The organism is Vibrio navarrensis (assembly GCF_015767675.1).
Lineage (GTDB): Bacteria > Pseudomonadota > Gammaproteobacteria > Enterobacterales > Vibrionaceae > Vibrio.
On sequence record NZ_CP065218.1, the window covers coordinates 288,357 to 403,699 of the forward strand.

The 115,343-nt window shown below is 44.9% G+C and carries 96 protein-coding genes and 6 pseudogenes (2 of these 102 cut by a window edge); 47 read left to right on the forward strand and 55 right to left on the reverse strand.

All coding sequences use genetic code 11. The annotated features are described in order from the left end of the window. From I3X05_RS18045 to I3X05_RS18060, 4 genes are all read right to left on the reverse strand, one after another. A protein-coding gene (locus I3X05_RS18045) for a helix-turn-helix transcriptional regulator (RefSeq protein ID WP_337971374.1) crosses the window boundary here: on the reverse strand, positions 1-751 show its 5' portion. The gene continues 47 nt to the left of window position 1, outside the view; 751 of the gene's 798 nt are visible here — the first part of the coding sequence; it begins with the start codon at positions 749-751; its stop codon lies beyond the left edge, outside the window. 262 nt (positions 752-1,013) lie between these two features. Next, entirely contained in the window at positions 1,014-3,053 is a 2,040-nt protein-coding gene (locus I3X05_RS18050; protein WP_193186938.1) for a TonB-dependent receptor, read from the reverse strand. A 55-nt stretch (positions 3,054-3,108) separates the two neighbouring features. Further along, positions 3,109-3,714, reverse strand: a complete 606-nt coding sequence (locus I3X05_RS18055; protein WP_082069794.1) for an NBR1-Ig-like domain-containing protein — start codon at positions 3,712-3,714, stop codon at positions 3,109-3,111. A gap of 761 nt (positions 3,715-4,475) precedes the next feature. Beyond that, a complete protein-coding gene (locus I3X05_RS18060) occupies positions 4,476-4,820 on the reverse strand; it encodes a HopJ type III effector protein (RefSeq protein ID WP_045572104.1) in 345 nt (114 codons plus the stop codon). A gap of 109 nt (positions 4,821-4,929) precedes the next feature. On the opposite strand from I3X05_RS18060, the gene I3X05_RS18065 reads away from it, so the two are divergent. Beyond that, positions 4,930-6,699, forward strand: a complete 1,770-nt coding sequence (locus I3X05_RS18065; protein WP_045572103.1) for a choice-of-anchor I family protein — start codon at positions 4,930-4,932, stop codon at positions 6,697-6,699. Between the two features lie 204 nt (positions 6,700-6,903). On the opposite strand, the gene I3X05_RS18070 is transcribed toward I3X05_RS18065, so the two are convergent. Continuing rightward, positions 6,904-7,236, reverse strand: coding sequence for a 4a-hydroxytetrahydrobiopterin dehydratase (locus I3X05_RS18070; RefSeq protein WP_045572102.1), 333 nt, complete (start codon positions 7,234-7,236; stop codon positions 6,904-6,906). Then, on the reverse strand, positions 7,229-8,020 hold the full coding sequence (gene phhA, locus I3X05_RS18075) for a phenylalanine 4-monooxygenase (RefSeq protein WP_045572101.1): 792 nt from the start codon (positions 8,018-8,020) through the stop codon (positions 7,229-7,231). The genes I3X05_RS18070 and phhA overlap by 8 nt, the downstream gene beginning before the upstream one ends. Before the next feature lie 227 nt (positions 8,021-8,247). Here phhA and I3X05_RS18080 point away from each other — a divergent pair, with 227 nt between their 5' ends. Further along, entirely contained in the window at positions 8,248-10,230 is a 1,983-nt protein-coding gene (locus tag I3X05_RS18080) for an acetoacetate--CoA ligase (protein WP_045572100.1), read from the forward strand. An 80-nt stretch (positions 10,231-10,310) separates the two neighbouring features. Here I3X05_RS18080 and I3X05_RS18085 read toward each other — a convergent pair whose 3' ends face one another. Further along, positions 10,311-10,919, reverse strand: coding sequence for a class I SAM-dependent DNA methyltransferase (locus I3X05_RS18085; protein WP_045572099.1), 609 nt, complete (start codon positions 10,917-10,919; stop codon positions 10,311-10,313). A gap of 154 nt (positions 10,920-11,073) precedes the next feature. Between I3X05_RS18085 and I3X05_RS18090 the strand changes: the two genes are divergently transcribed. Both I3X05_RS18090 and I3X05_RS18095 read left to right on the forward strand, forming a co-directional pair. Beyond that, positions 11,074-11,952: a LysR family transcriptional regulator gene (locus tag I3X05_RS18090; RefSeq protein WP_045572098.1), complete on the forward strand. Its 879-nt coding sequence runs from the start codon at positions 11,074-11,076 to the stop codon at positions 11,950-11,952. Positions 11,953-12,137: 185 nt separating this feature from the next. Continuing rightward, the gene (locus I3X05_RS18095; protein ID WP_045572097.1) at positions 12,138-13,031 is read left to right on the forward strand and encodes a cation diffusion facilitator family transporter; all 894 of its coding nucleotides are present in this window, start codon (positions 12,138-12,140) and stop codon (positions 13,029-13,031) included. Between the two features lie 36 nt (positions 13,032-13,067). On the opposite strand, the gene yddG is transcribed toward I3X05_RS18095, so the two are convergent. Then, positions 13,068-13,955: an aromatic amino acid DMT transporter YddG gene (yddG, locus tag I3X05_RS18100; RefSeq protein WP_045572096.1), complete on the reverse strand. Its 888-nt coding sequence runs from the start codon at positions 13,953-13,955 to the stop codon at positions 13,068-13,070. 136 nt (positions 13,956-14,091) lie between these two features. Between yddG and I3X05_RS18105 the strand changes: the two genes are divergently transcribed. From I3X05_RS18105 to I3X05_RS18120, 4 genes are all read left to right on the forward strand, one after another. Then, the gene (locus I3X05_RS18105) at positions 14,092-14,241 is read left to right on the forward strand and encodes a hypothetical protein (RefSeq protein WP_171816769.1); all 150 of its coding nucleotides are present in this window, start codon (positions 14,092-14,094) and stop codon (positions 14,239-14,241) included. An 86-nt stretch (positions 14,242-14,327) separates the two neighbouring features. Continuing rightward, positions 14,328-14,978, forward strand: a complete 651-nt coding sequence (gene elbB, locus I3X05_RS18110) for an isoprenoid biosynthesis glyoxalase ElbB (protein ID WP_045572095.1) — start codon at positions 14,328-14,330, stop codon at positions 14,976-14,978. A gap of 321 nt (positions 14,979-15,299) precedes the next feature. Beyond that, positions 15,300-16,448 (forward strand): L-threonine dehydrogenase, encoded by a 1,149-nt coding sequence (gene yiaY / locus I3X05_RS18115; RefSeq protein ID WP_045572094.1) that lies wholly within the window; start codon positions 15,300-15,302, stop codon positions 16,446-16,448. 486 nt (positions 16,449-16,934) lie between these two features. Continuing rightward, entirely contained in the window at positions 16,935-18,023 is a 1,089-nt protein-coding gene (locus I3X05_RS18120) for a PQQ-dependent sugar dehydrogenase (protein WP_045572093.1), read from the forward strand. On the opposite strand, the pseudogene I3X05_RS18125 reads toward I3X05_RS18120, so the two are convergent. Both I3X05_RS18125 and I3X05_RS18130 read right to left on the reverse strand, forming a co-directional pair. Further along, positions 18,020-18,274: pseudogene (locus I3X05_RS18125) on the reverse strand (LD-carboxypeptidase); the annotation flags it as partial. The gene I3X05_RS18120 and the pseudogene I3X05_RS18125 overlap by 4 nt on opposite strands. 104 nt (positions 18,275-18,378) lie before the next feature. Then, positions 18,379-19,449 (reverse strand): threonine aldolase family protein, encoded by a 1,071-nt coding sequence (locus I3X05_RS18130; protein ID WP_045572091.1) that lies wholly within the window; start codon positions 19,447-19,449, stop codon positions 18,379-18,381. A gap of 105 nt (positions 19,450-19,554) precedes the next feature. On the opposite strand from I3X05_RS18130, the gene I3X05_RS18135 reads away from it, so the two are divergent. After that, complete coding sequence (locus I3X05_RS18135) at positions 19,555-20,178, forward strand: HAD family hydrolase (RefSeq protein ID WP_045572090.1); 624 nt, start codon at positions 19,555-19,557, stop codon at positions 20,176-20,178. Here I3X05_RS18135 and glpC read toward each other — a convergent pair. The 5 genes from glpC to I3X05_RS18160 form a co-directional block, all read right to left on the reverse strand. Continuing rightward, positions 20,175-21,398 carry an anaerobic glycerol-3-phosphate dehydrogenase subunit GlpC gene (gene glpC / locus I3X05_RS18140; RefSeq protein ID WP_045572089.1) on the reverse strand — a complete coding sequence of 408 codons (1,224 nt, stop codon included), beginning with the start codon at positions 21,396-21,398 and terminating at the stop codon, positions 20,175-20,177. The two genes, I3X05_RS18135 and glpC, sit on opposite strands and share 4 nt — an antisense overlap. Next, positions 21,395-22,708 carry a glycerol-3-phosphate dehydrogenase subunit GlpB gene (gene glpB, locus I3X05_RS18145; RefSeq protein ID WP_045572088.1) on the reverse strand — a complete coding sequence of 438 codons (1,314 nt, stop codon included), beginning with the start codon at positions 22,706-22,708 and terminating at the stop codon, positions 21,395-21,397. Before glpB ends, glpC begins: the two co-directional genes overlap by 4 nt. Next, positions 22,702-24,369, reverse strand: a complete 1,668-nt coding sequence (gene glpA, locus I3X05_RS18150; protein ID WP_337971375.1) for an anaerobic glycerol-3-phosphate dehydrogenase subunit A — start codon at positions 24,367-24,369, stop codon at positions 22,702-22,704. Before glpA ends, glpB begins: the two co-directional genes overlap by 7 nt. A 167-nt stretch (positions 24,370-24,536) precedes the next feature. After that, positions 24,537-25,436, reverse strand: coding sequence for a sterol desaturase family protein (locus I3X05_RS18155; protein WP_337971376.1), 900 nt, complete (start codon positions 25,434-25,436; stop codon positions 24,537-24,539). Positions 25,437-25,460: 24 nt separating this feature from the next. Next, positions 25,461-26,474 (reverse strand): DUF2804 domain-containing protein, encoded by a 1,014-nt coding sequence (locus I3X05_RS18160; protein ID WP_337971377.1) that lies wholly within the window; start codon positions 26,472-26,474, stop codon positions 25,461-25,463. A 155-nt stretch (positions 26,475-26,629) separates the two neighbouring features. Here I3X05_RS18160 and I3X05_RS18165 point away from each other — a divergent pair, with 155 nt between their 5' ends. Further along, on the forward strand, positions 26,630-27,667 hold the full coding sequence (locus I3X05_RS18165; RefSeq protein ID WP_052702605.1) for an AraC family transcriptional regulator: 1,038 nt from the start codon (positions 26,630-26,632) through the stop codon (positions 27,665-27,667). Between the two features lie 214 nt (positions 27,668-27,881). Further along, the gene (locus I3X05_RS18170; protein WP_337971378.1) at positions 27,882-29,459 is read left to right on the forward strand and encodes an EAL domain-containing protein; all 1,578 of its coding nucleotides are present in this window, start codon (positions 27,882-27,884) and stop codon (positions 29,457-29,459) included. Between the two features lie 53 nt (positions 29,460-29,512). Here I3X05_RS18170 and ppsR read toward each other — a convergent pair whose 3' ends face one another. Next, the gene (gene ppsR / locus I3X05_RS18175; protein WP_039444940.1) at positions 29,513-30,349 is read right to left on the reverse strand and encodes a posphoenolpyruvate synthetase regulatory kinase/phosphorylase PpsR; all 837 of its coding nucleotides are present in this window, start codon (positions 30,347-30,349) and stop codon (positions 29,513-29,515) included. A gap of 155 nt (positions 30,350-30,504) precedes the next feature. Here ppsR and ppsA point away from each other — a divergent pair, with 155 nt between their 5' ends. Next, positions 30,505-32,892 (forward strand): phosphoenolpyruvate synthase, encoded by a 2,388-nt coding sequence (gene ppsA, locus I3X05_RS18180; RefSeq protein ID WP_193167787.1) that lies wholly within the window; start codon positions 30,505-30,507, stop codon positions 32,890-32,892. Between the two features lie 313 nt (positions 32,893-33,205). Here ppsA and choV read toward each other — a convergent pair whose 3' ends face one another. The 6 genes from choV to betI form a co-directional block, all read right to left on the reverse strand. Continuing rightward, positions 33,206-34,384: a choline ABC transporter ATP-binding protein gene (gene choV / locus I3X05_RS18185; protein ID WP_193167788.1), complete on the reverse strand. Its 1,179-nt coding sequence runs from the start codon at positions 34,382-34,384 to the stop codon at positions 33,206-33,208. Positions 34,385-34,386: 2 nt separating this feature from the next. Next, the gene (gene choW, locus I3X05_RS18190; protein ID WP_039435335.1) at positions 34,387-35,229 is read right to left on the reverse strand and encodes a choline ABC transporter permease subunit; all 843 of its coding nucleotides are present in this window, start codon (positions 35,227-35,229) and stop codon (positions 34,387-34,389) included. A 44-nt stretch (positions 35,230-35,273) separates the two neighbouring features. Further along, on the reverse strand, positions 35,274-36,212 hold the full coding sequence (locus tag I3X05_RS18195) for a choline ABC transporter substrate-binding protein (RefSeq protein WP_193167790.1): 939 nt from the start codon (positions 36,210-36,212) through the stop codon (positions 35,274-35,276). Positions 36,213-36,281: 69 nt separating this feature from the next. Then, a complete protein-coding gene (gene betA / locus I3X05_RS18200) occupies positions 36,282-37,982 on the reverse strand; it encodes a choline dehydrogenase (protein WP_337971379.1) in 1,701 nt (566 codons plus the stop codon). Positions 37,983-38,004: 22 nt separating this feature from the next. Next, positions 38,005-39,465 carry a betaine-aldehyde dehydrogenase gene (gene betB, locus I3X05_RS18205; RefSeq protein WP_337971451.1) on the reverse strand — a complete coding sequence of 487 codons (1,461 nt, stop codon included), beginning with the start codon at positions 39,463-39,465 and terminating at the stop codon, positions 38,005-38,007. Next, positions 39,458-40,081, reverse strand: coding sequence for a transcriptional regulator BetI (gene betI, locus I3X05_RS18210; protein WP_337971380.1), 624 nt, complete (start codon positions 40,079-40,081; stop codon positions 39,458-39,460). The genes betB and betI overlap by 8 nt, the downstream gene beginning before the upstream one ends. A gap of 376 nt (positions 40,082-40,457) precedes the next feature. Between betI and proV the strand changes: the two genes are divergently transcribed. The 4 genes and pseudogenes from proV to I3X05_RS23840 form a co-directional block, all read left to right on the forward strand. Beyond that, positions 40,458-41,645, forward strand: a complete 1,188-nt coding sequence (gene proV / locus I3X05_RS18215; RefSeq protein ID WP_193167792.1) for a glycine betaine/L-proline ABC transporter ATP-binding protein ProV — start codon at positions 40,458-40,460, stop codon at positions 41,643-41,645. Between the two features lie 5 nt (positions 41,646-41,650). Then, the gene (gene proW / locus I3X05_RS18220; RefSeq protein ID WP_045572078.1) at positions 41,651-42,730 is read left to right on the forward strand and encodes a glycine betaine/L-proline ABC transporter permease ProW; all 1,080 of its coding nucleotides are present in this window, start codon (positions 41,651-41,653) and stop codon (positions 42,728-42,730) included. 1 nt (position 42,731) lies between these two features. Continuing rightward, positions 42,732-43,739, forward strand: coding sequence for a glycine betaine/L-proline ABC transporter substrate-binding protein ProX (gene proX / locus I3X05_RS18225; protein ID WP_337971381.1), 1,008 nt, complete (start codon positions 42,732-42,734; stop codon positions 43,737-43,739). A 396-nt stretch (positions 43,740-44,135) separates the two neighbouring features. Next, positions 44,136-44,332, forward strand: a pseudogene (locus I3X05_RS23840) (hypothetical protein); the annotation flags it as partial. Between the two features lie 4 nt (positions 44,333-44,336). Here the strand turns inward: I3X05_RS23840 and I3X05_RS18230 are convergent. Continuing rightward, positions 44,337-45,464, reverse strand: coding sequence for an ISAs1 family transposase (locus I3X05_RS18230; protein WP_337971135.1), 1,128 nt, complete (start codon positions 45,462-45,464; stop codon positions 44,337-44,339). Between the two features lie 59 nt (positions 45,465-45,523). Between I3X05_RS18230 and I3X05_RS18235 the strand changes: the two genes are divergently transcribed. After that, positions 45,524-45,847 (forward strand): M60 family metallopeptidase, encoded by a 324-nt coding sequence (locus I3X05_RS18235; protein ID WP_337971382.1) that lies wholly within the window; start codon positions 45,524-45,526, stop codon positions 45,845-45,847. A gap of 347 nt (positions 45,848-46,194) precedes the next feature. Here the strand turns inward: I3X05_RS18235 and I3X05_RS23845 are convergent, their stop codons facing one another. After that, a complete protein-coding gene (locus tag I3X05_RS23845; protein WP_193167605.1) occupies positions 46,195-46,380 on the reverse strand; it encodes a DUF4113 domain-containing protein in 186 nt (61 codons plus the stop codon). A 235-nt stretch (positions 46,381-46,615) separates the two neighbouring features. Between I3X05_RS23845 and I3X05_RS18240 the strand changes: the two genes are divergently transcribed. From I3X05_RS18240 to nhaA, 4 genes are all read left to right on the forward strand, one after another. After that, positions 46,616-46,828: a cold-shock protein gene (locus I3X05_RS18240; protein WP_045570386.1), complete on the forward strand. Its 213-nt coding sequence runs from the start codon at positions 46,616-46,618 to the stop codon at positions 46,826-46,828. Between the two features lie 296 nt (positions 46,829-47,124). Beyond that, complete coding sequence (gene rnr / locus I3X05_RS18245) at positions 47,125-49,353, forward strand: ribonuclease R (RefSeq protein ID WP_193277899.1); 2,229 nt, start codon at positions 47,125-47,127, stop codon at positions 49,351-49,353. A gap of 299 nt (positions 49,354-49,652) precedes the next feature. Further along, a complete protein-coding gene (locus I3X05_RS18250; protein ID WP_045570388.1) occupies positions 49,653-50,837 on the forward strand; it encodes a DUF1611 domain-containing protein in 1,185 nt (394 codons plus the stop codon). A gap of 245 nt (positions 50,838-51,082) precedes the next feature. Next, positions 51,083-52,426, forward strand: a complete 1,344-nt coding sequence (gene nhaA, locus I3X05_RS18255; protein ID WP_045570389.1) for a Na+/H+ antiporter NhaA — start codon at positions 51,083-51,085, stop codon at positions 52,424-52,426. A gap of 122 nt (positions 52,427-52,548) precedes the next feature. Here nhaA and I3X05_RS18260 read toward each other — a convergent pair whose 3' ends face one another. The 3 genes and pseudogenes from I3X05_RS18260 to I3X05_RS18270 form a co-directional block, all read right to left on the reverse strand. After that, positions 52,549-52,866 (reverse strand): DUF1840 domain-containing protein, encoded by a 318-nt coding sequence (locus I3X05_RS18260; RefSeq protein ID WP_337971383.1) that lies wholly within the window; start codon positions 52,864-52,866, stop codon positions 52,549-52,551. A gap of 98 nt (positions 52,867-52,964) precedes the next feature. After that, entirely contained in the window at positions 52,965-53,180 is a 216-nt protein-coding gene (locus tag I3X05_RS18265) for a hypothetical protein (RefSeq protein ID WP_045570391.1), read from the reverse strand. Positions 53,181-53,472: 292 nt separating this feature from the next. Then, positions 53,473-53,733, reverse strand: a pseudogene (locus I3X05_RS18270) (IS66 family transposase); the annotation flags it as partial. A gap of 239 nt (positions 53,734-53,972) precedes the next feature. Between I3X05_RS18270 and I3X05_RS18275 the strand changes: the two are divergent. From I3X05_RS18275 to I3X05_RS18285, 3 genes are all read left to right on the forward strand, one after another. After that, a complete protein-coding gene (locus I3X05_RS18275) occupies positions 53,973-54,686 on the forward strand; it encodes a Crp/Fnr family transcriptional regulator (RefSeq protein ID WP_045570392.1) in 714 nt (237 codons plus the stop codon). 133 nt (positions 54,687-54,819) lie between these two features. Further along, complete coding sequence (locus I3X05_RS18280; protein WP_045570393.1) at positions 54,820-55,083, forward strand: hypothetical protein; 264 nt, start codon at positions 54,820-54,822, stop codon at positions 55,081-55,083. Between the two features lie 5 nt (positions 55,084-55,088). Then, entirely contained in the window at positions 55,089-55,292 is a 204-nt protein-coding gene (locus tag I3X05_RS18285; protein WP_045570466.1) for a CsbD family protein, read from the forward strand. A 340-nt stretch (positions 55,293-55,632) separates the two neighbouring features. Here the strand turns inward: I3X05_RS18285 and I3X05_RS18290 are convergent, their stop codons facing one another. The 10 genes from I3X05_RS18290 to I3X05_RS18335 form a co-directional block, all read right to left on the reverse strand. Then, positions 55,633-56,547: a F0F1 ATP synthase subunit gamma gene (locus I3X05_RS18290; protein WP_045570394.1), complete on the reverse strand. Its 915-nt coding sequence runs from the start codon at positions 56,545-56,547 to the stop codon at positions 55,633-55,635. Between the two features lie 52 nt (positions 56,548-56,599). Then, positions 56,600-58,231 carry an alternate F1F0 ATPase, F1 subunit alpha gene (locus I3X05_RS18295; RefSeq protein ID WP_045570395.1) on the reverse strand — a complete coding sequence of 544 codons (1,632 nt, stop codon included), beginning with the start codon at positions 58,229-58,231 and terminating at the stop codon, positions 56,600-56,602. Beyond that, positions 58,228-59,010 carry a F0F1 ATP synthase subunit delta gene (locus I3X05_RS18300; protein WP_045570396.1) on the reverse strand — a complete coding sequence of 261 codons (783 nt, stop codon included), beginning with the start codon at positions 59,008-59,010 and terminating at the stop codon, positions 58,228-58,230. The genes I3X05_RS18295 and I3X05_RS18300 overlap by 4 nt, the downstream gene beginning before the upstream one ends. A 3-nt stretch (positions 59,011-59,013) precedes the next feature. Continuing rightward, the gene (locus I3X05_RS18305) at positions 59,014-59,304 is read right to left on the reverse strand and encodes a F0F1 ATP synthase subunit C (protein WP_045570397.1); all 291 of its coding nucleotides are present in this window, start codon (positions 59,302-59,304) and stop codon (positions 59,014-59,016) included. 81 nt (positions 59,305-59,385) lie between these two features. Then, positions 59,386-60,084: a F0F1 ATP synthase subunit A gene (locus I3X05_RS18310; protein WP_045570398.1), complete on the reverse strand. Its 699-nt coding sequence runs from the start codon at positions 60,082-60,084 to the stop codon at positions 59,386-59,388. Next, positions 60,075-60,437 carry an ATP synthase subunit I gene (locus I3X05_RS18315; protein ID WP_045570399.1) on the reverse strand — a complete coding sequence of 121 codons (363 nt, stop codon included), beginning with the start codon at positions 60,435-60,437 and terminating at the stop codon, positions 60,075-60,077. Before I3X05_RS18315 ends, I3X05_RS18310 begins: the two co-directional genes overlap by 10 nt. Continuing rightward, complete coding sequence (locus tag I3X05_RS18320) at positions 60,421-60,795, reverse strand: AtpZ/AtpI family protein (protein WP_045570400.1); 375 nt, start codon at positions 60,793-60,795, stop codon at positions 60,421-60,423. Before I3X05_RS18320 ends, I3X05_RS18315 begins: the two co-directional genes overlap by 17 nt. Beyond that, a complete protein-coding gene (locus I3X05_RS18325) occupies positions 60,795-61,193 on the reverse strand; it encodes a F0F1 ATP synthase subunit epsilon (protein WP_197541314.1) in 399 nt (132 codons plus the stop codon). The genes I3X05_RS18320 and I3X05_RS18325 overlap by 1 nt, the downstream gene beginning before the upstream one ends. Next, the gene (atpD, locus tag I3X05_RS18330; RefSeq protein WP_045570401.1) at positions 61,174-62,655 is read right to left on the reverse strand and encodes a F0F1 ATP synthase subunit beta; all 1,482 of its coding nucleotides are present in this window, start codon (positions 62,653-62,655) and stop codon (positions 61,174-61,176) included. The genes I3X05_RS18325 and atpD overlap by 20 nt, the downstream gene beginning before the upstream one ends. Before the next feature lie 280 nt (positions 62,656-62,935). Continuing rightward, on the reverse strand, positions 62,936-64,126 hold the full coding sequence (locus tag I3X05_RS18335; RefSeq protein WP_045570402.1) for a benzoate/H(+) symporter BenE family transporter: 1,191 nt from the start codon (positions 64,124-64,126) through the stop codon (positions 62,936-62,938). An 89-nt stretch (positions 64,127-64,215) separates the two neighbouring features. Between I3X05_RS18335 and I3X05_RS18340 the strand changes: the two genes are divergently transcribed. The 3 genes from I3X05_RS18340 to I3X05_RS18350 all read left to right on the forward strand — a co-directional run bounded on the left by I3X05_RS18340 (position 64,216) and on the right by I3X05_RS18350 (position 67,294). Next, positions 64,216-64,782, forward strand: coding sequence for a helix-turn-helix domain-containing protein (locus I3X05_RS18340; protein ID WP_045570403.1), 567 nt, complete (start codon positions 64,216-64,218; stop codon positions 64,780-64,782). Positions 64,783-65,271: 489 nt separating this feature from the next. Then, positions 65,272-66,687: an AAA family ATPase gene (locus I3X05_RS18345; protein WP_045570404.1), complete on the forward strand. Its 1,416-nt coding sequence runs from the start codon at positions 65,272-65,274 to the stop codon at positions 66,685-66,687. Between the two features lies 1 nt (position 66,688). Next, positions 66,689-67,294: a hypothetical protein gene (locus I3X05_RS18350; RefSeq protein ID WP_045570405.1), complete on the forward strand. Its 606-nt coding sequence runs from the start codon at positions 66,689-66,691 to the stop codon at positions 67,292-67,294. Positions 67,295-67,850: 556 nt separating this feature from the next. Here I3X05_RS18350 and I3X05_RS23850 read toward each other — a convergent pair. From I3X05_RS23850 to I3X05_RS18360, 3 genes are all read right to left on the reverse strand, one after another. Next, positions 67,851-68,108, reverse strand: coding sequence for a hypothetical protein (locus tag I3X05_RS23850; RefSeq protein ID WP_425304504.1), 258 nt, complete (start codon positions 68,106-68,108; stop codon positions 67,851-67,853). A gap of 54 nt (positions 68,109-68,162) precedes the next feature. After that, a complete protein-coding gene (locus I3X05_RS23855) occupies positions 68,163-68,303 on the reverse strand; it encodes a transposase family protein (RefSeq protein WP_086715061.1) in 141 nt (46 codons plus the stop codon). Between the two features lie 211 nt (positions 68,304-68,514). Then, entirely contained in the window at positions 68,515-70,854 is a 2,340-nt protein-coding gene (locus I3X05_RS18360) for a hypothetical protein (protein ID WP_337971384.1), read from the reverse strand. 400 nt (positions 70,855-71,254) lie between these two features. Here I3X05_RS18360 and I3X05_RS18365 point away from each other — a divergent pair. Then, positions 71,255-71,953 (forward strand): annotated as a pseudogene (locus I3X05_RS18365) (IS1 family transposase). An 848-nt stretch (positions 71,954-72,801) separates the two neighbouring features. Then, a pseudogene (locus I3X05_RS18370) lies at positions 72,802-73,362 on the forward strand (IS3 family transposase); the annotation flags it as partial. Between the two features lie 348 nt (positions 73,363-73,710). On the opposite strand, the gene I3X05_RS18375 reads toward I3X05_RS18370, so the two are convergent. From I3X05_RS18375 to I3X05_RS18385, 3 genes are all read right to left on the reverse strand, one after another. Beyond that, positions 73,711-74,322, reverse strand: a complete 612-nt coding sequence (locus I3X05_RS18375) for a mobile mystery protein B (RefSeq protein WP_014610887.1) — start codon at positions 74,320-74,322, stop codon at positions 73,711-73,713. After that, complete coding sequence (locus I3X05_RS18380; RefSeq protein ID WP_094147126.1) at positions 74,319-74,807, reverse strand: mobile mystery protein A; 489 nt, start codon at positions 74,805-74,807, stop codon at positions 74,319-74,321. Before I3X05_RS18380 ends, I3X05_RS18375 begins: the two co-directional genes overlap by 4 nt. A gap of 398 nt (positions 74,808-75,205) precedes the next feature. Next, positions 75,206-75,628 carry a MarR family winged helix-turn-helix transcriptional regulator gene (locus I3X05_RS18385; RefSeq protein WP_337971385.1) on the reverse strand — a complete coding sequence of 141 codons (423 nt, stop codon included), beginning with the start codon at positions 75,626-75,628 and terminating at the stop codon, positions 75,206-75,208. 98 nt (positions 75,629-75,726) lie between these two features. Between I3X05_RS18385 and I3X05_RS18390 the strand changes: the two genes are divergently transcribed. Next, the gene (locus I3X05_RS18390; RefSeq protein WP_277432909.1) at positions 75,727-76,236 is read left to right on the forward strand and encodes a DUF2798 domain-containing protein; all 510 of its coding nucleotides are present in this window, start codon (positions 75,727-75,729) and stop codon (positions 76,234-76,236) included. A gap of 74 nt (positions 76,237-76,310) precedes the next feature. Continuing rightward, positions 76,311-76,622, forward strand: coding sequence for a DUF3861 domain-containing protein (locus I3X05_RS18395; protein ID WP_277432908.1), 312 nt, complete (start codon positions 76,311-76,313; stop codon positions 76,620-76,622). A 110-nt stretch (positions 76,623-76,732) separates the two neighbouring features. Here the strand turns inward: I3X05_RS18395 and I3X05_RS18400 are convergent, their stop codons facing one another. From I3X05_RS18400 to I3X05_RS18415, 4 genes are read right to left on the reverse strand one after another with little or no spacing between them, the layout of a single operon-like run. Further along, positions 76,733-77,431: a response regulator gene (locus I3X05_RS18400; RefSeq protein ID WP_337971386.1), complete on the reverse strand. Its 699-nt coding sequence runs from the start codon at positions 77,429-77,431 to the stop codon at positions 76,733-76,735. Further along, complete coding sequence (locus tag I3X05_RS18405; protein ID WP_337971387.1) at positions 77,428-78,837, reverse strand: ATP-binding protein; 1,410 nt, start codon at positions 78,835-78,837, stop codon at positions 77,428-77,430. The genes I3X05_RS18400 and I3X05_RS18405 overlap by 4 nt, the downstream gene beginning before the upstream one ends. 57 nt (positions 78,838-78,894) lie before the next feature. Beyond that, the gene (locus tag I3X05_RS18410) at positions 78,895-80,844 is read right to left on the reverse strand and encodes a MacB family efflux pump subunit (RefSeq protein ID WP_337971388.1); all 1,950 of its coding nucleotides are present in this window, start codon (positions 80,842-80,844) and stop codon (positions 78,895-78,897) included. A gap of 3 nt (positions 80,845-80,847) precedes the next feature. Continuing rightward, entirely contained in the window at positions 80,848-82,023 is a 1,176-nt protein-coding gene (locus I3X05_RS18415) for an efflux RND transporter periplasmic adaptor subunit (RefSeq protein ID WP_337971389.1), read from the reverse strand. Between the two features lie 655 nt (positions 82,024-82,678). Here I3X05_RS18415 and I3X05_RS18420 point away from each other — a divergent pair. Both I3X05_RS18420 and I3X05_RS18425 read left to right on the forward strand, forming a co-directional pair. Continuing rightward, positions 82,679-83,473 (forward strand): metallophosphoesterase, encoded by a 795-nt coding sequence (locus tag I3X05_RS18420; RefSeq protein WP_337971390.1) that lies wholly within the window; start codon positions 82,679-82,681, stop codon positions 83,471-83,473. Between the two features lie 387 nt (positions 83,474-83,860). Then, positions 83,861-84,457 carry a hypothetical protein gene (locus I3X05_RS18425; RefSeq protein ID WP_337971391.1) on the forward strand — a complete coding sequence of 199 codons (597 nt, stop codon included), beginning with the start codon at positions 83,861-83,863 and terminating at the stop codon, positions 84,455-84,457. On the opposite strand, the gene I3X05_RS18430 is transcribed toward I3X05_RS18425, so the two are convergent. The 4 genes and pseudogenes from I3X05_RS18430 to I3X05_RS18445 all read right to left on the reverse strand — a co-directional run bounded on the left by I3X05_RS18430 (position 84,360) and on the right by I3X05_RS18445 (position 86,910). Next, positions 84,360-85,562: an IS256 family transposase gene (locus I3X05_RS18430; RefSeq protein ID WP_095661319.1), complete on the reverse strand. Its 1,203-nt coding sequence runs from the start codon at positions 85,560-85,562 to the stop codon at positions 84,360-84,362. The two genes, I3X05_RS18425 and I3X05_RS18430, sit on opposite strands and share 98 nt — an antisense overlap. 363 nt (positions 85,563-85,925) lie before the next feature. Continuing rightward, positions 85,926-86,180: pseudogene (locus tag I3X05_RS18435) on the reverse strand (H-NS family nucleoid-associated regulatory protein); the annotation flags it as partial. Between the two features lie 97 nt (positions 86,181-86,277). Next, positions 86,278-86,547, reverse strand: coding sequence for a hypothetical protein (locus I3X05_RS18440; RefSeq protein WP_005376194.1), 270 nt, complete (start codon positions 86,545-86,547; stop codon positions 86,278-86,280). A gap of 33 nt (positions 86,548-86,580) precedes the next feature. After that, positions 86,581-86,910, reverse strand: a complete 330-nt coding sequence (locus I3X05_RS18445; RefSeq protein ID WP_005376192.1) for a hypothetical protein — start codon at positions 86,908-86,910, stop codon at positions 86,581-86,583. Between the two features lie 266 nt (positions 86,911-87,176). Here I3X05_RS18445 and I3X05_RS18450 point away from each other — a divergent pair, with 266 nt between their 5' ends. The 11 genes from I3X05_RS18450 to brxL all read left to right on the forward strand — a co-directional run bounded on the left by I3X05_RS18450 (position 87,177) and on the right by brxL (position 106,944). Beyond that, entirely contained in the window at positions 87,177-87,662 is a 486-nt protein-coding gene (locus I3X05_RS18450; protein ID WP_337971452.1) for a hypothetical protein, read from the forward strand. A 155-nt stretch (positions 87,663-87,817) separates the two neighbouring features. Continuing rightward, complete coding sequence (locus tag I3X05_RS18455) at positions 87,818-88,246, forward strand: hypothetical protein (RefSeq protein WP_337971392.1); 429 nt, start codon at positions 87,818-87,820, stop codon at positions 88,244-88,246. 186 nt (positions 88,247-88,432) lie between these two features. Next, entirely contained in the window at positions 88,433-89,338 is a 906-nt protein-coding gene (locus I3X05_RS18460) for a WYL domain-containing protein (RefSeq protein WP_043045765.1), read from the forward strand. Continuing rightward, a complete protein-coding gene (locus tag I3X05_RS18465; RefSeq protein WP_025605130.1) occupies positions 89,331-89,927 on the forward strand; it encodes a DUF1819 family protein in 597 nt (198 codons plus the stop codon). The genes I3X05_RS18460 and I3X05_RS18465 overlap by 8 nt, the downstream gene beginning before the upstream one ends. Continuing rightward, the gene (locus I3X05_RS18470; RefSeq protein ID WP_029805258.1) at positions 89,927-90,514 is read left to right on the forward strand and encodes a DUF1788 domain-containing protein; all 588 of its coding nucleotides are present in this window, start codon (positions 89,927-89,929) and stop codon (positions 90,512-90,514) included. The genes I3X05_RS18465 and I3X05_RS18470 overlap by 1 nt, the downstream gene beginning before the upstream one ends. Positions 90,515-90,577: 63 nt before the next feature. Then, positions 90,578-94,255: a BREX system P-loop protein BrxC gene (gene brxC / locus I3X05_RS18475; RefSeq protein WP_337971393.1), complete on the forward strand. Its 3,678-nt coding sequence runs from the start codon at positions 90,578-90,580 to the stop codon at positions 94,253-94,255. 70 nt (positions 94,256-94,325) lie between these two features. Next, positions 94,326-98,021, forward strand: a complete 3,696-nt coding sequence (pglX, locus tag I3X05_RS18480; protein ID WP_337971394.1) for a BREX-1 system adenine-specific DNA-methyltransferase PglX — start codon at positions 94,326-94,328, stop codon at positions 98,019-98,021. A gap of 102 nt (positions 98,022-98,123) precedes the next feature. Then, positions 98,124-100,790 carry a TrlF family AAA-like ATPase gene (locus I3X05_RS18485; protein WP_065091080.1) on the forward strand — a complete coding sequence of 889 codons (2,667 nt, stop codon included), beginning with the start codon at positions 98,124-98,126 and terminating at the stop codon, positions 100,788-100,790. A 14-nt stretch (positions 100,791-100,804) separates the two neighbouring features. After that, complete coding sequence (locus I3X05_RS18490) at positions 100,805-102,037, forward strand: RNA-binding domain-containing protein (RefSeq protein ID WP_337971395.1); 1,233 nt, start codon at positions 100,805-100,807, stop codon at positions 102,035-102,037. Between the two features lie 93 nt (positions 102,038-102,130). Continuing rightward, positions 102,131-104,830, forward strand: a complete 2,700-nt coding sequence (gene pglZ / locus I3X05_RS18495) for a BREX-1 system phosphatase PglZ type A (RefSeq protein WP_337971396.1) — start codon at positions 102,131-102,133, stop codon at positions 104,828-104,830. Positions 104,831-104,904: 74 nt separating this feature from the next. Next, positions 104,905-106,944, forward strand: coding sequence for a protease Lon-related BREX system protein BrxL (brxL, locus tag I3X05_RS18500; protein WP_337971453.1), 2,040 nt, complete (start codon positions 104,905-104,907; stop codon positions 106,942-106,944). Between the two features lie 117 nt (positions 106,945-107,061). Here the strand turns inward: brxL and I3X05_RS18505 are convergent, their stop codons facing one another. Beyond that, complete coding sequence (locus tag I3X05_RS18505; RefSeq protein ID WP_337971397.1) at positions 107,062-107,490, reverse strand: hypothetical protein; 429 nt, start codon at positions 107,488-107,490, stop codon at positions 107,062-107,064. A 291-nt stretch (positions 107,491-107,781) separates the two neighbouring features. On the opposite strand from I3X05_RS18505, the gene I3X05_RS18510 reads away from it, so the two are divergent. Then, positions 107,782-107,955 carry a hypothetical protein gene (locus I3X05_RS18510; protein WP_319554116.1) on the forward strand — a complete coding sequence of 58 codons (174 nt, stop codon included), beginning with the start codon at positions 107,782-107,784 and terminating at the stop codon, positions 107,953-107,955. Between the two features lie 72 nt (positions 107,956-108,027). Here the strand turns inward: I3X05_RS18510 and I3X05_RS18515 are convergent, their stop codons facing one another. The 3 genes from I3X05_RS18515 to I3X05_RS18525 form a co-directional block, all read right to left on the reverse strand. Further along, positions 108,028-108,534: a hypothetical protein gene (locus I3X05_RS18515; RefSeq protein WP_337971398.1), complete on the reverse strand. Its 507-nt coding sequence runs from the start codon at positions 108,532-108,534 to the stop codon at positions 108,028-108,030. 26 nt (positions 108,535-108,560) lie between these two features. Then, the gene (locus I3X05_RS18520; protein ID WP_337971399.1) at positions 108,561-109,178 is read right to left on the reverse strand and encodes a hypothetical protein; all 618 of its coding nucleotides are present in this window, start codon (positions 109,176-109,178) and stop codon (positions 108,561-108,563) included. A gap of 963 nt (positions 109,179-110,141) precedes the next feature. Continuing rightward, on the reverse strand, positions 110,142-110,885 hold the full coding sequence (locus I3X05_RS18525) for a GntR family transcriptional regulator (protein ID WP_031817732.1): 744 nt from the start codon (positions 110,883-110,885) through the stop codon (positions 110,142-110,144). A gap of 312 nt (positions 110,886-111,197) precedes the next feature. Between I3X05_RS18525 and mngA the strand changes: the two genes are divergently transcribed. Together mngA and mngB are read left to right on the forward strand one after the other, a co-directional pair. Beyond that, positions 111,198-113,132 (forward strand): PTS 2-O-a-mannosyl-D-glycerate transporter subunit IIABC, encoded by a 1,935-nt coding sequence (gene mngA, locus I3X05_RS18530; RefSeq protein WP_321282856.1) that lies wholly within the window; start codon positions 111,198-111,200, stop codon positions 113,130-113,132. Positions 113,133-113,288: 156 nt separating this feature from the next. Continuing rightward, positions 113,289-115,343: the 5' portion of a mannosylglycerate hydrolase gene (gene mngB, locus I3X05_RS18535; RefSeq protein WP_337971400.1), read on the forward strand. The gene runs 585 nt beyond the window's last position; only the first 2,055 of its 2,640 coding nucleotides appear in the window; its start codon is at positions 113,289-113,291; its stop codon lies off the right edge, out of view.

The window sequence follows — 115,343 nt, forward strand, 5'->3', positions numbered from 1 at the left end:
GCTTAAACTGACGGCTAAAGTGGTTTGGACAAAGGAAACCTGCATTTATGGCGGCCTGTTTGACACTTGCACCTTGTTCAAGCTGTTTTTGTGCGATCATGAATTGGATGCTTTTGATGTACTCGCTACAGCTTACACCATAATATTTCTGAGTTTTTCTCTGTAAACTGCGCACGCTCATGACCATATTTTGGGCCAAATTTTCAACCGTCAACTGATGCTGGGACAGTAATTCTTCTGTTTGTTGTTGTAGTTGTTGCTGGAAGCGCTCTGTTTCATCTTGCCATGCTTCATCAGTGCTGCTCAGCGGAACATCATTAAGATGTGGCTCCACGGCCAACTCTTGAGCACACACAACGAAAAACTCAGCCGACTGCTGTTTTATAGCTAACTCAGCCTGTGTGCTGGTACGGGAGACAATCAAACGAAAGTCACTGGATAAGGTCTCGGTTAATTGTGCCAACTTATCGGGGCAAGGCTCTAGCACAACGACCAATGGTCGACTGTCGGTTTCGAGATCAGGTAGTAGCGTTTCGCCAGATAAGGAAGGATCCGTTAAGGAGAATGATGGGATGGGATGATCTTTACCAGCACTCATCTGACTATAAAGGCCCTGACGAAGGAAGGGGGCTCGAAGTTTAAGTCGGCATGACGTTTGAACAACGAGTTTTCGCTCTAAGTTCGGAATGGATAGAGCTAACGCCACTCCTAATACCGTCCAGACTATGGCCCATAACCATGCGCTGATCATAACCATTCCTTTTCTACACTAGCCAAATTTAAGCGTGTCTGTTTAAGGCCGAAATGCTACGGCAACAGAGTCTCAGAGGTACAATGCCTCTGCTTTTTTCTCTGACACTTACTGACGCTGTTAATAATGAATGAAAGACTTTCCGTGATAGTGCTTCCATGTTTCCCGCATTTAAACTAACAAAGCCAATGTCCAATGTGTTGGACACTTTCCCCTAGCTGATCACACTTTAACGATAAATAATGATTTGGGTATCATCGAATTACCACTGATACTGCCCTATCAGCCGACATTGACGCGGCTCACCAAAACGAACAAAGTCTTGCCCTGCTATGTAAGAAACGTACTTTTCATCGGTGAGGTTTTGCATCGTAAATCGCAATTGAGTATTGGCAAATATCTGCCACTCTATCTGTAGGTCCCAACGTGTGAAACCATCTACTTTGAAGCTGTTGGACGCATCACCATATCGTTCGGGTTGGTGATTTACCCCCAATTGGAATCGCCACTGATCGTTGGGCAAATAGGTCAGTAGTGCTGCATGTTGTCGCTCAGGAACTCCTGGCATCTCTTTGCCTTGGTATCGGTCACTGTTCGTTATTTGGTTATCTAGCCAACTGCTCATTAGGTAGAGCTCCCATTTGGGTGAGAATGCGACTAAAGCCGTTATCTCGGCACCTTTGGCTTGCTTCTCTCCCGCGAGCAAGTAATAGCTCGGATCTGTCGGATCACGCACTAATAAGTGCGATTGAGTAATGTCGAAGAGCGCGATATCTAGCCAATTGTGCTGCGCTTGCCATTTCCAACCGAGCTCCCACTGCTCACCACGACTTGGTTGGTAAAACGAGCCTTGCCTATCCTGACCGCTATTCGGCAACCAAGATTGCGTATAGCTGAGTCGAGCCGCATGTTGTGTAGATAAAGCCCATTCGAAGCCAGTGGCATAACTTAGATGCTTGTTTTCACTTGCACCCAATGTAATACCGTTGCGTTGATTAGTGAGTTGATAATCACTCCAACGCCCACCCAATGCCCAGAAAAGGTCATTGGTTAATTCAATACGTTGTTGAATAGAAATTGCGGACTCTTGCCAATCTAACTGTGTTTCTCGGTTGGTGGTTTGAGTAGGAAGTGGAAAGTTAAAATCAGGTTGATAAATATCAAGGGAAAATTGGCCTATCGCTCGTTGATTGCTCCCTTTGCTCTCGGTTTGATGGTGACTGATACCGAGTACCCATTCTTGGTTATAGCCAAACCACTTCTTTTGCGTTGTCAGACTAATTTGGCCCGTCAACTGACTAAATGTTTCGTCCACTTTTTGATAAAAACCAACTAAGGGCTTATCGTCACTAACAAGGTAGTAAAAGCCAACTTGTCGCTCTTTGCGCGTTCCGTGAATTGAGCGAACTATTGCGTCTAACTGCCAATCCTCCGATAGCTCGCTTGACGCTTGCAGCTCCCAGCGCTGGTAGCGATGCTGGGCGTTTGTTGCAGGATGAACGTATGAAACATCGTAAACCGGAGCACCATTGGCATACACATTATCGAAGTCATAAGGGTAGTCATGATCACTAAACTCCCATATTGCCGTCAGTAAATGATGTTCATTTTGCCAACTTAAACCTGTAAGTAGGGTCAGCGGACTCTGCGACACGTTTTGCTTCCAACTTTCACGATGGCTAGCGGCTACGACGGCACGATAGGCGAACTGCCCACTAAATGGACCAGTACTATCCAGTATCATACGGCGATAATCGCTGTTTCCTGCCGCTAACGTCAACTCACTATGCGGCGTGAAACTTGGCTTCTTACCAATGAAGTTGATAGTCCCACCCGGAGAGCCTGCTCCATAGAGAACACTATTCTGGCCTTTTATTACCTCAACTGACTCATAGGTTGCACTGTCTCTTATGTAGTAGCTTTGATTATCCAGAACACCGTCAAGCATTAAGCGACCGGCGGAGTTAAATCCTCGAATACGATAATCTTCCCCAGTGCCCGCACCCAGTCTATCGGGTTGAACATTAGGGGTGTAAACGCTGAGTGCTTGAAAGCTCTCTTCAGCAAAGTTCGGAGCGACATCACTAGACCAAATCTGCTTTGTTTGCACATATTCGTTGCTACTCGACTCAATGCTTGAACTTTCCCTATCAGCATACACAACCAAAGTTTCTTGTGGATACGGTACCGACGTCTGTGCAGAAAACGCGGCTCCTGATATAACTGCCAGCACAATAGCGGCGGGCATACATATCACAGGGCGTGTGATCTCATATTGAATATAAGCAGTTTGGCTGGCCATATACTTCCTTGCTATTGCCATAATCAAAACGTAGTTGGAGTGAGTTAAATGACGGCTAAAATGTACAGACTTTCACCAAACAATATAAAGGGCTTTTGTTGGGGAAAACTAAGTTTCCATGAGCATCGATTGTTTTCCACTCCGACATCACAGTGCAGGGCAGCGATGGTGCAATGAGTTCAACAGCTATCTCAACTCGCTGATTGGCTGGTGTATAAGGGATGGGCACGATACTCTCGACGGGTTGAAGACCGACGGTATGATCACCTTGAACCATGGGTTCATCTTGACAGCTGAGATAGAGATCTTGCCAAGCTGTTGCTCCTGAATTGAACACAGACCAAATCTTAGTGAATCTTTGATTGGGCATCACGATCGAGTAGTCTGGATAGGTAACGTCCTCAACAAACTCGGTTCCCAGTTCTCGGTTACCAGGACTTTTAGCTAAACGCAGATAAGGCTGAATCACTTCCAGTGGGTGAACGCGCAGCGCTGCTGAGATAGCAACTAAAGTGGAGAGTTTACACTCTCCCACATCACCACTTATAAAATTGTAGAGACTGGAGCGAGAAATACCCGCTCTATTTGCCAGTTCGGTTTTGCTAAGCCCAGACTCATCAATGAGCATACACAAAAATGCGTTAAAATGACTTTGTTCCATTCTTACTAACAACCGTGTAATTTATCTGGATAATAATATTCATATAATTTATTAACAAGACAAAAAACACACGAATTCATTATGTCATTAATATGAAACGAGATGAGCTACGATATTGAAATTCAAAGATATAACAGCATTTTGAACTAATTTCCCACATAAATATAACGTAACGTTTTCAAACTACCTCTTTCACCACTAGCCCAATCAAACAACAGCCCGCTCTAATCGCTGTTTAAAAAAGAGCATTCAACGAAAAGAGCGCTACCAGGGTAGCGCTCTTTTAGTATCTATTTTACTTTATTAGAGTAAAGGACAGCTTTCGCCGACTTAAATCAGGCTCATGACGCTGACAACAATAATCAGAGACAAGAGACAAGTACGACCGATTACGCCAAAGTGTGTAGGTTGAATCATTTCATGATGCATATCCAATCTCCTCTTTATTATTGTTTTCGACATCATGTTGACAATATGATTAATTCCTCACCAATTCTCAATCCATAACAAGATTAAATTTTTATGACAAAGAGTCATATTTGCGACAGAATTCTCAGAATTTTTTATATCTAACTGATTTATAATATAAATAAAATCAGAATCTCTCTACATTGAAGAGAAGAACCAGCCCACCTGAGGAATATTTTGAGTTTTTATTCAAAACCCAAGATCAAAAAAAGCCTCCCTGAGACAAAAAGGTAGCTTTAATTTTAAGACAGTGTGATCAAAAAAATGGCTCGGTTAAACCCGCAATGAAAACGCTATTTTGCGCTTATTGCTTGGCTTTCAAACATCACTTCCTTCCAACCAAAACGCATAAAATTGCGGATATTCTGATGATCGAGATTATCCGGATATTGCAGCACATCGTCACGATAGAAACGGCCAAAACAGGCTAAGGTTTGTGGCACACTGAGACCATGTAACTGAGCAAATGAGAAGATCTTACAAGAACCATTGTTCTGACCTGCTTGGTTCTCGCACTCACCGTTACGAAATGCGCTTGGAGTGAAATGGTAGTTGGCGTCGATTACCTCGATCACGTGATCAAACTCAACGCTATTCGGGGCCGATTGCAGTTTTTCGAGCAGTGCATTTAGTGTCATCTGATTTCCTTTTACTGAAACAATAGTTTCATCTATCTCCTGTTTAACTGTCACAGAAACTAAATAGATTCTTGCGGTTAATCAAGTCATTTATCAAAAGGAGTTTTCTATGACACGTGTTTCGCCCTTGGCCGCCCTAACGGCGCTTATTCTGCTCTCTGGCTGTGCTCAACAGCAGCAAACGGCCGCATCGAGTGAGTTGGCTTCTGCTTGCCAAGTCACGACCAGTATTCCAAGTACTGAGATGTCATTGAGCGGTTTAACCTACCTGGGACGTTACATCGCAGAGGCTCCTTTTGCCTCAAGCGCGGCAGAGATAGTCAGTTACGACACTTGTACCGACAAACTGTACGTGGTCAACGCCAAAGCCGGTTTAGTCGATGTGTTGCGCCTTGATGAGCATAACCAGCCTTTCTTACTTGGTCACATTGAGTTGGCCAGCGCTGGGAAATCCGCTGGCATTGAGATTGGCGCAGCCAATAGTGTTGCCACCCACAACGGTTTAGTAGCGGTCGCGGTAGAAAATGCCAATAAGCAGGCTAACGGAATTATCGCTCTGTACCGCTCGTCCGATTTGACACTCATCACCACTTACCCCGCTGGCTCGCTGCCCGATATGGTGAGCTTTTCCAAAGATGGCCGCTACATTGCCAGTGCTAACGAAGGCGAACCCAGCGGTGACTACCAAGTCGACCCAGAGGGCAGCATCACCTTGATCGACCTTGCTAACGGGCCAATGCAAGCCAAAGTGCAGCAAATTGATTTCAAAGCATTTAATGAAAAGCGGCGTGATGAGATTGAGAACGTGCGAATCTCTGGCCGCAACGCGACCCCAGCACAAGACATCGAACCGGAATATTTAACGTTCGCCGATAACGGCAAACTGTACGTCTCCCTGCAAGAAAATAACGCTCTAGCGATCATTGATGTTGCTTCCGCGCGTATCGAGAAAATTGCCCCTTTGGGAGAAAAATCTTGGTCCAATGCGCAGCTAGATGCGTCAAACAAAGATAAAAAGATCGGCAATTTCCGTGCTTATCCTCAGTTAAGCGGCTTGTATATGCCAGACAGCATCACCAGCTATCAAGCCGAAGGCAAAACTTACATTCTTTCCGCTAACGAAGGCGATGGCCGCGAATACGGTATCGAGACAACACAAAGCCGCTGCGATGAACTGGGTTTCGCGTGGCAAGAAGAGGACTATCGCTCCACCGATGCCTACAGCAACAAACTGGGCTTTTGTATTAGCCACATCGATGAAGTGCGTGGCAAGAAACTGAAAGTCGATGACAAACACCCGCTGGCGGCTGCACTGAAAGACAACAAACAATTGGCACGCTTGAAATTCATCAAACCCAATGCAAAAGTCGCCGCCAACGATACACTACTCACTTATGGCGCACGCTCATTTTCCATTTGGGATGAACACGGCGAGTTAGTCTTTGACAGTGGTGACCAGTTCGGTCAAATCGCCTCGATGATGGAAGGGGAAAACTTCAACAGCAGTAACGACAGCAATCGTAGTGCCGATGATCGCAGTGATGACAAAGGCATTGAGCCTGAGGCGGTCGAAGTAGCCAAAATCAATGGCCGTACCTACGCGTTCATCGGTTTAGAGCGCCAAGGGGGTATCATGGTTTATGATGTCAGCCAGCCACGCGATGCAATGTTTATCACTTACATCAACCATCGTGATTACTCTCAGCCCGTGTGTAGCCAAACCAACAAAGACGGTGAATGCACCAGCGACCAGTACAACCCGTTGGCAGGTGATCTCGGGCCAGAATCCATTCGTTACTTCCAACGTCAGGGGCAACATCTTCTGGCGGTTGGCAATGAAGTCAGCGGCACGACCTCTGTGTATCGCCTAGATTTTTAAACGTGGAATCGAAAACATTTTTATAGCTCTTTATAGCAAAGCTGGCTCTCACCGCGAGAGTCAGCATCTTTCAAACTCGCTATTGAACAGCGTAAGAAAAGAAGGCTCGACAGAACAGGCATGAGTTTTCACTCTTTCGGAGAAGGGTTGCTCTGCCAAGCCGGGCGAAGATCGATACTGCGATGTCGCCCTAAATCGTGAGAATTATTTGATGATCTGATCGCACTTCGCTGCGCAGATAAAGTCGTTTTTGTGCAGCCCTTTAATCGAATGGCTCCACCAAGTCACAGTCACTTTGCCCCACTCCAACAAAATCGATGGATGGTGGAACTCTTGTTCCGCGAGCTCTGCAATTTGATTGCTAAACTGCCAAGCCTGCATAAAGTTCTTAAACTTATACACCTTTTCAAGCTGCGCAATACCATCACGATGCAACAATTGCCAACCTTCCAACTCAGTGATCAGAGTTTGTTGTTCCATATCGCTCAAAGGCATAGCATCAATATGGCAAGCTTCGCATTTCAATTCATCAAGCATGTTCAGTTTCCTTTGGTTGAAAAAGTGGAGGGAGCAGACCCGCTTCCATCGCGAGATCCGCTTCACTGAGTAAATCGAGTCGACTTAGGTCAAACAGACAAGAAATGTCATCCAGCACGTAGTATGCGGGCTGCATAATATCAATTCGGTAAGGGGTGCGAAGTACCGTTTGGACATCAAAAGGTCGACGCTGCGCCCGGCTATCATCCAAAGCATATAAAGTCTCGCCGGGCGATGAGAGAATGCCGCCGCCATAGATTTTCAGCTCTCCCTGCTCTTTAACCAAGCCGAACTCAACCGTAAACCAGTACAAACGAGCCAGAAATGCACGCTGTTTGGGCGTGGCGGCAAAACCGAGTTTTCCATAGGTTTCGGTAAACTTGGCAAAGTTCGCATTCGTCAGCATGGCGCAATGACCAAAGATTTCATGAAAGAAATCGGGTTCCTGCAAGTAATCGAACTCTTCACGACGGCGCAAAAAGGTCGCTACCGGGAATTTTTTGTTAGCCAGCAAATTGAAAAAACGGTCGAAGTTTATCAAAGCAGGCACGGGTTCAACGCACCACCCCGTGGTGTCGCGCAGCACTTGGTTAATCTCTGGCAATTGCGGCACACGCTGCGAAGAAAGGTTGAGCAGACGCAATCCGTCCAGATACGGCGTACACGCCCTGCCAGGGATCACTTCCATTTGCCGACTAAATAGATCGCGCCAGATCGCGTCTTCTTCTGGGCTCCAGTCGACAAACCCTTGTTCATCAACGGCTTTAGAATGATAGGCGTCCATTACGCATCTCCGGTTAACATTTCCTTTACATAAAGCCTATCTTCTCAACTCAACGCTTCCAATCCTCGTGCGGGTTTTGCCGTCAATTTTCCGTGTAACATTTTTTTTACATAAGCAGATCAAGCCCTTTCAATTCAATAAGCTGGATTGAGTCTGAACGTTTGACTTTCCCCATTATTGGGTTAAAAATTAGTCATGTTAATAAATGATTAACAATGAGAAGAACAATGACAACGTCAAGCCCAATCTGGACACCTTCTAAAGAGCGAGTGGCCAACAGCAATCTGAAGAAATTTATTGAGCACATCAATATGCAAGGCGAAGCGATCGACAGCTTTGCCGACCTCTATCAATGGTCTATCGTCGAGAACAAAAAGTTTTGGATGGAAGTCTGGGATTATTGCGATGTGATCGGTTTTCAGGGCGATTGCATCATCGGAGAAGGGAAGCCCAAGTGGCAAGCGTATACGAGTAATCGAGACAACCTTTGGTTTCCGCAAGCGGAACTTAATTATGCTGAAAACCTCCTCTCCTCGGCCTACCAAAAACCCGCCGAACCTGCGCTTATTTTTCGTAACGAACGTGGCGAGGAAGACAGCCTCACTTGGCAAGCGCTGTGCGATCAAGTGTCGGTTATTCAGCAATGGCTTATCCGCAATGGCGTAGGACGTGGTGATGTGGTGGCTGGCTATCTACCTTATCTGCCAGAAACCGTGGTCGCGATGCTGGCAACAACCAGCTTAGGCGCGATTTGGACATCGACTTCACCCGATTTTGGCGTAGACAGTGTTCTTGAGCGATTTGGCCAAGTTAAACCCAAAGTCCTGTTCTGCTGTGACGGTTACTCGTTTAGTGGAAAAACCTTCGATATGTCGGAAAAAAACCGCGAAATTGAAGACAACTTAACAGACTTAGTAAACATCTGTGAGATCGAGTATCTACAAGCACCCGATGCGGTTCACAACAGTAACTACTCCACTTGGTCGGCTATTTTAGAAAACTATGAGCCCAAAGGGATTGAGTTTGAACGCATTGGCTTTAACGATCCTTTGTTCATCCTCTACTCTTCCGGTACGACGGGCAAACCGAAATGTATTATTCATTCTGTCGGCGGCACCATTCTCAACCATCTCAAAGAGCATCAACTGCATTGTGACATTCAACCCGACGATAGAGTGTTTTACTACACCACTTGTGGCTGGATGATGTGGAACTGGCATGTCTCTGCCCTCGCCAGCGGTGCAACCTTAGTTATTTTCGATGGTAGCCCTGTGTATCCAACTCATTCCGTACTGTGGGATATGGTCGACGATCACAACGTGACGCTATTTGGCACGTCGGCTAAATACTTAGAAGCATTGCAGCAAGCCTTTTACGAGCCCGCCCTGTTCCATCAGCTCACTTCGCTAAAAACACTCTGTTCGACTGGCTCGGTACTTTATCCAGAGCAGTTCGATTTTGTCTACGGTAGCATTAAACAGGATGTGCACTTGGCATCAATTTCCGGCGGCACGGACATTTGCGGCTGCTTTGTGCTGGGTAACCCTATCTCGCCAGTCTATCGGGGCGAAGTACAAAGCGCAGGCCTTGGCGTTGCCGTCGCCGTGTTTGACGATAAGCAAACGCCACTGATTGGCGAGCGCGGCGAGTTGGTTTGCAGCAACTCTCTGCCCAACTATCCGATTGGTTTTTGGCACGATGATGGCGAGCGATATCATCACGCCTACTGGGCAAAATACCCTAACGTTTGGCACCATGGCGATGATGTGATGATGACGCAAACAGGCGGCGTGGTGTTCTATGGCCGCAGTGATACCACTCTGAATCCCGGCGGGGTGCGTATCGGCACTGCCGAGATCTACCAGCAAGTCAATGCGCTGAGTGGCATCGAAGACTCCATCGCGGTCGGGCGAATCCATGAGCGCAATGAAGAGATTTGGTTGTTCGTTAAAATGGCGCAGGGTTTTGAGTTTACGGAGAGTGTTGCGCAGCAAATTCGCGCCACGCTCAAGTCACACTGTTCGCCACGTCATGTACCGAAACAAATTTTCCCCGTCAGCGATATTCCTCGCACCCGTTCTGGCAAACTGGTTGAACTGGCGGTGAAACAGGTCGTGAACGGGCAAGAAGTGAAAAACCTCGGTGCCGTTGCCAACCCAGAAGTGCTGGATGAGATCGCTCAGTTCGCTACAGTAAACGCTGACGGCTAGAAAAAATAACGAAAGGAACAGAGAAACGTGAGGCGAGCATTGTGCTCGCCTCACGTTTATTTGATGATTTTGCTTAACGGTTAGCTAAGCCGTTTACCCATTCCCACTAAAACGGGATAGGTTTTACCGTCCATCGTTAACGAAAATGCAGGGCCTACTTCAACATCGGCAAAGCCCGCATTAGTGAGCGCTTGACGGACTCGCTCCTCCGTGAGGCCATCAACCTCTAAACCTTGCTCCGCGGCATCCGCAGCCCAATCCCAATGAATAAAACAGCCACCTGGGTTGAGCAAACTGTGAGCGATATCCAAAACGCCTGCCAAGTCATCGACAAACGCGCAAACCGATGAGGCAACCACCAGATCAAATTGACCACGAAATGCAGGGTGCTGCGCCACTAAACCACGCGTTAAACTGTCGACTACAGGCTCAACATTAGGCAACTGCTTCTTATCGAGCTCTTCAATCATTTCTTCGCTTGCATCAAGCGCAACAATGTCTTTCACCAATGGCGACATTTTTTGCGTCAATAAGCCAGTACCACAACCAAAGTCCAACACTCTTGCGCCCTGTAGATCAACCCGATCTAACAGCTGATTAAACACAGATTTGGCAAATTCTTCCGTCGCAGGATTGCTCTCCCACTCCTTAGCGACCTCATCCCAATTGTGTGCCATCATGGCCTCCATAATTACTTCTTGTAACGGGAACTGCGTATAGATTAACTCAAATTTCTCGCCACGTCATAGAGTTATTAACGCCAATCTGTGTGCAAAAGAGCCACTTAACAACCGGGGCAAAAGTTAGTTATGCTATAGCTTCAAAAATGGTTATGGGTAACACATGAATCTGTCTCAAATTGAAGCGTTTTGTAGCGTCGCAGAGTTAGGCTCTGTCTCTGAAGCGGCGCGCCATCTAGATTGCAACCGCACCAAGCTCAGTATGTCGATAAAATCGCTGGAAAAAGAGTTAGATATTGAGCTTTTTACCCGTTCAGGCAATCAACTCACTCTTTCTGAAGCGGGTAAAGCCATCTTTAAAGACTGCGAGAATTTATTGGTTACGTCGCAGCGAATTAAGCAAACCTGCGAGCAAGTCTCTGGTGTCTTTAACGCCGAGATGTGGATCGCACGAGACGATTCACTACCCGATGAAGTTTGGCAAGAATACTCGCATGAACTGAGCAAACGCTACCCATCCACCTCATTCAACATCGTCCTTGCTTCCAGTGGTGACTTGGAAAATTTAGTCGAAACACGTCAGGTTGATTTCGCTTTTGGTGTTGATTATGAACGTATCGATAGCCCAAAAATCACCTACAACCCTCTGGGCAAAATCCGCATGATGTCGGTGTGTCGCGCCGATCATCCACTGACTCGTATGCGGCGAGTTTCGGACGAGGATTTGCGCTCTCAGATGCAAGCCTTGATGGTCTATCTCAACGAGAAAGATAACCCCGAGCTACGCCCTTTTTCGCTGCGTCATATCGGTTTTTCCTGTTTCGACTATATGATGAACATGATTTTACAAGAAAACGCATGGGGCGTATTACCCGAACCCTTGATTCGCCAATACCTGCGCGAGCAGAAATTAGCGGTCATCAAACACACCTACGGTTTGACGCAAGAGGACTACTGTATGTTCACCCCAAGTGGCATGGCAGAGCACCCGGCGATGAGCTGGTTGGCGGACAGCATCAACGATTATTTATTCGATTTCTAGCCAACACAGACTTTCGCCTCAGTGAGCGTCAAATTTACTGACAGTAAGTTTTAATCACAACTTATTGTAAAATAGGAAATTATCTAAAAACCACCTTTCGGTCATATTTCTTTCATCCACTTTTCATTTGTAAAAAAGTCCAGCCCGCTAAACAATGTCAGAGTGTTTAGCCATTGGACTATTTTATGTGTGACAGGACAACAAAGAACGAAAATCGAATCCTGACTTTCTCAGCCCTTGCGGCATCGGGGTTCGCCATCAGCGGACTGGTACTTGGCTTGTTCGCAGGTTCTTTGGTCATCATGTTCGATGGGATCTATTCGCTGGTCAGCTTACTGTTAACATTATTGTCGCTGGCCGCTTCCTACTACATCAGCAAGCCTTCCAAAACCCTTTTCCCATTTGGTAAAGCGGTGCTAGAGCCAATTGTGATTGCGATTAAAGCAATCGTGATTTTGCTTGTGGTGGCTTATTCACTCTACTCAGCAGTAACCGATTTGTTTAATGGTGGACGCGAAGTTGATGCGTCAGTGGCGATCTTCTTCGAAACCTCTTGTGTAATAGGTTGCGCGTATGTGTGGTGGTTTATCGTTAAAAAGAGCCGCCAGTTCTCGTCTGGCCTGATTGAAGCGGAAGTGAAACAATGGCAGATGGATGCGCTGCTCAGTGCAGTGGTCTCGATTGGTTTTGTGATGTCTTGGGCGGTAACGTACACCCCATACGAAGAGTTCGCTGTGTATGCTGACCCAGTGATGATGTTGGCAATGTCGTTTTACTTTATCAAAGTGCCGCTTGGCATGCTGAAAGATGCACTGCGAGAGCTGTTGATGATGTCGCCAGACGAAGAGCTGTGCAAACGCGTGGGTAGCGATATCCAGTTTATTGAACAACAAACTTCACAGCATCTTAAGCTGGCAGGGGTAACAAAAGTAGGCCAAGAGCTGCGCGTCGACGTTGACCTGCATGTCAAAAATCAAACGTTAGCCTTGGCAGAGCTAGAAAATACCCGTAACAAGTTGCGCGACCAGCTTTCCAAACATCCGTTTAAGTTGCAACTCAATCTCAACATTGCTCATTAAAAACACTGCTCATTAAATTGGCCAAACGCCGCGTCATCATGCGGCGTTTTTCTTGCGCGTTACCCACCAGCAGCCGAGTGATCCCAGTGTTACCATAAATACGCCCTGCCAAAATGCCCCAGGTAGGCTGACCCCAAGAATGAACGACGAAAGAAATGAAGAAAGTACGGGGGTGAAATACGACATGGTGGCCAAAAACACCATATTGCCACCAACGATCGCCACATTCCACAACGCATAGCCTCCCGCCATCAGCCCCGCAGCCAATATCAGATTGACACTGCTGCCTAAGGTAAAATTCAACGGTTCGGCGTCAGTGAGAAAATACTTCACCCACAGAGCCGCTGCAGTGGCGATGAAAAAAAGCGTAATCGCACTGTGTTTGGATTGCTGTCGCTGGGTGATATTGCAATAAACGGCCCAAATGATTGCGCCAACAAACGCCATGGCAAACACCAAAGGATTAGCCATGACGTTTTGCGCAATCATGCTTGGTGACAAGCCCTGCTCGCCGCCCACCGTCCAAGCCACCCCCATAAACGCAAGCAAAACAGCAGGATACAATAGCAAGTTGGGCTTTTTCTCACTCCCCCAGACAGCAAAGAGCACAGTCAACGCAGGCCACAAATAATTGACGATAGAAACTTGGATCGATTGCATGCGGCTGTCGGCAAAACCCAATGACAAAGCGAGTAAAATTTCGTAGCTGACAAACAGAGCGCCGCCAATCAGCAAATAACGCCAAGAAAAATTGCGCAGCTTGGGCACGCCTAAAACCAGCACCAATAGTAGCGAGCTCACGCTGTAGAGCAATGCGGCGCCGCCGACCGGACCAAATGATTCCGCCACCATACGTGTCATGGCGAGCAAACAGCTCCAAAACAAAATCGCCAGCAAGCCAAACAAGGTGTATTTATTGGTCATCGTTCTTTTTCCAGTGTGATCTTAAACGCAGCATAAATCAGCAAAGCAGACAGCTTACTGCAAAAATGACCTACTTCAATACCATCTCGACGTTATGTGGCTATAAAGCAGCAAGGAATGATCAGTCGGAGACGTTATGAAGCGATTTATGCCATCCAGTGTCATGCTCACACCTTTTGTGGTGCGCGTTTACCCAGAAAATGAACAAGAGGAAGAAGGCGAAGAAACATCCCCATCAAACTCGCACCAAGAAGCCGACTCTGCGCCTCAACCCTGCGTGGAGTAAGTGCACAAAATTCGCCAAACTTTGCTTCATCGCCAACAGAATTGGCTAGAGTAAAGGGAACAACGATCAACCACAGGACAGAAAAAATGAAAAAAGTTGCGGTGATTCTCAGTGGCGCAGGCGTTTTTGATGGCAGCGAGTTGCATGAAGCGGTTCTTGCGTTGCACGCGATAGAAAAGGCAGGGGCGAGCTGGCATTGCTTTGCCCCAAATATTGAACAGTTGCACGTACTTAACCACAAAACAGGCGAAGAGATGGATGAGACGCGCAATGTGTTGGTCGAAGCAGCACGTATTGCGCGCGGTCAGATTGAAGATGTGGCGAAACTGCACGCAGAGGAGTTTGATGCTTTGTTACTGCCAGGCGGCTTTGGCGCAGCGAAAAACCTCACTAATTTTGCGGTCAAGGGAGCTGAATGCAGCATCAATGCCGATGTTGCCCATGCTTGTCGCACATTCGCGCAACTAGGCAAACCCGCCGGTTACTTGTGCATTGCGCCAATCATTATCCCTATGATCTACCCGAATGGGGTAGAAGGCACGATAGGCAACGACGAAGCCACTGCCGCCGCGTTCAACCAGTTAGGTGGCGTACACGTTAATTGCACGGTGAATCAAGTGCACTTTGATGCCAAACATAAGGTGCTATCAACGCCCGCTTATATGCTGGCAAATTCGATTTCCGAAGCAGCCAGTGGGATAGAAAAACTGGTGGAACAACTGGTCGAAATCGCATAATTCGCTCAGTTTTATCATTAGCCGAAATCCATAAAATACCTCTCATTTTTGGGAGGTATTTTTTACCGTAGAGCATAACCATATAAATCATAAGTATTTTATCAGTTATTATTGCGAAAACGATTGCCTTCAAACATGAGAAAATCTAATTAAAATACCAATAGTGTCACCTTTTTTATGTGCAACAGGATCTCGTTCACACTTCCCTATCATCACGGGGGATTTCCCTCCCCCAACTTGTCTGAGATCAAATTTTTTTTGCCTTAGCCTGTGACAGAGTAGCGGCGTAAACCGATAACAACTAATTACGGAGCAATTCCAATGACGAGTGCATTTTTTATCCCTACGATCAACCTTATGGGCGCGGGCTGCTTAAAAGACGCCGCTGACAACATTCAAGCGCAAGGTTTCACTAAGGGTTTAATCGTCACTGACAAAATACTCAATCAAATTGGCGTGGTTAAGCAGGTACAAGATCTGCTGACGGCGCGTTCTGTCGAAACCGTGGTTTTTGATGGCACTCAGCCAAACCCAACCATCAGCAACGTCAACCAAGGCTTGGCGCTACTTAGAGAGAACCAATGTGATTTCGTCATCTCTTTAGGCGGTGGTTCACCACACGACTGCGCGAAAGGCATCGCTTTGGTTGCAGCCAACGGCGGTGTAATTGGCGATTACGAGGGAGTTGATAAATCAGCCAAACCGATGCTGCCTCTGATTGCGATCAACACCACCGCAGGTACTGCCTCCGAGATGACCCGTTTTTGCATCATCACTGATGAAGAGCGTCACATTAAGATGGCGATTGTCGATAAGCACACCACGCCACTGATTTCCGTGAACGACCCTGAGTTGATGCTGGCGAAACCCGCATCGCTGACAGCGGCCACAGGTATGGACGCGCTAACCCACGCGATCGAAGCTTATGTCTCGATCGCAGCCACACCAATCACCGACGCTGTCGCTATCAAAGCGATCGAGCTGATCCAAGCCTACCTGCGCAAAGCCGTTGCTCACGGCGACGACATTGAAGCACGTGAACAAATGGCCTACGCACAATTTATGGCGGGCATGGCATTTAACAACGCATCATTAGGTTATGTGCATGCAATGGCGCACCAACTTGGTGGTTTCTACGACCTACCACACGGCGTTTGTAATGCCATTTTACTTCCGCACGTTCAGCGCTATAACGCGCAGATTTGCCCAGAACGTCTTCGAGACGTAGCAAAAGCGATGGGAGTGAATGTGGAAGGCATGAGCGCAGAGCAAGGCGCTAATGCAGCGATTGAGGCGATTGTCGCTCTGGCCAAAGATGTTGGCATTCCTGCGGGTATCCGTGAGCTGGGCGCGAAACTGGAAGACATTCCCACTTTAGCGGATAACGCGCTGAAAGACGCTTGCGGCTTTACCAACCCGAAACAAGCCACGCACGCGGAAATCTCGGCCATTTTCGAAGCCGCGATGTAATCCCGCGGGCTATCATTAACGCGTTATTAGCAAAGCCAAAGGCCGAAGGTGTCACTTTCGGCCTTTTTGTTCTGTCCGGTAACTAGGGTCTGTTGACCTTTTGCGGTTAAATTTTGTTCGAGATAAAAGCCTTTTAATCGCGACGAGAGGTTTGTAGCCTAGTCATTCTAAGCAAAACACCTCTCAACAAAGAGTAAAACGCTTTTAGCTGAACCCTTCGGGCAGCGTTTGTGGCTCCTTTTTGCTGCGTTATCGGCTTATCATGTAGGCTCCTACAATTCAAAGCCTCTGCCTTGCACAAAGAACCCACAAACTGCTGCAAAAATCATCTCAAAAGGTCAACAGACCCTAAGCACGATTAAAGACACATTTGTTCACCTTTCGCCAATGTGACATTTTTGCTTCCTGGCATACACTTGATTCATTACTTCCTCATCACGCCGGATGGCGTGACGTAAACGCCTATGCCAACAACAAGGAAAGTCGATGAACAAAAGTCATGCGCTCGGCTGGCTCGCCAGCTTAATCATTTGGGTCTGCTCTCCCACCCTTTATGCCGCCAACCTCAAAGCGACCAAAATTGCCAGCGGCTACCACATTCCTTGGGGCATCACTTTTGTCGACAGCGCTTATGCGGTGATTAACGAGAAAAATGGCCACATCTCGCTGCTGGATGTGACTAAGGGCAAGAAAACGCCCCTCTATACGCTTTCCAACGTCAATGATGCAGGGCAAGGCGGTTTGATGGACGTCGCGCTCTCCCCTGTCTCGCGTCAAATGCTCTACTTCACTTTCAGCAAAGAGGTCGACAACGGCACCACTGTCGTGCTGGCCAGCGCGAAGCTGAGCCACAAAACTCTCTCTGACTGGCAAGAACTGTTTGTCGCCGATGCCTCCTCTACCACAGGCAGGCACTTTGGCAGTCGCATCACCTTTGATCAGCAAAATCGACTTTACTTTTCGATTGGCGATCGCGGCGAAAGAGATAATGGACAAAACCCCGCCAACCATGCCGCAGCGATTTTACGGCTCAATCTGGATGGCAGCGTGCCAAACGACAACCCTTTCTTGCTGGATGATACGGTAAGAAACGAGATTTGGAGTTACGGCCATCGTAATCCGCAAGGGCTTTTTTTTGACTCACAGACAGCGCAACTGTGGTCGGTAGAGCACGGGCCGCGTGGCGGTGACGAAATCAATCTGATTCAACCCGGGAAAAACTATGGCTGGGCAAAAACCTCGCACGGCAAAGAGTATTGGGGGCCGATGCGTGTCGGCGAAGCGGAAACCTTACCCAATATCGAAGCGCCTAAACTGGTTTACGTCCCTTCCATCGCCCCAAGCAGTTTGCTGCTCTATCGCGGAGAACGCTATCCAAGCTTAAATGGCAAACTGCTTATCGGCGCGTTAAAGCTGACCCACCTTAACGTGGTCAGCATAAAAAACGGTCAGCTTGCAGAAACTGACCGTTTATTTACCCATCTCAACGAGCGTATCCGAGCTATCAGCGTGAGCCCGGACGACTTTCTCTATTTCACCACCGATAATGGCAACGTATATCGAATCGAGCCTTAAGCCAGCGACACACTCACCTTGTGCTTATCGAAGTCAATCGTCATGGTGCTGCCTAGTGGCACTGTCAGCATAGGGTGAGTATGACAACTGTCAAAGTCATACAGAATGGGGACTTTCTGCCCATTGAGCACCTCTTTTAGCACATCAATCGACGCTCGCCCGGTGCCTTTATCATTAAACAGTTCATGCTTGCCTAAGACCACAGCCGCCACTTTATCAAATACACCTTGGATCTTGAGATGAGCGAACGAGCAAAACGATCTGGAGCAAACACCGTCGCAGGAGACGACGGAGAAAAGAAGCCAATGGTATCGCCCACTTTGAGCGAAGCTGGAATGATCATCGAATCCTCTCTTTACTGACTGAGTAGCCAATCAAATATGGCACGTAACTGTTCGTCTGCAACGCTTTGCAAGCGATCGCCAACGTACCACTCAATAACTGACTGGTTGGGATGCTGCGCAATTTGCGGATGCCCCAACCAGATGCCTTGTTCTTCTGCCAACTTGTCGCGCAGTTCCAGCGCTTTCTCATAGCCAAACGGCAAAATGAGATGCAGCATGTTGCTTTGCGGCTTTGATGGGTTGACAGCTAATTGCGGGTAGGTGTTGATTAGCTGATAAATTTGCTCTGTACGAGCAAACAAGGCGGGCATGTTAGCCAGACGCTGCTCAAACTGCATCGCAGCCGACACCACATAAGGGGTGCGATGGTAAACATTGCCACCTTGACGTTTCATCCACATCGACGCCAGTCCGATAAAACGGCGATCACCTAACAGCAGAGAACCACCCAGACCATTCACCCCTTTGTAAAGGGAAACGTAAGCCGTTTTAAACCCTTGGGCGATTTCCTGATAGCTCTTCTGATAATACGCTGCGCACTCCCACAGGCGCGCACCATCCATGTGCAGGTGAATATCGCGATGTTCGCATTCGGCTTTGACTTCATTTAGCTCATCCCAGCTCAAAAGCTGGCCGCCAAGCTCCCGCATTGGCAACTCGTACAACGCCGCTGAAATTTCATCTGGCCACGCATCCAGATCGGCCGCTTTCCAAGGACGAAACATGTCGCCGAGCGGCAGGATGTGAAAACGGTTTTGCAACTGATAGCCCTGACGTTCAAAGCGGTAAATATGACTCGATTCATGCATCGCCACGGTTTTGTTGCGTTTTTGCTGACAGACCAGATCCAGCACAGTTGCTTGCGTCATGGTCCCGCTGATAACAAATAAGCCAGCCTCAAAGCCCAGTAAATCCGCCACTTGCTGCTGAAATGCTTCAATCAGTTCACCGTCACCATAGTGATCGTGTTTTACATTGTGCTCTTCACACCATTGTGCCATGGCGGCAAACTGCTCCGCCGGCGTGGCTTCATGATTGCCAGATAAAATGGTGTGGCAAAGTTCACGTAAATCCTTTTTCATCAAAGTGTTCCTTGTGATTTTCGAGACGGGACCAACTTATCTGCGCACAAAGCGCATGTAAAGAGATAAACTAGATTGAAAACACAAAAGTGATAACGAGAGCAAATGGAACCAATTACATTAGAAATCAATAAAATACGAGCGGTTGTTTTTGATTTGGATGACACCTTAGTCACCTCGTCACTGGATTTTGTCTCCATGCGCCAAGCACTTGGTTGCCCAGAACAGGAAGATTTGCTCAGTTTTGTCGATAAGCTACCCGATGCAACGCAGCGGGCACATGCGCAGCACATCATCTTGCAGCATGAGATGGCCGATGCGCAAAGCTCAACCCCATTGCCGGGCTGTCACGCTTTACTGGCTTTTATCAAACAAAGAGCGTGGCGCTGCGCGATTGTCACCCGTAACTGTCTGGCAGCCAGTGAACTCAAACTGGCGCACAATGACATCAAGGTAGAAAAGCTGATCACCCGTGAACATTGCGCGCCTAAACCCGATCCCGAAGCGCTGCTGCAATTGGCCGACGAATGGCAGTTGCAGCACCATCAGGTGCTGTATGTCGGTGATTATCTGTATGATTTACAAGCAGCAAAGAATGCCAATATGCCATCTTGTCTGGTGAGTAATACGCTGGAAAAACCGTACGCCAACCAGGCCTCCATCACTGTGGCCCGGTTGGATGATTTGCTCAGCTATTTGCAAACGGCGCTAACAGCCAGCGCAGGTTAGGCAAGCGCCATCGCCAGTAGGCTAATAGGGTGAATGGTCTCAAGCTGGGTATTCTCTTCAATTTGCCATTTACAGGTTTCGCAATCGGTAATGGCAAAATCCGCCGCCGATTGTTTGATGGTCTCGAATAGGTGCGCGCCGATTTTCATCGACGTCTGATAGTTCTCCTCTTTAAAGCCATAAGTGCCTGCCAAACCACAACATTCGCTATCTAGCACCACCAGCTCTAATCCGGGGATCATGCGCAACAGTTCAAGGGTAAACATCACATTCCCGCTGCGCTCTAGGTGGCATGGGGTGTGGTAAACCACTTTCTTGTTGATTGGCTTCATCGCGGGCGCGTAGCCGCTCATAAATGCTTTGAGCAGAAAACGGGTAATGTACTCGATGCGTTGTACCACGTGCTCATTATTAACGCCCAACACATGCGGGTACTCTTGTTGCAACGTAAATGAGCAGGTCGAAGAGGTGGAAACCACCGTGTGATCTTGCGAAACGGCTTGCTCGATCATCTCGATATTGAGCGTGGCGTTTTTACGCGCTTTTTCATGAAAACCATTGGCAATCAAAGGCACACCGCAGCATTTTTCCTTTTTCAGCAGTTGCACGCCATAGCCCATGGCATTGAGCACTTTGACTAAGTCTTTGCCCAGTTGCGGATGGTTATAGTTGACATAACAGCCGTGGAAATAGCTCACTTGGCGCGCAAACTGCGCTTGCGTTTTTGCCTGCTTCTTGTACCACTGACGAAACGTGCCGTGAGAGTATTTCGGCAGCTGCTTGTGCTTATCGACGCCAATGGTTTTGTGCATCAAGCTTTTTATCGGTTTCAGTTCGGTGATCTTGTTGACAATCGGCGCGACCGGCGTTGCCAGCGAACCAAACAGATCGGTATGGCTTAAGACAAAATCGCGCATCAGCTTAGGGCTGACACTTTTCTTAGCAAACTTCCCCCTCGCCACAGCGATAATATCACCAATTTTCACCCCCGACGGGCAGGCCGTTTCACAGCGTTTGCAGTTGGTACACAGTTTCAGCAACTCATCGTAATAGTGCGGATTTTTCAAGCGCAGACGTTCACCGTCTGGCCCGGATTGTTTTGGCCCCGGATATTCCGGATTCGCTTTCGCCACCGGACAATACACAGTACACACGGTGCATTTAATGCACTGGTCAAAGCTGGTGTTCACAGGGGCATGTTTGGCAAAAGTATTCATCATAATACGCACTCCTCCTGCGTTTGAACCTCGCAATGCAAAACAGCATGCTGCGCGGCGGCCAGCGCGGTCGAGATAGCGACGCCGCCTCCCGAGCCCTCAAACACCGGATCGTACCCCGCCAAGACAGAGCCGCAGCAGTAGAGATTCTGACAAAGCGCACCGTGCAAATAAGGGCGGAATGCACCATCGGTTTTAACGCCAAACGCCATAAATGGATGACCGATGGGGCTAAAGAATTTCTCTGCGCGCCAAGTGCTACGCGCCGAGTTTGACACCATCTCCAAACCAAAAATCGGTTCCACGATCTCGCTGAGATTGGCTTTAAGCCCTTGGCTAAAGTAGCTGCCAGAAGCCAAAATAAACGCCTTGGCATGCAGCGCCATATCACCCAAATTGCGTGTGTAAATTGCTTTTAACTGCTGTTCTGAATGCCATTCGCCACGAGTCACTTGATCGCCCTTAAGTAGCGTCCCGCCCGCTTGGACAAAACGTTTGTGCAGCGCTTCTTCGATACGAATGCCAAGCAGCGATGGAGGCATGGTCGGCACTTCATGAAAGTGCAAACGGGTTTCGCGGCGCAATTTCTCCAACAACACCAAACCGTCACCGTTACCCATAATGGCTGGCATGATCAACAGATCGTCTGGTGTCGCCCCTTTCATCAGTTGGTGACACAAACTGTTAAACGCCTGCGGCTGCTTGAGTAAACGGGCTATGTCTATTGAGCGCAGTTCATTGGGATTGCGCCGCAGTTGCTCACATCCGGGGATGGTGACGCTGATTTCCTCCACCGCGCACTGAGCGAAATCGCGCTGTTTGCGCAGGTTGTCTTTGGCAAGCAACGGCTGGAAGTCACGATAACCATCAACGGACACCAGCAGCAGCCGTTTAAATGGCAGCCTCTGACGGTGACGATAGACAAACGGCTGTGAAAGCCAAGTCGCTTTTAATGTGCCCAGTGGCGTAATGCGAAAGTGGTTATGTTCATCTTCTTCGCTCTGCAGTGGGATCCCTTGCTGTGCTAAAGCGGTTTGAAACCAACGTAGTGCGCGGCGCACACTTTGCGCGCTCAGTTTTGCGTAAGGGTGAGCAGGAAAACGCTCAGCAAATTGCTCGATAGCGTGAAAAGGCGCACTCACATCCTCACCCGCAGGCGTTTTGCCGAGCACATCAATCGAACCCGAGGAAAAATGCAGCGCACTCTGTCCTTGGCTGATTAACACCACTTTTTTACCTTGTTCTAACGCATGCAATGCGGCGCTGTAACCCGCGATACCACCACCGATAACCGCAATATCGTAATTTAACATGAGTGGTTCTCCTCATTTTGCTGCTGTGCGGTGTCGCCGTTTTCCACATTTGGTAGTTCACTGGCACCAAACAGGCCTTCGTAAATCCAGTAGCTGAACTCCGCCTCTCGCAGCGCATCGCCCCAGAAAATTGGCTTAATGCCTTTCCAGCGCTCTTCAAGAAACTCTGCCAGTAGATGAGCACTGGCGGTGCCATCGACGTTGCCATACTGGCTAAATAAACTCGCTGCACGGTAGCTGCACAGCTCACCCTGACAGGGGCCCATGCCAAGACGCGTGCGCCGACGCAAGTCGACTAAATTGCTCACATCGAGCTGCTTGATCGCGTACTCAATCTCGCCTTGAGTGACCATTTCGCATTCGCAGATCACCGTTTGGCTGGCACTGTCTTGCTGCAAGAATTGCTCAGCCCGTTCGCCATGGCGATAAATTGCTGATTCATAAACGGGTTTGACGATACTGGCGGTTTTCTTGGCGGGTTTGGGCGCGTCGTTGGACCCCGGCAATGGGCGCAGGTGGGTTTCACACGCGCGATCTACGCCGAGTTTTTTCGCCAGCAAATCGGTTGCCCACTCCGCCATCAGACGGTAAGTCATCAGCTTGCCGCCAGTGATGGTGGTTAAGCCTTTTAGACCATCTCGCTGCTGGTGATCCAGCAAAACAATGCCGCGACTGATGTTGCGACCAGTGCCGTCATCATCGACAGAAACCAGTGGCCGCACTCCGGCATAGGCACGCAATACCCGCGTGTTGGCCATGATCGGCGCCAGCTTAGCCCCTTCACGCAAAAGCACGTCGACTTCCTGCTCGGTCACGTGCAAGTCATCAATTTGTGCATAGTCGATGTGTTGTGAGGTGGTGCCGATCAGCGAAATGGTGTCACCGGGCACTAAGATGTCGGCATCCGACGGCTTACGGCAACGGTTGATCACCAAGTTGTTGATGCGGTAATCCAGAATGAGCAATGAGCCTTTGGCCGGAAACATCTTGATGTTGAGATCCGCGTATTCGCAGATATTTTGTCCCCAGATCCCCGCCGCATTGATCACTTCTCGCGCATAAATATCAAATGCTTGGCCAGTTTGCGTATGCAGGCAGTGCACCCCTCGCACTTGATCGCCCTCACGGATGAGGCCAACGACCAGCGTGTGATTAAAAATGCGTCCGCCATGCTCTTTGGCGTCTAACACATTGGAGGCACAAAGACGAAACGGATCGAGCGTGCCGTCCGGAACGTGCACTGCCCCAAGTAACTGCGGGTTGACATTAGGCTCTAGCGCCAGCGCCTCTTTGGGCGTGAGAACCGCGGTTTCAATTCCGGCTTTTTGACACTGAGCGACAAAGGTATCCTGAAATGAGAGATCGTCTTCCGGCAAAGTGATAAACAGCCCACTGGTGTTTTCCACGCAATGGCGGGCCACCCTTTTGAGGATTTTGTTCTCTTGAATACACTCTCGGGCCGACTCTTCATCCGTGACCGCGTAACGTGCACCAGAATGAAGCAAGCCATGATTACGCCCAGAGGTGCCGGAGGCGATATCATCTTTTTCCAATAAGATGCAGGCGATTCCACGTAGCGCGCAATCGCGCATTATCCCCGTCCCCGTGGCACCGCCGCCAATGATCACTACGTCCGTTTCAAAATGAGCGGAAGCTTTCATCGCTTTCTTCCTATTCATTAATAAGCATACGTTTAGTGTGTCATTTTTTTTCCTTTAGGTTCGATACCTCACTCACAAAATGCGTGTTCGAGCATTTATTGGTAAATCGAAAATTCATTTCGCTCATTAAACAGACAAAATGAATCACCCACTTACAGCGGATAGCGTTATTCGGCCTCAATCTTCTGCTCAGCCGACAAACGCTCATGACGCAGCTCAGCCTGCCCAGAGGTGTCTGAAGGCGGCGATAACAGGATCTTCAACCGCTGGGAAAGCGTTAAACCGCACTGGGTCACGTCTTGCCACAGATCGCGCCACTCGGCAAACGTAACCACCAGTGGATTAAAGCTGTTCACCGGTTTGCTGATGCCAAAGCGCACAGTTTCGCTCTCTGGCTCAAAGGTGCCAAACAGCTTGTCCCAGATGATCAACACGCCCGCGTAGTTTTTGTCGATATAGCGCGCGTTGACGCCGTGATGAACCCGGTGGTGTGACGGGGTATTAAACAGGTATTCCAAAGGCCCTAAGCTTTTTACCCATTGGGTGTGGACAAAAAACTGCAAACCAAGATTAAACAGCACCACCAAGGTGATCCACTGTGGTTCAAAGCCAATGATCACCAAAGGCAACCAAAATAGCCACATGCCTGCGACCGGATACATCAAGCTCTGGCGAAACGCCGTGCTGAAGTTCATTCGCTCAGAGCTGTGGTGGACAACGTGCGCAGCCCACATCCAGCGCACGCGATGGCTAGCACGATGAAACCAGTAGTAGCAAAAATCCTGCAACACCATCAGCGCAATAAAACTCATCGCGCCCATGTCAATCTCCAATAAGCGCCAGCCAAACAGCCACAAATAGAGATGTGCGAGCAACAAACCCGCCAGCAGATCCGTGCCTTGATGCATCAAGGCTAAGGTAAAATTGCACAGCACCTCTTTAAACTCGTAACGAGAGTTTGCCGGCAGTTTTCCTTTTCTCTCGCCCAGCCAATATTCCGCCAACATCAAGGCCACAAACAGCGGCGCCATCAACAGCAAAAGCCATTCTGGATGTTCAACCAACATAGTTACACTCCTTTGTATTCAGGGTTACCAGCGAGCGAAGTGATCTTCCGTCATGCCCAAGGTGGCGTTAATCTTGTGGACCACGCCATGATTGTCGCTGATCGCGCCGTTAAAATGGCCGATAAATTGGCGAAAATTACTTTTCAGCCAGTAAAGGTTCAGTTTCTCACGCCGACAGTTTTCGGCGGTAAACGTCAAATCCACTTGTCCATTTTGTGAGTAGATGTGCCAAGATTTGGCGCTATCGGCGCGGCTAAAAGAGAAATAAACCGGTGGCAGGCCATGTTTTTGTCCGTTGATCCACAACACGTTCTCACAACTACCGGTTTCGTTGACTCCGGCGGCGAGATTAAGCCCAAGAGTGCCAAATTGATCGCGGCAATTGATGCTGGCCCAGCGCCAACTGGTTTCACGCCGCATATAACCCGCAGAGAAATCATAGCCAGCACAGGCACCGCTCAGATCAAGCGTTTTCCCTGCCACCGAGAACCTCCCCGTTACACGCAGGGCATTGTGTTTTTGCGTATAAGTCCAGCCTTGATAACCGGTAGGTGTGCACATCGCAAGCGCTTGGCTGCCGGGCTCAGGCATCAGGGTCAGATCCGCGCTCAGTTGACGAGTCGCCAATTGCACCCGCCATACACCATCGACAATGTGAAACTGGATCTGTTTGCGGGCGATGTGCATGCTGCTGTTGTAAGGAGAAGGCGCCGAATGGCTGTCCCAAGCCAATGGACGCAACCAGTTCTCTTCCACCAGCTGCTTTTTCCGTCTGTCATAGAGATAGCAAAACGCCGACGTGAGATAGCGGATATCAGCAATCGCCACGCCAATCAGATAGTCTTGCGTGACAATGCTGACAAACTGGAACTGTTTGTAGTCGAAATAACGCGCGAATTTGCTCGCTTGCGCATCCATCACAGTGCGATAGTCAAAGTTTTCCAGTGCCAAATCGCGCGGAATCTCATCAAACTGACCATAGCTTGGCGCACCGGAAGAGGCGATCAAACGTTTAGGCGCAGAGTCCAATTTGAGCATGATAGCGTCCTTGCTTCACAATAATTTAACATACACTCACAGTGTGACGCGCCAACAGCGTATAAAACAGGTTAGAATCGGACATCAAGCTGGTTTAGATCACGTTTTATACGACCGATAAACAACCTTAAGCAAGTAGGCAAGAAGGCAGAAAGATGACGATGCAACTGATCACCGAATATCGACCAGTCAAACACTGGCAAGCGTTGGGCGGTTACGATATCGCGTTGCTGCTGAGCGTTTTGCAAGACTATGGCGTCGAGAGCGAAAGGTTCCTTGGCGAAGCTGGTATCTCAGCCACGCCAGAAGACCAAGAGGCAGGTCACTATCGTTTTGCCGATAAATTGGCACTTTTTCAGCTCGCCGCGGAGCGTATCCCCGACCAACCTCTCGGGCTGATTTGCGGCCAGCGAGCCAGTTTCAGCGATTTTGGCCTGCTCGGCTTTGCCATCGCCAGCAGCAAAACTGTGCTTGAAGCGCTGCAAGTGGGGTTTAAATACCTGCAGCTCAACGGGCCGATTTTCCACATCCAAGTGCTGCGCGACACACATCAAGCCTGTATCCGAATCGAAAACAATTTAGAGATTGGCAAGTTGCTGCCTTTTTGCAGCGAGTATTTCTTTAGCGCGATTGCGCAGCTGTGCGCAGAGTTGACCGGAGAAAAGCTGCCGAGCGTACAGATGCTGCTCCCCTACCCGCCACCGCCACACGCGCTCGCTTATCAACACCATTTTCAGTGCCCCATTGAGTTTAACGCGCAAGAGTTTGCTTGGTATTTTGACGTTGAGGTGTTGCAGCGTCCACTGCTGCGCCATTTAGAGAGTAAATGGCAAAAATGTTTAAGCGGCTGCGAATCCTTATTGCACCATCTGCAAGCATCGCATCGGCTTGATCGGCAAATCACTCAACACCTCTACACTTGTCTGGGCTCGGAACCCAGTGCTGAAGAAATCGCCGCTTGGTATGGTCTCTCCGCGCGCACTTTGCACCGACAACTGCAAGCGCTGGGCACCAGCTACCAAAAACTCAAAAATCAGGTACGGCGCGATCTCGCACTGGAGCTGTTACTCAATACGGCGTTGAGTGTCGAGGAGATAGCCTATCGTTTAGGTTACAGCGACAGTGCTAATTTTCGCCACAGCTTCAAGCGCTTAACCGGCAAAGCGCCACGGCAGTTTCGTCAAGATAAGTAACGTTTTGTCAACACCATGGGCAATCTGAGACAAAAACAGCGCAATAGCGCCCATATGCACAATATTTTGTCTGCCTCGCAATATTAGCGCTGGTAAAAAAGTATTTCCTCGATAGGATATTTGAGGCTTATGATCACAGTTTGAACAGAAGCCGTTATTCGCCGGCCACAATGGCCGATATAGTTTGGCAAAAAATAGACGATTACGACGTACCTTGAATTCTCAGCAGACTTTTTTTCGCAGGCATAACTGGCAACGGACCATCAAGGTAGCCGTGATTTTGCTGGTCTCTTTCGCCATCACCATGTGTGCCTTGGTGCCATTTGCCAATCAATATCAGCGCACTTTGACCCACAAAGCCATCAACCACATTGAGCGAGAGCTCTTAGAGACACGCATCCAGCTCAACTATCTTTTTAGCCCAGCGATTTTCTCTCAGCCATGTCGCACCCTTACTTACGAACTGCGCAAGAGCATTCTCAATCTTGGTATGACCAAAGAGATCGGCACCTTTGACGATACTGGCCGCGTGTTCTGCACCAGCAATGAAGTTAACGTGTCGTTTTATCTCTACAAATCGATACTGCAACGTTTGGATGAAAGTCCTGAACGCGCGACGCTTTCTTTTACTAAAACAGCGCTCACGGGCGAAATGGCGCTGATCTATATTTTTGGCGACGATACACTGCGCGGGCTAAGCGTGCTGTTTCCCACCAACTATTTGCAACTGATCACTCGCGGGATCCTCTCCTTTGGCGATTTAGACTACGAGATCCACGTGGCTGGCAGGCCAGTCAAAAGCCTCACCTTGGCCGAGCCGATTAACCAACTGCAAGTCACGTCAAAACGCTTCCCAGTCGTTATCAACTCTGCTGTTGGACGCGGTTTTTATCTCGAATATTTGCTGAAAAACGCGTGGATTGGCTTGTTGGTCGCCACCATAGTGCTGCTGATTTCTGCTCAATTGCGCCAAAGACACATCACGCATAACAGCATTGAATACGCTCTGACCAATGCGATTAAGAAACAAAATTTATCGGTGCATTTTCAGCCGATTGTCGATCTGAAAACCAATAAAGTGGTGGGGTGTGAATCGCTGCTACGTTGGAACGATCCGGTACAAGGTTTTGTTTCTCCGGGTATTTTTATTCCACTAGCTGAAAAAGTCGGTCTTATCGAACCGATCACACGTTTTGTTCTCGCCAAAGCTATCCAACTGCTGCAAACCACCAGTGAGCTCTACCCTCAAGGCTATGTGAGCATTAATATCAGCCGTCAGGTGGTGCTTAACCAAGATTTTATTTTTCAGGTCACCGAACAACTCAAAGATAAACCGGAGATTAGCCACCGTCTGGTGTTTGAGATCACCGAAGAGAGCGTGTTTAGCCCAGACGATCTTACCACGCTGCGCAGGCACCTCACCTACCTGGGAAATTTGGGCATTCGCATCGCGGTGGATGATTTTGGCACTGGCTACTCTGGGCTGAACTTTATTCGCCAGTATCCGTTTGACATCATGAAAATTGATCGCGTATTTATTAACAATCTGACCAATGACTCCAACACTCAGCCGCTGCTGATGTCGATGCTAGCACTGTCAGAAACTCTGCATATGGATGTAGTCGTAGAAGGGGTAGAAGAAAAATCGCAGCTCGACATTTTAGCCCAACTCGGTGTGCGCAATATTCAAGGTTTTTACTACTCAACCGCGCTTCCGGAGCAGCAATTTCGCCAATACTTGCTAGAAAACCGCACCGCGCCCACTGAGCTTATCGCGATACTAGATTCCTAAATCCTTGATTGATCTCTTCGATTTTTGCCGAGGCTGACTAGCAACCTCGGCTTTTATCCGAACAAGCGACGCTTCAGGCCAGTTTTCTCCAGCACGCGGGTCGAAATCTCTTCCACCGACAAAGAGGTGGTGTTGATGTAAGGGATTGCTTCGCGGCGAAACAGCGCTTCCACGTTAGCCAGTTCATGTTGGCACTGTGCGGTACTGGCGTACTCACTGCCCGCCAAACGATTTTGCCGGATCTCGGTCAAACGCTCTGGCGCAATCGTCAAGCCGAATAACTTGTGCCGGTGGATCTCAAACTCCGGCAGCAATTTAAGCCCACGAATATCGTCGTCAATGTACGGATAGTTAACCACGCGCAAACCAAATTGCATTGCCATGTACAAGCTGGTTGGGGTTTTACCACTGCGTGAGACGCCAAGCAAAATGATGTCTGCCTGCTCCAAACCTTTAAGAGAAATGCCATCATCATGTGCCAAGGTGTACTCAATGGCCGCAATACGATCAAAATAGGTGTCGGTGTCTTTGCTGACGCTGCGCGAACGTTGCAGCTTAGGCACGGGTTCCATGTGGATGTCATCTTTCACCCGCTGGACAATACTTTCCAGCACATCATAACAATGGGCATTCGCCTGCAACAATTTCTCGCGAAACTCGGCAATCACTAACGAAAAAAACACCAACGGTTTTATGCCCGTTGTTTGAAAGGATATTTCAATATGCTTGAGCAACTCAGTTAATTTCTCTTCACTTTCAATAAAAGGGAAGGTTTTTTCGTTGGCGTAAAAGGGGAATTGCCCGAGAACAACGTGACCGACGGTTTCACAGGTAATCGCTGTTCCGTCGGAAACGTAGAATACATCACGACTTTGCTTTTCAGTTTGCATTTTTGTTTAAATTTTAAAAATATTTTGATTAGGATGTTAACCATAATACAAACAATAAACCCAGGCGTTCAATTACCACCCCCACAGCTTTGAAAATTTGCTCACAATTTTTTTCAGCTGCTGCGTAATCGTTTGCCTACTCCCTACAAGCTGCAATGTTTCTGGAGAAAGACATGCAAAAGAACACCCTCTGGTTCAATAGCCTATCCATGGAAGATGTCGATAAAGTCGGCGGTAAAAATGCTTCTCTTGGTGAAATGGTGTCTAACCTTGCCAATGCTGGCGTTTCTGTGCCCAACGGTTTTGCGACCACCTCTTACGCGTTCAACCAGTTCCTTGATTACGAAGGACTGGATGAGCGTATTCACCAACTGCTTGACGAACTGGATGTTGACGACGTGGACGCGCTGCGTAAAACCGGTGCCATGATTCGTCAGTGGGTTTTAGAAGCCCCATTCCCAGCGGATCTCGAGCAAGATATCCGCAGCAACTACGCAGAGCTCACCGCGGGTAACGACGAGCTTTCTGTTGCTGTGCGCTCTTCCGCGACCGCAGAAGATTTGCCGGACGCTTCCTTTGCCGGCCAGCAAGAGACGTTTCTTAACGTCAAAGGCATCGACGCTGTGCTGGAAGCGACCAAACACGTCTATGCATCACTGTTTAACGATCGCGCTATCTCTTACCGTGTGCACCAAGGTTTTGACCACCGTGGCATTTCGCTCTCAGCGGGCATTCAGCGCATGGTACGTTCAGACAAAGCCGCGTCCGGCGTCATGTTCACCCTTGATACCGAATCCGGTTTTGACAAAGTGGTGTTCATCACTTCCGCTTGGGGCCTTGGCGAAATGGTAGTGCAAGGCGCGGTTAACCCAGACGAATTCTACGTGCACAAGCCGCTGCTTGAAGCGGGTCAAGCGCCCATCGTCAAGAAAACTTTTGGCTCGAAACTGAGCAAAATGATCTACGCCAACAGCCAAGTGATTGGCAAGCAGGTGGAAATTGTCGATACCACCGAGCAAGAGCGTAGCGAATTTTCCCTCGCCAATGATGAGATCATTGAGCTGGCGAAACAGGCGATGATCATCGAAAAACACTATCAGCGTCCGATGGACATTGAGTGGGCCAAAGATGGTATCGACGGCAAGCTCTACATCGTGCAAGCTCGCCCTGAAACGGTCTGCTCGCAAAGCGAACAGAATGTGATCGAGCGCTACGAACTGAGCCACAAAGCCGAAGTGCTAGTGGAAGGTCGCGCGATTGGCCAGCGTATCGGCTCTGGTGTGGTTCGTTTGGTCGACTCACTCGATCAAATGTCACTGGTGCAAGAAGGCGACGTGCTGGTCACCGACATGACCGACCCAGATTGGGAACCGGTGATGAAAAAAGCGTCGGCGATTGTCACCAACCGTGGTGGACGGACTTGCCACGCAGCCATCATCGCTCGTGAGCTTGGTATTCCAGCGATTGTCGGCTGTGGACACGCAACCAGCCAGCTGAAAGATGGCCAGCTCGTCACCGTATCTTGTGCTGAAGGCGAAACTGGCTATGTCTATCAAGGGCAGATCGAGTTCGCTGTGCGCCGTTCAACCGTTGATGAGCTGCCTATGCTGCCCACCAAAGTGATGATGAACGTTGGCAACCCAGACCGAGCGTTCGATTTCGCTCAGATCCCTAACGAAGGGGTGGGTTTGGCACGTTTGGAGTTCATCATCAATAAGATGATTGGCATCCACCCGAAAGCGCTGCTCAATTTTGATCAGCAAAGCGACAGTCTCAAAGGCGAGATCAGCCAGCGCATTCGCGGCTACCAAGATCCTATCGATTTCTACGTGAGCAAACTGACTGAAGGGATCGCCACCATCGCCGCGGCGTTCTGGCCAAAGCGCGTTATCGTGCGCATGTCCGATTTTAAATCGAACGAATACAGCAACCTTGTCGGCGGCAAAGGCTACGAACCACACGAAGAGAACCCGATGCTGGGCTTTCGTGGGGCATCGCGTTACATCTCGCCACAGTTTGAAGACTGTTTCGAGCTGGAAACGCAAGCGATCAAACGCGTACGTGATGAAATGGGGCTGAAAAACGTCGAAATCATGATCCCATTTGTGCGCACGCCAAGCGAAGCAGCTCAGGTCATTGACCTGCTCGCTAAGTTTGATCTGCGCCGTGGCGATCAAGGCCTGAAAGTGATCATGATGTGTGAGTTACCATCAAACGCGGTGCTGGCGGATGAATTCCTCAAGTACTTTGACGGTTTCTCGATTGGCTCAAACGACATGACTCAGCTCACGCTCGGCCTCGACCGCGATTCAGGCGATGTCGCTCACCTGTTCGACGAGCGTAACCCTGCGGTGAAAGCGATGTTGAAAATGGCCATCGACGCAGCAACCAAAGCAGGCAAATACGTCGGCATTTGTGGCCAAGGCCCTTCGGATCACGAAGACTTTGCACAGTGGTTAATGGAACAAGGCATCAGCTCAGTGTCGCTCAACCCAGACACTGTGATTGATACTTGGCTTCAGCTTGGCAAAGCGAGCCAGTAATCCCTCTGCGATGGAAACAAAAAAAGCGCTGTTCTTGGCGCTTTTTATTTTCAGTCTGCAATGCATTTTTTTATCAGACTTCTTGTACCTTTAAGGCAACTGCGTTTCTAAAAACTCAGCAAACGCGCCACCCACGTCACTTCACCATGAGCAATCAAGTCAAAAATAGTAAAGAACAGGGCGCAAATCACCGCCAGTTTAAGCAACTTAATTCCAATCAGCATGGCTTTCCCCTTTATTGGCTAACGGCCAAGTGTAGCGCAAAAGAATCAGCAAGCCATCCGTTCTGCTCAATACTGGCGCATTGCTTTGCTTAGGCTGAAGCGGCGAAGTTGCCAAGGAGCGCGCCATACAACTGCCTGTCACTCAGCACGCCGACCAGACGTTGCTGCTCCACCAGCAGAATCGGTTGTTTAGTACGCTGCTTAAGTTCAATCACTTCACGCATGCCGATATCAGGCTCGACTGCAACGACGGTATGGTCATTGATATCGCCAAGGCCAACGCCCTCTTGATGCCAGTCCAGCAATTGGTGCGACGAATCAACCAGCGTTATCCCCTGCTTTTGCTGCTCCACCCACAGCGCTTGCTCATTACACACTTGCCAGCGCTGCGCTTGCTGTGTGAGCTCTTCCACTGGACGCATCAGAGAGCGCCCTTTCAGCACGTTAAGCGGATTGGTGTGAGCCACAAAATCGCGCACATATTGGTTTTCGGGTTGCAGCACTATCTGCTCAGGCTTCCCGTGTTGAATCAATTGTCCAGACTCCATGATCGCAATGCGGTTGCCAATTTTCAGCGCTTCATCCAGATCGTGGCTAACAAATAAAATGGTCTTATTCAGCTGCTTTTGCAGTTGCAACAGCTCATCTTGCAGTTGGGCACGAATCAGCGGATCGAGCGCCGAAAACGGCTCATCCATCAATAGAATGTCGCTGTCCATAGCAAATGCACGCGCCAAGCCAACCCGCTGCTGCATCCCGCCGGAAAGTTCATGGGGAAATTTGTCTTCCCATTCCGCCAGCCCAACCATCGCCAGTTGTTCACGCGCTTTTGCGCGGCGCACTTTTTTACTGATGCCTTGCATCTCCAAACCAAACGCCACGTTATCCAAAACGCTCAGCCACGGCATAAGGGCAAAAGTTTGAAACACCATAGAAACGCGATGCGTGCGCAGATGACGCAGCGTTTCTTGGTCGCACGTGGCTAAATCCACCTGCCGCTCACCGTCTTTCACCAGCAAAGCACCACGTGACACCGGATTAAGCCCATTCACAGCGCGTAGCAAGCTCGATTTACCCGAGCCAGAAAGCCCCATCAACACGCAGATTTCGCCCTCTTTGACGCTCATGCTGACGCTGTTGACGCCCACCACTTGGCCGACTTCATCAATAATCTCTTGGCGTGATTTGCCTTGATCGAGCCTTTCAAACGCCAGTGCGGGGTCCGAACCAAAAACCACATCCAGATCTTTAATCGTAATCGCATCCATGGTTATGCCTCCTTTTGATTGGGGGTTTTGCATAAGCGATCAAGGATGATCGCCACCAGTACAATCGCGAGGCCCGCTTCAAAGCCTTGTGAAATGTTCACCGTGTTCAGCGCGCGCACCACCGGCTTGCCGAGGCCATCAGCACCGACCAATGCAGCAATCACCACCATAGAGAGCGACAACATGATGCACTGCGTGATGCCCGCCATGATGTTGGGCAGCGCCGCTGGCAGTTCGACTTTGAGCAGCAGTTTCATACGGCTGGCCCCAAACGCTTTGCCCGCTTCAATCAGCTCTTGCGGCACTTTAGTGATGCCTAAATAGGTCAAACGGATCGGCGCGGCGATGGCAAAAATGATGGTGGAGATCAAGCCCGGTACGATACCAAGACCAAACAGCACTAAGGTCGGGATCAGATAGACAAACGTTGGCACGGTTTGCATCAGGTCAAGGATTGGCCGCAGCAAGGTGTAAAGCCAAGGACGATGCGCCGCCATGATGCCAAGGGGTACGCCAATTAATACGGAAATCGTTGTCGCGGCAAAGACCAAGACAAAGGTTTCCAGCATTTCTTGCCAATAACCGAGGTTAAGGATCAGTAGCAAAGCAGCAACCACAAACAGCACCAAAGGCAGGCTGCGATGCAGCAGCCACGCCAATAAGGCGGTGATGACTATCGGTAGCGCCGGTGGCATCCACTTAAAAATATCCACCACAAACAGGATAACCGTTTCTAGAAAGTAGGAGATGGCGTCAAAAACGCCGGCGGCGTTTAAGGTTAACCAGTCAACCCCCGTCTCCATCCATTGACCCAGAGGGATTTTGTTGTCAGTAATAAAATTCACAATTAAGCCTTTGTTATTTAATCGAAACAGGACAAGCAACGCGCTTACGCGTTGCTATCGAGGTAGTGCATAACCGCTTGCACGGCGTCTTCGCCTTGCAGGGTTTTCACCCCTTTTAACCAGCGCTGCAGCTCGTTTGGATTGGCTTTTAGCCATTGCTGCGCCGCCACCGCCGGTTTCTGCTTCTTGTTGAGGATCGCTTCCATCAACTGGTTTTCCATCTCCAGACTAAATTGCAAGTTTTGCAGCAGTTGACCAACGTTTGGGCACTGCGCTAGGTAGTTTGCACGCACATTGGTGTACACATTGGCACCGCCGTAATTCGGCCCGAAATAGTCATCGCCACCAGCCAGATATTCCATCTCAACATTGCTGTTCATCGGGTGAGGTGCCCAGCCTAAATAGACAATCCACTGTTGACGACGTGCGGCGCGAGAGACTTGTGATACCATGCCCGCTTCGCTCGATTCCACTAGACGAAACGTTTTTAAATCAAAGGCATTGGCATCAATCATCGATTGGATCAAGCGGTTGCCATCGTTGCCCGGTTCGATACCGTAGATGCGAGATTTGAACTTGTCGGCGTGCTTGGCGAGATCGGCGAAGTTTGTCACGCCCGCATCATAAACGTACTTCGGCACAGCTAAGGTGTATTTGGCCCCTTGCAGGTTAGCGCGTACCGTTTCGACCGTCCCCGCTTGGCGGTACTTGGCGATGTCGCCTTCCATCGTCGGCATCCAGTTACCGAGAAACACGTCGATGTCGCCGTTGGCCATTGAAGAGTAAGTCACCGGAACCGAAAGAAGATCGGTTTTCGTCTCATAGCCGAGACCTTTAAGCAGCTCTGAGGTAACAGCGGTGGTGGCGGTGATATCGGTCCAACCCACATCGGCAAAGCGCACCGTCTGACAACTGTTGGCGTAGCTGTTGGCGGCAAAAAGCGTGAGAGCGGTGGTGGTGAGTAGTTTTGTCGTCATAGACATCATCGATTCCTTATCGTTTTTCTGACTTTTTCATTATTAAATGTTATTTGTTGATGATTTCGCGCATCGCTATGGCGCGTGTTGTAACGCTCTTTTCGGTGGATGCATTCGTTGGCTCTCTTGCCAATTCGGCGCGAGCCATACCGGGACATTTCCTGCTTCGAGCAGGGCTTTATCTAAAATCATGTCCGCAGCCCGCTCAGCGACCATAATGGTTGGCGCATTGAGGTTGCCATTGGGAATAGTGGGAAAGACTGACGAATCGACCACGCGCAATGCACTTAGGCCACGCACTCGACACTGTTCATCCAGCACCGCCATCGGATCATCGTCCGCGCCCATTTTGCAACTGCAAGACGGGTGATAGGCACTTTCCACATTTTCGCGCACCCAGTGATCGATCGCGTCATCGCTGACCACGTCCTCGCCAGGCTGAATCTCTTCACCGCGATAGGCATCGAGCGCTGGCTGAGCAAGAATTTCGCGAGTTAGGCGGATGCAGTCTCGCCAATCTTGGCGATCTTGCTCGGTCGAAATGTAGTTAAACTCAATCTTGGGTTTGTTGTTTGGATCTGCCGAGATGATTTCGACACTGCCACGGCTTTGCGGTTTGTTCGGGCCAACATGCACCTGAAAGCCATGACCAGCAAAGGCTGCACGTCCATCGTAGCGCATCGCCGCAGGCAAAAAGTGATACTGAATGTTTGGCCACTTCAGCCCTTTGCGTGAGCGAATAAAGGCGCAAGATTCAAAATGGTTGGTCGCACCCAACCCTTTGCGGGTCAGAATCCATTGCGCGCCAATAAGCCCTTTGCTAACTAAGCCAAGTTTGCTATTGAGGGTAATGGGCTCCTTGCAGTGATATTGAAAGTACACTTCCAGATGATCCTGCAAATTGCACCCCACACCGGGCAAATCATGCACCAAGGGCACCTTGGCACGCTCAAGTACCGCTTTCGGGCCGATGCCAGAAAGTTGCAGCAATTGCACCGAGCCAATGGGGCCTGCGCTCAAAATCACTTCATTGCGCGCAAGGCACTGTGAGGTTTTGCCCGATTTCTCAAACACAACACCGACAGCACGTTTGTTCTCCAGCAGCACTTTTTGCGCGTTAACGCCTTTGATCAGAGTGAAATTGGCTCGCTTTTTCGCTCGGCTTAAGTACGCGTTAGAGGTGGAAGCACGAACGCCATTTTTCACCGTCATGTGCATCGGTCCAAAGCCTTCTTGCTGGTAGCCGTTGTAATCCGATGTTTGCGGATAGCCCGCTTCAGCGCCTGCATCAATAAAGGCTTGATAGAGCGGGTTGAGCGTCATCTCGTTGCCTGCGCAGGTGCCAAGTGGCCCCTCCCCGCCGCGATACTGATCCGCGCCGCCAATCCAAGCTTCGGCGCGGCGAAAATAAGGCAAGCAGGCTTGATAGTTCCAACCGGCCGCGCCCTGCGCTTCCCACTCATCAAAATCGCAAGCATGGCCACGTACATACACCATGCCGTTGATGGAAGAACTGCCGCCGAGCACTTTGCCTCGCGGGCAATGCAGTTGCCGCCCAGACAGGCCAGACTCCGCGACCGTTTCATATTGCCAAGCGTATTTCTCGCTGTTCATCGGATAAGACAGCGCGGTGGGCATCTGAATGAAAATGCTGTTATCAGAGCCGCCCGCTTCCAAAAGCAGCACTTGATGTTCACCACTTTCCGACAGCCTATCGGCCAATACGCAGCCGGCCGATCCCGCACCGACGATGATGTAATCGTAGTGTTGTTGCATGGTTTTCTCTCTTATTTGCTGATTATTGGTACGGGCCGACGAAATCGCCCATCTCGACTAATACGCTTTTGGTTTGCGTGTAGTGACGCAGCGTTTCCGGGCCGTTTTCACGCCCAATCCCAGAGTGTTTGTAACCGCCAACCGGCATTTCAGCGGGCGAGTCTCCCCAGGAGTTGATCCAGCAGATCCCGGCTTGCAACTGATGAATCACTCGATGTGCTCGGCCAAGATTCTGGGTAAATACCCCCGCCGCCAAGCCATAATCACTGCGATTGGCGCGGGCAATGACCTCTTCTTCCGTGCGAAATTTCAAAACCGACATTACCGGGCCAAATATCTCCCGCTGCACGTGGGCCATCTCGTCTTGGCAGTCGATAAACACGGTTGGCGCAACAAAATTGCCTTTATCCAAACCGTTTTCCATCAGCCGTTCGCCGCCTGTGAGTAAGGTTGCGCCGCTCTGTTTCGCGCTTTCAATCGCCGCCATCACTTTATTCAGATGCTCGCCGGAGATCAGCGCGCCAATTTGCGTCTCCATATTCATCGGATCGCCGACACGCAAACGCTCGGTGCGCGTTTTCAACTGAGCAACAAAATCATCATAGAGCGACTCATGAACAAACACGCGTGTGCCGTGGGTACACACTTCCCCTTGGGTGTAGAAGTTGGCCACCATCGCCGCTGAGACAGCCTGTTCGAGCTTAGCGTCCTCAAAAATGATCAGGGGTGATTTGCCGCCGAGCTCCATCGTCACCGATTTCAGTGTCTTGGCGCTATCGGCCATCACGGCTCTGCCGGTAGTTGATTCACCCGTAAAGGAGACTTTGGCGATATCAGGATGGGCAGTGAGCATTTGCCCGACACGATAGTCGCCTTGAATTACGTTAAACACGCCATCTGGCAGGCCTGCTTGGGTAAATATTTCCGCCAGTTTCAGTGCCGAAAGTGGCGTTTCTTCGGAGGGTTTGAAAATCATCACGTTGCCTGCGGCAAGCGCTGGGGCCGATTTCCACATCGCAATCTGGATTGGGTAGTTCCAGGCACCAATGCCAGCGCAAATGCCGAGCGGCTCACGGCGAGTGTAGTAAAACTGATTGGCACTGAGTGACTGCTGCTCACCTTGCAGTGACACGGCCAGCCCCGCGTAGTATTCAATCACGTCGGCGCCGGTAGCAATGTCCACGGCAATCGCTTCTTGCAGCGGCTTACCGCTATCCAGTACTTCCAGTTTCGCCAGTGCGTCGTTGTGCTCACGCAGCAGTGCCACCGCTCGGTGCAAAATTCGGCAACGCTCTTGCACCGACATCGCCGACCAAATGGCAAAACCGCTTTTGGCGGCGGCGATCGCTTGCTCAAGATCGTCAGAAGTAGCCTGAGCGACGCGTGCCAGCGGTTCGCCCGTGGCCGGGTTGTAGGTGGTAAAATACTCGCTGGCTTCACGAGTTACGGCTTTACCGCCAATGTAATGTGATTTGTTATCCATCATGAAGGTCTGACTCGTCGTTATTGTTTGTATAAAAAGTGAGTTGCTTGTCCAAATAATCGTTAATGATCACTTTGGCGGTTTCGCCACTGATCCCATCGGGGTTGAGCGCCCCGCGTAACCAAATACCATCAATCAATGCCGCAATGCCGTGGGCGACCAGTTCCGCTTGATCGCGATTGAGCAGCGCTTTCAGTTCATGTTTGAGATGAGAGATCAAGCGCTTCTCATTGACTCGTTGCAGCCGCTTTAGCTGCTCGTCGTGCATGGAATAAGACCAAAACGCCAACCACGTTTTGGCCACTTTGTTTTCCACTTGGTAGCCGGAAAAGTTTCCGTCGATGATGGCGTTGATCCTTTGGTGGTAGGCCTGTTTGGGTAGTGCGGCTAAACGCTCCACCACAGTGCGCGATAACTGACGGAGGATCTCCCGCATGGTCTCTTCCAACAAACCGTGCTTGCCACCGAAGTAGTGATTAATGATGCCTGTCGATACGCCCGCCTCTTTGCTAATCAGGGCAATACTGGCGGCGTGCAGACCCACGCGATCAATCACCGTCATGGTCGCATTCACCAGTTGCGGCTTACGTATTTGCGGCATCCCAACCTTCGGCATTTTGGCTCCTGATGTTTTTAATTGAACGTGCAGTTAAATTAAAATGCCACATTATTTATTCGTGTACAAATGTTTATTTTAAAAATAGCTCGCATAGATCCTCATAAAGAGAAGCGATAAAACCTTCGGTGATGGCCTAAACCTCATTTGCATTGCTCAACAAAACATCACATAAGTCGCCATGAAACACACCAACTGATGAAAACAGAAGCAAAAAACTGATATTTAACCAGTAATTACAGGCAATCTCTGTCAGAAAAGCGTGGCGCAATTTCGACTTAAACTAAGCGTACTCAGGTTTAAGATTGAAAAAAAACCAATATTTAATTAGAGTACTAAATGTTATATCTCTAAATAACAACACAAGGAAAAAACTATGAACCCCATACTGGAAACCCGAGGCCTGTTTAAGGTATTCGGGGAGCAACCAGAGCAGGCCTTTACCCTGCTAGAGAAGGGTGTCGACAAGGACGGCATTTTGCAAAAGACAGGATTGACCATCGGCGTCAATGATGTGTCACTGTCGATTCAAGCCGGAGAAATTTTTGTCATTATGGGACTGTCTGGTTCTGGCAAGTCCACTCTCGTTCGCTTACTCAATCGCTTGATTGAGCCCACCAAGGGCAGCGTATTGCTTAAGGGCAAAGATATCGCCCACATTTCTGAGCAAGAACTGCGCGAGGTGCGCCGCAAACACATCTCCATGGTGTTTCAAAACTTCGCTTTAATGCCGCATATGACGGTGCTGGAAAACGCTGCCTTCGGTTTAGAGCTGGCAGGCATGGCCGTCGATGAGCGAGAAAGCACGGCGCTTGCCGCGCTCAACCGCGTCGGACTGGACGCCTACGCAAAGGCGTTTCCCGATGAGCTTTCCGGTGGAATGAAACAGCGCGTCGGTCTGGCACGTGCACTGGCGTGTGACCCCGATATCTTATTGATGGATGAAGCATTTTCAGCGCTTGATCCTTTGATCCGCGCCGAAATGCAAGACGAACTTTTGCGCCTGCAAAACGACGATAAACGCACCATCGTATTTATCTCTCACGATCTGGATGAAGCGATGCGCATCGGTGATCGCATCGCCATCATGCAGCATGGGGATGTGGTGCAAGTCGGCACTCCCGATGAGATCCTCAACCGTCCTGCCAACGACTACGTGGCTGCCTTCTTTCGTGGCGTCAATGTGGCGAGCGTATTAACCGCCAAAGACATTGCGCGGAAAAAACCGGTGGCGGTGTTTAAGAAAAGTGAGCACGACGGCCCAAGATCCGCCATGCAGATATTGCTCGAGCAGGACAGCGATTACGGCATCGTGATTGATAAATCCAACCGCTATTCCGGTGTGGTTTCGCTCGACTCGCTGCGCCTTGCGCACAAAGAACAGCGCTCTTTGAGTAGCGCGCAGCTGCCAGATGCCATCACACTCATGCCCGAACAGTCAGTCAACGACATCTTGGGCCATGTGGCCGGAGTGCCTTACGCCGTTCCCGTTGTCGATGAGCAAGGGCAGTATTTTGGTGTGGTCACCAAATCACGGCTGCTGCAAACCCTAGACAAGGAGTAGTAACTATGTCTAACGAATCAGAAACGAGTGACCCGTGGTCACAAACCAGCGCTGCGCCCAACGATCCTTGGGGGCAAGCAACGCCTGCGACAGAAAATGCCGATTGGCTCAACAGTGATGCACCTCAGCTCCCATCGTTTGATCCACTTCATCCCTTCGACCAAGCCATCCTGCCCTTCGATCACTGGGTAGAAACGGGGTTAAACTGGCTGGTGGATCATGGTCGCCCGCTGTTTCAGGCAGTGCGCGTGCCGATTGATTTCATTCTCTCCTCTTTTGAGACCGCACTGGTTTCCACACCAGCGCCCATCATGCTGCTGATCCTGTTTTTGCTCGCTTGGCAATGCTCAAATGTTCGCTTAGGCAGTGCCACACTCGCGTCACTGATCTTCATCGGTTTGATTGGCGCTTGGTCGCAAGCCATGACCACCTTGGCACTGGTCATGACATCAGTATTTTTCTGCTTGTTGATTGGCTTACCGCTGGGGATCTGGCTCGCACGCAGCCAAATCGCCGCCAAAATTATTCGCCCACTGCTGGATGCCATGCAGACCACGCCTGCTTTTGTCTATCTGGTGCCGATCGTCATGCTGTTTGGCATTGGTAACGTGCCCGGCGTGGTGGTCACCATCATTTTTGCCCTGCCACCTGTGGTGCGTTTGACGATTTTGGGTATTCAACAAGTGCCCGAAGAGCTGACTGAAGCGGGCCACGCCTTTGGCGCCAGCAAACGGCAAATGCTCTATCGCATTCAACTGCCTCTGGCGCTGCCCACCATTATGGCTGGGGTCAATCAAACTCTAATGTTGTCACTTTCCATGGTGGTGATTGCCTCCATGATCGCCGTTGGCGGCTTAGGCCAGATGGTGCTGCGTGGCATTGGCCGTTTGGATATGGGCCTAGCCGCAGTCGGCGGGGTCGGCATCGTCATTCTGGCGATTTTACTTGATCGCATCACACAAACCTTGGGGGACAACGCGGGTAATAGCAAACTGCGCTGGTACCACACCGGGCCCGCCGCTCTGTTAACGCGACTCTTCAATTCCCGCAAGCCCTCACCTGAATTAAGCAAAATGGAGAAATAATATGTATTGCTCATGGAAGAAAACCTTCACCGCTACTGCCCTCACTTCACTGGCTTTGGCCAGCAGCGCGTGGGCAGAAAAACTGCCCGGTGCGGGGGTAACCGTACAGCCAGTTCAATCCACCGTTGCGGAAGAGACCTTTCAAACCTTGATCGTCAACCGTGCCCTTGAAGCGCTCGGTTACGATGTGTTACCAACCAAAGAAGTCGATTACAACGTCGCCTACACCTCGCTCGCCAAAAGCGACGCCACCTTCCTCGCGGTTGGCTGGTTTCCGCTGCACAGTGACAAATACGCCATGGCCGGAGGAGACAAGGTATTCTATCGCCAAGGCCAATACATCAGCGGCGCGGCGCAAGGTTATTTGATTGATAAAGCCACAGCGGATAAATACAACATCAGCAACATTAGCCAATTGAAAGATCCAAAAATCGCTCGCCTATTTGATGCGAACGATGATGGTAAGGCCGATCTGACCGGGTGTAATCCGGGCTGGGGCTGTGAAGGGGTCATAGAGGCGCAGCTCAGCGCTTACGGTCTGCGCCATACCGTCTCGCACAATCAAGGCAACTACGCCGCTATCATCGCCGATACCATTTCACGCTATAAGCAAGGCTCGCCCATTCTTTACTATACTTGGACACCGTATTGGGTGAGCGGCGTTTTGGTTCCCGGTAAAGACGTCGTCTGGCTTGAAGTGCCTTTCTCGGCGCTGCCGGGTGAGCGAAAAGATGTCGATACCACGTTGCCAAATGGCAAAAACTACGGCTTTGAGATGAACAGCATGCGCATCGTCGCCAACAAAGCGTTTGCCGAGCAAAACCCAGCAGCGGCGAAGTTGTTTGCCATCATGCAAGTGAACATCAACGATGTGAGCGCGCAAAATATGATGATGAGCCAAGGCAAAAATCGTTCAGCCGACATTGAAGCGCATGTCGATGGCTGGATAAAAGCGCACCAAAAGCAATTTGATGCTTGGGTTGAAGCGGCGAAAAAAGCGGCGATGTAGCTGACGTTCAACATTGCTCTCTAGAGCTATTTGATACGCGTGCATGTGAAAATGCCGATGAAATCTCGGCATTTTCATTTAAGCCAATGAGCTATGGGGTTTTCATAGACAGGAACTTAAGGGCTAACCTATTATTTTTGCGAAAATTTAGTTAGAAAAAGGCTTCATTGATGATCAGATAATCGTCGCCAAACAAACCACCTATACCAACCGTTTGCTCGCTAGCAGAGTGCCACACTACCAGATAAACTCGCCACCTTTGATGATGTGCTGCTTCAAGATGATAGTGCGTCAGAAAGAGATTTTTACCTGAGCCCAAAGCAGTTCAAAACTAAAAGCAATGCAGGACTAAAAGCAATACAGAACAACTTGCTGCTAGCGGACCCAGGTTATAGGCAGGTGGAGTTGCTTCCTAAGGAGTTAAAATCTCACACAAACTGGCAACGAGATTTGTCACGGCACAAAGCATAGTCAGAAATAGGCAATAAACTTGAGTGGGCCTCTCGTTATATACCCAATAATGCACATTTCCCCAAGAGTAAATCAAAGAAAACATCACGTTAGACGGTGTTTATACCAGGGCGTCCGCATGAATGGTTAGAATTTGGTCATTGACTTAAATCCAGCAACTAAGACTTGCTCCAAGAAGCCGGGGTTCATCATGCAACGTTTCTGCTTCATTGGCACACTAATTTTGCTTGGCTCAGCTCTTAGCATGTTAAGTGCCATGTGTCTTAAACCTGCCAAATTTTCAGCCGCGTTTTGTCGGTAAATCTGACAAGCGTCTTCTCGCATGCTCACATCTAAAATCCAGTGCATTGACTCTATGCCCCAGTGGGCTCGAATGGCATTTCCTGCCTGCTCCGCGGTCAGGTCTGCTGAACTTATGTAGTAGCGGTACTCCAACTTTGGCGCTTTACCTTTGGCTACTCGGTAATTTTCAACCATGACAATACTGGCGAGTCCGCTCCACGTTGAGAAGTCACCCTCTAACTCACTAGCCTTGAGTACATGGCAAGTACGTGCTTCAACGCGGCCTTTTTGTTTCTCGATTTGATAGGTGGTTTTGTCAATCGGGGCACGGCGGTGTGGGGCGAAGGCTGTCTGTATGGCTGCCGACAACTTGCCTTGATTCCCCTTTACTGCCAACAAGTAATCACCGCCCTTGCTAGTGATCGCCTTGGCAATCTTGGTCTGGCAGGCCATCGCATCAATCGTCACGATAGCTCCTCGCAAGTCGAGCATCTTAATAAGCTCTGGAATCGCGGTAATTTCATTGCTTTTATTGTTGGTTTTGAGTTGACCCAGTACCATTTGGTTAGCACTTGCATAGGCGCTCACCATATGGATGGTGCTTTGCCTGTCGTCTCTATCGTAGGAGCCGCGCAAAGTCTTGCCATCAATGGCAACCACCTCACCAAACGTCATGGTATGTACCGCATTCATCCAACCCAGGAAGCAGTCGCGAAACTCGGCAGGATCAATATTTGCAATCAAACGAGCAAAGGTATCGTCGACAGGCACACCGTTTTCAAACAGCCCCTGTTTAAGAAACCACTCATGGTGGCCAAGAACATATTCACGAATGTCAGTCCAGCCTTGACCTCCGGCTATCACGGCACAGATAGACCCAAACAAAATATCAAACAGAGGATAATCAACTTTTGCACTTTGCCGTTTGTCACGGATGATACTGAAATGCGCTTTGATGGTATTAATATTCATGGTCGCTCCCCAAAAGAAGAGCATAAGATCACAGACCGTGCTTCAGGTCAAATTTAACCTTGCGTTGTACAAGAAATGTTCATGATCTTGCCCTGCAGTTAGATCTTACTTTCGGAGAGGATTTTTATCAAAAACTAGCCGTTAATTACCGAGAAAGCTCCATTAATATGCAGGCATTGTCTAATAGTCAAAAAATACAACAATTTGTTATTGAGACGAGTAAAACCAGCGGATTTAATCTCACTGAGTTTTTCACTACTTGGGGAATAGAAGTCACCAGCACGACGGAAGCTGAGCTACATAACCTCGGGCTGCCAGTACTTCATATTCCGATATGGGAAAACAGAGATAACCATATTAAATATAAAGTTGAAGAAAAATAGTGGGCCGTGGCTGATTATTATCCACGATAAAACCATTGGTTATGTTGGACAAATTGTTTACGGTGGGAAAAATCCCCATTAATCGATTTTATAATCATAAAATCATCGATATAGTTCACATATATTAATTCGGTTTTGTCGCAAACTTTGGATATTTTGGTTAAAATTCAATCAATCTCCATTTAACATCTTAGATCTTAATATTGGGGTTCTACGCCGGAACCCCAACTCAATCTTATCGTCCAACGCTTTAACTTCTTCACGCGTCGCGTTGTGCTGCGCTTGATCGAACAGCAGTTTCAGTAAGTCTTTTTGTGTAATTTGGTTTTTTGTTGTGTTCCGACATGTCAACCTCTGTGTTTTTTAAAAGTATAGGTAGAAAGCCATCTTGTTAACTCATATCCTCCGGTAAATCGAGCTAACGGGGGGGTATATTGAGGCGTTAACATTTGCCGCCGCATTGCCCACTTATGCGATATCCCTTGTCTACCGCTATAAGCGCGGTACAACTCAAAATTTATAGGATCTAACATTCTCTACGTACATCAACGCTAGAACAGTCAAAAATAAAAAGCTAGCATTTACTTGATTTGTCGGTATACTGTTCATCAGCTCTTAAGAAAAGAGCTATTTAATTATTTTCAGATCAAATTTCTCTCAGTTCTTCATCGAATTCTCGTTTGCGTTTCTGCGAAAAAATACATATCTCTAAATCATACAATAGCGCTTATTAGCTTAATTATTAAAAATTTCAATATAGAGGTATCTATGTCTAACAAATTAACTGGTTCAGTAAAATGGTTCAACGAAACTAAAGGCTTCGGGTTTATTTCTCCAGAGAATGGTAGTGAAGACTTGTTTGTTCATTTCCAATCAATTACCTCAACTGGCTTCAAAACGCTTTTAGAAGGCCAAAAAGTATCTTACGTTGTTGAGCAAGGCAAAAAAGGTTTGCAAGCAGGCCAAGTTACCGTAATGTAATAGGCTACACGGCATCAGCATCCGTTGATGCCTCCTCTCTCTTCTGTTTTCTGTTTTCTGTTTTCTGTTTATCATCAAAATTTTATATACCTAAGTTACTTAAAAGTCGAGATTTACCTCACTTTGCAACGCAAGTAGACCTATCTAATAAGTAATTTCAGTATATATCTTTGGCAAAATTTTAATAAACACCCACATAATAAATAACATTATTCAATAATGCATCATTTCGTCTAGTGCTTTGTCATATAAATAGGTTTATATAAAAAGCGATTGGCGAATAAAGAGAAAAATAAATGAAATTAAATATATCCGCTCAATCACTAAATTACACTAAATATAACAATGTAATTCCTAGCAGAGATTTTATTCTTAGCCTATTCGACAAAGTTAAAAACTACTTAAGCTATGAACAAATTTCTGATTCATCAGGTTTGAATGAAGAACCCGAGAAAGATGCTTTAAAAAAACGCTTAAGAGCAATGGAACGTGATGGTCAGCTTATTTTCAATCGAAGAAAAGGCTACAAGAAAGTTGATCAAGCGGCTTTAGTTACTGGCAAGATCAGTATCCATGCAGACGGCTTTGGTTTTCTAGCCTACGACGACAGTGAGAAAGACCTATTCTTACCCAAACATCAACTGAGTCATGTATTCGATGGTGACATCGTAATGGTTTTGAAAAGCTATTCGCTGCAACAAGGCCGTTCCAACCATCGGTTCATCAAAATTGTGGAACGCAAAACAACTCATATAACCGGTTTGCTAAAAAGACAAGGCTCCAAATTCTATCTATTGCCAGAAAACTCGAAACTCACTCAAACCATTTTTGTCACTCCAAATGAATTGATTGCTAAAAATGTCGGTAAGCTCGTCCATTGTAAAGTCAATGCTTATCCTGACCATAGACAGTCTACCGCTGTTGAAGTTATAGAAGTATTGGGGCGTCAGGGAGAAGCAGGCATAGAAGTAAAATTAGCCTTGCGTCGTTATGAAATCAATGACAAATGGGATAAAGAAGTACTTGATGCTGCGTCTGTATTTGGTACTCGGGTAGAAGAAAAAGATAAGACGTCGCGGGTGGACTATCGAGATTTACCTTTTGTTACCATTGATGGTGACGATGCAAAAGACTTTGATGATGCTGTTTATGGATATCCGATGGACAATGGTCAGTGGAAGCTATTTGTTGCCATTGCAGACGTATCTCATTATGTTCAGCCAAACGATCATTTAGATCTTGAAGCCCAGTCACGTGCAACGTCTATTTACTTCCCTGGATGTGTTGTGCCGATGTTACCAGAGTCGTTATCAAATGGTTTATGTTCGCTTAATCCTAATGAAGACAGGCTCGTGATGGTATGTGAGATGACCTTTGATAGCGAAGGTCTAATGCTAAATTCAGAGTTTTCTGAAGGCATCATCCACTCTCATGCTCGATTGACATACGAGGAAGCGAACCGCATTGTTACGCAGCCTTCGGCGAAAATAAAATACCAAAACAGCAATGCTAAAAGTAACATCGCTCAGCATCTGGTGAATCTTCATCGCTTATATTTGAGTTTATCTTATCAGCGTAAAATTCGCGGAGCGATTGACTTTGACACAGAAGAACTCGCTTTTAAGTTAAACAACAACAAGAAAATTGCTTCAATCGTTCCTGTTATTCGAAATGATGCTCACCGAATGATCGAAGAGTTTATGTTGTGCGCAAATGTTGCTACTGCGCAATTTTTAGGACTAAATAAGATACCAAGTCTATACCGTGTACATTCTGGGCCTCAGATGAAAAAGCTGACTTCATTAAGAATGTTACTCGCAGATAAAGGGCTAACGTTAGCTGGTGGCGATAAACCAACGTCTCACGACTACAACTCGCTATTAGATCAAGCTCGAGATGTGGATGAGTATAAAATAATCCGCACTTTACTACTGCGCTCTCAAAGCCAAGCTGAATACTCTCCTAAAAACATGGGGCACTTTGGTTTAGCATATGACGCTTATGCACACTTTACTTCTCCAATTCGTCGTTACCCTGACTTACTTGTTCACCGAGCCATCCGTGCTAAGCTTCGTGAACAAAATATTGGTAAGTTACGTAGTCTATTCATTAAGCTCAGATCTATACGCAAGCTCACAGGCGTTGCGCAAAACTACCCTTACGACGTAAAAGAGATAGAACAGCTAAGTATTCACTGCTCGAATCAGGCTCGTCAAGCTGATGAAGTAAGCCGTGAGGTGGAATCAGCATTGAAATGCCACTATATGAAGCCATTTATTGGACAAACCTTTATCGGGAGTGTTTCTGGTGTTACACACTTTGGCGTTTTTGTAGAACTGGAGGAAAACCGAGTTGAGGGCCTAATACCCTTATCTAGTTTTCAAAATGGCGATTTTGAATTCGATGCTATCAGACAAAAGATCTCTAGCCCAAAAAAAACGTTCACGCTAGGTAATAAAGTAAAAATTATCGTGAAAGACATCGATTCTAAGCAACGAAGAATAATATTTAACTTAACAGAATAAATAGAGAGATCGTTAAATCAACTACGTATTATGTTGTTCATCGATGAATCAAAACAATGTACTGAAAAATATAGGCGCAGATCAGTCACTGATGAAGAAGTATGTAAGCCTAGTTCAACAGAAAAGTGACGGCGTTGAAATTAAAATTGATTAAAAATTAACCAATCTTGAGTATCTAACTTTAACGAGTAGTGATAGTGTGGACTTTGAAAACCCCACAGCTTAGTGGGACACGGTGTTGACTCTGGACTAATTATCCTTCCATTTTGCCCTTCTAAGCCTAACTAAGTTAGGTAAAAATGTCACAATCAACAAACAAACTCGGTTCAAGACTTATCACATCTGAGAGCTTGTATTCTTTACCCAGAAGTAAAGCGCTACCTAAACCAAGTTTATTAAGATCTCAGAGAGAAACAGCGACCGTATATTGTGAAGGTTTCTTTGGAGAATCCAGAGGTAAAACAACCAACGGCCTCGTACGTGAATCAAATCGGTTTAAGATCGTATCCGTCATTGATAGCACAAAGGCTGGCCAAGACAGCGGTGCTTACCTTTACGGGCATGATAATGGTATCCCCATTTGTCCTAGTCTAAGCCAAGCTATTGCGGTTTCTGATTGGATACCTGATTACTTCATCTATGGCCTCTCACCAGAAAGCGGACGTTTGTCTCTCGTCGAAAGACAGTTGATTCTCACGGCAATGAGATTGGGAATGAACATTATCATTGGCCTGCATGAATTTTTAACGGATGATCCTGAGTTTGTCGAAGCGGCCAAAAAGAATCGTGTCCGCATTATTGATGTGATTAAACCAAGACCAATAGATAAGCTTGAGCTATTTTCAAACCGTATCCAAAAAGTGCTTTGCCCACGAATTTTAGTCATGGGTACAGATTGCGCTATTGGTAAACGAACCACCGCATTGGCGTTGACGAAAGTACTAGAAAGATACGGTTTAAATGTCGTAATGATTACAACAGGGCAGACGGGGCTAATCCAAGGTACGCGATACGGTGTCGCGCTTGAAGCCATACCCTTACAATATTGTGTTGGGGAGCTAGAAGCCATCATTGTGGAAGCCTATGAAGAGGAAGGGCCTGACGTCTTTGTGATTGAGGGACAAGGTGCATTAGGTCATCCTTGTTTTTGTACTAGCGCGTCGATTATCCGTGGCTCGCAGCCACATGCTGTAATCCTTCAGCATTCTCCGACGAGGGTATACTTGAGCGGTAGTGAACAATACTTGATGCCTGAATTGGGTTCCGAAATAGAGTTAATAGAACTGTTTTCAGGTGCTCCAGTAATTGGCATCATGTTGAACAGCCAAGGATTAGATGAGCAATCGATCACTGATGTTATCTCAAATTACACAGAAAAATATCACCGTCCAGTAGCGGAACTATTTACAGTTTCTGATGAATATCTAATTGAAATGATTGTTAACATATTTCCAGAGTTAGATTTAGATTCCATCACTGTCTAAGTACGTTTCAGTGGGTATTAAATCAATTAGTGGATATGTGCTTCAGAGAGTGTCCAGAAGATCGGTGTGATTATCACATCGAATCTTATTATTTTTTATAGTGCATAATCTATAGAATTGAATTTATTTCTCAGTATATACAGCCAAATTTAGTCGTCATCTGTATATAAGGTTTTATGTACGACAGTGAACTTCTAATTTCCATACTGGCAATGAGGAAATATTTAAACATACGGTGACAACCTATGAATAAAAGAAACGAAATATCACAAAATAATATGACAAGATTACCCAGTGAGTATATTGATTGGATTTCACAACCAATATACCGCTTTATGCATATTGAATCTACCGCTGGTATCGCACTGCTAGTTTCAACATTATTAGCTGTTTTATTAGCTAATTCACCGTTAAGTGAAGAATTTTCTCGATTTTGGCAAATCTCGGTAGGGATTACTGTCGGTGATTTCGTGTTTGAACGCTCATTACACAAATGGATCAATGATGCTGGAATGACCTTGTTTTTCTTTCTCATTGCCTTGGAGCTTAAACGTGAGTTAGTGCTAGGCGAGCTTCGTAGCCCAAAATTAGCTATTCTTTCCATTGCTGCTGCGCTTGGAGGAATGTTGGTGCCTCCTCTTTTATATTTGCTTATACAAGTTGGTGAATCTGGACAGCACGGCTGGGGGACGGTCATGGCAACGGATACCGCATTTGTGATTGGATGTTTAGCACTTTTAGGGCGAAGTATCCCAAGCAGCTTGCGTGTATTCATGCTATCCATGGCGGTTGTGGATGATATAGGAGCTATCTTTGTTGTTGCTATTGGTTACGGAGATGCTATTGATGGGTTGGCCATAACTTATGCATTGGTGGGTTTTATTATTATTCGAGTTATGGGTTTTTTGGGGGTTCGCAGTATTGTGCTCTTTTCTATTGTCGGGGGAGCAATATGGTTGGTGATCGATATGTCGGGCATACATCCAACGATTACTGGCGTGGCTCTTGGTCTATTAACCCCTACAAATAAATGGATGAGTAAACAACATCTTTCCATACTTATGGATACCATAGTGTCATCTTCCCCAATGAAGCAGTGGAGTGGCGATAAAATAGAAGGTGAGACATTAAGAACCGCTGCCGCAGCAGCACGTGAAACGCTTTCACCAGTCGAGCGTTTAGAGATGTTGCTTCATCCTTGGGTGGGTTTTATTGTTTTACCACTGTTTGCTTTTGCTAATGCGGGCGTGTCGCTCAAAGGTGCGAATATAACATCTTCAATTACGCTTGCTGTCTTTTTTGGATTTGTTTGTGGTAAACCCATAGGGATTACTTTGTTTAGTTGGATAGCCGTCCAGCTCAAGATAGCAATACTTCCTGAAAATTTGAATTGGGGAATGGTTTTAGGTGGCGGAATGTTGGCAGGTATTGGTTTTACGATGGCACTATTCATAGCAGAATTAGCTTATCACTCTGGCCAAATTAACGCAGCCAAATTGGGTATATTCTTAGCGTCTATCGTTTCTGCTGTGATTGGCTGTATATTTTTGCGGTATTTTTCTGCTAGAGAAAAACGCAAAATTTCTTAAAGTTCATCTATGGACTAGTATGATGAAATAACATGGAAAATATTTATCTACTACCTATTAAATGAGAAATGACAATAGATGATGAATAATGCATTCGCACAATTTATTGACTTTTCATTAAATTACAGAGTATCCCACATAACGTCACATTCTCCTTCTGCTGCTGAGTTTAGTAATTCAAGAAATGGATAGGCTCGAATAAAAATAGAAACAGGTTGCTCTGAGTCTTCATCTTCTTCATGTGTTTCAATGTTATTAAGGTATTGGATTTTTTCATTTTCAAGAGCACTTTTTAATTTTTCCAATGCCTCAGGAATATTTGGTGACAGAATAGCACTTGGCACTGTTCCACTGTGGCCCATCATTCTTATCATTTCTTGGGCAATATCACCAAACATAATGACGCTTGCATGATTTTTGCAGCTAAAAATCACCAACATAATCAAACCTCTTCTTTTCTATCCAAGTTAAATTAAACGTAACGGATTAAATAATACCTATCTATCATTCATATTATGAGCTGGCAAAAGAACATTAGTTATGTTCTGATAGGAAATTTAGCGATTTTCGCTTTCTTAGATTTGGTGAAAATTTTCAAAGCACATTGTTTTTGTTTACTTGATATAGGTAGTTTTGTAACGGCTTTGTGGTGTAACTCCGAAATAAAATTCTTTTCCCATGCTGTTAATGTGGAAAATTTGAGTAAAATAATATCGCTCAAAAGATTAAAAAAATCATGTTCGTCAGTATTCATTGATCCATTCACTATAAATTAGTTGATGTACTTAAAGAGATTGTCTAGAGACTATCTGCTTTATCGCTGGGTTCATCAAGCTTAAGGGGCAACTAAGGAATGCCGAGAGGTGAGTTCGGAAAAGAAAAGTAGTCCCTGCTAAGCAGGAAGGAGATCAACACACTATCATACTTTGATGATTCGTGTGGGGTGTTTTTTTGAACATTTCTTTAAGGGCGAACTGAATTGTCTTGCTCCTGTATAATTTGGAGAGCGCTCTAAAAATTGTAGCCGCTCACCAACAGGCTATTGACTAAGCATTGGTGTAAAAGCTGGTTTCGTTAAGATCGGGCACATTTAGGTATGTCTGTCGTGTCATTACCGTAGTCACTATACGAGTGAGAGTCTCTCGCAAAGTTATTGACCTCTTTTTGCATGTTTCTACGAGCGAGTCCAGCCTATCTCAGAACTGGTCTCCTGCATTCGAGGTTGTGCCGTAACTGATTTTCCGTTGAATAGAAGCCGCGGCAACCATCGCTTCGTTGTTGGTGAGAGGCATTTTGGGGTGGCTTAACTGCTCTTTCTTGACGATAGCAAGCACTTCGGCCCTGCTACTTGCTGGGATAAGCGTAACCAGCTTGTGGAGCACCTCAAAAACGGCTTGGGAGGAAACGGTTCACAGGCACTACGAAGTTAAAGAGCGATCAATGATCTTGTTTAACGACCAAGGAACGATTTATAAAGTTGGTAGTAGCGATGTTTTCCGAGGTATACAATAGCAAGAATAGAGTCATTTCGGAAAGGACGCTTGTTATGCTCGAATTACCCCTGCCGCAACATAACCACTTGCTCGCTCAGCTTTCTGATGAAGTCCAGAAACGAATTTTTCCTCAGCTTGAACTGGTGCCACTGCTGTTGGGTCAGGTGATTTATGAATCTGGAGATATTCTTCGTCATGTCTATTTTCCAACCAATTCAATCATTTCTATGTTGTATGTGATGGAAAGTGGTGCCTCTGCGGAGATCTCTGTGGTGGGAAATGAAGGAATGGTTGGTATTGCTCTATTTATGGGCGGTGAGAGTACGCCAAGCCGTGCCATTGTGCAAAGTGCTGGCTATGCCTATCGGCTCCAAGGACGTCTCTTCAAGGAGGAGTTCAATCGTCACGGTGAGATGATGGTGTTGATGCTGCGTTTTACACAAGCATTACTTACACAAATGGCACAGACAGCGGTTTGTAATCGTCACCACTCTATTGATCAACAACTTTGTCGCTGGTTGTTATTATCACTAGATCGCTTGCAAAACAATCAGTTAACTATGACCCAAGAATTGATTGCTAACATGCTGGGAGTACGCCGTGAGGGAGTTACTGAGGCTGCTGGCAAATTGCAACGCAAGGGCGTTATTGAGTACAGCCGTGGGCACATTACCGTATTGGATCGGCAAGCACTTGAGGCTTTGAGCTGTGAATGTTACGTCGTTGTCAAGAAAGAAACTGATCGTCTGCTTAATTATCCCAAATGATTTATAGCGCATTTTTTGGACAGCTATTGAGGCTAAGTGCTCCAACGTACAGACCCATACTGGCTAAGGTGAGATAGTAACTTTACTGGTTCAACGCAATTTCGCGTGTTCCGGTTAATCTAAAGAGGTCACCATGAACAAGCCAATTAATTCAAATACTTCTGAAAGTCAAAATAAAGCGCCTGGACATAGTCAGAAATTTGAGGATAAGAAAACGACCAATATCGCAACTTCTAAGCCTAATGAGCGGGACGCTAGCGGCAATTTGGGTGAGGAGCACAAAAAAAATGAACAATGTAAAGATGTTAAGCCTAACGAGACTAAATCGAGTAAAGAGACATCCGGTGCGACCGTAGATAAAACCAAGCCGAATAAAGATGAAGTCAAAGTATCGTGAATCTTTTGAATAAAGATCAAGTGAAAGGTCAATGGCAACAGCAGATCGGTGCAGCCAAGATTGCTTGGGGAAAGTTAACTGAAGATGAGCGGCTTAAGTCTGAAGGACATGAGCAAAAATTAGTGGGTTTAGTGCAGGAACACTATGCAATTAGCCTCGCTGAAGCAGAAAAACAGGTCAAGGATTTTATAGACCACTCTCATTCCTAATAAAGCTTTCTTACTTATAAGTAATCGCTCCGCTTATGTGGAGCGATTTTTTTACATTTATCTATTAAGGCAATCAAAATAACCTAAGGCCCCATTTAGATAAGGCTGAAGGATTACCAACATCGACGTCATCGGTCGCTTCTGGCGGTGTGATTGGTTCGGGATTAACGCAATTGTTCCGCATAGATTCATTTCCTTTGAACATGGCAAGAATAGTGTCTAGACGCGAAACCACAGCCCTTCACTGGTCTGAGATTCTTCTGCCTGAGATCATAACTTTGGGGTCAGAGGTGGTCTGTTCGACAACGTACTTAGAAAAGCAATAACGAGAAAACAGAGTTCAGAGAACGTCATCGGCCGACAAAGCATCAAAGCCTGAGATCACGTCAAACAGTTCCTCATCGATACCGCTTTGACGTAACTGATGAAATCGAGATTGCAGCTGTTCTAATAATTCGCCGATGTTTCGGTCGGCTCGTTGCATCGCTGCAAGGCGGCAGGCATTCTCGCAGGCCAAGGATTCTGCGCACGCACGAAACAGCGAGACAAACAGGTGTTCACGAAGAAATGCGCACAAGGTTTGCGTGCTGTTTCCCAAAACTTCCGGTAATTGAGTGGTGGGCCATGCTTGGTGAGTCAGCCCGCTTCGCCAGTTTTCGTCAAGTGGTAATACCTGCTGACTGACGGGTTGGTAGCCAGAGCAAACGGGGCGATTGTAAAACAGGATCAGCGCCGTTGACTGCGTTTCAGCCATGTTGGTGCCTTCAGGCTGTTCAACCTTAAGCAGAATTTCACCAACAAGTCGGGTTATGCGCTCGACGGAATTGGGCAGTGAAAAACAGCCCTCAGGGGTAATCCCCGCATCGATAAGCCTAGCATGAGCGCGTTCGCCAATGACCCACACTTTGGTTGTTATTAACGTGGACTTTTCTTTGGTTAGTTCGATGATGGCATGCTGCACGACGCTTTCATTGAACCGGCCTACCAGCCCCTGATCAGAACCCAAGATCACGATGTGCCTCACGATGTCATGCTGTAATTTCAACAATGGCACCGGTGAATTCTCAACGGTAGCTGATCGCAGGCAAACACTGAGGCCGAGCTCGACCGTGTTGGCGTAATCGGCAAGTGCGGCGACAGAACGTTCATACTGCCCAATGGCAGAGGCGGCTGAGACTTTCATGGTTCTTACAACCGACTTGAGATCGCCCGCACTCGCTATTTGACGGCGCAGTGCCGTTAAGGTTGTGGCCATTAGCGTAAGTGGGTACGGTGATGTGCGTGAATTTGGGTTTTCATAACGCTTCCTATGTATTGGTTGAGTGCTTAGGATGAGTGTCTGTGCTGTGTTCTTCGTTTGCTTTTTGGGATTGTTGTGCAGCCGTGTTGTCGGTTTTTGGTTGGAAAGTGGCTATTGCTTTTCGTGCAATATCAGTGAGCCTTTTACGATCGGCATCGGTCAATTTATCACCTGCGATAATGCGTTGGCTAAGGTCATCAGTTAGGTTATTCGCCGCATTGGTGATGGCTTGCTGAGCAGCCACCATCTGTTCAAGAGGGACGCTATCGAATAAATCTTCATTTAGGGCCAATAGAATGGCGATTTGCGCCGTAATGGGAACTGGGGAAAATTCGGCCTGCCCTAAGCAGGATCGGATGCGTTTACCGTGGACGATGGATCGTTGAGTCTCTTCGTCGAGCCGTGCACCGAAGCGAGCGAACGTTTCCAGTTCTTCAAATTGTGCATAGGCCAGTTTTAAGTCTCCTGCAACGGCTCGGTAGACGGCTCGTTGTGCTTTACCACCGACGCGTGACACAGACTGTGCAACATCAATCGCTGGAAGTACTCCCAGTTCGAATAACGATGGTGATAGCACAATTTGCCCATCGGTGATGGATATCAAGTTAGTCGGAATGTAGGCAGAAATGTTCTGTGCCTCCGTTTCGATGATCGGCATAGCGGTCATTGAGCCGCCACCGCGCTCATCACTCAGGTGAGTGGCACGTTCTAACATTCGTGAATGGATATAAAAAATGTCGCCGGGAAAAGCTTCTCGACCCGGAGGGCGGCGCAGCAGTAACGACAGCTCACGATAGGCGCGCGCATGGTGAGTGAGATCGTCGTAGATGATGAGTACGTCTTGCCCATTTTCCATGAAGTATTCAGCAATACTCGTCGCTGCATAGGGCGCAATGTAAGCCAGACCAGGGGCTTCGTTGCCTTCTGCCACGACCACCACGCAGTAGTCCATCGCCTCTTTTTCACGTAATTTGGCGACGGTTTTTGCAACCGCTGATGCACGTTGGCCGATAGAGCAGTAAACGCAAAGCACGTTTTTACCACGCTGATTACAAATGGTATCAATGGCGATGGCGGTTTTGCCCGTTTGGCGATCGCCAAGGATCAATTCTCGCTGGCCAAGACCAATTGGGATCAGAGCATCGATAACTTTAATTCCCGTTTGCAGGGGCTCAGTGACCGCAGCGCGCTCCATAATTGCCGTGGCGGGACGCTCAATTGGCAGGCTCTGATCGGTGGTTATTCGTCCTAAGCCATCGAGCGGTTTGCCGAGTGGATTGATCACTCTTCCTAGTAAGGCGCTGCCGACGGCCACATTCATCACTTGACCAGTACGTTGCACTTCGTCGCCGGCTTGTAGATGTGCATAATCACCGAGCAGCACAACATCAATGCTCTCTTCATTAAGGTTGAATGCAATGCCAGAAAGGCCTCCGGGAAACAATAAGTGTTCCTCCGAGCTGGTGTTCTGTAATCCGTGCACGCGAGCTATTCCCGTTGAAACACTGGCGATGCTGCCCACTTCTTTGGGTATTAGTTGCGGCTTGAACGTTTGTAAACGTTGGTTGATATTGGCTAATGCCTCTTCAAAAATGCTCTGCAAGTTAACGCCAGCTCTGTGGGCTGTGGTGGTATTCATATCGTCGCCTTTGAATCCGGTGTATCAGAATTCCCCAATGGGTTTAAAGATACGTTCTGTAAGTAATCGGCGATACTCCAAGCCAGTTTTTGTTCTTGAGTGCTCAGTTCAATACCACTGATGAGCTCTGGCGTGGTTGTAAACGTCAATGCAATAGTTTGTCCAAAACGCTCTTCTAATACAGAGCGAATACGACTTTGTAACTCACTCGGAAGCTCGAAGGTACTGCGAACCAGGGCGGGTGTTTGTTCGTTGCAGGCCATAAGCGATGAAGCAAAGGATGCCAGCGTTGTGTTGTCGATATTTTTTAAGCGTTGAATGAAAGCTTCGCCTATTTGTTGCTCGATACTCGCGTCCGCTAGATCTTTCAGCACTCGGCGGGTGATATCGAACACTTGGCGTTGCATTTGCCGAGCGATATCCGCATGCAGTTGCTCCGTCTCAGCTAATATTGCTTTGTGGCGCGCAGCACTGAGTTCATCCGCAGCTTGAATGGCCTCGTTACGTATTTGTTCTGCCTGTTTGGCTGCTGTTTCTGTCGCTTTTTTTAACAAGGTGTCTTTCTGCTGTTCAAAGGTTTTGTTCTTTTCCTCGAAATCACTTTGCTGTTTGTGTGCTTTCTTCTTCGTGGCGGCAGCATCGGCTAATTGCGTTGCAATTTTACTCTCTCGGTCAGCAATCGCATTCAGTACTGGGCGATATAAAAAGCGTTTCATCAACCACACCAGAATAATAAAGTTAACCACTTGTGCGCCAACGGTTACCCAATCAATGATCATGATTTATTGACCTGATGCCTGACTGGCCGCAGCCAGTGCCGCATTCCAGAATGGGTTGGCAAAGATGAGGATCATTGACACCACAAAACAATAAATAGCGGTGGATTCGATCATCGCAAGGCCAACAAATAACGTACGGGTGATGGTGGCCGAAGCATCAGGCTGCTGAGCCAGTGAAGTTAGCGCCCCGGCAACCGCTCGACCTTCCGCAAGAGCAGGCCCCATAGTACCGAAGCCTGTGGTGAGTCCGGCCATAATGATAGAAGCGATTGCGATCCAAGTGAGAGCGTCCATAGTGGGTACCTCTGTGTTATTGGGTTAGTGTATGGAGTTAAAAATATGAGCGATTGATTTAGTTTAGGAATGGGCTTTGGGTTAGGAAGGAGCTTTGGTTACGGTATGCTTGTCAGCGGTGCTGCTGCTGGCTGCTGCGATATAAACCGTAGCCAAAATAGTAAAGATATAGGCTTGTACCATTCCAGTCAGTAGACCTAAAAGAGTCATGACGATAGGAAAGATGAAGGGGGTGATCGAAAGCAAAATCGCGATGATCATTGCGCCGCTCATCATATTGCCGAAAAGGCGCACAGCCAATGCCATTGTGCGTGACACTTCGCTAATTAAGTTAAATGGCAACATGATGGCTGTCGGTTGCATGTAAGATTTCAGGTACGCTTTTATCCCTTGACTGGATATGCCAAAACACGGAACAGCGACCAGCACACATAAAGCCAGAGCTGCTGTGGTCGATAGTGATGCTGTAGGTGGTTCATAGCCCGGGATCACCGTCGCTATTGTTGCGGTTGCGATGAACAGAAATAGAGTACCAAGGAAGCTAATGTGCTGGCTTGGATTGTTTAAGCCCACATCCTTGATTTGACTGATGATAGCCGTCACCACGATTTCTAATAAGTTCTGCCAGCCTGAATGCGGATGGTTTGTGGTCAGACGATGAGTAATCAACGCCGCACACAATGTCAGTAGCGCCATTAATATCCAAGTGAACAGTATGGTTGCATTCAGGGTAAAGAAGCCGTACTGCCAGAATATCCAAGAGTCCGGTGTTAGGCGCATGGAGGTTTACCTCGTGCATTAATTCTTGCTGATTTGTAGCGTGTGGCGATAGGTGTTTTGAGCTTGATGGATGAGCCGTTGCTACGCAGGATAATGACACGAGCCAGTATGAACCCCAATAAACACATTCCGAACTTCAGTAGCTGTCCGGCACCGATGAGATAAAAACCAGCCAAAACAAAAACAGTGCGTGCAATGAAGCTGCTGATGAACCAGCGTAGGGGCGTCGTTGATTGAGTGCAGCGCTTCACCGACCACCAGAGGCTGGCGAAAAATATCACGCCAAGTCCCATTCCTGCGATCAAAGCGACGATATTACTGAGTAACCAGCTGAGATTATTGAGTAGAGTCATTATCCTTTTCCTTCTCCTCTTCTTCTTTCTGATCATCGTGCATCGACTGGTTTTCGAGAGCGATCCAATGCCAAGCGTTCAAACAGCCGATAGTCAGTCCTGCTATGATAAGTGCCAAAGCCCAGGTGTAATGGCTGGGGTAATGCTGATCGAGCCATAAACCAAGGACTGCCCCGAGTATCGTTGGTACTGCAATTGACCAACCAATCAGGCCCATCATTCCAAGTCCGAACCAGACGCCTAATGTGCTGCTGCGCGCCTTACGCCTACGCCATACTTTTTCAGCTAATTTCTGCACTAGCTTAGCGTCGTCATAGCTGGAGTTTGGAGGAGTATTCTTATGGCCTTTTTTCATCATTAGGACTCATTTAGTAATGCAAATCGTCGCATGAAGCCCATTTCCAATTTGTCCATGGCAGCACTTAATGCGACTTCTTCGACATCTTGTGTGAGGAATTGCTGTTTAATCGCTTCCTGCAAGTGAGCTAAGTCTTGACTGCGTATTGCTCGCCGTACCGAAATCACCACGTCACATTTGGTTTTGATCAGTACACCTTCATCCAATGCCACAAACACTTCTTGCTGCGCTTTATCAACGAAGTAGAGAAGACCGGGAGCTAAAGCGGCCACGCAATCTAAACGTGATGGCAATAAGCCGAAGGAACCGGTGATGGTCTCAATAACAATGCGAGAGACATTGGTTTCACTGGCGAATATGTCAAAGGGCAATAGCACCTTAAGCGTCATTAACGTCATAATTCGCCTCATTTTTTGGTGGTTCTTTTGATTCAGTGCTTGAATTTTTGCTAGCGCGGGATTTTGCTTTCGTTTTGGCTTCACTGATCGCACCGATCATATACAACGCACTTTCAGGCATGTCTTTGAATTCGTCAGCTAAAATGCGTTCACAGCCGTCTAATGCATCTTTGAGACTGACCATTTTACCGCTTAGGTTGGTAAAGGGTTCGGTGGTGAAAAAAGGTTGGGTAAGAAAACGTTCTAACCGACGCGCACGAGCAACAATTTTTCGGTCTTCGGCAGATAATTGCTCTAATCCGAGCATAGCAATGATGTCTTTCAAATCGGCATATTGCGCTAAGGTACGACGAATGGATTGGGCTAGGTCATAGTGATACAGCCCGACAATGCTGGGCGTCACCATTTTTGAGTTTGATTGCATAGGATCAATCGCTGGAAATAGGCCCTCACTAGCACGTTTTCGTGACAATACGATAGACGCGGAGAGATGCGAAAAAGTATGCACTGCGGCAGGGTCAGTGAAGTCATCCGCAGGGACATAAACCGCTTGCAGAGACGTGATAGAGCCATTTTCAGTATTAGCAATACGCTCTTCCAGCGTTGCCAGCTCAGAACTCATGGTTGGCTGATACCCCAATCGAGACGGCATTTGTCCCATCAATCCTGACACTTCGGCACCCGCTTGAATAAAGCGAAATATGTTGTCGATCAGCAGCAAAATATCGCGATGCTCTTCATCACGGAAATACTCAGCCATGGTTAGCGCCGCATGCCCGACACGAAATCGAGCACCGGGCGGTTCGTTCATCTGTGCAAAGATCATCACCATGTTTGGCAACACGCCTGCGGCCTCCATTTCACGATACAGCTCTTCACCTTCACGTGAGCGTTCGCCAATACCGCAAAAAATACTGACGCCTTTTTGGTCGCTGACCGTGTTGTGGATCATTTCGGTCAGCAGTACCGTCTTACCCACGCCAGCACCACCGAATAAACCCGCTTTACCTCCGCGTTCCAGTGGAGTTAGTACATCGATAGCTTTAATGCCAGTCTCAAAAATTTTTGAGTGGGTTGAGCGACGTAACAAAGTTGGGGGCGCATTGTGAACTGAGCGCCATTGCACATTCTCTGTTAAGCCAGGACCTTGGTCTGTAGTGTGACCGAAAACATCAAACATACGCGATAAAATTGGCTTACCCACCGGTGCTTTCAGTGGTCCCCCCGTATCTTTTACTGGATTTCCACGTTCAAGCCCTTGAGTCGGAGTGAGAGCAATACCCCTAACATGAAATGCATCGGTGTGCGAAAGCACTTCGATCGCTATTTGGTCGTTTTTCCCTGTTCGCAGCAAGTTGAGTATCGGTGGTAATTGGTGCTCGAAGCGCATCTCAATCACACTGCCGTGGACTGAAACTATCGTACCGAGGTGTTCAACATCTGTATCTTTGTGTCCCGTCATCCTAAAGCCTTTTGTTAATAAATAGATTGAGTCTGAGGCCATCCAGTAAACTGCTCGCTAGGGTGTGAGTTATTGTATCGGTTGTTATACTCATGGACTGTACGCTAGCGAACATTAGGATTTGAGATGTATGGGTGGCTAAGTGTCAGTGTTTTGATTTTTAGCGTAACAGCAGATCCGATATTCATTCCCTCGTAAACCAAGGTATCTCGGTCAGCAAAATTTTCTGCGCATCAGGTATGACGCAAATTTGTGATGCGCATGCACTTAACAGTAAAAACTACTGGGTCGATGACGTGTCACTTGCCCTAGTCATGCTGGCTTTGTAATTGTATAGCCAGTAGCAAATCAGCCCCAGACATACTCCCCAGAAAGCGCTGCCTATCCCCAGTAAATTAATGCCAGAAGCGGTGAACAGAAACGTAAACAGTGCAGGCTCTCGGCAGTGGCTGTCTGCCATCGATACCGATAAGCAGTTCATTAAGGTGGGCATCACCGCTAGCCCTGCAATCGCAATCACCACGGCGGCTGGGACGGCGCTAAAAATGGAAACAAATGACATGCCCATAATGCCCGCTAAAAGATAAAATACGCCCATCGAAATCCCCGCCATATAACGTGTTTTCGGGTTTTCATCCGCATTTGGCCCCATACAAATTGCGCCTGTGATGGCGGCCAAATTAAAAGCAAAACCACCAAACGGAGCCAATAACAGCCCGGCCAAACCTGTCGTTGTGATGATTTTGGAGGAATCGACTTGGTAACCATTGGCTTTCAATACTGCAAATCCCGGCAAGTTTTGCGAGGCCATGGTGACAATAAACAAGGGTATTCCAACACTGACCAACGAGAAGAAATCAAAATCCGGAGCTATGAAGGTCGGCGTGGTCAACCCCATCGTGACCTCACTGACATCGAGTTTTCCCATCGCGACACAGAGCCCCAGCGCGACGAGAAAAATACTCGGGACCAGTAAGTTTCCTAGCCAAGTTCTTGCCACAATAAACATCGCTAACATCACCAAGACAACTTGTCCTTCTTCCACGAGCGCTTCAAACAAGCCCAAACCAAATTGCAATAATATTCCGGCCAACATCGCCGCTGCGATGGCGGTTGGGATTTGCTTTAGTACTTTTTCAACTATCCCGGCCAAGCCAACTAAGGTAATCAGTAGAGAACTGAACAAAAACGCGGCGATGGCCTGATTCATGGTCAACCCGTCAAGGGAGGTGATTAACAATGCCGCGCCCGGTGTGGACCACGCGGTGACGATTGGCATCTTGTAGAACCATGAGAGCAAAATCGTGCTGGCTCCCATACCTATCCCCAGCGCCCAAAACCAAGAAGCAATTTGCGCTTCATTCCCGCCAGCACTGCTTGCGGCTTGAAAAATTATCGCGGCTGCACTTGCGTAGCCAATAAAAACGGCGATAAAGCCGGTGCTGATGTGAGAAAGTTTTAGCTTAGTCATGTTAATTCACCCCAATGTGCGTTATAACGTCCATGCAATTTAATCTAGCATTTGTGCGCTATAACGCACAAGGAGTTTGTTGAAAAAATATGCAAACAGAAATCAAAGTCGGCGATAACTTAAAACGCCTTCGGCAAGAAAAAGGTTGGAGTTTAGATAAAGCCGCGCAAGCAACTGGCGTAAGTAAAGCCATGCTTGGGCAAATAGAACGCGGTGAATCGAGCCCGACCGTCGCGAAACTGTGGCAGATCGCCTCAGGATTTGATGTGTCGTTTTCCAGTTTTATCTCCATGAGTTCGAACCATGAACTCACCAATCTTTTCAGAGATGCAAACGAGCTAAGGCGCGAGGAATACAATGCTGGCTTCTTTGTCAGCTTGTTGTTTCCGTTTGAGCCAGCGCTGGGGTTTGAGGTATTCGAGCTCACCTTAGCGCCCAGCTATCAGCACGAGTCTGAACCGCACAATCTTGGTGTGACCGAGCACATTCTATGTATTGCTGGCGAAATGGCGGTCCTGTTTGATGGCGAATGGCACACATTGCGCCCGGGGCAAGCGGTGCGCTTTAATGCCAACCAAGCTCATGGCTACAAAAACATAGGAGAGACGAATGCCGTGTTCCACGACATTATTCACTACTCAGGAAGAAAGGTATAAGCCGCAACCGCATTGAGCAGATGTCCCGCTCAACTAGAGAAAAAGCGAGCTCCGGACTCGCATCTCTTTCCCTGATGTTAAACTCGATAAGATTACAGTAGCTCAACCGATTGCCGGACAATCGCGAATTCTTCGTTGGTTGGGCGGCGATTAGTATCGCTTCTGTTTGGACAGAAGTGATTCAGCGGTTCTATTACTTTTGCAAAAGAAAAATTAACTCAAATATGGAAAATATTGATAGGCACGGTCAGTTATATCGTGCTATTCGGCATACAAGGTATTGATCAACTTGCGAGCGTTGTGAAGCAGAAGATACTAAAAACATCGACACACTAAAACTTAAAGAAGACTCACAACGTTTGTCGTTTTAGGTTCAATATCGTCTTGTATTTAAAGTACAATACGTTCAGGTAGGTAGCATTCCTGGCCACTTAACGCTGTGTAATGTATCATGGCAACAATTTCAGCTTAGATAGTTAGAGAGTATCAATGGAATTTTATATCAACAAATTGGGTAAGATCGATAAAGCAACCATAGAGTTGAAAGATCTAACTATCATTTGTGGGCCTAATAGTTCTTCAAAGACTTGGCTTTCATACTCTATTTATCATCATTTAACTAGCTTACGTCAGCCAAGATGGGATCCTATGGACTTCCCTTCTGCTTCTGCTTCAACCTTCTTAAATGAAGGAGACACCGAGTTTAGTGTTAAATCAGCTAAATTTCGTGAGTATTTAAACGCTCTTGTTGCCGAATTAATTAATAAGAGTAATAAAAAAATTCACTTAACCTTCAACAGTTACCCAGACACATTTAGGGCATCGAGTATCACATCAGAGGTTTCAGAAGACTATATTGATGAAATGATTAGTGCCATTCTAGAAATGAGTTATAACATTGGTTTATCGGGTGAAAAATTACGATTAATGACTAAAGAAGGCGATGAGCATTTCTACCTAATTAGTGATGATATTGTAGAAGATAACACAGGAGAGGGATCTGATCTTTCTATAACTTCGATTGTTAATATTCTTTTACGCCATATTATTAGCATTAATATCGGTGTTATGGAATCCGTACTCAGACCTTTTGTTATTACATCAGAGCGTGTTGGTAGCCTAGTGTTTCAAAAGGATATAGATGGAACAACTTTAACGATAAAAGACAAGATCGAAGAGCTTTTGGAAGCAACTGACTCACACGAAGTAGAGGGGGTTTTACGAGAAATATCAAGTCTCACTTTCGGACATAGGGCCAACTTAGCCGTTCCTGTTCGAAAAAACCTAATTGCAGTTCGAAATGCAGAAAAAGAACTGAAGAAAAAAAGTTATTTAGCTATTGAACACAAATATGTTTCGGATGCTCTTCTAGAAATAGTAAAAGGGAAATTTTCTGTAGAGTCAGGTAACTTAGTTTTCTCAGCCAATGATAACAGTCATCAATTACCAATAACAATTACTTCATCTTCAATCAAGTCACTATTCATGATTGATTTGTATGTTAACTCACTTGCTCAAAAAGGTGATGTCCTATTAATTGACGAACCAGAACTCAACTTACATCCTGATAACCAAAGGTTGATGGCGAAAGTTTTAGCGAGAATTGCAAACTCTGGAATTAAAGTAATTATTACAACACACAGCGATTATTTGATTCGAGAAATTAATAACGCAGTAATGCTAAGCCATGATCTACCTAGCAAAAGTTCAATTATGACGCAACACAACATGATTGAAGAAGATCTTTTAAAGAAAGAGCAAATTAGTGCTTATAGCGTTAACTCGGAAGGTCGAGTGACTCCAATGGATGTGATGGCTTCTGGCATAGATACTAAAATATTTGACGAAATTATAATCAATGCAAATAAGCTTCAAGAAGAACTTTATGATGAGTTAGGAGTATAATGTGCCTAAATCTTGTCTACAAAAGATTCTAATTAAGGAATGCTCATTTAGAGATTTTGACCCCCCATCATTAAGGGGACATAGATGTATAAAAATAAAAGAAACTGACCCATCTGCAAAGCTCAAAGAGGTTATTTTAAAAGATCTTGGTGAGAATGATATTTGCCTTACGTTTGATGTAGGTAGCGGAGATATTGCAAAATACTCTCCACTTCTTAACGACTATACAAAAGATGACGGTTATACCTACAATAAACGTTGTGACTTCATAATTATTCGTATATTAGGTTCAATCTGTTATGTTTACTTTGGAGACTTAAAATCAGAAGTTCCCAAGCGTGAGGCTGTCTTTAAACAATTACAAGCAAGCAAACTATTTTTTGATTATATTAAGAGTATCATCATGCTAGAACATCCTGAACTTGACATATTAGAGAACTATATTGCGAAATATGTTTGTTACCATAAAAAAACGGATCGGACAGTACGAGCTCCTATTCGTTCTGTAGCTCAACGAAAAAGCCTTCCCAAATCTGATGCTCTCAAGTTTTATCCATTAGAAGTTGACGCAAGCGGGAAAGCTACTGCAAGCTTCAATTCTATATAATAAGCTTTAAATGTGGTAGTTCGTAATCTATAGCAATAAATTAATTTCTCTATCGGCACTTTGTACTTGTCAAACAAAAAATAAGAAAAACGAGGTCAGACCTTGTCTTTTAATAATTATTGTCTTTGTACTTCAAACGCTAAATGATTATATAAATTCTGACTTAGGGTGTGGCGCATTTTGGGACACAACCAAGCCAACCCTAACCCCACTAACTTAGGGCAAAAAATGAATTGCAGAAGTCGATGTAATGGGTAAGCGGTGTGTCGCCATGCACATCCTTCGCAATGGTCTACCCAACATAGCGAGTAAAAAAAGCGAGCACCAAGCTCGCTTTTAACTATCTGTTTTTGTTATTAATTACAGCAATTCAACCGATTGCTGGGCGATCACGAATTCCTCGTTGGTTGGGTTACTATTAGTATCGCATATACTAATAGGGATATGGAAATAAACTAGCCAACACTAACCTAGCTTGACAGTCACTTGAAAATGGTTTCCGCCGACAGCAGACTCTGAAGGGCTTACCTCGGTCTCTTCATGAGTTTATGCTCATTCACCTACCCGCTTTACTTAGCAGACGAATTTCAGTGCTCACTCTCATGATTTTATCCGCCATTTTCACTTGACCCAGAACGATCTGATTAGCAGCACTGAATGCAGTAACCATATGGATAGAACCGCAGCGTTTATCTTTGTTATAGGTACCAAGAATCGTCTTGCCACCAATCGCTACAACATCGCCTTTGGTGACTTCATGGCAATCTTTCATCCAATTAGAGAAACACCGCTGAAACTTTATTGCCGAAATCATATTCACCACTCGAGCTATGGTGTCATTAAACAGGTACACCCTTTCCCAAAATCTTCAATATCTTCCCCCGTCAGCGCCTGCAAGAACCACTGTCACCATTACGAAAATGATATCGGTTAGCGAATGTTCAACTTTCCAAGTGTGGCGCGGGTCGCTGATAACTGAAATATGGTTCAAAAGGGTCAACCCGTTCATGGTGATGGCAACGTTACTGTAAAAAGCAGTATATGATCACAGCTAAAACTGATCGTCAAATCCATCCACAACTCATTGTTTTTATTATGAAACTACAGTAGAAATGAGTGAAATGATTGCTTCACTCAAGCCTTATTCCACCACGTTTTTTCATGACCTGGCCCTACTAATTATCCCTTATACGTTTATAAGATAAATATTTTAAAAATTACTACTTATTCTCTGCCACACATGTAAATTTGTAAGACTTTCCAGAGTCAATTCTCTTAGAATTAAAACCAAGCGCTTGGAATATATTTTTAATGTTCCTTGTAATTTTAGCTTGGCCTATATTCTCATCTTTACGTTCAGAAATTTTGAGTTTATTTGGAAGAATATGATTGATGATGCTTCTATGGTTATATAGTTCCTTATCTATACCTATAAATGAACCATGAAAGTTTTTACCTTTATACTCTTCTCTGCTAGAGATAATAATAAAGTCTTGAACTAAACCAACCTTAAGTATACTTCGAAGGAGTAGAGCTGCATCGAGTTTAGTTTTCTCAATTGCTGAGCCTAACTGACCAATACTTCTCCCTGTCCTGATAATTTCTAACACATCTTTATCAAAGTGAGGATTTTTTTTCTTACCATAAAAACCACTTGGTAAATTATCAAATGAATCTTCAACAATATTGAACTTCAACTTAGCTAAGGTTAGTTTAAGAGCATCATAAAAATTATCAATCAGCACTTTCTTTCTAAATTCGATACTAGACTCTATCCAATCCTCAGGAGAATTATTATATTTATTATGGTCTAACGTGCTCGGTGTAGATAGACCAAAAATGCCAAATCGGATCTTCTTTGCTTTCCGTAATCGTCTAGAAGACTGTATTATTTCCTTAGGCGTCAGAATTTTATCACATAAACAATAAACGGTATCCGTGTAATTCGATTCAATACTGAAGCCTTCTTTTAAAACTGGACTGCATATAACAGTATGATACTTAAATATTTCCGTATTTGGGCTACGGATAAATTTTTCGACAGCCTCTTCATGGCGTCCTTTCAAAAATTTGTTTGCAACAATAACGAGTATTTTGTTATCCAAGGCACTTATATAATCTACATTGCCATCATCACTAAAAAATCCCGATTCTCTTAAGATAGCATCAACTTTATCTTTTGAAGATGAGAATACAAAACAGTTCTCATTCACATTTTGGATTTTATCAATGATAGTTTGTTTTTCATGGCTTCCATTTAAAAGAGATACCTCTATAGACCCAAAATCATGTTCTAGACAAGAATTATATGCGTTCGCAAGTAATACGTTCCTTTCAAACTTTAACAAGCTTTTGATGACATTTTTTGTTATTTTGTTAGTAATATCCGCGTCCATTAACAACAGTTTCGTATTAGGGTCATTTAATGAATATTGAAGTAATTCTCTAACTATAGATTTTTCACGTTCGTCTATATAGCTATTACTTTTTGAATATAATGCCTCAAAAACTTTTTCCACCTCATCAATAATAATTATATCTGATGATATCACAGAATCTATAATATGCGGTTTACTTAATGATTTTAATGTCGTAGCAATATGTTTACTTTCTTCAATTTCATAGAGAACTGCTTCTGATGTTATAATATGGCAAGGCTCTAATTCTACCATTAACTGACTGACTTTTTCTTGTAGCCTATGCTCATAAGACTGAATTACCGACTTCAAATTTGAAATTATCGATGTTTTTTTTCCTATGCGATGAGCATGAATAATAACGTCTAGAGCCAAATCAGTTTTACCACTACCTGTACCTGATTTTAATAGAGTAATATCAGGTATAAACTTCCACAAATCCCCTCGCCCCATACCTCGCAAACGTTTTAAATATCGGATATTCAAATCACTATTGCCATTAATTGCACCTTCAAAATAAATAAAAGAACCAGGATCAGTCACTTCTTTTGAAAAAACCAATGACTCATCAACTATATGATGAACAAAATTTTCGGCTGACTTTCTTTTAATCTCTACAACTGAGGTTAAATCTAGATCTAATGAAAATGCAATTGCACTATCTATATCTTCTTGACTAAATTGATCTTTTACAGATTTTCTAGCTTTCAACATAGCCATTGATGTGCAAAAGTTCGATGCATTATGCCTTATCAAAAATTTATATACAGATAAATAGTAATTAAAAGTTATGTCTTCAATAAGTGGGTTACTTAAAAACTCAAATATTACGTTTCCATCAAGATCATGAAAGAGCATGCTTTTTATATTGGATATATTTGATTCTTTATAAATAAAAAAATTATTAAACATTGAAAACGAGACTTTTTCATCAGAGATATAAATCGCTTTCAACCAATTTTTAACTATAAGACCTCGTTTATGATATTCTAAAACTCTTTGTATATCATTAACATGTTTAATATGTATGACTCTTCGATTATCGTACATAGCCCATTCTGGAAGCATATCTGATAATACAATGATGCACTCATTACATTTTTTATTTCCATGTAATAAGAAATACTCTTTACTGTTTGCCATTAAATTATAATCATATGAAAATTGATGTATTTACTATCAATCAAAGCGAGATACCTTATCGTGAATGACACTGTTCCGTACCTTCACCCAACTGTCCTATTAAAATAAAAATGCTTTGTAAATCTAACATATTACATGAATTCCCGCACTGATTGTCATAGTAACAAGTCTCTAATGAATGACGACTTGTGACCCCTTAACCTGGCTTTGTTGCGTAAAAGAATAATCCACTTCACCAGTCATTCCTCAAGAGAGGATAAGCCCACTAAAACCTTATGACTTGGTAGATAGATGAAGTGACCTAAGAATTTTATTCTAAATGTAGGTAACAATTCTGGATAATGACTCCAACCCGTTGATTGCATGATAGAATCTTCCTTAACTTTTTAGAGGTGTTTCAATGGCTATCATCCAAGTAAACTGCCGTTTTTGTAACCAAACTGAGTCTGTACGGAAACATGGTACGGGGCTGCTGGCTTTCAGCGATTTCGTTGCCTTGATTGCAAACGTTCATTTCAACTCGACTATGCTTATGAAGCCTACAAACCAGAGGTTAAAGAACAAATCGTTGATATGGCTATGAATAGCTCTGGTGTTAGAGAAACAGCTCGTGTATTAAAGGTGGGATATAACACTGTACTACGCACTTTAAAAAAATCTCACACCTAAACAAGTCACAACGATACCTTTTGACCTTGCCAATATTGAGCTGATATGCGAAGTGGACGAGCAATGGTCGTTTGTTGGTAAGAAGAAAAATCAACGTTGGCTTTGGTACGCATGGGAACCTCGATATAAACGTGTGATTGCTCATGCTTTTGGGAAAAGGGATACCGATGCCTTTAAGGAGCTGCAACGCTTATTATCAAAATTCACTATCCCATTTTACTGCACCGACGATTATGGTGTGTACAGTGCTAATCTACCGATAGAGAAGCACATCATTGGTAAACGATACACACAAAGGATAGAAAGAACCAACCTCACACTAAGATCTCGCCTCAAACGTTTAGTTCGAAAAACGATTGGATTTTCGAAGTCGGAAGAGATGCACGATAAGGTTATCGGCACCTTTATTGAACGAGAGTACTACCATTAATCAACAGGTTGGAGTCATGACCCAATTCTGCGTGAAATCACTATTACGCAACAAAGCCCCTTAACCTTATAGTAGTACAGCAACTCCATGTTTATTGGCGCAGCTACGCTGCGAGAAACGATAGGTACGATCTGTGTCGTATCCGTGCCCAATTGTGTGTCTTCCTTTCTCCCTCTTCTTTTACGCTATGCACTTTTTAAGTGAATATATAAATTTGACGATAAGTGCATAGCTGACGTCATCCCTCCATTTGATATTGCACAGCTTCGCTGTGCTGACTTGACGCAGCTACGCTGCGAGAATCGATAGGTAAGCCCTGTGTCGTGTCCGTGCCCAACTGTGTGTCTTCGTTTCTCCCGCTTCCTTTACGCTATGCACTTTTTACGTGAATATATAAATTTGACGATAAGTGCATAGCTGACGTCATCCCACCATTTGGTATTGCACAGCTTCGCTGTGCTGACTGACGCAGCTGCGCTGCGAGAAACGATAGGTGAGTCCTGTGTCGTGTCCGTGCCCAACTGTGTGTCTTCGTTTTTCCCACTTCCTTTTCGCTATGCACTTTTTACGTGAATATATAAATTTGACGATAAGGGCATAGCTGACGTCATCCCTCCATTTGATATTGCACAGCTTCGCTGTGCTGACTTGACGCAGCTACGCTGCGAGAATCGATAGGTAGGATCTGTGTCGTATCCGTGCTCAACTGTTTTACCCTTACAAATTTTTTATGACAAACAACCTTGATGATTTTTTATGACAAATCTATCTTTGATATGTGGGTAACATATCGAGGATTGTTTTGTGATAGAAACGAATGAAGAAAAATATTCTGATGTTTATGATGACATATTGAAGTTCCAAATCACTTAGGTCGTCAGTTTGCGGTTACCGGCCCAAATGAGGTCTGGGCTGGTGATGTTACGTATATTTGGACAGGTAATCGGTGGATGTATTTAGCAGTTGTTATCGATCTTTTTGCCCGAAAAGTGATTGGTTGGTCGATGTCTCTATCACCTGATTCTAAGCTAACAGGCAAAGCTCTTTCGATGGCTTATGAGTCTCGTGGTAAGCCTAAAGGTGTTATGTTCCATAGCGATCAAGGCAGTCATTATACTAGCCGTAAATACCGTCAATTGCTGTGGCGTTTTCAAATAAAACAGAGTTTATCTCGCCGAGGAAATTGTTGGGATAATGCGCCGATGGAGCGCTTCTTTAGAAGTCTGAAAACGGAATGGGTGCCAACTGTGGGTTATCGTAGCTTCGCTGAGGCTCAACGAGAGGTTACCCGTTACATTATCGGATATTACTGCCAACTCAGACCACATCAGTATAACGGTGGTTTAACTCCCAATGAATCAGAACGATTATATTGGGAAAACTCTAAAACCGTGGCCAATTTTAGTTGACCACTACACCCTTACAAAACCTTCGTCGAAAAAGTAAATAACAAAATATAAGTTCAAAGGCTCTTTCGAGAGTCTTTTACATCATTTATTTCTGTGATCTTACAGTCTTTGCTACATAGAGCAGGTATAGCTATACCTCAATTAATCCTTTAACTACTAATTTAGCAATTACTGCAATTCAGAAATGTCCAAAAGTTACTTAGAATTGTCGTTGTGGTGCACTCCATTTCTGGGGACAATGGGGGTTGTTTTGGTGAGCTTGCTCTCTGTACAAAGAAAAGAGGCTGACGTTCCAGCCTCTTTTAACTATCCACACTGTAATTGTATATTTAGCTCTTAACGCTTGGTTTAAGTCACATTCCCTTTCGCCTGAAGATATTGAATTAAAGGCGCATAATCGCCGGCATCAGCTTGGCGTAAGCTCGCAATGTACTCACCCCGCTCTTGGCTTTGTTTATCCAAATCTGTATTGGACCAAACTAAAGGCTTTTGTTTGAGTAGTACCATTCGTATGTAGTCCGTCATCACGCGCGAGTGACGTCCGTTGCCGTTAGGAAAAGGGTGAATTTTAACTAACCTGTGCTGTATCCGAGCCGAGAGTTCTAGGCTGTCATAGTGTTCAAACTCAATCCAGCATTTGATGTCTTCCAGTAAGTTGTGTAAATCTGGCCGGATATTCAGCGGATCGACACCAATGTTCAACTCTCGGTGACGGTAGCTGCCGGCCCATTCCCACACATCACCAAGCAAACGTTGATGCAACTCTTCCACAAACGCCATAGAAAGAATGTCATCCATGCTGGTTTTAGGCGTCGTGGCTAACCAACTCAACCCTTGTAGTATGTTGGCATTTTCAAGCTCATTAAGCTCTTCGCGAGTCGTGATGTGATCAAATTTCAGCCCGGCAACATCATCGGCATTTAGTTGGGTTGCGCCCTCTGGTTCAACAAACAGACTCATTGGTATTTCTCCTGCAAACTGACTTTCCACAAATCTCGGGTGCTGCCCGTTTTAATCTCATTGGCTAATTGAACCAGCGCTTGCTGTTGTTGCTCTGAGGTTAACTGCTGTGCTTCTAAAAACATCGATTGGTGGCTCATGGCCAAACGCTGCTTGGCCAACTCCATAGCGCGCGCTTCTATCATGTCATCAATCGACTGACGCGGAATAATCGCATAAACTAGTTCGGCATCGAGCCCGCTCGCCAGTTGTTTAAGTTGTTTGAGTGTGATGGTTTCATCGGTTTCTTTACGCTCCAATATGGAGACTTGATTACGAGAGAGATTAAGACGTTCACCTAATTGCGCGCCCGACATCCCCAAGGCCTCACGGATACTGCGCACCCAACCATTTTTCGGCGGTTTAGGCACAGATAAACCGAGTAAAGCGCTGATTTTTGCTTTGACTTGCTTGAGTGCAACGGCATAGACACCGGATTTTTTCATAATTTTGTATCTCTAATTAAATACACTGAAACGACAATAGTATCTGATTTCGCATACATTATAAAGATTCTTGTATCTAATTTTTAATACACATCAAAGGAAAATGTATCGATTATAAAATACGTTACTTATTTGGCTATCAGTTTACTGGACAATGGTCGTGACAAATTCATCTTGGAAGAGCAAACGTCTTCGGCAGCGCTAGAATGGGAAGTGAACGGTTTAGGTTGATTTAGAATGGGGGTTGTTTTGGGAAGTACACAATCCAGACTTCTGCTCTGAATGATTTCTGTCCAGAGACGTGATAGCTCAATCACATCTAGCACGTTTCTGCCCCTTTCCAAGCTAGAGCACGAAAAAGAGACTAATAATTCAATATCGAATCCACATCTTAAGGTTTAGTTTAAATTCTCTACCATCAAGCCCGCTACACGTTTAAAAGTCGCTAAATCATCAGCATTAATACCCGCTTTCATTTTTTCAAACATTACAATATCCACGCCATTAAGTTTATCGATGATCTCTTGACCGATTGGGGTCACACGTAAACATTGGCTGCGCTTATCTTCCGGGTTTGGCTCTTTTACGATCAGTTCTTGTTTAATCAAACTGCTTAATAGGCGAGTAACCTGAGCCTTGTCTCTATCCAGAAAGTTTGCGATGTCGACCGCAGTGCATTGTGGTTTCTTCGCGATGATCTTCAAAACGCGCACATGCATAGGTGCGATATCCAGATCTAATTTCTCAATATGTTCGTGCACATTTCGTTTGAGTGCGTGAACCAATTTAAACAGCGTATCTAGGGATTTAGGATCAGACATAAATTTCTCCGGCAAAAACTAGTTGACAATATCAACCAGCATGATTATGGTTGATATTGTCAACTTAATTGAAGGTCAATTCAAGACCGGAGAAGCGAATGGCTGTAGAAGCAGTGATAAATGAATCAACTCTTGTTAAAAAGAAGATTCAAGAGCAAAAGAAGACGCCAATCATTCAGAAAGTCTTGGTTATGTTGGGCATGGTTAGCCTTATGGGTGGCACGATCATCGGTACAATGACGTACCTTAACTTAGGTTTCACTGAGACATTCTTTTTTGATTGGGCAACGAACTTTTTTACCGCGCTAGTGACCGTGATTCCAGTGGGTTTCACCATGATGGCGCTGTTAACTAAAGGCGCAGAGAATCTGCTACCAAATATGGCAGCAAAAGCACGAGATGCATTGGTAGGCGTGATCATGGCACTTATTATGGAATCAGGCATGGCATTTACCAGTGCATACAACAGCGTTGGTTTGGATAACCAATCAGAGTTTGTAACAGCATGGATGGACGGGGTACTAGGGGCACTTCCAGTGGCGCTAGTACTGATGATCACCGTATCGATGACAATCAAGCCAAAGGTAGAGCGCTTTCTTAAGAGTTAATGGCTTAAAAGCCAATCGTTGATTTACCAAAAGCACGACACGATACCAAAACCGATAATTTTAAGGTAACAGATATGATCCCGAAGATTCGTAAAGACAAACAATACCGCATCACAATCGAAGACGTGGGCATGGAAGAAGCAAGAACACTAGTGTTTGAATATCAAGATCGTGAAGATTTATTCAAAATCGTAGAAGGCCTAAAAAAGGGCAGTGGTTTAGAGCCTGAGAATGCGACAAAGGTAGCAGTGGCGCTTCGCTTACTTGGCCCAGTGATGATGAAGGATCGCAAGCATCCACTGTTCATCAACTTCATGCCGCACTTTAAATGTTTTATGCAAAACCTAAAAAGCACAGTTAAAAAATCAATAGAGAGTCCTCTTTAGCAAAGTAGTGAACTTAGAAATTGCCTCACTTTGGGTCAGTCGAATCTTGACTGGCTCACCTTTGCCCCAATACGAGTTACGAGCACATCTGAAGCTGCAATACTTACCTCTCAAATTCGTTGAGTAAACTTATAGCCAACACCATAAACAGAGCGAATTGGTGATTCGCCCGAAGAGACTTGGCCTACTTTTTTACGAATATTCTTGATGTGAGTGTCGATGTTGCGATCCGATACATCAGCCGTGTCTGAATAAGCCCGATTTAAGATATCGTCACGGCTGAACACTCGACCTGTGTTCTCAAGAAACAGTTTTAGGATCTTGAACTCTTGTGGCGTCAGGTCAATTAAAGCTCCTTCAAAGCGAACTTCAAACTCATTAGGCTTCATTTCAAAACCAGACTCGATGATCATGGATGCTTGCTGATTTGCCGAATTTATCGGTGTCACTCGGCGCAGCACCGTTTTGATGCGGGCGATGACTTCGCGTGGACTGAATGGTTTACAGATATAATCATCGGCGCCAAACTCAAGCCCCAGCAGTCGGTCAATCTCTTCGCTTTTTGCCGTAATCATAATAATTGGCAGTTGAGAAAATGCCCGAACCTGTTTACAAATATCCATGCCATCGGTATCTGGCAGCATTAAATCAAGCAGTATCATATCAACATGGTGAGTTCTGATATGGTTGATGACGTTTGAACCACTCGCGAGGTGTGTTGCTTCAAAGCCACTGTTTTGGCAATACGCCACCAGAACTTCTGCGATATGAGCTTCATCCTCGACAATCAATACTTGAGGTCTTGTCATAGGTTTACTTCCTTAAACAGTGGTAATCGGATGGTCACTTTTAGGCCACCAAGTGGAGAATCACTAGCAATAACAATGCCTTGATGCGCTTCGGCAATTTGTTTACACAGAGCCAAGCCTAGCCCTGAACCGCCATGTTCGCGGTTTCGAGAGGACTCGACTCTGAAGAAACGATCAAACAATTTGTTGTGCATCTCAACAGGTACGCTTGGCGCCGAGTCTTGTAAGACTAATGTGAGGTCTTGATCTTCAATCTGAGCAATTAGGTTCACTTGCCCGTTAGCATGCGTATATCGGTAGCTGTTTTCCAATAAATTAGTAAACAGCTGCTTCAGGCGGTCACTATCGCCAAGCACCTGACAACGTTCATTATTTAGCAGGGGGGTTAACGTCGAACAGTTAACAGAAAGTGGCTTTTGATCGAGTTTTGCTTCAAATCCGCTCAACACTTCCAGTAACAATTGTACTGGCTGCACCACATCTTTTTTATAGGAGAGTCCACCGACATCGGTGATAGAGAGTTGGTACAGGTCGTTAACGATGCGGCTTAATGAATCCACCTGATCCACCATTAGTTGAATGCGCTTTTCATCGGCTTGGAAAACCCCATCTTGAATGGCCATCAGTTGTCCACGCATCACGGTTAATGGTGTCTTAAGCTCGTGCGAAACATCCGACATCCATACCGAACGGTTATTTTGGTTTTGCTCTAAGGTTTGCGCCAGAATATTCACGTTTTCCGCCAGATGAGCAATTTCATCTTTGCTCTGTTTCTCAACGCGAACTTGATAATCGCCTCGAATCATTCGATAGGTACCAGATATAAGGCGACTGATGGGTGAGACAAGATGTCGCGAGAAAACCCACGCAGTAACAAATGACAGAACAACCACAACAAGTGCGATGGTGTAGTAATTTCTGGTTTGTTTGGCCAGAAACTCATTCTCTGCACTGTAGCTATTAATTTGAGCGGGTATGAATGAGAGGTAGCCCACTAAGTTACCATCATGCAGAATGCGCTGGTTGTGTGCATCGGGGTGAAACTCTTTACGCCCGATCACCACCTCTTTATTGGCATCAAAAAGACTCACTCGTCTCTGTACGTGAAGTAAGCGACCCAAGCTATATTCGCTCTCCGCCTCTTGTGTTGATTGGTCTGCTTTTCGATGAAAGTTAGTAATACTTTTCCACAATGCGTCATCTTGTTTTAACGACTCCCAGCTCTTTTCTTGGTCGTAAAAAAGAGTCAATTGCTCTTGTAGCGCGGCAACATGCTTTAATTCCTCAGCTTCCACGTAATCATTGAAACCCGTAGATAAGTTATGCGTGACCAGCAGCAACATTAATCCCACCGATGTAAAGCTAGTCACACAGAAAGTGAAGAAGAATTTGTAGAGTAATTTCAATGTTCTGTCCTAGTAAAGGTTCGCCACACACACCATAAGGAATGGGGCGTTTTTGGTTTAATCTCGCGCTAGTGCTTCTACTGGATCGAGTTTGGCGGCATTGCTCGCGGGTAGAAATCCAAAGAGAACGCCAATTAAAGTCGAGCAACTGAATGCTGCGATGATAGAACTTGTTGAATAAATCATTCGAATGTCACTACCCATATACCCTAATGCAAAGCCAACAAAGTAAGCCAAGCCTATTCCCATCAAGCCACCTAAAACACAGACTAACACAGCTTCAATCAGAAATTGGCGCAGGATGTCGGTTTGTCTGGCTCCGACGGCCATACGAATGCCTATCTCCCTCGTGCGCTCGGTAACGGACACCAACATAATATTCATTACCCCAATTCCGCCAACAACCAGCGAGATAAAGGCGATGGCTGAGATGAGCATGGTCATGGTTGATGAGGTTTTCTCAATGTTTTGGCGAATAGCGTCTGTATTGACTGTAAAGAAATCCTCGGCACCATGACGCGCTTTGATGAGCGTGATAATCGCCTGTTCAGCCGCTGAACTTGATACATCGTCATTGAGTCTTACCGTAATGTCGTTAACATAGCTTTGGTTCAGCAATCGGCCCGATACTGTCGAGTAGGGGAGCCAAACATTCAACGTATCGCTGCTGGTAAGGCTATCATCTTGCTCTGCGGTGACACCGATGACGCGCACAGGCAATTGACCAAGAAAGATGACCTTACCAATCGGGTCCTCCCCCTGAAATACATCGGTTACGACATTGGCGTCAATGATCGCCACTTGCTCGAGCGAATCGATACTCTCTTGACTGAAAAACTGCCCTTTATCGAGCTCAAGCCCCTTAACTAGAAAGTAGTCTAAACCCACTCCCTCAACGCTTCCTGTATGCGCTTCACTGGCATAACGAATGGCACCATTCGCTCGTACTGTTGGTGTCACGCTATCAACAAATGCAAAGTTTTCGAGTACTTTGGCATCATCCGCAGTAAGCGTTCGGATACGACCCGAGTGTTTATCACCCCTGCCAGTTCCGGGTTTTATCTCTATCGTGTTGGTGCCCATTTTTGCCATGTTCTCAAGGATGGTTTGCTGGGAGCCAGTACCCATTGCCACAACCGATACCACCGAGGCGATACCGATGATGATCCCTAACATGGTCAGAAAGGTTCGTAGACGGTTGTTAGACATCGCAAGCAATGCCATCTTAAACGCCTCTAGATAGCGAAAAATGCTGAGTTGTTTGTTGTGATCTTGGATCGCGTTGTTCTCTTTAGCGACAACGTTTGATTTAGGTTTATCGTGGTTTTGCTGGTCTTGGATGATTTGACCATCTTTGATCTCAATGACTCGATCAGCAAACGCGGCAACCTTAGGGTCGTGAGTAACAAGAATGATGGTATGTCCGTCAGCGTGAAGCTCCTGAATAAGTTGCATCATCTCTTTGCCGCTGTGACTATCGAGCGCACCTGTCGGTTCGTCAGCAAGGATCACATCGCCACCATTGACCAGTGCTCGGGCGATACTCACACGCTGCTGCTGACCACCACTTAATTGATTGGGCTTATGAGCAAGGCGCTCCTCTAAACCCAATCGAGTGAGTAGCTGCTCGGCTTTCTCACGGCGTTGTTCTTTGGTTGTATTCGCATACAAAGCAGGGATCTCTGCATTCTCAAGCGCCGTTAAGTCACTCAGTAGATGATAGCGCTGGAAAATAAATCCGAAGTTTTCTCGTCTTAGTTGTGCAAGCTGATCAGCATCCATATTTGAGACATCCTGACCATCAATCAGATATTGGCCTTGGGATGGCTTATCAAGACAACCAAGAATGTTCATCAATGTCGATTTGCCTGAGCCAGAAGCGCCGATAATCGCCACCATCTCGCCTCGATTTATCGTTAGGTCAATGTTGTTCAGTACAGTGAGTGCTTGATCGCCAGATTGGAATGCTCGGCTCACGCCTTTGATTTCTAGTAGTGGATTATTCATCGCTTACATCCTCATTGGGCCTTGGCCGCGTATGGGCATATCGCTAGACGCGGTTGACGAGGCTTGACCAATCACCACCTCATCTCCCTCTTGAAGGCCAGATGTTATTTCTGCATATACATTATTGTTAAGCCCAACTTCGACCTGTCTTAGCTCCACTTTTCCATCCTTAATAACAGGAACTTGAAAGCCATCTTTGCCAGAGTTTTGTAGTATTTGCGCTGGGATCATCAAAGCATCATCTGCAATATCAAGAACAATCGATACTTGAGCTGTCATGCCAATGCGTAAGAGTCTGTCTGGGTTTTGCACCTCGAAGCGTGCGTTGTAGTAGATCGCATCGCTGTCGCCAATTTCTAGATTGCTATCATCACCATTCATTAAGGTCGGGCCCGGTTCAATCGAGCGTAATACGCCACTAAAGCGTGTATCTGACTCGCCAAGAATCGAAAAGTAAGCCTGTTGCCCCTCACTGACATAGATAACATCCGCTTCAGAAATTTGAGCACGGACTACCATGGTATCGAGATCGGCAATCTCAACAATGGATGGGGTAGATTGATTGGTGTTGACCGTTTGTCCTTCCTCTACTGAAACGTACACCACGGTGCCACTCATTGGGGCGTCAATCGTGGTGTAGCTCAGATTTAGACGAGTAGTATCGACGTTGATTTCGGCTTTCTGTTTTTCTGCAACTAACTGATCTAATTCAGCTTCGTAGATGGCAAGCTCTGCTTCAGCACTGTCGTAATCCGCTTGTGATGACGCCTTGTTACTTAGCATCGACTTATAGCGCTCAAAGGTGGAGGTTGATTTCTTGATCATGGCTTGCTTAGCACGAATTTGCGCCTCGATAGAGTCGAGAGAAGCAATCGCTTCTTTTAGCTCATTTTGTTGAGTGAGGTTGTCTATCTGTCCGATCAACTCTCCTTGCTGGACTTCTTGACCTAACTCGACAGCAATTTGTTCAATTTCTCCGGAGACTTGAGCACCGACGTTAACCAATTTATTTGGGTAAAGCACACCATTGGCCAGCACGACATCCTTGATGTTGCCTCTACGCACCATGTCAGTGGTGTACACCATTTCTTGTTGAGCGTTCTGAGCTTGGTAGTAATATGCGCCGCTACCAATAGAGCCAATCATCAAGCATGTAATCGTTTTGGTTAGTTTTTTCATCATATCCCCTGAAAGGTTAAGTCGGCTGAATGAACGTTGCCTTGATTGATGATGAAATAATAACTAACAAAGATAGGGGGAAAATGAAGTGCGGGAAATTTTTAAATAACTGAATAGTAAAGGTTAATCTGAATTGTGAAGAGATAGTGAAGATTATGGTGTGTGCTATGAGACTATAATAAGTATTCGCCATTGATAACTGAAAGATTAGATACAGATATCTGCCATTGAATGGAGCTTTTATTCTAAACCATTTTTGTCCACAAATGAGTTACAGGCTCAGAATCATGCTTGTGATCACCGAGCGATTCTGTCGCAATGAAAATCAGCTTCATCTTATAACATCGCCTAAACTTTTTATGACAAGTTCCCGCTTCGAAAAGCATCAAAAATAGACCAATTTACAGAAAAACATGACAACTGCTATAATTAGAGTTGAGGAAAGACATTCATTAACCTAACTCACTGTTAATAATAGATTTTATTAAAAATCGTCAAAGTTTTCGTCTTAGAGCATTTCCAAGGGTGGAAGTTTATGACCAGAAGTTACAATTTCAAGTAACTGATAGAAGTGCCTTAGCGTATATACTCACTTCTCTAATCCCAATAACCAATGTAATATGAAGTAGTCAATCAATCTTAAGGCCATGATAGTTTGAAGTTTTACGTTGTCTCCGACCTACATCTCGACATTCAGGGAATACGCCGTGATTATTGGCATGACTTCGATAAAGAAGCTACTTTGATCGTTGCAGGTGACACGGCGAACGGTCTCTCAGGCATAGCATACGTAAAGAATGTACTTTGCCGCCACTTTAAAACCGTCATCATGATTGCTGGAAACCATGAATGGTATAGCAATAAAAGTAAATCCTACTGTAAAAAAAGCACACTCCTTGGCAACGAATCCATTACCAAATCTGGCGTTATCAAAGATTATACGAGTTCAGTACTAGTAAAGCTTAAGGCTCATAGCGATACTACTAAAAACCTGTTCTTTTTGAATAATGAATCGATTGAGTTGGAAGGATGCACTATCTTTGGTGGAACGCTCTGGTTTCCTATTCATACATACTCTGCCGAGCTTGTAGAAGCATATTCTGAGTTGATGAACGACATTAAGTTTATTGACAGCTCAATGATTGAAGAGCAGTACAAATCGTTCGTTAAGAACCTACCAGAAAAAGTTGATCTTGTTGTTTCACATCATCTTCCTTCTAAAGAAGCCTTCGCCTCAGAAGTAAATGCCAACAGTGTCTATACTCCCTATTACCAAGCAGGGCTAAGTAATGATTTGATTTCAAGAGCGAGGTTTTGGGTGGCTGGGCATCAACATGATGCTGTAGAGAAAGTCATCGCTGACGGTAATACCACCTTAATTTGTAACCCCAAAGGATCTGTCCGCTTGAGAACCAGTGGACTAATGCCTAAAAAAGCTTATTATCTCTAACCACAAGCTAACAAGAAACTTCGGCATTTGAAAGTCCGTCAAGGGTTTCTCTCTACTACTCTTCTTAGTATTCAGATGACCAGATCGCGTCTTTGTCCGTTATCTAGTTAAATGTTTTAGGTAATAGCTTTCCCTACCGAACATCCGAAAACTTAATTTTTATAAAATGATTTCGGATGGAAATCAAAGTGTACTGTTGTACTAGTAACAATGCCTTACTCAATAACAACATATATCTCAGCTTAAAAAAATAATTACGTAATACTACGATTATTTTCATCTGCCGTATCAGATAATTCAACACAATAAAATATTCATAGATAAACAACAAATGTAAAATTACAATTAATTAATAAATATAAAGACAGGATATAAAGGCAAACCAAAATGAATAAATCCACTTTTAAAAATATCACCATCATAGAAAGAGAAAATAAAAGTAAACTCAGACTACGTAAAGGTAAACAGCGCCAGGATACAATTTTCGAAGTAGACCTAAACACGAAAAGCAACATCTTTAATCATGGCGTTACTAGCTACGCTCGAAGTCTAATTAAATTCAATAATATGGCGCAGGCAGAACAACTCGATCAGATGGTCGGGACTATTCTTCACGACATTGCTGCTAATAAAACCAAAATAATTAGTGAATTTAAAGAACATATCTTCCGTGTTAATATAAAAACTGAAAAGATCCAGATTAAAGTAATTAAATCACATAAAGACAAGGTTAAGAAAGCCTTCCGATCAGCTAAATTCAATTGGGACGATCTAGCATGGGAAATTAAGAAATCGTCTGCAAACATGAAAAAGGCATCACAGCTAATTCAAGAAATCAAAGATATAGCGACGAGGGCGTTCAGAATTCTGTGTCAGCTAATTTTGGCTAAATATCTAAGACGTCATCCAAGCGACCTTCAAAATGAATCGCCAGTTGAGACAATGTCATATTCCAATTCTGTATTGGCATTGTCCATTTCTTAGAAGCATTCAATATCCCAGCATACAGTAGCTTAAGCAAGCTATTTTCATTTGGGAACCCACCCTTAGTTTTGGTCAGTTTACGGAATTGGCGATGTACGGCTTCAATAGCATTTGTCGTGTAAATAGCCTTTCGGACGTATTCTGGATATTTGAAGTAAACCGATAAATTTGCCCATTTGTTCCGCCAGGAACGAATCACTATTGGGTATTGCTGTCCCCATTTGGCTTCCAAACGATCCAACTCCATCTCGGCCGCTTCTTTGCTGACAGCCCGATAGACTGGCTTCAAGTCGGCCATAAACGCCTTCTGATGCTTAGAGGCAACATATTTCATAGAGTTACGGATTTGGTGAATGATGCATTGCTGAACTTCTGTATCAGGATAGATGGTTGCTATCGCTTCTGGGAAGCCTGTTAGCCCATCTACGCAGGCGATCAAGATATCTTCAACGCCGCGGTTATACAGATCTGTTAGCACGGAGAGCCAGTAATTAGCGCCTTCCGACTCTGACAGATAAAGACCGAGCAGCTCCTTTTTCCCCTCAACATCTAAGCCCAATATTGTGTATATCGCTTTGCTAACGTAGCGTCCGTCTTCTTTGATTTTATAGTGGATGGCATCAAGCCAGACAAAGGGATAAAGTGCATCGAGCGGACGTTGCTGCCACTCCTTCAGCTCAGGTATCAAACGGTCGGTAACACCTGTGATGGTGGCCTCAGAGACATCAATGCCATACATATCTTCTACGTGACCACGGATATCACGGTAGCTCATACCGAGCGAGAACATGGATAGGATCTTACGGTCGATCTCATCGGTCAATTTAGTCTGGTTCTTCTTAACTAACTGGGGTTCAAATGTTCCAGAGCGGTCGCGTGGGGTATCCAGTTCAAACGTGCCGACAGAAGACTTAATCGTTTTCTTGCTTGAGCCGTTCTTACGGTTAGGTTGCTCATCACCTTCAAGGTGCTGTTCGAGTTCTGCTTTCAAAGCAGCTTCTGTGATTTGTTTAATGAGCGGAGTTAAGAAGCCATCTTTACCTGTCAGGTCTTGGCCTGACTGAAGGGCTTTAATAGCTTGTTCTAGATCGAAGTCTTTGTTCATGTGTCATTCCTGTTTTGTATATCATACTGAAATGACACAGATTTCTAAACACTACCATAGCGACAGAGGAAGACATTCTCGCAGTTCTTAATGTTAGTGATGGTTACATATCTAAAACTCTTCTAGATATGACTTCATCAAAACAATATCAAACTCAAAATTCTAATGATTAATCAAATGATAATGTGTTAATCTCTCCTAAATACTCAGTAGCGTACTCTAGCCCGCTTTCACACTTAGAAAATCGAATCACAAGTTCTCTGCTAGTGCAAAGATTTCAGAAAAAGCGCACTGAAAAATGCCCAGCGTGTGCTGGGCTTATCGATAATTCTAGATTCTTTAATCAATGAGTGGGCCAGGGCCTTAGATTGCGAATTCTTCGAGTGTTTTACCTGCATCAAGAGCTTCTTGAATGGCTGACGGAGTGCTTCCTTGACTAGTCCAGGTTTTCTCGATGCCATTTGCATCCATGTATTTGTACTTCGTGGGTCGAAGTTCATGCTTACCCTGCTTTTTAGATTTCTTAGTACTAGTCGATGATAAAGCTGAAATCAGTTCATTGACATCTAATCCTTGAGCAGAAATTTGTTTTGCTTCTTTTTCTGCTTCTTCTGCACGAAGGGATTAGTTGCACACCACTGCGCTATTGGGATGGAAGACAATTACGATAAACGCCTCGGCTTCAAAGCTCACCAGTAACCACTCTGTTGTTTTTCTACACAAGTTTGTAGTTCACGGCTTTATGAAAGTGAGGCTCCTCATTGTTCATATCGAGTTTTTCCGAGCAGTAAGGACAAAAGCGAATATTAAACGCCGTTTGCCATAAAAGTTCTCCCACATTATTGATTTCCGTGCTTAGCTCCAAGTCTCTTTCTTTTGCAGTTTCTGAAATGAATAGAAACCATTGTCGATCTGATGTGTAATGATCAGTGAAATAGATAACAACCTCTTCTGGCATACGTTCACATTGATGCTGTTTATTCATGCATTCACCTTCGGCTTTTATGAGTTTATCTGTCTAAAAGAATACGAAGTTTTCTGATGTTTCAGTCGCTACGTTTCTTCTCGATTTATACCTGTTACAACCATATAGCCCAGGAACACGAGACTCCTTTTGGTTCGGGCTTTGCTGATATAAATTGTTGGTAACGGACTTTTCTTTAGTTCCAGAATACCTAAAGCGCTCGAGTTGATCTTCAACTGTTAATGAATTAGCTTTAAAAATTGCTTCTTCATCTGAAATACATAAAATATTATTATCGACATTCTTATCAGAAACAATTTCAACACTTCTTTTATTGATGTAATGATACTTTCTTTTTTTCTGAGTTTTCAGTTCAACACTCATAACTATATCCATTAAAAATAAAACCAACAACTTTAATTAACCCCCTCTGTAAAGAATATTTTAAAACTTTATATTTCCCTTAATTTAATAATTAAACATTTAATTATTAAATTCCAAAAAAATATAACCACCTGTAGTTATGACTATATAGCTCTATCAACTTAATGTTGTGTTAATATTAAACATAACATAGAATAATGTAGCTAAAGCCAATAACTTTAATCATTTTTAATGTAAGGAGTTCCATCTTGAAAATGATTTTCGAAATGCAGTATCGGCGTACAGAAAAGTTTATCTATAAACGTGAGGAGATCTGCTCAATCTTTAGAAGTGATGATATTGAGCAGATTATTGCAAAAAACGACTACATCGTCAGTATTGATTTTGAGCGATTTGTTTACTTGCGTTCGACATTGCCGCCTGATTTCTTTGACAAACTAGCTTTGTCACTGCGAGAAGGCGAACTGTGTTATATCTCTTTCGAAGATGCCCTCTCAAGATGGAGTGTTATCTCTCAGATCCCGATGATTTTAATTCTGGGTACAACAGGGGAATCAGGTTTTTATAAGACTAGGTTTGGCAGTATTGAGTTTGTCCATGTTCCTCATAGTCATGAGATAATACTTGCCAATACGACTGAACCTTATTACGCCATTCGCTTAGCTAAGAAGTTTTTTGCTTTTGATGATTTAAAACGGATTGATAGGAACATGCATCTTATCGATTACGAAGAACTCTATTGTGATGATTAAATAATTAAAATCATAAACCTTTACTTTTTATAGAATTTAATTGACTTTAATCATCATCAGTTATAACTTAAAAACAGACGCGTTAAACACCCCGCGTGTCACTTAATAAATCTACAATAAACGAAGTTTTGGGGTAAGTTTATTAAGGATTTATTATGCAAAATTTGAAGAACTATCAAGAACAGTCAAATAATCAAATTTCTTTGATTCACCACCCCCTGCTCACTAGTCATGACATTCGTTTAAACGGCAGAAAGTTACATATCACTTCGCCACTAGACCTATGCCTTACTTTTGCACAATCTATGGAGCTAGTACTCCTTTCGTATGTAAAATTGAATGATGGTTCTGCTATTATGGCAACCTTTTCAAGCACGTTTCTATGTCAGGTTGAAAGTGAGGAGGACATTTTAAACGTAGTGTTTGCTCTCAATAAATCTCATTTTAGAAATCTAACTGATAAAGGGCAACTTCAACTTTATCTTTTTGATGATGTCGATAACAACTCCGAAACGGATGATTTCTGTTGTTCCTTCTCAATTAACGACTGGCTAAATCACACTAAGACACATCAAACCTCGTAAAACCATATTTTTACTCTATGTTAATCTTTCCCCAGATTGATTGTTGCCAGCGTGTTAACGCTGGCTTTTATCGTCTGTGCCTACCTCACATTTATGCTCAATAAAACATCCATCAACACTATCTGGATTGATGTCAGACCCAAAATGGTTCATACTTCAAACATTAAATAATTCACGATAATTGCTATGGACCAACTTAGCTACGCTCAAAAACAACGATTGTCTTATATAGATTTCCGTTTGATGTTTGTGGGCCATTTTTCGCGAGCTGAAGTCGTCGCACATTTTAAGATGGGGCTTTCCAATGCCACTCGGGACATTAACCTGTATAAAGAACTGGCTGGAGAGAATCTTGTGTACGACAATGCCGAGAAGCGTTATTTCCAAACGTCATCTTTTAAGCCACTTTTTGACTATGATGCACAAAAAGCGCTGAGTCAGCTTACGCACAACTTCAGTGATAGCATCGACATAATGGAAGATGTTCGTTTCCCTGTTGAAACACCGAGTCAGCTTGCTGTACCCAATATCCACATTGTTTCTAAGCTAACCCAATCAGCACTCAACAACAAAGCGGTATCGATTGAATACATTTCTCTAGATAGTGGCCCAAGCAAAAGAACGATAGTACCACACACATTAGTGAACAATGGTCTTCGATGGCATGTACGTGCCTACGATATGAAGAGCCATGAATTTCGTGATTTTGTTATTACTCGTATAACTAAAGCCAAACTGCTGGATCTAGCGGTATCAGAGTCTCAATCCAAAATGTCAGATAACCAATGGTTACGTATTGTTCCATTAGAGCTAGTACCCCATCCCAACAATATTAAGCACCCCAAAGCCATTGAGTTGGACTACAACATGAATGATGGTGTTTTATACCTCGATGTTAGAGCCGCTATTGCTGGCTATTTATTACGAAGACTCAATGTCGATTGTTCTGATAGTGCCAGATTACTGTCTCCAGAACACCAACTATGGCTACGTAACAGTCCAACACTTTATGGTATCGAAAACCTACACTTAGCCGCAGGCTATGAGGGAAATCGAACTCAACTTCATTCTTTAGGAAACATCGATGTCTGAACACAAACGCTACCTAGGCGATCTTATTGGTGGAAGTCTAATGCTCCGTGAAAGCCAAATCATTGCCGACCTGCTATTAACAGAACCAACCCTAGAGGATTGGAACAAAGCGATTGTAGAAGAGAACATCTTGCAAAAGCCTTCAGCTGCGTCAGCTAAACGCAATGCCGCGACGATCAAAAAGCGTCTGGAGTCGTTAAACAACGAGTATCTTCAAAAATTAGCTTATAGCGGTACAGAAGAAGCAACACAGTTAATGTTCGCTGCAACATTAATCAACGCCCCTATCCTAGCCGATTTCATGCGAATCGTAGTAACAGACGCAAAGCGTATGTATAGAGAAGCATTGAGTGTAGATGACTGGCAGCATTTTTGGCAGGAGCGCGGACGCTTATACCCAGGTTTACTTGAGATGTCAGAGGCATCTACATATAAAATATCCCAAGTCGCGTTCAAAGTTTTAGCAGATGCAGGCTATATAGACTCCACCAAACACAAAAAACTCATGAATATCTTTATCTCACCTGATGTACGCATTCTCCTATCAGAGATGGATAGAGATGATATCGTCAGAGCAATGGAGCCATAATGCAAACAGTACAGCAACTCCAGCAACGTTTGGAAAAAGTGAAAGACAGACTGGAAAGTGATGAATTTCTTACCAATAAAGAATTAGGCGGTGAGATAGGCTTTTACATTTTCGACTACCCTGCTGAGCACGAGATTATCGTTAGAGAGCATATCGACTTTTTGACTAAAAAACTGGCATCACGCAGCGAAATCAAAGGAAAACGCTTCGCGTGTATCAATTTGTATGAAATGGTCGTCGAGTTACTGAAGTCTCGTAAGCTCCTCGACCGAGCTTACAAGATGCAATTTGAGAAAGGTGATGATGCCTTATTCAAAGCACTAAAAGGCCCTCTTGAACAAAATCGGTTTGCTGAATTTATTGTAAAACAGGCTAATGTACTTGAATGTGACTTCATCATCTTACACGGCCTAGGCAGTGTCTGGCCTATTATTCGCGGGCATGGTCTTCTCAATGCATTGCATGCCAAAGTGGGGAACGTGCCTACCGTAATGTTTTATCCTGGTGAATACGATGGAGCAACATTAAAACCATTCGGCCGTATCGAATCAAATAACTATTACCGTGCGTTCAAACTCGTCCCATAGTCAATAAAAAGTATATGACGATGAACTTGCAAACTTACAATAAGCATGTTGGTTAGAAAAAGAATGAAGATTAAACAACTTTTTACGAAAGATATCGCTCGCCCTATCAATGGCGTTGTTAAAGCAGATCAAACCGAAAATGAAACCGTCTTCGTCGAACTTGATGAATACGTCATCACGAATGAACTAAAAGAGCATATAGAGAACTTTTTTAAATTTTATATGCCCTCTGTGTACGACCCAGAACAAGCTGCGATCACTGGCAAATCAGGGATTTGGGTTTCTGGCTTTTTCGGTAGCGGTAAATCGCACTTCATCAAGATCCTGTCATACCTTTTGAAAAATGTGTCGGCTACTGATGGAAAAACAACTCGCACAGCGTTTGATTTTTTCTCTGAAAAATTGAAGGACGATGCATTCCTAGTTGGTGATATTGAAAAAGCGATCCAGAAAAACAACAAAGTTATTTTATTCAATATTGATAGCCGAGCCGATACTGATGACAAAGAAGATGCGATTCTTAAGGTCTTCCTAAAAGTATTCAATGAAGAAATGGGCTACTCAGGCGATCATGCGCATATTGCCCACTTGGAGCGAGAACTGGATTCTCGTGGGCAGTTTGAAGGCTTTCAAACTGCCTTTGAGTCAATCACAGGTGAAAGCTGGCTAGAACAACGGGATTCCTATGATTTCTACCGTGATGACATGGCAGAAGCACTGGCACAGGTTACGGGTCAATCATTAGATTCCACTAAGCTGTGGGTCGAGAAAATTGAAGAAAACTTCCCTCTGGATATTGCCAATTTCTGTAAGTGGGTAAAAGAATACCTTGATGGGAATCGCGATCGCCGCTTGCTCTTCTTCGTCGATGAAATCGGTCAGTTTATTGGTAAAAACACCCAGATGATGCTCAAACTACAAACTATCACCGAGAATCTCGGAACAATTTGTGGTGGTCGCGCTTGGGTGATCGTGACATCTCAAGCCGATATCGACTCCATTGTTGGCGGTATGCAAGGCTCAAAAAGCCAGGATTTTTCCAAAATCCAAGGTCGATTTGAACGTATTTCGCTTTCTAGCTCCAATACGAATGAAGTTATCGAAAAACGTCTACTCAGTAAAACAGAGGAAGCCAAGAGTCACCTGTCTGAACTCTATGATGCCAAAGGCGATATCATTCGTAGCCAGTTGAGTTTTGAACAAAGCAATGCGGCTGAAATGGCGAACTATCAAAGTAGCGATGATTTCATCAATACCTATCCATTCGTGCCGTACCAATACAACTTGGTACAAAAGATCTTCACAGGCATCAGCCGTGCTGGTGCTTCAGGGCAACACATGAGTCGTGGTGAACGTTCGTTGATTGACGCCTTCCAAATCGCCTCAAAAGAGTTTGCCGATAAAAACGTGGGTCGTTTGATCCCTATTCACAGTTTTTATCACTCCATTAAGAAGTTTCTTGATGATGCTGTCGTGCGTGACATTAATCATGCCGCAGACAAAACTTCCATTGATGAATTTGCAGTTCAAGTTCTGCAAACCTTATTTATGATCCGTTACGTCGATGAAGTGAAATCCAATATTGATAACTTGGTAACCCTTTGCATCAGCGAAATTGATCAGGATAAACGCGCGTTGCGACTGGCTATTGAGGCTCGTCTCGAGGTACTGGAACGTAACAACTTAATTGCTCGACAAAACGATGAATACATTTTCCTGACTAATGAGGAAAAAGAGATCGAAGAAGCGATTAAGAAGACCGATATCGAACCTTCAGATGAGACAACCGAACTGAGTAACATCATCTTTAACGAGATATTGCGTCGCAACAACAACTACCGTTACCCAGAGAACAAGCAAGATTTTCCAGTGGCTCGTTTTTGTAACGGTGTTCCTTTTGATCGCAATTTAGACAGTGATATTTTGCTGAAAGTCGTTTCACCTATCGACAACAGTTACGACGAATACAACGACGCTACCTGTGCAAACTTTTCATCAGATTGCATTCTTGTCAAACTGAATGATAACCCTCGCCTATTCGATGATCTTCGTACTTATATTAAGACGGAAAAATTCATTCGCAAAAGCAGTAGCGCCTCAGGCTCGAGTCAAGAACAGATCCGCCGCGATAAAGCCAACGAGAACATGAATCGTCGCAAGCGATTAGTCGGAGATCTCGAAGAACTCATCAAAGAGTCTGATTTTTACACGCTTGGCTCTGGCTTTGATGCAAAAGGTAGCTCACTTGCTGTCATGCTAGAGGGAGCCTACCGCTACATCATTGAAAATACTTTCGGTAAGCTCAAACTGATCAAACCATTCCCTGGAAACATCCTAAGTGAAATCCAGCAAACTTTAGCCGCTGGCGATACGGCACAGATTGGCCTCGACTTAGCAGGTGAAGAAGCCAATCCACTCGCAGTTCTTGAAATAGAACAGCACGTTTCATTAAGTGACGACCATGGTTACGCAGTCACAGCGGCCGATATCATCAAGAAGTTCTCAAAGCGCCCTTATGGTTGGAACACCGATGAGATCATCCTAATATTGGCACGTCTTGGTCTTGCCAATAAACTTGTGTTTCAGGCTAACCAACAGGAAGTCCCGTTAAAAGGCTTATATGAACATCTAAGTAAGTCTCAAAAAAGAGCGAACCTGCGTATTCGCCGTATCAAGCAACAATCTGAAGCTAATCTGAAAAAAGCAGCGAAGCTGTATAAAGATCTTAGCTTTGGCACCGCTCCTAGCGCCGAAAAAGAGTTATTTAACTCAGCAGTTGAAAAGTTAAATCAATGGCTGACTAAACTGAGACGATTCAAATCTATGTCATCGACTGGCCATTACCCTGGTGGTAACGAGATCGATGATGGCGTTATGTTGTTATCAGGCTTAACGGAAATCAAAACCAGCTTCCAGTTCGTTGATGAATTCATCGCTAAAACCAACGACCTGCTCGATTTTGAAGAAGAGTATGAGTTACTGGAAAACTTCTACGAAACTCAGTTTACAAGTTGGCAAGGGCTAGAGCGTGCTTTAAATATCACCTTCTCCGCGAACCGTGCGTTCCTTGAAAAGAATGCGGAGGCAATGGCTGCACTTGATAAACTTACTGCTATTTATCACAACGCATCACCGTATCGAGATATTCGTAATATTCAACCTCTGGTTGAGACGCTGACCTCAATCAATAACCAACTGATTGAAAAACAACAAACTTATACCATTAAAAAGCTCGAACAACGTATTGGTGAAGTTAAAGAACTGATTGAAAACGCTGGAGCAAGTGCAGAGATCAGCAATAAAGTATTATTGCCTTTCCAGAACGCAATTAAACGCGTGCAACGTGAAAACAGTGTTTCGCAGATTAAGCACGAGCTTATTGAAGCGGATGATTGGTTTAACGATGCGGAAAAGGCAGTGAACACCTACATTCTTCAGCAGCAAGCGCTAGCGAAAAAAACGCAAGAAGCACAATCTTCAAATTCAGAAGCCACCGAATCACCATCATCAACGAGTCAATCTTCTGCGAACTATGGTTCATCGACTACAGAAGCAATGCCTGTTCGCGAAAAAGCGCCCAAGGCAAAGCCGACTCAAGCAATTGATGCGATGGAAGTCTACAGAGAAGTCTCTGAGGCGACTTATATGGAAACCGTCGAAGATGTTGACAATTACCTGAAAGCGCTGCGCGATAAACTGGTCACTCTCGTTGAGAGTAACCATAAAGTACGCATTAAGTAACAGTGTCAGCCAACAACCATTGAATTTCTGCCTGAGCGCAAGCTCAGGCCAAACCATCGAGTTATATAAAATGAATACCAACAAACTCAAAGCTTATGCCCCGAAAGCCCGTTTGGCTTTTATGGATGCAGTAAAAAAACGCGCTGCCGTACTCGGCATTTACGAAAATAAAATCAGTGAAGCCACGACACAAGGAACTGATACCCTTATTGAAGGGCGTATCTTTACACGCAAGCAAGGTCAACAGCGTCAACAGTTAGTGAATCGAATCGAAGCGCTTGGAGGTGGTAAAGATGGCTACAACCAATTTATTAACGAAATGGCGTTTACCTGGTTTAACCGTTTTACGGCCATTCGTTTCATGGAAGTGAATGGCTATCTTGACCATGGCTTCCGTATGCTGAGTAAAGAAGTAGATGCGGAGTTTGGCCAAGGCTTTGAAATCTTAGCTCATGCCGCTGATGTGGCAGAGGATTTGGGATTAAATAAATCCGACATCGTAGAAATGCTATTAGCTGGCGACAAAGAAGAAGAGCTGTATCGTGAATTATTGCTCGCTCAATGCCACCAGCTCAGCAAAATCATGCCATTCATGTTCGAGAAACTGGATGATGCCACCGAGTTGCTACTGCCAGATAATCTGACTAAAACCGACTCGATTCTAAAAGAACTGGTTAATGAAGTACCTGAAGATAACTGGCGAGAAATCGAAGTCATCGGTTGGCTGTACCAATTCTACATTTCAGAGCACAAAGATGCGGTTATAGGTAAAGTTGTAAAAAAAGAAGACATTCCAGCTGCGACACAGCTTTTTACTCCAAATTGGATCGTAAAGTATTTAGTTCAAAACTCACTTGGTCGCCAGTGGTTAGCCACCTACCCTGACTCTGAGCTGAAAGATAAAATGGAATACTACATCACTCCTGCCGAGCAAAGTGATGACGTAGTTGAGCAACTAAAGGCAATTACGCCTACCAGTATCGACCCAGAGCAAATTAAAGTCCTCGATCCTGCTTGTGGTAGTGGTCATATCTTGGTTGAAGTGTATGAAGTGCTGCGTGAGATTTACCTAGAGCGTGGTTACCGATTACGTGAAATTCCTGAGTTAATCCTTACTAAGAATATCTATGGTTTAGATATCGATGATCGTGCTGCACAAATGGCCGCTTTCGCTGTACTAATGAAGGCTCGCGAAGATGATCGCCGTATCTTTAGCCGCGTTGAAGACAATCGCATTCAACTAAATATTCACTCAATCCAGTCAACTGAACATCTGGATATCAACCAATTATGGAAAGACTTAGATCTGGATGAAAACAAGCAAACTGGTTCGATGGAAGATTTGTTTGCAGAACAATCAGTTTTTGTCGAAACATCTGCCAAAAACCAACAGTACTTAGATTTACTACGATACCTAAAAGAACAATTCATTGACGGTAAAAATCTCGGTTCCTTGATCAATATTGACAATAAGTATCTTGAAATACTGAAAAAGTTAAAGTCTGTACTAAAAGATAAATTGCAAGATTCCAGCCCTACTGTACGAGACGCTTGTGAAAAATTACTCCTTGTAGTTCAACAATCTGAAATCTTAGCGGAAAAGTATAGTATATGCGTTGCAAATCCACCATATTTGGGTCAGAAAGGGATGAATCTTAACTTAAAAACTTTTGCTAAGAATCACTTTCCAAATTCCAAGAGTGATTTATTTTCTCTATTTATGGAACGAGCTTTTGATGTTCTTGATGCGAATGGTTTTAATGCTCAAGTCAATATGCAATCTTGGATGTTTCTATCAAGCTTCGAAAAGTTACGTGAGTCATTGATAGACACTAAAACCTTCATAACTATGGCCCACTTGGGACCTCGAGCATTTGGACAAATTTCAGGAGAAGTCGTTCAAACTACAGCTTGGGTGATACAAAAAACGCATATTGATGGATTTATCCCTTCGTTTCTTCGGTTGATTGAAGGTAACGAAACAGGTAAGAAACTAGCATTGCTTAACAAGCTGAGTTTGCATGCACATACAAAACAAGGTGATTTTCGGGCTATCCCAGGTAGCACCATTGCATACTGGGTGACAGATGACTTAAGGCGTTGTTTTAAGAAATTTCCCGCACTAGCAGACTTTGCGAAACCAAGGCAAGGGCTAGCGACATCTGACAACAATCGATTCCTTAGACTCTGGCATGAAGTAAACTTTAGAAATGTATGCCTTAATGCAACATCACACGAGGAAGCGGCGCTGTCCAAGCGAAAATGGTTTCCATGCCAAAAAGGAGGAGGATTCAAAAAATGGTATGGTAATCATGACTATCTTGTGAATTGGGAAAATGACGGTGCTGAACTGTTAGAGTTCGCAGCATCTTTATACGGGTCTCCTACACGAACTATTAAGAACATTCCTTTTTACTTTAAGAGTGGATTGACTTGGTCAACACTGACTTCTTCAGGAATGACCATGAGATATTCTCCTTCTGGATTTATATCAGAAACTAAAGGTGCCATTTGTTTCTTTGACAACGAAAAAACCAAATTTAAAGCCCTCGCTATCCTTAACTCTAGCGTAATAAATCCAATCAACCTTACTATTAGTCCCACATTAGATTTCCATGAAGGTCCTGTAGGAAAGCTACCCATCAATATAGGTGCTAGCGACGAATTAGTAGGGCTGGCAAAAAAATGCGTAGACATATCGAAGGCTGACTATGATAGCTATGAGACTTCTTGGGACTTTACTTTTAATTTACCAAGGCAGGAAGGGTCGCTAGAAAAGCAATGCCAAGAGTTCATACGATATTGGGAAACCAAAACGCTAGAAATTAAATCGCTAGAAGAGTCAATTAATAATATCCTCATTTCCGACTACGGTCTCAAAAATGAAGTAGAGATAGGTGTTGACTTAGCATATATCAGTCTGGACAGAAATAAATATTTTAGTTTTGCAGATGTAAAAGATTTATCAGTAATCAATAAGAAACAAATTGTAAGCCTAGTTAAAGAATGTCTATCATTTTCTGTGGGCTGCTCCATGGGCAGGTTTTCTCTAGACCGAGACGGTTTAGTTTACGCCTATTCAGGCAACAAAGGATTCAAAGAACTCGTAACAGAAGGCGCATACAAAACCTTCCCTGCTGATGATGATGGGATCATTCCATTAGCAGCCGAAGAATGGTTATTCGATGACGATGCAACTAGCCTCTTCCGAGATTTCGTCAAAACGGTTTGGGGTGAAAAACACCTGCAAGAAAACCTCGATTTTGTGGCCGAAAGTTTGTGCTTAGATGCGATCAAGCCAAAGAAAAATGAAAGCTCGATGGAGACGATTCGTCGTTACTTCTCGACTCAGTTCTACAAAGACCATTTAAAAACGTATAAAAAACGCCCTATTTACTGGCTATTTAGCTCAGGCAAAGAAAAGGCCTTTGAATGCTTGGTGTACTTGCATCGTTACAATGAAAGTACCCTTGCCCGTATGCGTACTGAGTATGTCACCCCATTGATGGGTAAGCTGGAAACTCAGCACTCGGTCTTAACGGAAAGCCGCACAAACGCGAGTAGCACAGAGCAGCGACGTATTGATAAAGAGTTGAAATCAATCGAGAAGAAACAGTCCGAACTTCGTGCCTTCGATGAAGAGTTGAAGCACTTAGCAGAAATGAAGATTTCTATCGACCTAGATGACGGAGTAAAAGTTAACTACGGTAAGTTCGGTAACCTACTCGCAGATGTCAAAGCGATTCATGGTAAAAATCCAGAATAACTTAAGTAACTGATAGAGCAGGCTATATCTACAGTAGCCTGCTCTACCTATTGCGGTTTTTATGTAATAATTGCATGCAGGATGTAAGTGAAGGAGATTTCGATGAGTGAACATAAGGCTCAATACTGGAAGTGTGCTCTGCAAGTAAACCCTGCGAGTTACATCAAGTATCGGGGAGAGCAGCAAAGTCAATCAGAAGATGAGTATAATCAAGCTATCTTAGCAGCTTGCCTTGAAGAAAGTATCAAAATTATAGGCTGCGCAGACCACGGTAATGTTGCTGAAATTGCGTCACTAAAAAATGTACTGGAGCCACATGGTATCGTCGTTTTTCCTGGGTTTGAAATTGCATCTAGCGAAAAAATTCACTTTGTTTGTCTGTTTGATGAATGCAAAACATCCACAGAGCTGAATAGAATTCTCGGCAGCTTAGATCTTATAGATCCTACCGATGGTGTTTCTCCGTCTAGACTAGGAGCCATTCAACTCATCGACAAAGTAACTGAGCTGGGTGGTTTTATCTATGCGGCACATTCAACCAATGATGATGGTGTATTAAAAAGACGGATGCATCATATCTGGCAGCATTCTGGATTACTAGCTGCTCAAATCCCTGGGTCGATAGAAGATCTGAAGGGTGTCGAAGATGACTTTTACAGAAAAGCAATTCAAAACAAGCTTCCTGACTATAAAAAAACGCCTAAGATAGCCGTCATAAATGCAGCCGATGTGGCAAAACCAGATGATCTTAGAAAACCTGGTGCTAGTTGCTTTATCAAGATGACAACACCTACCTTTAGTGCATTCAAAATGGCATTCGTTGACCCAGAGTCAAGAATAAGGCTCCATTCCGACATGCCTGAAAATCATGCTTCAGCTATAGAGCGTATTGAGTTTATAGATGGGTATCTAGATGGTGTTGATATATCAATATCAGAACATCTAAACACGATAATTGGAGGTCGGGGAACAGGCAAATCAACGTTGCTAGAGTGCATCCGCTATGCTCTAGATAAAAAGCCGTTTGAAGCAGGCTCCGCAGACAAACAACATAAAAAAATTATTGACCAGAACCTCGGAAAAGATAAAGGGATGGTGAAACTGACGATCAGAAGCAATGTGTTAAATGGTCGTCGATTTACTGTATCTAGAAAATATGGTGAATACCCTGTCGTCCGCGATGAGCAGAATCAAGTAACTCAGTTCCATCCATCTGAGCTGGTTCCCGACTTAGAAATTTATGGGCAAAATGAAATCTACGAAATGGTTCGGGATGATGTCCAGCGAACAGTTTTAATCAAACGATTTATCTCCGATGAAAAGCCAAATGAAATGGCTCAACGTCTACAAACGCATATTGCAGAGAATAGAAAGAAAATACTAGACCAACAAAAAGAAATTGCTGCGGTTGAAACAGAAGTGGAGCAGCTACCTAACCTCCAAGAACGTGCGAAGCTGTTCGCAGACTTAGGACTAGAAGAAAAATTAAAAATTATTCCTATTTTAGAACGAGAGAAACAATTGGTTCAAACAACTAAGGACGAAGTATTACGCTTCTCTTCCCTAGTTGAGATAATCAATGACAATCTGCCTGATCCTGTATTTCTAAGCGAAACAGCTATATCCACCTTACCTCGTGCAGAAGATTTTCGAAAACTACGATCTGTTTTAGAAGATCTAAAGAATACAGGTATCACCATTAGCAAGCAGCTACAAGAAAGCTCAACAACTGCAATGAATACTTGTACTCCAATAACTGAAAGCGTAGCTGCACAAGTTAAAGCTCAGGAGGATGAGCTTGAGAAGGCCTTCAGGAAAATCCCTGCGAACAATGGAAAATCAGGAAAAGCACTAGGGGCAGAATATAAATCTATATTAACTCGTATTGAGCAGATCAAACCTAAGCAGCAGCAACTAGCAACAAGAAACACATTGCTAACTGAGTTGTATAGAAACCGAGCGACTTTAATGGCTGATTTACGAGAGGAAAGAACTAGACATGCTAGCGATTTGAAACGAAAAATCAAAGCCTTAAACCGTAAGCTTGAAAACAAAGTAAAACTAGAACTATGCTCCGAGGCTCAAAGGCAAGACATAGTTGACTACTTACTTGGATGTCGTCTAGAACAAGTCGGTGCTGCAAGACTATCTTGGGTAATAGAAAACGATTTTACCCCAGCACATCTCGCAACAAAGATTAGAGAGGGGCATGATGCCTTGGTTAACTGTGGTTGGGGGATAACTCCTACGGTTGCAACCTCTCTATGCAAAATGACAGAACAGCAACTTCTTATGCTTGAAGAAGTACAAGTGAGCGATCGAATGTCCATAGAGTTGAACGTCAGTCATACAGATGAAGAACAATTTAGAGATGTTGACAGCTTATCTACGGGTCAGCAATGCACAGCTATCTTGCATTTATTGCTTTTGGACAATAATGACCCACTCATACTAGATCAACCTGAAGATAACTTGGACAATGCCTTCATCGCAGATAGAATCGTGACCCAGCTACGTAGTGCCAAAACATCTAGACAGTTTATCTTTGCAACTCATAACGCCAACATCCCTGTATTTGGTGATGCTGAGTGGATAGGAGTTATTAGCTCTGACTCAGACAAAGGTGTCATACCTGAAAGTCAGCAAGGTGCTATTGATGTTGAGCAAATACAGAAATTAGCCGCCGATATCCTTGAAGGCGGTGAAGCTGCTTTCAATCAGAGACGGAAAAAGTATGGCTTTGACGATAAAGCTGTTACGAATAAATAACTTGGAAGAAAAAAATGTTAAGAACAGAGCTACTTGAAATCATTGCTAACGGTGAAAACTCAGGTGTTGAATTCAAACGTGACGACATCAGACCAGAACAACTTGCCAAAGAAGTGGTAGCTCTAGCGAATCTGCGCGGCGGTCTAATTCTCCTTGGTGTGGAAGATGATGGCTCTATCAGCGGCATCAACAGAGAAAACCTTGAAGAATGGGTTATGACGTCTGTATTTTCCGCCAAAGTTCATCCTATGATTCTGCCATTTTATGAAGAAATACAAATAGAGGATGGCAAAAGGGTCGCTGTAATATCTCTAACCCAAGGAACTAGCAAACCCTATGTGGTAAGACATAATCAACGTGAAGACGTCTACGTGCGCTTAGGTAGTACATCTCGCTTGGCTAGTCGAGAAGAACAAGCTCGCTTGTATGAAAGTGGTGGAATGCTTCACTCCGAAGTTTTACCCGTAGCGGGGACTTCTTTTGCTTCACTAAGCAGAGAGCGGCTAACTGATTATCTCCAAAATATTCTACAAGAACCTGAAATGCCAACAACCGAACAAGAGTGGATTACACGACTACTTGGGCTTGGTTATCTTGTCGAAGGTGTTGGTGATCAGGTTGTGTGTACTATAGCAGGCTTGCTTTTATTCGGAACTGCTCCGAGGCGCTACCTAAGGCAATCTGGTATTAGACTTATGGTGTTCGATGGTGACAGCATGGAATACCGAGCAGAACTCGACGAGGTGATAAATGCACCTTTTGTGGGTTTATGGACAACTGAAGGCGGAACGCGTCAGCTTGAAGAAGTTAACTACGGGATCATCGAACGCTTTATTGACAAAATCACACCTTTTATTAGTGAAGAAGCTGACAACATCGATAGTGGTTTCAGACGAGAAAATCAGTGGCATTATCCGAAAGAAGCAATTCGTGAGGCTCTAATCAATGCCCTTGTCCACCGAGACTGGACAAAAATGGTTGATATTGAGGTTGTTGTTTACTCTAACCGAATCGAAATATCTAGTCCAGGAGCTATGCAAAACTCAATGACCATCGAAAAGATGCTCGCAGGACAACGTTCGCCTAGAAACCCTCTGATAGTTGAAGTTATGCGAGATTATGGTTATGTAGATGCGCGTGGAATGGGAGTAAGGACTAAAATAATCCCTCTCATGAGGCAACACTCAACTTCAGAGCCTGAATTCCAGCTTACCGACGATTATCTGAAACTAACACTGTACCGTTAGTTAGGTTTAAAACCCCACAGTTGTAGGAAGTTCCCGATAGCAAGCTAGTAAAATTGCTGCTTCTCGGGTCATGATAATTTCAGGTAAAAAATAATGAACATAGACCAAATATCTCAGGGCCTTTTAAACAAATTTGAACATAGCCGTTTGGTATTTTGGCAAGATACCGACAAAGAGTTCATTGATCAGCTTGATGAGCTTTCTATTGACGGCATTGAGATCATCCATTTAGATGATAAGTCCCACTTCGAAGTAAAGACACGTGTCGAGTTACTTGAACCAGCCACCCGATTTGTTCTGTACAGTAACACTGAGACCAACAAACCTGAACGTGATTGGTTATATGATATTCGCCTATACTCCGAGGATTTCTATGCTGACTCAAGCTCAATGATCCTGAATGAGATCGGCATGAGAATGGAGTTTCGTCAGGTTATTTCCCATTACCGCGCCTTTTTTACAGCTAAGGTTCGCCGTGAACGCCTGAAGAAGTTGCTGCCTCACAGTGCAAATAAGGAAGAGCTGGAACTAGCACTACTAGCAGCGACACTTAAAGTTGAGTCTCCAACCTTCCCTGCTATCTTGAACCATCTGTTATTAAAGCTTGCAGATGGCATCGATGTTAATACTATTTTCAGTGATCTAGAAAAGTACAACTTGGTTGATACTTTCTGGCGCTTTGCTTTCGATGTGATGGGATATCAAGTTGAAAAATTTGATGATACAGAGCAAATTCAACCTCACCTAAACGATTTGGTAACCAAACTTCTATTCACAGAGTGCTACCAGTCTTTACTTAATAGTGGAATCAACGGCAATCACGAGGTCTTTGCAAGGTTCAAGCAGCACCTGCTACCAATCAACTTAGATGAATCAGGTAAACGCGATTATACCGAGCGAAGAACATTTAACTCCTCTAAACGAGCGACAGCGATCAGTTTTATTAAGGGTATGCGAGAAAATCGAAATTTATCAAATGCATATAACACCCTTGCAAAACAAGTAGAGCAAGAATTCGAGATAAAGCACATCTTGTCGATGGTTAAGTCCCCTACGCACCTTCATCGTGTCGATACTTTTGAATATGCAGAGCAACATTTTATTATCTTACTCGCTCAACAATTGAGCGACCTCGATCAAGTTGAAGTCGATTCGTTGATCTCTCATCGCTTAACGACACATTGGACTCATCATCAGCCAAATTACGCAGCTATCTTAAAAGCAATTCGAGCTGCCAAACAGTTTTATGCGTTAAAGCAGCAGTATATTGATGGCTTTAAATTTTCGTCTGCCAAAGAAATGTACCGAGCGTATGAAACTGACTTGTATAAGTTCGATTCTGCATACCGACGTTTCTGTGAGCATGCTTTAAAAGTCGCTCATAATGGCTCTGATATATTGAAAAAAACAGGGTTGGTTTCTGATATCGAAACACTATATGTGGACTGGTACTTACACGACCTAGCGATCGCTTGGGGTAAACTCGTCGATGAAGAGTCTCTGTTAGATAACTGGAAGATTTCAGGCGTACCAAACCAAAATGAGTTTTATAGACGACAAGTCGAAGGCATTTTTAATACAACACAAGTCAAAAAAGTATTTGTCATTATCTCTGATGCACTTCGTTATGAGGTTGCACATGCAATAAGTGACCAAATTAATAATGAAAAGCGCTTTCATTCCGAGATTAAATCTCAACTTGGTGTCGTACCTTCCTATACTCAGCTTGGTATGGCTTCTTTGCTACCACACAATGAAATCTCTACACACATCAACTCAACCGTCGAATACAAAGTCGATGGTATCAGTGCCCGTGGTACAGACAATCGAAATAAGATTTTGGCTAAGCGCAATGGGATCGCGTTTAAAGCCTCAGAAGTGCTGAACTGGACTAATGAGGAAGGCAGAGAAAAAGTTCACGATGCTAGAGTGATCTATATCTACCACAATGAAATTGATAAGGTTGGAGATAAAGGTGAATCAGAGCATCAAACGTTTGAAGCCTGTGCAACAGCTATCAGTGAAATCAAGCAGTTAATTGAACGTATCATCAATCGCTTAAATGGTAGTCGTGTGTTGATTACCGCTGATCATGGTTTTATTTTTAAATCCAGCGATGTTGTCGATTCAGATAGAACGGCTTTAACCGTCAAACCAAAAGGCGCTGTCGAAGCTAAAAAGCGTTACATCATTGGTGAAAGCCTTCCAAACGATAGCTTCTATTGGCACGGTAAGATGACCAACACAGCGAGTTTAACAGTAAACTCGGAATGCAGTGACGGTGAATTTATTGTTCCTCGTGGATCAAATAGATTTAACTTCGTTGGAGGGGCAAAATTTATTCACGGTGGCATTATGCCACAAGAAATTTGTGTTCCAGTCATCCAAGTCAAAGAACTGACTACAAATAAATTGCAGTCACGATACGCCAAAGAGCGAGTACCTGTTGTTCCGCTTTCAAACCCTATCCGTCTTGTCTCTATGGCAGATAAAATCGAGCTTTTCCAAGCAGCAGCTGTTGGCGAAAAGTACACAGCTCGTGAGCTAGAGATTTGGATTGCTGACCCTAATGGCCAACCCGTATCCCACAAACAGAAAGTGATGTTTGATGCGGCCTCTGAAAAGCAAGATGATAGAAAGCGAAATGTCGTGATCATGCTCAACGGTACGGGATTTGATCGCACCGTATCTTATAAGTTAATGATGAAAGACATCAGCGATCCGACTAAGACACAAGAGCTACAACCTCACTCCGTCACGATCGATATTGCGATAGAAGATGACTTCTTTTAAGGTGTTAGGAACCCTGTATGACAGAAAATTATAATCAACAAGAGCCTATTGACGTTCCTAGTCAGGCAGATGAAATCCAACATGTCAGAGATGTCGATCTGGATGAGTTGATGACGACTCAATTTAAAGGCAGAGTTGTACGTAAAGACCTGACCAAACAACTTAAGGAAGGAGCCAATGTTCCTGTCTATGTCCTCGAGTACCTGTTAGGGATGTATTGCTCGACTGATGATGATGAGTTGATAGAAGCTGGCTTAGGTCGAGTAAAACAAATTCTGACTGATAACTATGTTCGCCCAGACGAAGCTGAAAAGGTCAAATCACTGATCCGAGAAAAAGGCACACATAAAGTTATTGATAAAGTCACTGTAAAGCTTAATCAGAAAAAAGACGTATACGAGGCGAGCCTATCGAATTTAGGTATCAAGGACGCGGTGATCTCTGCCAATGTTGTTAAAGAGAATGAAAAGCTGCTGACAGGCGGTATTTGGTGCATCATTACTCTAAGCTACTTCTATGAGGAAGGCCAAAAGACGTCACCATTTTCTGTTGTTGGCTTAAAAGCAATTCAGATGCCTTCAATGAACATGCAAGAAGTGTTTGACGCTCGACGCAACTTCACTATGGATCAATGGCTAGATATGCTATTACGCTCAATTGGTATGGAACCTGCCAATCTGGAACAGCGTGCTAAGTGGCATATCTTAGCCAGAATGATACCGTTCGTTGAAAATAACTATAACGTCTGCGAGCTAGGCCCTCGCGGTACAGGTAAGTCTCACGTTTATAAAGAATGTTCCCCGAACTCTTTATTGGTATCAGGCGGTCAAACCACCGTCGCGAACCTTTTCTATAACATGTCAAGCCGCCAAGTCGGTTTGGTTGGCATGTGGGATATTGTCGCTTTTGATGAAGTCGCTGGTATCCGATTTAAAGACAAAGATGGCGTGCAGATAATGAAAGACTACATGGCTTCAGGTTCATTTAGCCGTGGTCGTGATTCCATTGAAGCGAAGGCTTCAATGGTCTTTGTCGGTAATATTGACCAAAGTGTCGAAACACTGGTTAAAACGAGTCATCTACTTGCCCCATTCCCTCCAGAGATGATTGACTCAGCATTTTTTGACCGTTTCCACGCTTATATTCCTGGCTGGGAAATTCCTAAAATGCGCCCAGAGTTTTTTACAAACCGTTTTGGTTTGATCACCGATTACCTTGCTGAATACATGCGCGAGATGCGCAAACATGCATTTGCCGATGCTATCGACAAATTCTTCAAGCTGGGAAACAATCTCAATCAGCGAGATGTTATCGCCGTTCGCCGTACCACATCTGGACTACTAAAACTTTTAGTGCCACATGGCGAGTACTCTAAAGAAGATGTGCGGATTTGCTTGACCTATGCACTCGAGGTTCGCCGCCGAGTCAAAGAGCAGCTCAAAAAAATTGGAGGGATGGAGTTCTTCGATGTTAACTTCTCTTACATTGATAATGAAACGCTCGAAGAGTTCTTTGTAAACGTTCCAGAACAAGGAGGTTCACAGATTATCCCACCAGGCATGCCTAATGCTGGCGTTGTTCACTTCGTTAGCCATGGTACTGCGGGCAAGCTCGGAGTGTTCCGAATTGAAACTCAAAAAACGGCTGGCAATGGTAAGCTAACCACTTCAGGTTTAGGATCAGATACCGAAGCAAAGGAGCAAGTAAAAGTTGGATTTGAGTATTTCAAAGGAAACCTATCACGAATAGCGGCGAACAATCAGTATTCGGAACATGAGTTCCATTTGCATTTTGTTGACCTCCAGATGTCTGGTCACTCACATAGTTCTAGCCTAGCCGCTTTGATTGCTAACTGCTCTGCTCTACTTGGAAAGCCGATGCAAGAATCAATGGTGGTTTTGGGGTCGATGACCCTAGGAGGCGTATTGCATCCAGTTCAGGACTTGGCAGGTTCAATGCAAGTCGCTCTCGAAGCTGGTGCAACCAAGATTCTCATTCCTATGGCATCTGCTACAGATATTCCGACAGTGCCAGCTGAAACATTTACTAAGTTTCAAGTTAGCTTTTACAGTGACCCTGTAGATGCGGTTTACAAGGCTCTCGGGGTTAGCTGATATTTGTTTATGATATATTAAAGCGGCTTATGCCGCTTTAATACAATTATGCTGCTCAGTTTTTATCATTTCTTCGCTTGCACTGACTCACTGTCAACATCGGAATTGACCTGTTCATTAATGTAGGTATTTAATGGCATCCAGTGTGGCCAATTTTTCTAACAATCTTTCATCTATCGGTTTGGCAATATGATCGACTAGCAGTAACTCCGCAGCGCCCTTCTCTAAATTAGAAGCAAGGGACTTTATCCAATGCGATCCCTCCAGTGGTGCAAATTCGATAGCGGGAATTTCAATCTCTTCGTTTGTACAATACTCTGATATTTTTCTGCCCACTTCTTCAGTCCAGTTTTGGAGTTCTACTATGCGGTCTTCAATATGCTTGGGATCAGAGAGTAAAAAGTTAGTAAAAACGTGTTCATCACCGCGCCGATAATCTTCTATAAAGATGACCACCTTACGACCCCTCGCCAAATTGACCACTTTGGATAAGATTTTTAACGAAGGAACTTTACATAGGTAGGCAAGAAAGAATACTTTGTCCATAAAATACCTTTTGCGCGAGTGAGTTCTTAATTAAGTCCAAACTTTGCGAGTTCTACTCAGAAAGTATAGGCCAGCATTAGAAAGCCGAGATAAAACCCTGAGCTTATCTACACAAATTTGCGCAAAAAAAATAGCAACTATGATACACGTCTCCACTCGTTTGCCTGCCACTTAATATTGAATGACCGTAATTATCTTGGTACTGAAGTGTAGTCTTACCAGTGTGTTCTTGAAAAGAAGATATTGTCATCACGATACGATATATTTACTTCATACTAATTCGGCTTTGATGTGATTAAACTGACCGCAAATCATGAGAAACCGAATGTGTTGAATCATAGCGTTGAAGGCAACACCGCCATACAAATGAACAAAAAGGAGAAAGGCACATTTTATATCAAAAATGATGATGGGTTGATTTTTGGTGGTCAAGGAAAGGCTGGATTGCACAAGGTAAGACTTTGATCTAACTAAAGATGCAAGCAACGTCTAGATTTTAAGGGGTGTTGCTTGCATTCTAACTATTAAGTTGAGTAATTAACAAACACTCATTGCGATATCTAACCAGTAGTAGTAGTGCTCATCTGATTCAAATCCATTTGGTGAGGTATGACGGTCAATTTCCTGTCCATTCTGGAAGACTAGGAAACCACAATAACTACCAAAATCAAATTGATCAGCAAACCTTACCTTAAAGCGGATCTGATGAAACTTCTCTGATAATGCAATGAATATTGGGTATGGAATACTATTAAAGGAAATAAAGCTAATTCTACCGTAAACATATTCATATTTTTCCTCAAGCTTGAATTCACTGTGCCAAGCGTTCCATTTTGAGTACCAATGTTTATAATTCCAATCACTGTCTTGCTCAACATGACAAGAACTATTCTTTTCTTCCAAAACCTTCAGATACTCAGGGCTAGGAATTAACCTATTAAAATCTAACTCATTATTTTCATTACTAATGAACTCAATAATGGAACTTGCATGAGCAAGATCTTCAGTTTTAAATTCGATAATATTTATTATGCGATTTGACATTATTTTTACTCTTATTTATGAATTATTTATATGGTTTTAACTTGAAATTTTTTGTCTTCATAAATATTGAGTAAATCCACTGGGATCTTTAGCCTTAAAGTCGCGCCTTCGCTCAGGACGGTTGTCCATCGGTTTTTTGAGCCACCTGAAGTGGCATAGCCCGATAGCAATGCAATCCCAGTTTCAATTCGAGCACCTGAATCACGACTAAATGCTTTACAAACAGGATACCCAAGAAACTCTATCGCCTTGCCATGCTCTTGTATTTCCTCGATAGCCTCAATCTCAATCGTAATTTGATCGAGTTCTTCAACTTCTTTTTCTACAATACTTGAAAATATCCAAGCGCCTTGAGATTTATCCCAAGTACCACCGAGTTTACGGCACTCTTCAATCAACAGTGTGTTATATGCTGATTTTAAAGAACAAATGCCTAATTTAGTTTGTTCTTCTACATTTGCTGCTAACTTGTAAATTAGGTCAGTTCCATACTTCGAGCGTACTGAGATATCTTTAACAGCAAGAAAATGCTCACCTAACGCTAAATCTTTTGAGTAATCGTCGATCAAAATCTTACAAGATTTATTATTGTCTGCTGTCGCAGCAAAGTACTTTCTGTTCTTTTTAATTACATTGAAATTCATAATATTTACTCCATTTATTTACTAGTGATACCCTCCTTCTCACCGCTAGGGTGACGAATATTTTTATTATTGTTTCATTTATTCAACTCAATCTTTACGCAAGTAGAGATAGAAAGTTTTCAGGTATATTAAAACCAATAAAAACTGCCCAGTCAACCACTATTTACATTAAAAACAATGACTTATATTTACTTTTAAGCTTATTTATATCTAATAAGAAATATGGACTAGTGGGAGGAAACCTCTTTACCCCCTATCGGGGGTAAAAGCCGACTTACCCTCTAGAGGGGGTAAATTGCACTATAAACTTTGGTTTGATTAAAACTATTCAATTATTGACCAATGCACTGTGTAAACAGTGCTCGTTCACGGGAAGCGGCTCCCGCCGCAGATTACAAATGACCGATTTGGTTAACTGTGACTTAAGGCACTCTTAAAGGTCGTCAATCACGGGGGCAAACTATTCGTTATGGCTGCTTAAAGGATAACTTTGACCGAAACAATGATATGGTGCTTCGTGCTGTGGCCTGCGCACCACATAGAACTAGGGATATCGTAGAAATGGTCAATGCGGCGAGAGATGTCTAACGCCGCAGTATACTACCCACAGGATTGATTTAACGAAGAGTAGGCACTAGCTTTTGTAAGCGGTAACTTACTCTCGATAAGTGGTAAGTTTCGAAGTCTTAGAGAAACCGCCATCGACTAATTGCCGATGCTCTTCGAGAACTGGGCTGATTGAAATCGAGTGTCTCAACACAAAGTCAATGAAAAATACGGCCAAAACGCTCTGCTTTGAACTTCACTGTATATCGATATAGTTTAAATACAAAAAATCGAAAGAATGATACTTAGTATTGTGAATAAACAAATATTAAGAAACATTTGCTTCTGCTAGTAGCAGTTTTAATAGAACACTGTAGAAGTCACTTCCATAACTCTCAGGTAGTACAACCTGCGTCCCTAAACTGAACGACTAAGTGTGTTTGGCGTTCTATTTCTATGAGCAACTAGCGTAAATTTGTAGTCAGTCGATTTGAAGTAATTGCGACTGTATTCAAACACCACATCACCTTGTAAAAAACCACGGGTGCGCTTCTCGATGATCGGTTGAGCAGGATCGATGTCTAACAACTCGGCAATCTCCTGCGGTGGCAGTACCGGAATGATTTCTTGCTCACTGCGGTCAATCACCATCCCCTTCTCTTTCTCGATAAAGTGGTACTTAGATCCTTGCATTACTTGATAGGTCAGATCTGGGAACATATCAGTTGGTAACCACGTTTCTTCAACAGTGATTGGGCTGTCATCCAAATAACGAACGCGTTTCACGTAATAGACCTTGTCTCCTTCGCATATATCCAGCAAGTCCGCCATAGTAAGCGACGCTTTGGTGATTTCAAACGCTAACACATCACTGTGTGTCATCACATTTAAATGCGCCCACTTTTCCGCAAAACTGCTCTGCTGATAAATATCGTAGTTAATCTTGTTTTCTTTTACATAGGTTCCACTACCCTGCACACTTTCAAGTTCCCCATTTTCAATCAGCAACTTTAATGCTTGGCGAACCGTGACTCGACTGCAAGAGAATTCTTCACGCAACTGAGCTTCGGTAGGAAGCGCGGTTCCTACTTTATATTCACCGTCGCTGATTTTATCGCGAATCGCATTCACAATCTGACGATACATTGGCAGTCTTGACATACTTACCTCTACAAAAACAATACAAATGATAGTTTAAATAAACCTATTTGATACAACTCGAAACCAGTCACACCAAGGTGAACTATCATTGTAAGAAAGATTAAGTTTCTTGTCCCTATAATACGAAATAAGGTCAATATGACAAGCGTTTGTTCAAATATAGGTATACAAAAACAAGACGCAACAATACAACAATAATACATATTATAACTCAATTGAGATCATGATCACGGATCATTTGTATTTAAGATGTATTATTATAGCTATTGTTGAATGTACAACAATGTCGAATGTGACAATGGGACAAACGTTATGAAATTAACCTCTCTTACAAACCCATCGCTGATAAACCTACAAACGACGTTCGAAAGTCGTGACGCAGCGATTCGTGCACTTGCCGAACAACTCAACCAGCAAGGCAAACTGCATAACAAGGAAGAATATCTACAAGCGGTATTTGCACGCGAGGAGCAAGGACCGACGGCACTTGGCGAAGGTTTAGCAGTACCACACGGTAAGACGGATGCAGTAAAAGAAGCTGCATTTGCTGTGGCTACACTAAAAGAAGACCTAAAGTGGCAAGGACTAGATGAAGACGAAGACGTAAACCTGATCTTTCTGATTGCTATTCCAAATGCAGAAGCAGGTTCAACGCACATGCACTTGTTGACCGAACTGACTACAACCCTCGTGGATGATGACGTGCGTGAAGCAGTGTTGAATGCTACAAATGTAGAACAAATTATTTCATTACTTGACGGACAAGGCGAACCAGAAAATAAGGACAGCGAATTAGATACAAATGCGCCAACAATCGTTTGTGTCACAGCTTGCCCAGCGGGTATAGCTCACACCTACATGGCAGCAGAGTACCTTGAAAAGACAGGTAAGAAGCTCGGTTATAACGTTCACGTTGAAAAACAAGGCGCAAACGGCATCGAAGATCGTCTGACTGCCGAACAGCTCAACAGTGCAACAGCGGTCGTTTTCGCAGCAGAAGTAGCGATCAAAGAGTTAGAGCGCTTTGAAGGCATTCCTCGTGTAGAAGTGCCAGTAGCCGAGCCAATCAAACACTCAGAGCGCATTCTTAACGAAGCAGTAGAAGCGGGTAAAGCTGGTCGAAGCGCAGGCGCTGCAGTTGCAACCAACGACAAACCGAAAAAGCTACCCCTTAAAACGGAATTAAAACAGGCTCTGTTATCAGGTATCTCTTACGCGGTTCCTCTAATCGTTGCAGGCGGTACCGTGCTTGCTGTTGCCGTACTATTGGCACAAATGTTAAACCTCCAAGATTTGTATGCTGAAGAAGGCTCTTGGTTGTGGATGTACCGCAAGCTAGGTGGCGGTCTACTAGGCACATTGATGGTGCCTGTACTGGCAGCTTACACGGCTTACTCATTGGCAGATAAACCAGCACTTGGACCTGGCTTTGCGGCAGGTATCGCAGCCAACCTTATCGGCTCTGGCTTCCTTGGTGGCGTTGTCGGTGGTTTGATTGCAGGTTACGTCATGCGGTGGGTCAAAGAAAACGTACGTCTAAACCCTGCGTTCAATGGTTTCCTAACTTTCTACTTATACCCTGTTATTGGTACTTTAGTTGCCGGCTCACTCATGCTGTTCGTGATCGGTAAACCCGTAGCTTGGTTAAACCAAGGTTTGACTGACTGGCTAAACGGCATGTCTGGCACCAACGCCCTACTTCTGGGTGCGGTGATTGGCTTGTTCGTATCGTTCGACCTTGGTGGTCCCGTAAACAAGGCGGCTTACGCTTTCTGTCTGGGTGCGATGGCGAACGGTGTTTACGGTCCGTATGCCATCTTTGGTTCGGTCAAAATGGTGTCAGCGTTCACAGTAACTGCATCAACTCTACTTGCGCCTCGATTATTCAAGGACTTTGAAATCGAAACGGGTAAATCAACGTGGTTGCTTGGTCTTGCTGGCATCACAGAAGGTGCTATCCCAATGGCGATTGAAGATCCAATTCGTGTAATTGGCTCATTCCTTCTTGGCTCTGTTGTAACAGGGGCAATGGTAGGTGCAGCTGGTATCGGTCTATCAACTCCAGGCGCAGGTATTTTCTCAATCTTCCTACTGCATGATGCTGGTCTGGGCGCATTCACCGCCGCAGCAATCTGGTTTAGCGCTGCGCTGGTTGGTGCAACCATCTCGACCATCACCCTCATTATGTGGCGAGCACATGCTGTAAAAAAGGGCAAATTTGCCACTGAGGCTACTGCACAAAATTAATTCGAATCACTCATAGATTCGCTCAACTCGAGCTTTGGGCGCGGGATTACTGCGCCCAAAATATTCGTCGGCAAACTTAAACGCCGCAAAAGCGAATAGAAAACAATCAATTTTAAAACAAATTAACGGCAATTATTGCCTAAGACGGTAAAAGTTATGACTACATCTCGCGTTCATATTACTCCTCACATGCACTGGGATCGTGAATGGTATTTCACTACAGAAGAGTCTCGTATTCTGCTAGTGAACAACATGGAAGAAATCATGACTCGTCTGGAAAACGATCCAGACTACAAATACTACGTTCTAGACGGTCAAACCGCCGTACTGGAAGATTACTTCGCTATCAAACCAGAAAATAAAGAACGCGTACGTGAACTCGTACAAGCTGGTAAACTGATTGTTGGTCCTTGGTACTCTCAAACGGATACGATGCAAGTATCTGGTGAATCTATCGTGCGTAACATGCTTTACGGATTGCGCGATTGTCTAGCACTAGGCGAGCCAATGAAGATTGGCTACCTACCAGATTCATTCTCTATGAGTTCGCAGCTCCCCGCTATCTACAACGGTTTCGGAATCAATCGCGCCATGTTCTGGCGTGGTTGTTCAGAGCGACACGGCACAAATAAAACCGAGTTCTTATGGCAATCAAACGACGGCAGCGAAGTTTCAGCGCAAATATTGCCATTGGGCTACGCGATTGGTAAATATCTGCCGCAAGACGAGGAAGGCCTACGCGCCCGTCTAGATAAATACTTCCCTGTGCTAGAAAAACCGTCAGTCACCAAAGACATTCTACTACCAAACGGTCACGACCAAATGCCTATCCAAAAAGACATCTTCGAGGTGATGGATAAGCTGCGTGAAATCTACCCAGATAAAGAATTCAAAATGAGCCGTTTTGAAGAAGCGTTCGAGCGTATTGAAGCCGAGCGCGAGCAACTTGACACCATCAAAGGCGAGTTCAACGACGGTAAATACATGCGCGTACATCGCACTATCTCTTCAACTCGTATGGACATCAAACTCATCCACGCAGAAGTCGAGAATAAGATCGTCAACATCCTGGAGCCGTTAGCGTCTATCGCTTGGACACTCGGATTTGAATACCACCACGGCTTGATCGAGAAAATGTGGAAGGAGAGCATGAAGAATCATGCTCACGATTCAATTGGCTGCTGCTGCTCAGACAAAGTGCACGCCGAGATATTAAATCGCTACATCCTTGCTGACGACATGGCAACCAACCTGATCAACTTCTACAAACGCAAGATTGTTGACCACATGCCAACACGCGAAGGCTGCGACAAGTTAGCGCTATTCAACCTATCTCCATACGCTCGTGAAGAGGTGGTCAACACCACCATCACAATCCGAGCAGAAGAATTCAATATCTTTGATGAAAATGGCACACCAGTTGAGTACTTCATTCAAGACCAGCGCATCATTGACCCAGGTAAGATTGACCGTCAGATCGTACATTACGGTAACTACGACCCGTTTATCGAGTACGACATTCAAATCAAGCATTCAGTGCCAGCTATCGGCTTCACAACCCTACACATTAAAGCCAACGAGAAAGGCACGCAAAAAGTGGCTGAGCAAAAAGAGTTCCTTCTTGAGAATGAATTCTATCGCATCAACGTAAATGCAAACGGTACTCTGAACATCTTCGACAAAGAGACTGAGCATCTTTACGAGCAAGCGCTGCGCATTGAAGACGGCTCTGATGATGGCGACGAATACGACTACTCGCCTTCTCGTAAAGAGTGGCTACTGTACTCTGACGAGTTCGATGTAGAAGTGAATGTGAAGCACGAAGGCTTCCAGTCTGTCTCAACCATCAAGCTACGCATGAACTTGCCTGAGAACCTACAACAACGTGAAGAGCGCACAGGCCAAAACGGGTACCTAGATGTGAACTGCCAAGTGGTTCTGAAACAAGGTACACGCCGTATTGAAGTTCGTATGGAGCTGGACAACCAAGCTGACGACCACCGCGTACGCGTACTAGTACCAACACCGTTTGTATCAGAAACCGTGGTAGCGGATAACCAGTTCGGCTTGATCACTCGCCCAACGAACGATCCAGAAATGGCGAACTGGGAAGCAGACGGCTGGAAAGAAGCGCCTGTACCAGTTTACCAGCTAATGAACTTTGCCGCGGTTGAAAACGCACAAGGTGGTATGGCGTTAATGAGCAACGGT

Bases quoted from the DNA above. Each gene is read 5' to 3' on its own strand.
- I3X05_RS18050 (WP_193186938.1), bottom strand. From the start codon at position 3,053: ATGGCCAGCCAAACTGCTTATATTCAATATGAGATCACACGCCCTGTG.
- I3X05_RS18055 (WP_082069794.1), bottom strand. From the start codon at position 3,714: ATGGAACAAAGTCATTTTAACGCATTTTTGTGTATGCTCATTGATGAG.
- I3X05_RS18060 (WP_045572104.1), bottom strand. From the start codon at position 4,820: ATGACACTAAATGCACTGCTCGAAAAACTGCAATCGGCCCCGAATAGC.
- I3X05_RS18065 (WP_045572103.1), top strand. From the start codon at position 4,930: ATGACACGTGTTTCGCCCTTGGCCGCCCTAACGGCGCTTATTCTGCTC.
- I3X05_RS18070 (WP_045572102.1), bottom strand. From the start codon at position 7,236: ATGCTTGATGAATTGAAATGCGAAGCTTGCCATATTGATGCTATGCCT.
- phhA (WP_045572101.1), bottom strand. From the start codon at position 8,020: ATGGACGCCTATCATTCTAAAGCCGTTGATGAACAAGGGTTTGTCGAC.
- I3X05_RS18080 (WP_045572100.1), top strand. From the start codon at position 8,248: ATGACAACGTCAAGCCCAATCTGGACACCTTCTAAAGAGCGAGTGGCC.
- I3X05_RS18085 (WP_045572099.1), bottom strand. From the start codon at position 10,919: ATGGAGGCCATGATGGCACACAATTGGGATGAGGTCGCTAAGGAGTGG.
- I3X05_RS18090 (WP_045572098.1), top strand. From the start codon at position 11,074: ATGAATCTGTCTCAAATTGAAGCGTTTTGTAGCGTCGCAGAGTTAGGC.
- I3X05_RS18095 (WP_045572097.1), top strand. From the start codon at position 12,138: ATGTGTGACAGGACAACAAAGAACGAAAATCGAATCCTGACTTTCTCA.
- yddG (WP_045572096.1), bottom strand. From the start codon at position 13,955: ATGACCAATAAATACACCTTGTTTGGCTTGCTGGCGATTTTGTTTTGG.
- I3X05_RS18105 (WP_171816769.1), top strand. From the start codon at position 14,092: ATGAAGCGATTTATGCCATCCAGTGTCATGCTCACACCTTTTGTGGTG.
- elbB (WP_045572095.1), top strand. From the start codon at position 14,328: ATGAAAAAAGTTGCGGTGATTCTCAGTGGCGCAGGCGTTTTTGATGGC.
- yiaY (WP_045572094.1), top strand. From the start codon at position 15,300: ATGACGAGTGCATTTTTTATCCCTACGATCAACCTTATGGGCGCGGGC.
- I3X05_RS18120 (WP_045572093.1), top strand. From the start codon at position 16,935: ATGAACAAAAGTCATGCGCTCGGCTGGCTCGCCAGCTTAATCATTTGG.
- I3X05_RS18130 (WP_045572091.1), bottom strand. From the start codon at position 19,449: ATGAAAAAGGATTTACGTGAACTTTGCCACACCATTTTATCTGGCAAT.
- I3X05_RS18135 (WP_045572090.1), top strand. From the start codon at position 19,555: ATGGAACCAATTACATTAGAAATCAATAAAATACGAGCGGTTGTTTTT.
- glpC (WP_045572089.1), bottom strand. From the start codon at position 21,398: ATGATGAATACTTTTGCCAAACATGCCCCTGTGAACACCAGCTTTGAC.
- glpB (WP_045572088.1), bottom strand. From the start codon at position 22,708: ATGTTAAATTACGATATTGCGGTTATCGGTGGTGGTATCGCGGGTTAC.
- glpA (WP_337971375.1), bottom strand. From the start codon at position 24,369: ATGAAAGCTTCCGCTCATTTTGAAACGGACGTAGTGATCATTGGCGGC.
- I3X05_RS18155 (WP_337971376.1), bottom strand. From the start codon at position 25,436: ATGTTGGTTGAACATCCAGAATGGCTTTTGCTGTTGATGGCGCCGCTG.
- I3X05_RS18160 (WP_337971377.1), bottom strand. From the start codon at position 26,474: ATGCTCAAATTGGACTCTGCGCCTAAACGTTTGATCGCCTCTTCCGGT.
- I3X05_RS18165 (WP_052702605.1), top strand. From the start codon at position 26,630: ATGACGATGCAACTGATCACCGAATATCGACCAGTCAAACACTGGCAA.
- ppsR (WP_039444940.1), bottom strand. From the start codon at position 30,349: ATGCAAACTGAAAAGCAAAGTCGTGATGTATTCTACGTTTCCGACGGA.
- ppsA (WP_193167787.1), top strand. From the start codon at position 30,505: ATGTTTCTGGAGAAAGACATGCAAAAGAACACCCTCTGGTTCAATAGC.
- choV (WP_193167788.1), bottom strand. From the start codon at position 34,384: ATGGATGCGATTACGATTAAAGATCTGGATGTGGTTTTTGGTTCGGAC.
- I3X05_RS18195 (WP_193167790.1), bottom strand. From the start codon at position 36,212: ATGTCTATGACGACAAAACTACTCACCACCACCGCTCTCACGCTTTTT.
- betA (WP_337971379.1), bottom strand. From the start codon at position 37,982: ATGCAACAACACTACGATTACATCATCGTCGGTGCGGGATCGGCCGGC.
- betB (WP_337971451.1), bottom strand. From the start codon at position 39,465: ATGGATAACAAATCACATTACATTGGCGGTAAAGCCGTAACTCGTGAA.
- betI (WP_337971380.1), bottom strand. From the start codon at position 40,081: ATGCCGAAGGTTGGGATGCCGCAAATACGTAAGCCGCAACTGGTGAAT.
- proV (WP_193167792.1), top strand. From the start codon at position 40,458: ATGAACCCCATACTGGAAACCCGAGGCCTGTTTAAGGTATTCGGGGAG.
- proW (WP_045572078.1), top strand. From the start codon at position 41,651: ATGTCTAACGAATCAGAAACGAGTGACCCGTGGTCACAAACCAGCGCT.
- proX (WP_337971381.1), top strand. From the start codon at position 42,732: ATGTATTGCTCATGGAAGAAAACCTTCACCGCTACTGCCCTCACTTCA.
- I3X05_RS18230 (WP_337971135.1), bottom strand. From the start codon at position 45,464: ATGAATATTAATACCATCAAAGCGCATTTCAGTATCATCCGTGACAAA.
- I3X05_RS23845 (WP_193167605.1), bottom strand. From the start codon at position 46,380: ATGTTAGATCCTATAAATTTTGAGTTGTACCGCGCTTATAGCGGTAGA.
- I3X05_RS18240 (WP_045570386.1), top strand. From the start codon at position 46,616: ATGTCTAACAAATTAACTGGTTCAGTAAAATGGTTCAACGAAACTAAA.
- rnr (WP_193277899.1), top strand. From the start codon at position 47,125: ATGAAATTAAATATATCCGCTCAATCACTAAATTACACTAAATATAAC.
- I3X05_RS18250 (WP_045570388.1), top strand. From the start codon at position 49,653: ATGTCACAATCAACAAACAAACTCGGTTCAAGACTTATCACATCTGAG.
- nhaA (WP_045570389.1), top strand. From the start codon at position 51,083: ATGAATAAAAGAAACGAAATATCACAAAATAATATGACAAGATTACCC.
- I3X05_RS18260 (WP_337971383.1), bottom strand. From the start codon at position 52,866: ATGTTGGTGATTTTTAGCTGCAAAAATCATGCAAGCGTCATTATGTTT.
- I3X05_RS18265 (WP_045570391.1), bottom strand. From the start codon at position 53,180: ATGAATACTGACGAACATGATTTTTTTAATCTTTTGAGCGATATTATT.
- I3X05_RS18275 (WP_045570392.1), top strand. From the start codon at position 53,973: ATGCTCGAATTACCCCTGCCGCAACATAACCACTTGCTCGCTCAGCTT.
- I3X05_RS18280 (WP_045570393.1), top strand. From the start codon at position 54,820: ATGAACAAGCCAATTAATTCAAATACTTCTGAAAGTCAAAATAAAGCG.
- I3X05_RS18290 (WP_045570394.1), bottom strand. From the start codon at position 56,547: ATGGCCACAACCTTAACGGCACTGCGCCGTCAAATAGCGAGTGCGGGC.
- I3X05_RS18295 (WP_045570395.1), bottom strand. From the start codon at position 58,231: ATGAATACCACCACAGCCCACAGAGCTGGCGTTAACTTGCAGAGCATT.
- I3X05_RS18300 (WP_045570396.1), bottom strand. From the start codon at position 59,010: ATGATCATTGATTGGGTAACCGTTGGCGCACAAGTGGTTAACTTTATT.
- I3X05_RS18305 (WP_045570397.1), bottom strand. From the start codon at position 59,304: ATGGACGCTCTCACTTGGATCGCAATCGCTTCTATCATTATGGCCGGA.
- I3X05_RS18310 (WP_045570398.1), bottom strand. From the start codon at position 60,084: ATGCGCCTAACACCGGACTCTTGGATATTCTGGCAGTACGGCTTCTTT.
- I3X05_RS18315 (WP_045570399.1), bottom strand. From the start codon at position 60,437: ATGACTCTACTCAATAATCTCAGCTGGTTACTCAGTAATATCGTCGCT.
- I3X05_RS18320 (WP_045570400.1), bottom strand. From the start codon at position 60,795: ATGATGAAAAAAGGCCATAAGAATACTCCTCCAAACTCCAGCTATGAC.
- I3X05_RS18325 (WP_197541314.1), bottom strand. From the start codon at position 61,193: ATGACGTTAATGACGCTTAAGGTGCTATTGCCCTTTGACATATTCGCC.
- atpD (WP_045570401.1), bottom strand. From the start codon at position 62,655: ATGACGGGACACAAAGATACAGATGTTGAACACCTCGGTACGATAGTT.
- I3X05_RS18335 (WP_045570402.1), bottom strand. From the start codon at position 64,126: ATGACTAAGCTAAAACTTTCTCACATCAGCACCGGCTTTATCGCCGTT.
- I3X05_RS18340 (WP_045570403.1), top strand. From the start codon at position 64,216: ATGCAAACAGAAATCAAAGTCGGCGATAACTTAAAACGCCTTCGGCAA.
- I3X05_RS18345 (WP_045570404.1), top strand. From the start codon at position 65,272: ATGGAATTTTATATCAACAAATTGGGTAAGATCGATAAAGCAACCATA.
- I3X05_RS23850 (WP_425304504.1), bottom strand. From the start codon at position 68,108: ATGATTTCGGCAATAAAGTTTCAGCGGTGTTTCTCTAATTGGATGAAA.
- I3X05_RS23855 (WP_086715061.1), bottom strand. From the start codon at position 68,303: ATGAACGGGTTGACCCTTTTGAACCATATTTCAGTTATCAGCGACCCG.
- I3X05_RS18360 (WP_337971384.1), bottom strand. From the start codon at position 70,854: ATGGCAAACAGTAAAGAGTATTTCTTATTACATGGAAATAAAAAATGT.
- I3X05_RS18375 (WP_014610887.1), bottom strand. From the start codon at position 74,322: ATGAGTCTGTTTGTTGAACCAGAGGGCGCAACCCAACTAAATGCCGAT.
- I3X05_RS18380 (WP_094147126.1), bottom strand. From the start codon at position 74,807: ATGAAAAAATCCGGTGTCTATGCCGTTGCACTCAAGCAAGTCAAAGCA.
- I3X05_RS18385 (WP_337971385.1), bottom strand. From the start codon at position 75,628: ATGTCTGATCCTAAATCCCTAGATACGCTGTTTAAATTGGTTCACGCA.
- I3X05_RS18390 (WP_277432909.1), top strand. From the start codon at position 75,727: ATGGCTGTAGAAGCAGTGATAAATGAATCAACTCTTGTTAAAAAGAAG.
- I3X05_RS18395 (WP_277432908.1), top strand. From the start codon at position 76,311: ATGATCCCGAAGATTCGTAAAGACAAACAATACCGCATCACAATCGAA.
- I3X05_RS18400 (WP_337971386.1), bottom strand. From the start codon at position 77,431: ATGACAAGACCTCAAGTATTGATTGTCGAGGATGAAGCTCATATCGCA.
- I3X05_RS18410 (WP_337971388.1), bottom strand. From the start codon at position 80,844: ATGAATAATCCACTACTAGAAATCAAAGGCGTGAGCCGAGCATTCCAA.
- I3X05_RS18415 (WP_337971389.1), bottom strand. From the start codon at position 82,023: ATGAAAAAACTAACCAAAACGATTACATGCTTGATGATTGGCTCTATT.
- I3X05_RS18425 (WP_337971391.1), top strand. From the start codon at position 83,861: ATGAATAAATCCACTTTTAAAAATATCACCATCATAGAAAGAGAAAAT.
- I3X05_RS18430 (WP_095661319.1), bottom strand. From the start codon at position 85,562: ATGAACAAAGACTTCGATCTAGAACAAGCTATTAAAGCCCTTCAGTCA.
- I3X05_RS18440 (WP_005376194.1), bottom strand. From the start codon at position 86,547: ATGAATAAACAGCATCAATGTGAACGTATGCCAGAAGAGGTTGTTATC.
- I3X05_RS18445 (WP_005376192.1), bottom strand. From the start codon at position 86,910: ATGAGTGTTGAACTGAAAACTCAGAAAAAAAGAAAGTATCATTACATC.
- I3X05_RS18450 (WP_337971452.1), top strand. From the start codon at position 87,177: ATGCAGTATCGGCGTACAGAAAAGTTTATCTATAAACGTGAGGAGATC.
- I3X05_RS18455 (WP_337971392.1), top strand. From the start codon at position 87,818: ATGCAAAATTTGAAGAACTATCAAGAACAGTCAAATAATCAAATTTCT.
- I3X05_RS18460 (WP_043045765.1), top strand. From the start codon at position 88,433: ATGGACCAACTTAGCTACGCTCAAAAACAACGATTGTCTTATATAGAT.
- I3X05_RS18465 (WP_025605130.1), top strand. From the start codon at position 89,331: ATGTCTGAACACAAACGCTACCTAGGCGATCTTATTGGTGGAAGTCTA.
- I3X05_RS18470 (WP_029805258.1), top strand. From the start codon at position 89,927: ATGCAAACAGTACAGCAACTCCAGCAACGTTTGGAAAAAGTGAAAGAC.
- brxC (WP_337971393.1), top strand. From the start codon at position 90,578: ATGAAGATTAAACAACTTTTTACGAAAGATATCGCTCGCCCTATCAAT.
- pglX (WP_337971394.1), top strand. From the start codon at position 94,326: ATGAATACCAACAAACTCAAAGCTTATGCCCCGAAAGCCCGTTTGGCT.
- I3X05_RS18485 (WP_065091080.1), top strand. From the start codon at position 98,124: ATGAGTGAACATAAGGCTCAATACTGGAAGTGTGCTCTGCAAGTAAAC.
- I3X05_RS18490 (WP_337971395.1), top strand. From the start codon at position 100,805: ATGTTAAGAACAGAGCTACTTGAAATCATTGCTAACGGTGAAAACTCA.
- pglZ (WP_337971396.1), top strand. From the start codon at position 102,131: ATGAACATAGACCAAATATCTCAGGGCCTTTTAAACAAATTTGAACAT.
- I3X05_RS18505 (WP_337971397.1), bottom strand. From the start codon at position 107,490: ATGGACAAAGTATTCTTTCTTGCCTACCTATGTAAAGTTCCTTCGTTA.
- I3X05_RS18515 (WP_337971398.1), bottom strand. From the start codon at position 108,534: ATGTCAAATCGCATAATAAATATTATCGAATTTAAAACTGAAGATCTT.
- I3X05_RS18520 (WP_337971399.1), bottom strand. From the start codon at position 109,178: ATGAATTTCAATGTAATTAAAAAGAACAGAAAGTACTTTGCTGCGACA.
- I3X05_RS18525 (WP_031817732.1), bottom strand. From the start codon at position 110,885: ATGTCAAGACTGCCAATGTATCGTCAGATTGTGAATGCGATTCGCGAT.
- mngA (WP_321282856.1), top strand. From the start codon at position 111,198: ATGAAATTAACCTCTCTTACAAACCCATCGCTGATAAACCTACAAACG.